Consider the following 115,343-nt stretch of genomic DNA (forward strand, 5'->3'; position numbering starts at 1 on the left):
CAAGCGCCTGGTCGTGGGCAAAACGCGCGCAGATGATTCGTTATTGCCCCTGGCGGGATCGGTGATGATCCCCCCGTTGACGATAGACCAGCAGCGCGACGGTGCAGCGCCGGGCCGCCATATTCAACATCGGGTGTGACACGGCACCGAACGCGTGCGCCTGCGAGGGCTCTGCAGCAAGAATGTCGGCATAGGGGTGCTGCCCCCCCGTCGCCCTTCAGGAAGCTAATTTTCCAGTTTTACGGTGAAAGCGAAAGCGCGGCTTGCCATGCCGGCCCGCGACTTTCGCAACGTTCGGGGCAAATCAGGCATCTTCGTTGTTCCATGCGTCGGGTAGGGTGCTTTGGCCCGTGCCGATTCGCCCGCGATGATCTCGATCTTGCGGGGATCCAACCTGAAGATAATCCTGGCGGGCTTCCCCGCAGCGCAGGCCTTCCCGGCGGCCGCAGCATCTACATCAAGGCGTTCAACTGAGCCCCGTCAAGATCGACGCGGTTCACGCGCATGATAAGGAGGCGCGGGCAAGCGATGACTGGCTCACCTCATCAAGGCCGTTTCACCTCTCTGCAAGTGCAGCATCAATCATGGCGCGCCATGTGGTTTCGACATCCTGCTCGTCGATCTGGCGCCCGCACCTCAGATTCAACTCATGATTTCCTGCGACGCTCATCTTGGTCGACGGGTCGCGCACGGCCTCCAGGACGGCCTGGGCTTCCGGCAGATAATGCATCCAGCTCGGATTGCTGCCCATGCGCTCATTCGGATGTACGCCGTGAACATAGCACAATGCCCGCGCGGCGCGCTCAAGTGCCGTGGTTACGGTGTGTGCGGCGACAGGCGATGACGTAACCTGCATGTCTTTCTCCACCCAAAAACCCCAAATTTTATTTTTTCGTGCGCTAATTTAAACTTGGCAGCGAGCGCTCACCGCAATCGGGGGCAATGTTGAGCAAAGCTCCCCGAGCCGCACCGCCAGCATGATTCCGCCGATTCTACCAGCTGAACGGCATCGCAGTGAGGTCTGAAAATTAGGCGGGCCTTTTGCGCCACAGCGGCCCGGACTGTGCTCCTCCCAATGCGCCAAACTGGTGCTGCAGCGGCAGCTTCAGGGTTGCGCCAGCCGCTGCAACGCTCGAAAATTATCGCCTCCCGAGATATCCCACAAGTGGGGGGTAATCAGGATGCGCATGCATTCGCTACGCCCTCAATAAGCCTTCCAATCCAGCTCTGCATCATCCAGCGCCTCATGCATGTCCGGGTCGGCGCCCTGCTCGCTCAGCCGCTTCCGTACTGCCTCGGGGTCGCCATTCCTGGGAAAGGAGCGATCCGCCCTGCCCGCCGCCGCGAGCTGCCCTATGATGCCGTCGCGGTCGACCTGCATCAGCAGCCACCGACCGAACGGCCCGCGCTCGTCCGGTTCCTTTGTCCTTCCGGTCTCGCGTAGCCGCACATCCCTGGGTGCCGGGGTGAAAGCGCGGTGATCTGCTGGCTTGGTAATGTCCTGCCACGCTCCGGCGCCGCCAGCGATGCGTCCGACCTCCCGGCACAGATCGCCGAGCACTTGATCCTTCTCCATCACCTCGCTCCTTCCGTCATCTCGGTCCTCGCATCACCCGTTTCCACTCCCGCTCGTCGCGCTATGAAACTCAAAATCACGTTCAGCCCAGCGCAACAGTTCAGGTCTGACCAAGCTCAAGCAGCTCGTCGTCGGGTAGTGGGTGGCCCTGCCGTGCCATGTGTCATGGCGACAAACCTTCCGCGAATCATCAGGCATCCGACCAGAATGTTCTTTATTTGTTCTTAAATCCGATTACAACGAAAAGGCGCGATTGACACGGCGATCGATGGAGCCAGAATGCTGCGATGCACAATTACCGAATTCCGGCCAGCTTTCTTGCCATTCCCTTTGGATTCGCTGCCGCCGCCGCTATTTGCCGCATGATTATCCAATCCGGCATCGAAAGCCGCATTCAAATCCTGTGTTTTTGGGTCTTGGCAGGAACGATCGAAATAACTCGAGAACGACAAGGCAGCGGCGTCCGGTTCATCCTGACCGCCGTTGCCATCGCCGGCGCAATCATCGCGGTGAAAATTTACCTCGAGGGCATTCCGCCAAGGCTGACCAATTTCCTATAGAGCGATTGATTCCGCTCCACTCACGTCCAACAAATGCCGCGACGACAACCTGCGCCCCTACCTGGCTTGGCCGACAGCTTCCGCGAGCGGCGCTGCCTAATTCCGCCGATGCAGTGGTGCGACCCTGAGGGAAGGATCGGCGCAACGCCCGCGCCTGATGCTCGCGGCCGGGCGAAGAGGTGCTCGTCATACCTAATATCTGGTGCCCGATCGAATGAACGGGACGAGGCCTGTCAGATGATCATGGTAGACCGCTGGTGACAGATGTCCGATGTGCACCACCGGATGCCTACCTCCAGCGCCGAAGCACTGGGCGCGCACGGGACCGATGGTCGCCAAACGAGGCTAACCAACTGATTTACTTGAAATATTCTGGACCGTCCTCAAGCACCACTTTCCCCCTTCTAGACGAATCTGTATGCCGGGGATCCCTTTCGAGGCCGCATTTCCTGCGCAACCATCTGTCGCCCGCATCGTTAGGCGCCGCGACCTGTTGATTTTTAGTCGCAAATTGTCGCACCCGCGAAATGCGCGCTTGCGAGGCTGCGGCATTGCTTCAATAGGAAAAGACCTGAGCTAGAAGGCGTGCGACTTGAAAACCAATCCCCCCAAGGCCTTCCGCTGGCGGCATGGCAGGCCCTTGTCCGTTGTTCTGTTTGCAGCCGCTGCGCTTTCCGCCTGTTCGGGCGAATCGAACAAGGATGCGGCCCAGAAGCCCGGCGCGGCCGTCGGCTACATCGTCGCCGGCACCAGCAGCGTTCCCATGGCCGTCACCCTGAGCGGACGCACCGTCGCTTTCGAGACTTCAGAGGTTCGCCCGCAGGTCAACGGCGTCATCCTCAAGCGCTTTTTCACGGAAGGTAGCCTGGTGCAAGCCGGCCAGCCCCTGTTCGAGATCGACCCCAGCCTTTACCGCGCAGCCGTGAACCAGGCGCAGGCGAACCTCGCCAGCGCCCGCGCTTCGGCCGAGGCCGCCAGCGTCAAGGCTGAACGTTACCGCCCGCTCGCCGAGATGGAAGCAGTCGCCAAGCAGGACTACACCGATGCGCTCTCCGCATCGCGCGTCGCCAAGGCCTCCATCGCGCAGAACGCCGCCACGCTGGACACAGCGCGCATCAACTTGCGCTTCACCACCGTGCCCGCACCGATCAGCGGCCGCATCGGACGCTCGCTGGTCACCGTCGGCGCACTCGCCAGCGCCAGCCAGACCGATCCGCTGGCGGTGATCCAGCGCATGGACCCGATCTACGTCGACATGCAGCAGTCCGCAGCCGACCTCGTGGCGCTGCGCCGCAAGCTGGCTGAAGGCGGCGTCCAGCCCGGCAGCACCGAAGTCCACCTGCAACTCGATGGCGGCACGCTCTATTCGCGGACGGGCACGGTCCAGTTCTCCGAAGTGACGGTCGACCAGGCCACCGGCACCGTCACGCTGCGCGCGCGCTTCCCCAATCCCGATGGCCAGTTGCTGCCCGGCATGTTCGTGACCGCGATGTTCGATCAGGCGTCGGACCCCAACGCGATCCTGATCCCGCAGAACGCGGTCCAGCGCGACTTCGATGGTACTGCCTACGTCATGCTCGCCGGCGCCGACAACAAGGCCATACGCCGCAAGGTCACCGCAGACCGCACTTACGGCGAGAGTGCCGTGATCACCTCAGGCCTCGCCAAGGGTGACAAGGTTATCGTCCAGGGGCTGAACGGCCTGCGCCAAGGCGCTGCGATCAAACCGGTAGCCAGCACCGCCCCGCAGAAGGTTGCGCCGCCCCAGGGCAATCAGGCGAACGGGCAGGCAGGCGACGCCAGCAGCAAGAAGGGCGGCTGACGCCAGATGTCACGCATCTTCATTGATCGTCCGATCTTCGCCTGGGTCCTGGCGATCATCGTGATGCTCGCCGGGCTCGGCGCGCTCAACTACCTGCCGAACGAGCAGTACCCTGATATCGCACCCACCCAGGTCAATATCCGCGCAACCTATCAGGGCGCTTCGGCGCAAACGATCGAGAATTCGGTCACCCAGATCATTGAGCAGCAGCTAACCGGCATCGACGGTCTGCTCTACTTCAGTTCCTCGTCGAGCAACCGTGGATCGGCCTCGATCAGCGCGGTCTTTGCCAAGGGTACCGATCCGGACATCGCCCAGGTCCAGGTCCAGAACAAGGTCCAGTCGGCTCTCCCGCGCCTGCCGCAGACGGTGCAGGCACAGGGCGTCACTGTCACCAAGTCGAACCCCGACCAGCTACTGCTGGTAGCGGTCTACGACGAGACCGACACCCGCTCCAATCAGGACGTCTCGGACTATCTGACCTCGAACATTCAGGACCCGCTTTCGCGCGTTCAGGGCGTGGGCGACGTCAACGTGTTCGGTGCGCCCCACGCCATGCGCATCTGGCTCGACCCGCGCAAGCTCGCAGCGGTCGCGCTTATGCCCAGCGACGTAACCTCGGCGATCCAGGCGCAGAACACCGAAGTCGCAGCCGGCGAAGTGGGCGGCCTTCCCGCGCCGCAGGGCCAGGCGATCAACGCGGTCCTGACGGCCGGATCGCGTCTGCAGACCCCCGAACAGTTCCGCGAGATCGTCCTCAAGACCAACCCGGACGGCTCCGCCGTTACCGTAGGCGACGTCGCCCGCGTCGAAATCGGCGCTGAAAACTACACTTCGGTCAGCCGCGTAAACGGCCACCCCGGCGCCGGTATCTCCATATCCCTCTCGCCCGGCGCCGACGCGCTGGCCACCGCCGAAGCGGTGAAGAGCAAGATGGAGGCGCTCGCCGCCGACATGCCCGACGGTGTGAAATACATCTACGGCAGCGATTCCACCGATTTCATCAAGCTGTCGGTCGAAGAAGTCGAGAAGGCGCTGTTCGAGGCGATCATCCTCGTCGTCATCGTCATGTTCGTGTTCCTGCAAAGCTGGCGCGCCACGCTGATCCCGGCGATCGCGGTGCCGGTGGTGCTGCTCGGCACATTCGCGATCTTCTATCTCGCCGGGTTCTCGATCAATACGCTGACCCTGTTCGGACTGGTGCTGGCCATCGGCCTGCTGGTCGACGACGCCATCGTCGTGGTGGAAAACGTCGAGCGGTTGCTGGAGGAAAACCCCGGCATGTCGCCCCGCGATGCGACGATCAAGTCGATGGAGGAAATCCAGACGGCACTTGTCGCGATCGCCCTCGTGCTCTCGGCGGTGTTCCTGCCGATGGCCTTCTTCGGCGGATCGACGGGCGTGATCTACCGCCAGTTCTCGCTGACGATCGTCGCGGCCATGGTGCTGTCGGTGCTGGTGGCGCTGATCCTCAGCCCCGCGCTGACCGCCACCCTGCTCAAGGCCAAGGTGCCCGAGGAAGAACGCGAGCCGACCTGGATCGAACGCCACCTGCCCTGGCTGGCGCGCGGGTGGGAGAAGTTCCACGTCTGGTTCAACGGCAGTTTCGAACGCATCACCGAAAGCTACGCCAATAAGGTCGAGCGCGTGGTGGAGCACAAGTGGCGCTGGCTGGGGCTGTTTGCCGTAACCTGCGTCATCACGCTGATGATGTTCCAGCGCCTGCCGACCGGGTTCCTTCCCAACGAGGATCAGGGCAACATCATTATCCAGTGGCGCCTGCCCGCCGGCACGCCCCGCGCCCGCACCGAAGAAGTGCAGCGCGAGGTCGAAAAATACTTCATGACCTACGAAAAGAACAATTACGCGGGCATGTTCACCATTTCCGGTGGCGGTCAGGGCGCAGCCGGGCAGAACAGCGGCCAGGGCTTCGTCAACCTCACCGACTGGGCGCAGCGCACCGATCCCAAGGACAGCGCTGACGCCATCGTCAAGCGCGCCAGCGCCGCCTTCCGCAATCTTCGAGATGCTCAGGTCTTCGCTCTCGTGCCAGGCTCGGTTCGCGGTCTGGGTACGTCCTCGGGCTTCACCCTCGAACTCCAGAATGCCAACGCCCTCAGCGCCGACAAGTTCGCCGAAGCGCGCGACAAGCTGCTTGCCGCCGCCAACGCCAATGACCAGCTGTCCGGCGTGCGCCTGAGCAACCTGCCCGACGTTTCCACGCTCAAGCTCGATACCAATACGCGCGCGCTGACAGCTTTCGGCCTGACCCCCGCCAACGTGAATTCCACGCTGTCCACGGCATGGGGCGGCAATTACGTCAACGACTTCATCGACAAGGGGCGCGTCAAACGCGTCTATGTGCAGGGCGACGCGCAGTTCCGCTCGCGTCCGGAAGACCTCGCGCAGTGGTTCGTGCGCGGATCGGATGGGCAGATGTCACCGTTCTCGGCATTCTCGACGGTCAGCTGGTCTACCGCGCCCAGTTCCACCTCGCGCTTCAACGGCTTGCCCGCCTACGAATTCTCCGGCGATGCCGGCACCGGCGTAAGCTCGGGCACGGCGATGAACCTCATGGAAAAGATGGCGTCCGACATTCCCGGCGTAAGCGTGGCCTGGGCGGGCTCGTCCTATCAGGAGCGGCTGTCCTCCGGTCAGGGGCCGGTGCTTTATGCGCTGTCGCTGCTGGTGGTGTTCCTGTGCCTTGCCGCGCTCTATGAAAGCTGGTCGATCCCGGTCGCGGTCATCCTCGTGATCCCGCTCGGCCTGCTCGGCGCGATCGCCTTCGTGACGCTGCGGGGTCTTGAAAACGACGTCTACCTGCAGATCGGCCTGCTTACCACGATGGGCCTCGCCGCCAAGAACGCGATCCTCATGATCGAATTCGCGGAACAGGCAGAGCGGCAGGGCAAGCGCGTCATCGATGCCGCGCTGGAAGCGGCGCGCATCCGCCTTCGTCCGATCCTGATGACCAGCTTCGCGTTCATCTTCGGCGTGCTGCCACTGGCAACGGCGACCGGCGCGGGCGCCAACAGCCGCGTCGCCATCGGTACGGCGGTGGTGGGCGGCATGCTCACCGCCACGTTGCTGGCGATCTTCTACATCCCGCTGTTCTTCGTGCTCGTGCGCCGCAGCGTGCGCGACGGTATCGCCAAGGCCCGCGAGAAACTGGCCGAGCGCAAACAGCGCGCGGGAGACACCGCATGAAGCGCCTGACCGCAACCACCCGGCTGATGGCCGGATTCCTCCCCGCGCTTGCCCTGGGAGCCTGTTCGCTGGCACCCAAGTACGTGGCTCCGCCGCCGCCGGTCCCGGCTTCCTGGCCGGTCGGGGACGCCTATCTTGCGCAGAGCGAGGCGTCCCTGCCGCTGGTGTCTTACAAGGAAGTCTTCCGCGATCCTCGCCTGCAGGCTCTGGTGGAGCAGGCCCTCACCAATAACCGGGACTTGCGGGTCGCCGCGGCCAACATCGCCGCCGCGCGGGCGCAGGTGCGCGTCACCCGGGCCAACCAGTTCCCGGCCGTCACCGCCACCTCGTCCGCCACCGATAGCGAGACCGGCGGCGGGTTCGGCCAGAACGGCATGAACTATACGCTACGGGGCGGCATCTCCAGCTTCGAGCTGGACCTTTTCGGCAAGCTGGCCAACGCCACCCAGTCCCAGCGCGACACCGCGCTGGCGACCGAGGCAGCGGCACGTACCGTGCGCCTCGGCCTCGTCGCCGACCTCGCGCTTGGCTGGGCCACATACGCCGCCGACCGCGATCTGCTGAACATTGCCCAGGCAACTGCCGCCAACGCCGCGGGCAGCGTACGCCTGTCCGACGCGCGCCTGAAGGGCGGCGTCGCGCCGCGTACCGAACTGCGCCAGGCCGAACAGGTTCTGGAGACCGCCAACGGCGACGTCGCTGCGCAGAAGGCGCAGCTGGCGCAGGACATCAACGCCATCCGCCTGCTCATCGGCGCCGACTTCGACCAGTCCCTGCTTCCCACCGGGATCGACGAGGTTAACGCCAGCCTGAGCGAACTTCCCGCCGGAACCAGCACGCAGGTTCTGCTGCGCCGCCCGGACGTGGTTCAGGCCGAATACCAGCTACGTGCCGCCAATGCCGACATCGGTGTCGCTCGGGCACAGCTGTTCCCCTCGATTTCGATCAGTGCGCTGATCGGTTTTGCCAGCACGTCGCTCTCCTCGCTGTTCGACGGCGCCTCACGCACGACAACACTGGGAGGCAATGGCAGCTGGTCGATCTTCAACGCCGGCGGCCTCTCGGCCAACGTCGAGGTTTCGAAAGCCCAGCGTGACGCAGCGCTGGCGACGTATGAGAAGGCAATCCAGACGGCCTTCAGCGAAACCGCTGATGCTCTCGCGGATCAGGGGACGCTGGCCGAGCGGCTGCGCGCGGCCTCGGCCTTCACTGCGGCCACGCAGGACGCCGCACAGCTAACCGAGGCGACCTATCGCCGGGGCATCGCCAGCTCGCTCGACAATCTCGACGCCCAGCGCACCCTCTATTCGGCGCGCCGGACGGAGATTGCGGTACGGCTTCAGCAGGCGAACAACCGAGTTACGCTCTACCGAGTGCTGGGCGGAGACCAGTCGACAGCGCCCGCTCAGCCGTAAAGCGGGATGATCTGCGGAAGGTCGACCGTAGTGCGAATGCCCGGCGGCGCCGCGCAGACGGCGGGGAGCGCGTTGATCGGCCGGTGCGCGGTCAGGCCGGGCGTATAGGCCGGGTAGTCCTCTGCCGAGACCGGGAAGGTGATGTCGACCTTCACCGGCGTATCCCCCTCGGTGACGATGCGCCAACCGGATTCGCGCAAGTCCCAATCGTGTTCGATATCGGTCGTCACGTACCAGTTCGCACGGAAACGCAAGATGGATCGCCCCTGATGCTTGCAGGTGATCGTCGTGCGCATCGCCCCCACCGTCCCGGCCGGAACCTTGCCCGCCGCGATGTCGAGGTCGTGCTTTGTCGCAGACAGTTCGCCCACTGCCTCGATCTCGTCGCAGGGCAGGCCGATAGCCTCGGCGATCTGGGAAAGCGAGCTGCCGAAATCGCCTTTGAGGTGTTCGGCGCGGCGCTGGTCGAACGGGGCCATCGGCGCGGCGAAGCCCATGATCTGGAACAGCATGTCGGGTGAATTGCGGCTCGATACGTCGGCATATTCGTCGATCGTCAGCAGGCCATGGCCCCGCTGGAGCGAGAGCAGCGGAATCGCCAGCGCCTCGGTGACAAAGCCGGGGCTGGAGCCGGTCGAGTAGATCGAGGTTCCGCCCTTGGCACAGGCTTCCTCGATGCGCGCGCGATTGGCCGGGTCCATCATCGGTGGATAGTGGAAATCGCCGCGCGTGGTCACCACGTTCTTGCCCGAGGCGAGCAGCGCGCAGAGCGCATCCCAATCGGTCCCCTGCTGCATGAACAGCACGCAATCGGCATCCAGCGCCACGATATCGTCCAGCGAGCCGGTCGCCTTCACGCCGGTTTCAGCTTCCGCTCCTTCAAGGCCCGCAAGCTCACCCGCATCGCGGCCGACCTTGTCTGCCGAACTGACCCACAGCCCGACCAGTTCCATCCGCGGATGCTCGATCACCATGCGCAGCGCGCGGCTGCCGACATTGCCCGTCGCCCACTGGACAACCCGCCAGATCCTGTCTTGTGGCATCCCGTTCTCTCCCGTGTTTTCTTCTTGGGCGTTACCCTGCCGGACCTGCAGACCAAGGGGCATTCCCGCGTGGGAACGCCCCTGCCCGTTCAGAATTTCACGCCCGCCTCTACGCCGTAGATCGCCGGCTTGTTCCAGTTCGCGCCGATGCCGAAGCTGGAGTACTGCGCCTGCGTCAGATAGCGGCTGTTCGTGACGTTATCGCCGTAAAGCGCGAGGTAGAACTTTTCGTCCGGCGCGGTCCACTGCGCGCGCAGGGCCAGGGTGGCATAACTTCCCTGCTCGAACTGCACGCCCGAGGGGCCGAAGAAGAACTTCGAGGAATAGAACAGGTTGCCCGACAGAGCGAGCTGACCGCCGGCCACATCCGCCTCGTAGCGCGTGCCGACGAAGCCGGTAAATTCGGGCGTGCGCTGCATCGTCACGTCCTCCAGCATTGTGGGCACGACCACGAAGGTCACGCCGCCCGCCGCGCATGCCGCTGCCGTGGCAGCATCAAGCTCGTTGCAGCGCACGTAGACCGGCGCATTGTTGAACTTCTTGTAGCGGGCATGGACCCACGAAGCGCCTGCCGAAACCTGGAAGGCCGGGGTCACCTGATAATGGGCCGAGCCTTCAAGGCCGTAGATCTCGGATGTCGCGGCGTTGATAATCTCCGCCGTGCCGGTGCGGTAGATCGAGACCTGCAGGTTCTTGTAATCGTAGTAGAATGCCGCGCCCTCGAACGAGAGGCCGCGTGCCTGGTACTTGAAGCCGAGTTCGTAGGCGTTGATATCCTCGGGCTTGACGCTGTTGCAGAGGAACTGCCCGGGGTTCGCGGGATCGGGATTGGACTGGCACGAACCACCGACGTCGGAAATCGCCGCCTTGTAGCCCTTGGTGAACGAGGCATAGATGCTGGTCTGGTCGGTCGGTTTGTAGCGCAGCACCACGCGGGGGGTTAGCTTGTTGTTCGAGATATTCGGCACCGGCACCCGGATATCGGTAAACGAGCGGTTCCAGTAGGCATCCACGATCTTGTCCTGCGAATAACGCGCGCCCGCCGTCACGAACAGCTGGGGGGTCAACTCGTAGGTCGCATCGAGGAACGCGGCATAGCTCTTGACCGTGGTGCTGGAGCCGCCGAGGCGGATGCGCTCATTCGAACCGTTACCCGCGTTGTTGATGTAAGTGATGTAGGTATCGGTGTTCTGGAAGTAGAACAGCCCGGTGGTCCACTGTAGCTTGGGTCCGGCCTTGGAGGTCAGCAGAAACTCCTGGCTCCATGTATCGTTGATGTTGGGCAGGCCGAGCTGGAACAGGTCGAGCCCGGAATAGTCGAGATCCTGCGACATGACCGAGTTTTCACTGCGGTACTGGCTGTAGGATGTAAAATTCGCAAAGCCGAGGTCGGCGCGGATCGTGCCCTGCAGCACGTCGCTGTTCGACCGAAAAATCTCACCCACGGAACCCGTGGCGATCTTGTTCTTGGCCGTCGTGAAAGTACCGGGAATACCCCCGAACGGTGCGCCCAGCCCGAAGTCCGAGGTATCGAGCGTCGAGGCCAGCATGTTCGAGGGGTCGTTCACGTCGCCGTGCTTGTAGCGCAGCAAAACGTCCACATTGTCGGTCAGGTCCGCCTTCAGGCCAAGCCGCATCGACCAGTTCCTGTAGCCGCCCACGCGCTTGCCGCTGGAGATATCGTGCTGCCAGCCGTCGCCCCGGCGGTACTGGCCCTCCACGCTCAGCGCCACGCGGTCGGAGATGACGTAGTTGGTGAAAGCCTCGGCGCGGGCCTCGTTGTAGCGCCCGTAACTAACGCGGCCCTCGAAGGCATTGCCGTTCGTCGAAGGCTCCCGCGTGGAGACGAGGATCGCGCCTCCGGTGGTGTTGCGGCCGAACAAGGTGCCCTGCGGGCCTTTCAGCACCTGGATGCTGTCAACGCTGATGAGGTCGAAATCAGCCGCCAGTGGGTTGGGCGAGTAGAATCCGTCAATGTAGATGCCGACATTGCCGCCGCCGCCCGATGTCGTCACCGCGGTGCCGATGCCGCGAATGGTGGGTTGGAAGAAGCCGCCCGCGAAGTCGAAACGCAGCGCCGGGGTAACCTTGCCGATATCGGCAAGCTGCTGGACGCTGGCGGTCTTGAGGACATCGTCGGTAAGGTTGGTGATCGAGATCGGCACATCGACCTGTGCCTCGGCGCGGCGCTGGGCGGTGACGATAATCGCGCCGTCGTCGATAGAGGGCGTGTCCTGCGCACTGGCCTGCGCGAAAGCCGGCAGCGGCGCCAGCGCCGACAACCCGGCCAGCGCAAACACGGACGCATAAGTCCTGGCACTATTCACGGTATCCCTCCCTGTTTTGCTTTTCAGCGATCCTACAGCCGATGCGGGAGGGTGTGCCAGCGGGCGCATGGACACCTGCGAGATATCGCGAGGGCAGATTCGCGGCAGAGGACCCTCAGGGGCCCATGTATCCTATCGTTTCCTGGTGAGCGTCGAAGGAATCAGCTTTCCAGCGGACCGAGCCGAACGGACGCTCCAGACGTCGCCGCACTCGGCGGCCGTGGTGGCTGCGGTTAAAGGCGTCCACCTTCGCCTGAATGTCGAAATCGGACTGGGTATAGCGCCCCCGCATCCGCAAATAGTCGCCCCAGGTGGGGCAGTGATAGCGCTCGGTCCACAGGGCCGGATTTTCGATGTCACGAGCTATGGTCCAATCGAAGCCGCCGATGCGCTTGCGCACGCGCTGCATCGTCATCATCGCATCGTAGAATTCCCGGGCGCGGACGGGATCTACGTCATACTCGACCTCGATCACCAACGGCCCGGAACGCAGGGTCAGCGGCAGGGTGACTTCGGGCTCGTAGCCGATCTCGACCGAGTCCGTATCGGCCTCGGCGTCCTGCGCAACCGGCAGGACAGTGCCCAGCAAGGCGCTGGCGGCCACGGCGATGCCGGACGCGACAAGCGCGAAGGACACGTCATGCGCGCTCGCAACCATACCCCACCCCCAGGCGCCGATACCCACGCCGGCAGTGATCGCCGAGGAGAACAGCGAAAGCGCCCGCGCCGTTACCCAACGCGGCGCGGAAAGCTGCACGGTGACGTTGAGCATCGCCACGGTCAGGATGTTGCAAGCCCCTACCACGAGGAACGCGAGGCAGCTGAGGACCAGCGAATGGCTGAAACCGATAGCGACGAGCGCGATGCCCGTACCCACGGCGAACAGGCGAAGCGCCCATTCGGTTGAGATCGCCTCGCGGATCTGGCTGACGAAAAGCGCGCCCGCCACCGCGCCTACCCCTTGTGCGCCCAGCAAAATGCCGAAGGTTGCCGCATTACCGTGCAGTAGGTCCTTGGCGATCAACGGTGCAAGGGCCGATGCGGTCGCCGTGGTAAGGCCGAACACCAACACCCGCAACAGGGCTGTGCGCACAGCCGGCGCATGCAGCGCATAACGTGCGCCGGTCAGGATCGCGCGGTCGATCCGCTCGGGCGGTAGGCGCGAGGGCACGTGGCGGCGCTGCCAGAAGAAGAACGCGGTGAGCAGCGGCAGGTAAAGCAGCGCGGTCATGCCGAATACCGCCTTCACGCCGTAGACGACGACGATCAACCCGCCCAGCGCCGGCCCGAAGCTGCGCGCGACATTGTAGCTGATCGTCCCCAGCGCCACCGCCGCCGGCAGATGCGCGCGCGAGACCTGCTCCGGGATCGAGGCCTGCCAGGAAGGCGAGAACAACGCCACGCCGCCGCCGATCAGCACACAGAACGTCAACAGCACCCACGGCGTCGTCAGGCCCAGAAAGGTGACGCCCGCCAGCACCGCTGCGGCGACTGCGCTGAAGGCCAGCCCGGTCATGGCGATGCGGCGGCGGTCGAACATGTCGGCAATAGCACCCGCGGGCAGCGTCACCAGCATCAACGGGATCATCATCGCCGTCTGTACCAGCGCAACCATGCTGGGCGAATTGCTCAGCCGGGTCATCTCCCACTGCGCCCCCACGCCCAGGAACAGCTGCCCGAAGTTCGAGAACAGGCTGGCGGACCAGATGTTGCGGAACGTGCGCTCCCTCAGCGGGGCGAAAGCACCGCCCTTAGCCTGTTCGGACCCTTCGCCGCTCCCGCCGCCTGCGCCGCCTGCTCCTCCTGCACCGCCCGCCATGGCCACTTCATCCCTGTTCTTTTGTTTGGACACCGATCTTGGCCAGCACCCTGCGCCCGTCAAGGGGGGCATCGCGAAGACGATCTATTGCAGCATCGCAGCCTCATACCGATATACTAACCATAGTCAGCAATCGCTGCGGCGATAGGACTTTGTGGTCCGATTGCAATTCCCCCGCCCCCCAAGCATGACCGGCGGAAATCGGCGCTTTGCTGCGCAAACGAACACGAGGAGAGCTGCCGTGACCGAGGCCTATATCATCGACGCTGTGAGAACCCCGCGCGGCCTTGGCAAGATGGGCAAAGGCGCACTGTCGCAGATGCATCCCGAACATCTGTCGGCCTCCGTCCTTGCCGCGATCAAGGATCGCAACGCAATCGACACCGCTGAAGTCGACGACGTGATCTGGGGCGTCTCCGCCGCGCTTGGCCAGCAGGCGGGCGACATCGGCCGCATGGCCGCGCTCGATGCAGGCTACGACGTGAAGGCCGGCGGCGTCACCCTCAACCGCTTCTGCGGGTCGAGCATCACCTCCACCAGCCTTGCCGCTGCCATGATAAAGTCGGGCATGGCCGATCTGATGGTGGCGGGCGGCATGGACATGCTTTCCTACGCCAACATGTACGGCATGAAGATGCGCGAAGCGGGCGTAGGCAGCTCCGGGATGGGCGCGGGCAACCCGCGCCTCCAGGCCAAGCACCCGCAGTCTAACCAGGGCGTCGCCGCCGACGCCATTGCCGCGATGGAAGGCATCACCCGCGCAGAGCTGGAAGCGCTCGGGGTCGAGAGCCAGCGCCGCGCCGCGCTCGCAATCGCCGAAGGCCGCTTCGACAAGTCGACGATCGTGGTGAAGGACGACGAGGGCAACGTCATTCTCGATCACGAGGAATACCCCCGCCCCGAAACGACCGCCGAAAGCCTGGCTCAGTTGAAGCCGGCCTTCGAGATGTTCTACAACATGCCTTCCGCACCCGGCGGCAAGACCTATGTGGAACTGATCAACCAGGTCTATCCCGAGGTGGAGATCAAGCCGATCCACCACGTCGGCATCTCCTCGGGCGTAGTCGACGGCGCCTCCGCCATCCTGCTGGCATCCAAGGACTATGCCGAGGCCCATGGCCTGAAACCGCGCGCGCGCATAGTCGCCATGGCCGAAACCGGCGACTGCCCTACCCTGATGCTCAACGGTCCGGTGCCGGCGGCGCGCAAGGTACTGGCAAAGGCTGGTCTCACCGTCGCTGATATCGACGTCTTCGAGGTGAACGAGGCTTTCGCCGTCGTCGTAGAGAAATTCATCCGCGACCTTGACCTCGACCGCACCAAGGTTAACCCCAACGGAGGTTCGATGGCGCTGGGCCATCCCATCGGCGGAACCGGCGCCATGCTGATCGGCACGGCTCTGGATGAACTGGAACGGACCGGCGGGCGTTACGGCCTCATAACGATGTGCGCGGCGGGCGGTATGGCCCCTGCGATTATCATAGAACGCGTCTGACGACGCTGGACATCACACGGAGCGCGCCAGAGGGCGCCCTGTAAGGAGCAATGCGTGGCCACTGAGGCGGAAGACAAACCGATGGGCAAGCTGAGCGACCCCTTCTCCATGCGCGACGAAACCCCGACGCGCCAGGTGGGCTTGCGCATGACCATCGTCAGCCGGCTGCAGCGCAACAATTTCGATCGTAAAGTGGCCGCTCTCAACGTCACCCGCTCGCAATGGGCGATGATCGCGATCGTCGCGCGCTATCCCGGATCGACCCAGCGGACCGTCGCCGAATACCTCGAAATGTCCGAGGCTTCGGCCGGTCGGCTGATCGACCGCCTCTGCGCAGACGGATTGCTCGAACGCCGCGACCGCAAGGATGACCGGCGTGCTCGCGCAGTCTACCTCACCGAGCAGGCAAAGCCTCTTCTCGACCACCTCGGCGCGATCGCCGCCGAGAGCGAGAAGCGCATGTTCGCAGGCTTTTCCGACGAAGAAGTCGACCGCCTGCTGAACTACATGACGCGCATCTACGAAAACGTCAGCCGGGGCTGAGTTTCACACGCCGCAACAGTGGTTGCGCCAACAGGTACAAATGAAAAAGGGCGGCGCCATCGGCACCGCCCTTTCTTTTTCAGTGCCTTGGAAGGCTCACTTAGCCGAAGCGATTTCCTTCTTCGACAGCGAGGAGGTCACCTTGCCGCCGACGTCGCTGAGGCTCGAAGCCGGAACGGTCACCAGACGGCCGTTCAGGATGACCTGCGGGTTACCCTCTGCGGTGACGCGGTAGATCGGCGCGATGCGGAAGCCATCGGCGGCGTAGAGCATCTTGCCGGCGTTCAGCGCGACCGGCGAAGCAGCTTCCTCGGTGGCTTCGCGGACCTGGGCGATCTCAGCGAAAGCGACGCCCGGAAGGGCAGCTACAGTGACAAGAGCGACGAGCGATGCGAACTTCTTCATTGTCTTTCTCCGAACCTGACGAACCTAAACGTAATCGGTTTTTCCAACTTACTAACCTAGGTTAGGAGTTGGTCGCGCGGAAGTCAATTGTAATTTCTGCAACTATAAGCGCATTTTGTTCAACGTTATCGCCATGGCGTGATTTGCCCCGCCGTTCCTGTTCCTGATCTCTCAAAGGCCCGGAAACGGGCGGCCTGGCGGCCATCATCGTCCGCACGATGGGCGCCCCGGTTGATCCTCTCGGGCTTTGCGCGCACATCGAACAGGTGGCGGCAAACGGCTGAAAAGCTGGCCGCAAAGGCGAAATCACAAGATAACGACAGGGACTGGCAGAAGATGTCGACAAAGGTCATGGAGGGCGTGCGCGTCCTTGAAGTCGCACAGTTCACCTTCACCCCCGCCGCCGGCGCCGTGCTGGCCGACTGGGGGGCAGACGTCATCAAGATCGAGCACCCGGTGCGTGGCGATACACAGCGCGGTTTCCTCAACATGGGGGGCGTCACCCTCGACCCGCTGCGCCACACCCTGTTCGAGCACCCCAATCGGGGCAAGCGCAGCGTCGGCATCGACCTTTCCACGCCCGAGGGCCAGGAAGTGCTCTACGAACTGGCCAAGCAGTGCGACGTGTTCCTGACCAACTACCTCCCGCAGGTGCGCCAGAAGAACAAGTTCGACGTCGAGCACATCCGCGCGGTCAATCCGAACATCATCTATGCGCGCGGCTCGGCACTGGGGAACAAGGGGCCTGAGCGCGAGGTAGGCGGCTTCGACGGTACTTGCTTCTGGGCCCGCAGCGGTGTTGCCTATTCGATGACACCCGAGGAATTGGGGGCCCCCCTATCGCAGGGTATCCCGGCTTTCGGCGATTCCATCGGCGGCATGTTCATCGCCGGCGGCATTTCCGCAGCGCTCTATCACCGCGAAAAGACGGGCGAGACCACCGAACTCGACGTCTCGCTTCTCAGCACCGCTGCCTGGGCCTCGGGCGCGCTGATCGCACAGGTCGCCGAGACGGGCATACTTACCCGCAACCCGATGCCGGGATCGGGCGGCGCGGCGCGCAACCCGTTTATGGGCAACTACCAGACCAGCGACAACGGGACGATCAACCTCTGCACGATCTCGCCCACGGGCCACATCCGCAGCCTGTTCGAACATCTCGGCGTGCCGGAAGCGGCAGAAGATCCGCGCTTTTCCGACCCCCGCGCCCTGTTCGAAAACGCAGGTGCGGCCAGCGACGTGCTGGTCAAGGCTTTCGCGCAGCACCCGTTCGCCTACTGGCGCCAGCACCTCAAGACCTTCTCGGGCCAGTGGGCGCCGGTCCAGAGCTTCCACGACCTGCTCACCGATGACCAGGCTGTCGCTAACGACATGATCATCGAAGTCGAGGGTGCCGACGGCGGTGCACCGCTCAAGTTGGTACGCGGTCCGGTGCAGTGGAACGGCGAAGCGGTGGAAACCACCCGTTCGCCGCAGGCCTCCGAGCATACCGAACTCGTGCTCATGGAAATGGGCATCGAGTGGGACAAGATCGAAGAATGGAAAGCCAAGGGCGCGATCGCCTGAGCGCCAGCCCGCCATGCTGAAGCGGCATATCGCCGCCCAATGCTTGAATGCCCTGACAACAGGCGCATAGAATATTCCGGTGCCATCGCGTGAAAACAAGCGATGTCGACCCGGATAACGACGCACATGTGAGAGACCTCTCTCAAGAATGAGGAACCTGAAATGAAGCCCGGAACCCGCCTGAAAAGCGCCGCCTGTGACACCGAAGTCATGGTCATTCGCAGCGCCGACGGCCAGATTGAGTGCGGCGGCTCGCCTATGGGGGAGACCAAGCCCGCCGAGCCCGCCCCCCTCGCCGCAGATTTTTCCGCCGGCACCCTGATGGGCAAGCGTTACGTGGATAGCGATGGCAAGTACGAATTGCTCTGCGTGAAGCCCGGAAAGGGTTCGCTTGGCGTCGACGGCGCCGCGCTGGTCGTCAAGGACGCCAAGCCACTTCCGGCCTCCGACTGACTTTCGAAAAAGACACCCGATGAACATCGCCCTCCTTCTCGAAATGGCCGCCGAGGCCGCGCCCGACCGCATCGCTCTCGTCTGCGAAGGAAAGCGCTGGACGTATGGCGACCTCCTCGCCGCCGCGCGCGGTGCGTTCGAGCTGATCCAGGATAGCGGCGCCGAATATGTCGCCCTGCTCGACGAGAGCAGTGAGGCAGCGGTTATTGCGGTATTTGGCGCAGCGCTGGCGGGTGTGCCTTATTGCCCGCTCAACTACCGCCTGCCTGATGCGGACCTTGCCGCCCTGCTGGGCCGCATCGCGCCCGCGCTGGTCATCGGTGACGAAGAGCGCGTGCTGCGGATTGCTGGAGGCCAGGACCACACGATCATCCCGCGCGATGAGTTCACGCTGAAGGTGCAGGAAACCGTACCCGGCGACGACGCGCGCGAATATGATCCGGGTGAAGGCGTCGCGATCCAGTTGTTCACCAGCGGCACCACTGCGGCGCCGAAGGCCGCGATCCTGCGACATTCGAACCTCATCGGTTACATCCTGGGCACCGTGGAATTCGCCAGCGCCGACGAGGCCGACGCGGCTCTTGTGGTCGTGCCGCCTTACCACATCGCTGGAATCTCGGCGATGCTGTCGTCGATCTACGCCCAGCGCAAGATCGTGATGCTGCCCAATTTCTCGCCCGAAGGCTGGCTTTCGCTGGTCGCAGGCGAGGCTATCACCAATGCTTTCGTGGTGCCGACCATGCTGGCGCGCATCGTCGATGCCATGGAAAAGGGCGCTGCTGCCCAGACCGCCAGCCTTCGCGCCATTGCTTATGGCGGCGGCAAGATGCCGCTCGAGGTGATTCACAAGGCGCTGGAACGCTTCCCTGGCGCGGGCTTCACCAACGCTTACGGCCTCACCGAAACCAGCTCGACCGTTGCCCTGCTTGGCCCCGAGGATCACCGCGAAGCGCTTGCCTCGGACGATCCGAAAGTCCGCGCGCGCCTAACCTCGCTGGGCAAGCCGATCCCCACCGTCGAAATGGAAATCCGGGGCGAGAATGGCGAAGTCCTTCCTGTGGGCCAGCCGGGCGAGATTTATGTGCGCGGCGATCAGGTTTCGGGAGAGTACAAGGAAAAGAGCGCGCTCGACGCTGACGGCTGGTTTCCCACCCGCGACGCCGGGTTCATGGACGAGGATGGCTATCTGTTCCTTTCCGGCCGTGCCGACGACGTGATCGTGCGCGGCGGCGAGAATATGTCACCCGGCGAGATCGAGGACGTGCTGCTCACCCACCCCGCCATCGCCGACGCCTGTGCCTGCGCGATTCCCTCGGTCGAGTGGGGCGAGACGGTGGGTGTGGCCGTAGTCACCCGCGAAGGCCACGCCGCCCCGAACGAGGGCGAGTTGAAAGAACTGGTCCGCTCGCGCCTGCGATCCTCGCGGGTGCCGGAGAAGGTCGCCTTCGTCACCGAATTGCCCTACAACGAAATGGGTAAGCTGCTGCGCCGCAAAGTGAAGGATGTCCTTGCCGACTGAACGTGCCTTTCCCGGTCCCGCAATCCCATTGGCGCGTTGGGCCGACAGGCAGATCAAGGCGATGGCCGCCACGCACGTAAGCGCGGCGATTTCCGTGCTCGACGGCGCGACCTTGATGGGTGAGCGCAGCGCCGGTTACCGTATCAACGGCAGGATTTCTGCAGGACTGGGCGGTAGCCACCTGATGCCCACTCGGGACGGCGGCTGGTTCGCCCTCACCCTGATCCGCGACGTCGACCGAGAACTGCTGCCCGCCCTCTTCGGCAACGCCGACATCGAAGCGCTCGACTGGGATACGATTGCCGCAGCCGTGCTGCAGCATGACTGCGCCGACCTCGTTGCGACAGGCCGCGCCCTCGGCCTGCCAGTGGCCTCGGCGGACGAGAAGCCGGCTTCGCCTCCCGTCGAAATGATGCTGCGCGGCGAGTGGCGGGAACGACCTGCCGGGCACCGCCCGCTGGTGATCGACATGTCTGCCATCTGGGCGGGGCCGCTTGCCGGGCATCTGCTCTGGCAGGCCGGCATGACGGTGGTGAAAGTCGAGAGCCGCAGCCGCCCCGATCTCATCCGCCGCGACGATCCGGCAACGTTCGAGCGCATCAACCAGGGCAAGGCCAGCCTGCTCGTCGACTTCGCCAGCGACACAGAAAAGGCCGCGCTGATCGCCCTGATCCGCCGTGCCGACGTGGTGATCGAATCCTCCCGCCCTCGCGCCCTCCGGCATCTCGGCATCGACGCTGAGTTGCTCGTGCGCGAAGTCCCCGGCCTGGTCTGGCTGTCGGTCACCGGCCACGGCGCCAGCGGAGACGCCGCAAACTGGGTAGGCATCGGCAACGACTGCGGCGTTGCCGGGGGGCTGTCCCGCGCGATGGCCGATGTGTCGGGCGAAATCGGCTACGTCGGTGACGCCATCGCCGACCCCCTGACGGGCATCATCGCTGCGCGCGAAGGTCTTGATGCCTACCGCAGCGGCCTTGCCCAGCGTATAGGACTGTCGATGAGCGCCGTCACCGCAATGGCCCTGGCCGAGGAACGCGCGCACGACCGCGCCGCGATCGACGCCGAATTGCGCGCCTGGGGCACAGCAACCGGGTGCCCCTTCCCTCCTCAAGTCCGGCCCCGTGTACTGCAGGCCCAGGTACGTCCGGTGGGCGCAGACACCACCCGCTATCTCGGCGAATTCGCAAGATGCTGATCCGTGATGCCGAAATCTTCGGCGGCAAGCGCTGCGACGTGCGCATCGAAGGCGCGCGCATCGCAGAGATCGGCGAGTTGCGTGCCCGTCCACGCGAATCGGTGATCGAGGCATTCGGCGGTGCACTGTTGTCAGGCCTTCACGACCACCACATACACCTCGCCGCCCTCGCCGCGCAGAATAGCTCGGTGCAATGCGGTTCGCCACAAGTCACCAACGCCGATGCGCTTGCCCGAGCGCTGCAAGTGCCTGGAACCGGCTGGCTGCGCGCCATCGGCTTTCACGAAAGCGTGCTGGACGACGCCCTTCCCGATGCTGCCATACTCGACCGGATCGTCCCGGATCGTCCTCTCCGGCTGCAGCATCGTACCGGACGTATGTGGCTGCTGAATTCGCGCGCACTGGAAGAACTACTCGCCATTGCTGCTCCGCCGCCGGGACTGGAACGCAGCGGCAGCGGCTTCACCGGACGCTTGTTCGATGAGGACGCCTGGCTGCAGCGAGCGCTCGGAAGCCTGCCCCCGGACTTTAGAGAAGTCAGCGCCGAACTCACCCGCTTCGGAGTGACCGGCGTGACCGATATGTCACCGCGAAATGATCCCGTCATCGCCCGTCACTTCGCGCAACAGCGGGCGGAAGGCACCCTACTCCAGTCTCCCGTCCTCGCCGGCGGCCTGACCCTTGTCGAGGCAGAGCAAGCGGGGTGGCACCTTGGTCCTCTCAAGATGCACCTGCACGAAGCAGCACTTCCCGATTTCGAAGAGGCGCTGGGCTTCATCGCCGCCGGCCATGCGCAGAGACGCGCCGTTGCCGTTCATTGCGTGACCGAGGTGGAACTGGTTTTCACGCTCGCCTTGCTCGAATGCGCCGGCTCCATGCCGGGAGACCGTATCGAGCACGTCTCAGTCGCCTCGCCCGAACTGGTGAAGCGCATGGCCGCCCTCGGCCTGCAAGCCTGCGTCCAACCGCACTTCATCGCCGAGCGCGGCGACCGCTACCTTGCCGACGTCGAACCCCGGCTCCACCCCGACCTTTATCGCCTTCGAACCTTACGCGAAGCGGGCATCCCCATGGCAGGCGGCAGCGACGCCCCCTACGGTAGCGCCGATCCATGGCAGGCCATGGCCGCCGCCGTCAGCCGCTGCACCTTGAGCGGCTCCCACATAGGACCTGATGAGGCGCTGACGCCGGAAGAAGCACTCGCGCTCTATCTCGCGGATCCGCTGGACCTTTCGCGCGTACGCCGCATCTCTGCCGGTGAGCCTGCCGATTTTTGTCTGCTCGGGCTGCCATGGTCCGAGGCGAGAAGTAGGCTTTCCTGTGCCGACGTAGCCGCAACGATCTGCGCTGGACGCCTAGTCTACCAGCGCGTCGATCAAACCCCATTCGAGCGCTTGGCGCGCGCCGACGCGGCGCCCTGACAACACCATCAAAGCAGTGCGCTGACGCCCGATCCGGCGCGTCACGGACACACACCCTCCCGCCCCTGGCAGTACCCCCATCGCCAGTTCGGGCAACTGGAACCACGAACGCCGCGTTGCGGTGATCCGGCTGGCGAAAGCCGCCAGTTCCAATCCCGCGCCAATGCAAGCGCCGTCGATCTCCACCGCAAACCGGTCGGCGCAGCGCACTGCTTCACGCGCGGGCAAAGTCCGGCTGCGGATCATGTGCGCAGTGGCCGGATCAATCGTCGTCCCGAATTCGCCAAGGTCCGCGCCAAGACTGAATGCCTTACCATGCGCTCGTAGCGTGATGCGGCTGATGCTGCGGTCCATATTAACCAGCACGAAGGCCTCGTGCAGAGCATCACGCATATGCCGGTCGATGGCGTTGCCCGCCTCTCCCCGGTTGAGCATGGCGATTACTTCGTCCCCTTGGCGCGACAGTGAAACGGCGCCCCGAATCAGATCACACGAAGGGATTTTCCGGCGGGCAATCCAATCCCTGTGCGCCGTGCTGCCCTGCAGCGTGGCATAGGCCAAAGACTCTGCCGTAAGCCCATCATCGGCCGAAAGTGAAGGCAGCAACCGCAGCAACTGCACAAGCGTCGAAGCGGCAAGAGACTGCGATATCGCCGCCTCGCCCAAGGCTGCTGCCTGGGAGCGCGATTCGACCACCGTATCCAACTTGGATGCAAGGGGGTGATCCGCCCCACCTATTCCAATCAACGGACAAGGCGGCAATCGGATATCCCTAGCCTCATACGGTGTCGCCGCCAGATCAACGAAAGCGACAGGCTCAAAACACGAATATCCGCCGTGCTCAAGGTCTGCCGTCGACACCGTCAATCCCGCAAAATCCATGACTTTCCCGTATATACGCATCGATTCTATTCATCGCTGAAAAGGCATTGGACTGGCCCAGAGACATTGACCAGCCCAGAGCGTAACAGGCAAGCTTGGCGACAAGCGCCATCAACCTACTGGAAGCTCCGTATGAAGGCGGAGAAACTGTGCTGAATTTTCCCAATCGTATACATAAAAGATGCGCTTGATGAACAGGTGTGTTGATGCTAACCAAAGTGAGCAAAAAACGAGAATGACTCAGTTATCTGGGCAAACGACTCGGGGATAGAGGCAATCTCGTCGAAAGCGAGTTCATCAACCAAGCAGAGGGAGGAGAGACCTCATGTCTGGAAAGACGTCATCATCATCGAACAAGGCAAAAATTGCTCGTCGCGTGATCGAAGTGCTGGAATATTTCGACGACGCGCATCGGGAGGCTACCGTCATGGACATCGTCCGGCGCTATAACCGACCGCAGTCGAGCACATCCGAACTGCTTTCGAGCCTGGTAGAACTGGGGCTCCTTCATAAGGACCCTTACTCGCGCGCTTACAGCCTGACGCCACGCGCCGCGCTGATCGGCACATCAGGCCAGCCCGAGCTGGTGCGCGACGGACGCATCGTACGCCTGATGGACCGCCTGGTGGCGCAGACCGGCCTTTCTGTCGCGCTGCACTCGATGGTCGGGCTGGACGCGCAGATCGTCAACTGGCGCCATGGTCCCCGTGCCCTTGCCGCAACCCGCGAGCTGGCAGGCGGCGTCAAGGAACCGCTGGCTCGCAGCGCCGCCGGTATGCTGATGCTGTCGACGATCCCTCGCCAGCGCTGCGAAGGCATGGTTCGCCGCCTCAACGCCGAAGCCGACGAGCAGGGCAAGTTCGCCTTCTCGGAAATGATGGCACGCATCGACGCCTGCCGCGAGCCGCGCCACATGTTCGGCACTGCCGGCTTCGGCACCGGCGCCGAAGCCCTTAGCGGCCTTGTTCCGCGCCAGCCCGATGGGCACCCGCTGGTCATCAGCGTGATCTACGGCAAGGACGACAAGGTAACCCCCGAAGCCCTGTTCCAGTGCCTGAGCGACGCCATGCGTGCTTGCCTGCCGGACCCAGGTTCGCAGTACGCCCAGTCGACGGTCGAGCAGTTCTCGCACGCCGCCTGAGCGCAGCAAACAGAACCAACGGAGGAAGGCCCTGCGAGACATCTCGCGGGCCCTTTCTTTTGCCTGAATTTGTAGAGACGTTCTAATCCGGCAGCGCGTCTAAATAATCTTGGTCGCCGCCATCACGGGCATCGCGGATCGCGAATTGCATGAGCCTTGCTCCCGGTACGAGGTAGCGGTCCTCGCTGATATCCGGGCCCATCTCGACCAGCTTGCGCAGCTCCTTATCCGTCACCAGCGTGACAGAGCGCTCGATGCCGATCATTACCATCGTCGCCATAGATGTGCTGGGATTGCTGACGAGCTTGTCGAATCCCATCTGCGCCACAATCAGGCCGATGATCGGGCGGCTGCTGTCGATGCGGTGACGCATCATTCGCGCGTCCTGCTGGTCCGCCAGCCCATTGCGCATATGCAACAGGCGCGAATGGCGCAGCCAGAAGCTGTGGTAGCTGCGTACGAAACGGTAGCAGCACGCGAACAGGTCCTCATCAGGCCAGCGCTCACGCAGGACGGACAGATAGTCGTCCTGCGCCGTCTCCATCACCGGCTCCAGCACCGCCAGTAGCAGCTCGGTCATGTCGGTGAAGTAATTGTAGAGCGAGGTCATGCCCAGCGAGGCCTTGCCCGCCACACGAGCGAGCGTGACCGGCTCCTCGGACATCTCGATCATTTCGATCGCGGCCGCCAGGATACGCTCACGCGTTATTCGTCCCTTGCGACCCAACCGCTGCCCGTTGAGATTGTGGCTGACTGCCGCGCAGGCCTGTGTCACCGCAGCCGAAAGCGGCGGCGGCAGAGCCGCGAGGTGGCCTGGTTCGGTGGCCACCTCGGGATCGTCATCGCCGCCTGCGGGCAAGGATCAGGCCGGCTCAGCCTGCCGGACAGGCCAGGCCAGCATCTTGACGTCAGTATATTCCTCAATCCCCTCAACGCCCCATTCGCGGCCCATGCCGCTAGCCTTGAAGCCGCCGAAGGGAATGTCGCCAGCAATGCACATGCCGTTGTTAACGCTCATCGAACCGGTCTTCACGCGGCGCGCGATGTTCATGGCGCGGTCGTGGCTACCCGATACCCCGCCCGAGAGGCCGTAAGAGCTTTCATTGGCGATGCGGATGGCGTCGTCGTCGTCGTCGTAGGGGATCACCACCAGGACCGGGCCGAAGATTTCCTCCTGAGCGATGCGCATATCGTTGGTAACGTCCACGAAGCAGGTCGGCTCGACAAAATAGCCGCCGCCCTTGTCGGGACGGATCTTGCCACCGGCCAGCAGCGTGGCGCCTTCTTCCTGACCGAGGTCGATATAGCTCTTCACGCGCTCCATCTGCCGCTTCGAGACGACCGGACCCATGACGTGGGCGGGATTCTCGACATCGCCCCAGTTATCGCCGAACTTGCCGTAAGCGCCGCCAAGGATGGCCTTGGCCTCCTCGTAACGGCTCTTGGGCACCAGCAGGCGCGACTGCACCGCGCAGCCCTGCCCGGCATGGAACACCAGCATCGACATTCCGATGTCCATCGCGAAGTTCGGCGCATCGTCGAGCACGATCTTGGCCGACTTGCCGCCCAACTCCAGGAACACGCGCTTAAGGGTCGCCGCGCCCTGCTCCATGATCCGCTTGCCCACGCCGGTCGAACCGGTGAACGAGATCAGGTCGACCCGCGGGTCGGTCACCAGCATTTCGCCGGCCAGTGCCGGGTCGGCACCGAAAACCACGTTCATCACGCCGTCCGGGAAACCGGCTTCCTTGGCCAGTTCACCGAAGATCGCGCCCATGCCGGGAGTATCGGGAGCAGGCTTGAGGATGACGGTGCAACCTGCCAGCAGCGCCGCCACGACCTTGCCGATGTTGACGTAGAGCGGCACGTTCCAAGGAGTGATCGCGCCAACGACACCGATCGATTCGCGCAGACCAAGGCGCTTGTGGATCATCCCGAAGGCCGGACGCTCGCCATAATCGACTTCCCAGTCGATACGGTCGAAGATCGCGATATAGTCGTCCCAGCCATCGAGCGCCATGTCGACGTGGGCGCGGTTCACCGCACCCTGCGCTGCGCCGGCTTCATGGATGGCGAGTTGGCCCAGCTTCGCGCGGTCGCGCTCGAAAAGCTCGCGATACTTCTTCACCAGCGCCACGCGCTTTTCGAGGTTGGTCGACCAGTCGGTGTCGTCAAAGGCACGGCGGGCGGCGGCGATGGCCTCGTTTACGTCATCGGCAGTGGCGTCGGCAGCCTTGCCGACCGGCTCGCCGGTCCAGGGGCTGATGACATCGAAAGTCGCACCATTGCCGGCATCGCGCAGCTTGCCGTCGATGTAGAGCCTGGCATCGGGAAGAGTGGTCATGAGATGATCCTTGGCAAGAAATCTATGAACTAAAGATCGGGAGCGCGCCGGGTTGCCTCGGCGGTCCTGTCAGACGGTATGCTCAGGCCTTGCGGGCGCCGACGGAGACATGGGAAACCCGTACGTCGGGCGGCAGGTCGATCACCGCACGGAAGACGCCCGTCACCGATGCCGAATGCGAAACCGGCCGCACCCGCATATCGAGGCCGTTCTTTGCGCAGCCCATGTGGAAGCGCATCGCGGCGTCGCGGTCCCAGTTAGGGGCGTCCTTACCCTCGTCGTACATCGGTCCGGCGCGGACGAGAGTGACGCGGATGCCGCTTTCCTCAAGCTCTGCCTCGAGCTGCTGGCTGAACTGCTCCAGCCCTGCCTTGCTGCACTGGTAAAGCGACAGCATTACGAACGACACGGCGACGGATTCGCTGCCCACGTTGATGATATGGCTGCCCTTTTCCATCATCGGGATTGCCGAGCGGCAGCAGTAAATAGGCCCCTTAAGGTTTGTGGCGATGATGCTGTCGATCTGGCGGTCGGTGGCCTCGGCGATCGTGAACGGTTCGTAGATGCCCGCGTTGTTGATCAGCACGTCGATCTTCGGGTGCTTTTGGGCGATGGCGGCAAAAGCGGCACGCACGGAATCGGGGCTGGCGACGTCGCACTCGACGGCCATGGCGCCGCCTCCGATCTCATCGGCCACGGACCGGACCTTCGACAGCGTGCGTCCCAGAAGGATCACGGTTTCGCCCTCGCTCGCGAAGCGGTGCGCCAGTGCCTTGCCGAGACCGGCTCCAGCCCCGGTGATGACGATCGTCTTGCCCACAGTTCCTCCCACTTGATTGGCCGCCCGCTAGATGCAGGTCAGCTACTTATGTTCACCATAGCTGCTCGCCAATCGAGTGCCTATCGCGGCCACGATGGATCGAGCGGCGCCCTTCGTGACGCGCCCCGGCGATACCGTTCAGCCGCCGAGCGGATCGCTACCTGCAGGCTTTCCGGTAAGGTTGCCGAGGATCGTTTCCAGCGTGGCAAGAAGCTGCACCTTGTCGGCCTCGCTGATGCCCGCCATCGCCGCATCGGACGTTTCGATGGCCAGTGGCTGGAGGCGCTCGATCATCTCGCCGCCACGGTCGGTAAGGTGGAGGTTCCAGGCACGGCGGTCGGCCGGGTCGGCGCGGCGCTCTACCATGCCCGCTTCCTGCATGCGGTCGATCATGCGCCCGGCGGTGATCGGCTCCACTTCGAGGATTTCGGCAAGGCCTGCCTGCTTGATGCCTTCGTAGCGGCGCAGAACGCTAAGCACCTGCCACTGCGGCCGGGTTACCCCGATCTCTCTCGCACGCTCGTCGAAAGCGCGGCGCATGAGCCGCGCGACTTGTGCCAGGACCGTGCCCACCCTGCGTTCCATGACCGAAGGATTAGTGAGCCTGCTTAGCTTTGGCCAGCGGTTTTGTGCGCAGCAATCACGCAGGCTTTTCAACGTCCATGATCAGTCGTGTCAGCGTCTGTTCGGCGATCTTCCAGCCTTCGGGCGTGCGCAGGCAGGTCTCGTGGTAATGGCCGTAGCCGGTGAGCGCGAAGTCGCCCTTGACGACCCGGTCCTGCATCGCCCAGACCACCCGCGCCCGGTCGCCCTCAATGGCGATCTCGGGCGAATGGATCTGGTGCGCGGTCTTTGCTTCTTCTAGCGCCCTGCTCACCACTGCGACGAAGTTATCGCGCCCCTGCTCGCGAGTACCGCCGCTGGGCCGCGTGTCCACCACGCAGTCCTCGGTGAAAAGGGCCTTCCAGCCCTCCCAGTCCTTACTGTCGAGCAGGCGGCAATAGGCAGCCTTCAGGTTGCAGATGGCGAGCCAGTCGGCAAAGTCTGGCGTCATGCCGGGGCGTCGGCGGCAAGGCGCTCTGCCGCCAGCTTACGCAAGTCGGCGGTCTTGATCTTGGCGCTGCCGGTGGTCTTGAGGTCGCTTTCGGCCACGAAGAGGACGCGGCGGGGCAGCTTGTAGCTGGCGAGCTTGTCCTTGGCGAAAGCGCGGATCGTCTCCGGGCTGGGGCTGGCCCCTTCCACCGGCACTATGCAGGTGACGACCAGTTCGCCCAGCAATTCGTCAGGCACGCCGACGGTCTGCGAAACCTTGACCTCGGGATGGGCGCGGATGACCTCGTCGATCTCAAGCGGTGACACATTGGCGCCGCCGGTCTTGATGATGTCGTTGAGGCGCCCTTCCCAATACAACCGGCCCTGCGCATCGACATAGCCGCCATCGGCGGTTCGCAGGAATCCCTCGCCGTCCAGCGACTGGTCGAGCGGAATGCCGAGATAGCCCAGCATCAGCGTCGGGCCCTTCACCGCGATCTCGCCGCGCTCGCCCAGCGGCATGGTTGTGCCGGTCATGGGGTCGATGATCTTGATCGTCGAGCCGGCGGTGGGGATACCGTGCGATGTGCCTGCAATGTCAGGGGCCGTTCCCGAAGGGTAAACGGAGATCAGCGTGAAAGTCTCGGTATTGCCGTATGCCTGCGCCGGTTCGCGCCACTCCGTCGAGACCGTATGATGGCGCCCGATCGGCATGAACCTGTCGACGTAGACGAGCGCGGACAGGTCGACATCGGCATAGTTCGGCGCGGCTTCCAGCTGCGCCCACTGATGCGGCCAGGCCAGCGCCATGTTAGCCTTTTCCTTGTCCATGACCTCGAGCGCCTCGGCCGCGTCGAACCAGCGCTGGAGAACCAGCGTACCGCCGCGCGACAGGGTGCCGCCCAGCGCCATGGTGAAATTGCCCGACCAGAAGAAGCCGTTCGCCGACCATGTACGCGCCGGCAGATCGTCCTGAATGGCGTACCACTGCGGCCAGCGCCAGAGTTGCAGGCACACCGCGCGGTGCGCGCTGAGGATGCCCTTGGCCTTGCCGGTGGAGCCGGAGGAGAACAGCAGGATGCCAGGATCAGACGGAGCCACCGCATCGCTTGCCGCCAGCACCAGCGCTTCGGAAACGTCCTTGCCGCGGGCAAGGAAAGCGCCCAGCCCCTCAATCATGCCGAGCGGCTCTTCGGCGTCGATCACTGCAGCGTAGCGCAGGAACGGGAATTTCAGCGAGGCCAGCTCGCCCGGTGCGCTTGAAAGAACCTGAGGCTCCAGCTCCACAAGCATCTCCGCAAAGTCCTTCTTGAGGACATGACGTTCGAGGAGCAGCACGGATACCCCGGAAGCCTTGAGCACGACTTCCAGTTCGGAAGGGGTAAAAAAGGTGCTGATCGGTGTCGCTACGCAACCGGCCAGTGCAGCGCCGAAGGCAGCGGAAAGAAACTCCAGCCGGTTGGTCATCAACACGCCGACGCGGGTGCCCTTCCCCGTACCGAGCGCGACGAGCGATTTCGCGACCGCCATGGAGCGGGCGTAAAGTTCGTCGTAAGTCCAGCGGTGGGCCTCCCCATCGAGGTGGATCACGGCCGCCTCGTTCGCACCGAAACGCTGCGCGATCTCACGCACGTAGCCGCCCAGCGTCAACGCACCGATGCCCTGTTCATCCGCCAAGGGAATGCCGTGAACGATGGACAACCCGTCCACCACCTCTACTGAACCCGTCATGCCATCCTCGTCTTTTTTGTCTGTGGAGGTGCGGGCGGACGCGAAGGTCCGCCCGTCTCGGTCAGGCGTTCACATCGACGATGTAGCGGCCCTTGACCTCGCCCGACATGAACCTGGCCGCAGCTTGCACCGCTTCGCCAAGACCGATGGTCTGGCCGATGGTTTCCAGCGCGGCGGGGTCCAAGTCCTTGGCCAGGCGGTCCCAGGCCTTGAGGCGCTTGGCCTTGGGCGCCATGACGCTGTCGATGCCCAGCAGCGCGACGCCGCGGAGAATGAAGGGCATGACGGTGGCAGGAAGATCGAAGCCCTGAGCCAGTCCGCAGGCAGCCACGGCGCCGCCATAGCGGGTCTGGGCGCAGGCATTGGCAAGGGTATAGCTGCCCGCAGTGTCGACGACGCCTGCCCAGCGCTCCTTCTGCAACGGCTTGCCCTTGGCGGAAAGCTCCGCACGGTCGATCACCGTCTCGGCGCCCAGCGCCTTGAGGTAATCGGCCTCGGCGGCCTTGCCGGTCAGCGCGGCGACGGAATAGCCCAGCTTCTTCAGGATCGCGATGGCGACCGAACCGACGCCGCCGGTGGCGCCCGTCACCAGCACTTCACCCTGATCCGGCGTCACACCCCAGTCGACCAGCGCATCGACGCACAGCGCGGCGGTGTAACCCGCCGTACCGATCGCCATCGCCTGTGCAGGCGTGAAAGCGGCCGGCAGCGGCACCAGCCAATCGCCCTTGAGGCGGGCCTTCTGCGCCAGGCCGCCCCAGTGCCCCTCACCCACGCCCCAGCCGTTGAGGACGACGGTGTCGCCGGCCTTCCAGTCAGCATGGCTACTTTCGGTGACGGTGCCGACAAGGTCGATGCCGGGCACCATCGGGAACTTGCGCACGACCGGCGAGGAGCCGGTGATGGCAAGGCCGTCCTTGAAGTTCAGGGTCGAAAAGGAAACGTCGATGGTGACATCGCCTTCCGGCAGCGCGCTTTCGTCCAGCTGCTGGACGGTTACGGTCTGGCCATCGTCGTTCTTGTCGATCACGATTGCGGAAAACATGGGTAATTCCCTCCCGGACAGGCACACCGAACCTCATCGCGAGGAACGCGCGCCGAAAACTTGCCTGTCCTGCTGAAGGGATCGAAGCCGCCGCGTCAATGCCACCACAGCGCGGCATCGCCGAGGCGAAATAGTACGCCGATAAGCCGCCCCGGCGGGCTGGAGTTTGACCGTCTAAGCCGACGTTGCCCGGGGCCGATGTCAGCCGGCTGCCAAGTCCTTGCTCAATCGCTCTGCCACATCCGGGAAAGCCTTGGCGCTCATCGTTCCATACATCGACAGGCGCAGGATTTCGTCGGTATAGCGCCGGGTCAGTTCGCTACGTTCGCCTTCGTCGGCTGCATGTGCGCGCGCGAAGACCGGCCAGAAAAATACGCCGGCAAGGTTGATGACCGACATGACCTCGGCATCGATACCCGGCTCGGCAAGGCTGGTCGAGGCGAAGCGGCGAAGCGATCCGCAATACTCACGCCAGAAGGCATCCTGCGAAGGGTCGGGTGAGGCCAGCACCTGCTGCAACCAGACGCGGCCGATCTCCGGGTTTTCCATCGCGAAGTCGCTGAGGCGGTCGGTCAAGGCAGATACGTCGACTTCTTCGACGCGGCGCTCACCCAGCGTTGCCGGATCGCCGAAGACCGCGCGGAACATCTTGTCCGAGACCCACTTGATCGTGGCCTCGATCAGCTTCTCGCGCGTTTCGAAATGCTGGTAGGCGGTGCCCCGGTTTACCGCCGCAAGATGCGCTACGGCCGAGAGGCTAACCCCTTCGAGGCCATCCTTGGCAAGCAGGTTGCAGGCCGCATCGAGGATCGTCTCGCGCGTCGCAGCGGGGTCCCTGACCCTCCGCCTTGTTCTGGCTTCCATGCTTTCGCCCCTGAATCTGAAAAGGGCCGCCTATAACCGTGGTACGATTGATCGACAATGTTGATTATAACATGCCCATGGGCCGGGATCGCCTCCACGCTCCCGGCCCATTCAGCTTCAAAGGAACGTCTGGACCTCGCGGAGAACCATCTCGGCGTGTTCCTTCCGGCAGATCAGCAGGTCCGGCATGTATACGTCCTCACGGTTGTAGACGAGCGGGGAGCCGTCGATCCGCGAGACATGGAGGCCCCAGCCGAGCGCCACGGCCGCCGGTGCGCAGCTGTCCCACTCGTACTGCCCGCCCGAATGGAGGTAGATATCCGCCTCCCCGCGCAGGATCGCCATGGCCTTTGCGCCGGCCGATCCCATCGGCACCAGATCGGCACCGATCGCCTCAGCGACGCCGGTCGCCTCGCGCGCGGGACGGGTGCGGCTTACCACCATGCGAAGCGTTGCTGGCGCGGCCGGCACTTCGCCCGGCTGGTCCGAGCGCAGTACCTGATCGAGCCCCGGCAGCGCCACCGCGCCGAGCACCGGCACGCCGTCCACCGCCATGCCGACATGGACCGCCCAGTCGGAGCGCTCCTCGCCATATTCGCGGGTGCCGTCGACCGGATCGACGATCCACACCCGACTCTTGGTGAGACGCTCGGCGTTGTCCTTTTCTTCCTCCGAGAGCAGGCCGTCTTCAGGGCGTTGCTCCCGCAGGGCGTGACAGAGGAACTGGTTCGCCGTCTGGTCCCCGGCCTTGCCTAGCGACTTGCCCCCGAACAGGCCCGACGCACGGACCTGCAGAAGGATCTTGCCCGCGTCATCGGCCAGCTTCGCCGCGAGATCGCCGTCAGTATAGGACATCAGGCGTCTCCCAGCAGCGTGTCGACTATGAGGTTCGCGGCTTCTTCGGGCGACAGGACGGTGGTGTCGATGCGCACTTCGGGATTGCGCGGCGCTTCGTAAGGGCTGTCGATGCCGGTGAAGTTCTTCAGTTCACCCGAACGCGCCTTCTTGTAGAGCCCCTTGACGTCGCGCGCCTCGGCAACCTTCAGCGGGGTGTCGATGAACACCTCGATGAATTCGCCGTCGGGCAACATCGAACGCACCATCTCGCGGTCCGCCTGGAATGGCGAGATGAAGGCAGTGATGACAATCAGGCCGCCATCGGTCATCAGCTTGGCCACTTCGCCCACGCGGCGGATATTCTCGATGCGGTCCGCCTCGGTGAAGCCCAGGTCCTTGTTCAGGCCGTGGCGCACGTTGTCACCATCGAGCAGGAACGTATGCCGGTTCATCCGGTGCAGCTTCTTCTCGACCATATTGGCGATGGTCGACTTACCCGATCCCGAAAGCCCCGTGAACCACAGCACTGCCGGCTTCTGGTTCTTGAGGTTCGCGTGCTGCTTGCGGTCGATATCGATCGCCTGCCAGTGCACGTTCTGCGAACGGCGAAGCGAGAAGTTGATCATGCCCGCCGCGACGGTGGCGTTGGTCATCTTGTCGATCAGGATGAAGCCGCCCAGCGTGCGGTTTTCGGCGTAAGGCTCGAACACCACCTGCTTGTCGGTCGTCAGTTCTGCCACGCCGATGGCGTTGAGCTCGAGCGTCTTGGCCGCCATGTGTTCCATGGTGTTGACGTTGACCGTGTACTTCGGCTCCTGGACGGTGGCCGAAACCATCTGCGTGCCCAGCTTCAGCCAATAGGCACGGCCCGGGATCATTGCCTCGTCAGCCAGCCACACGAAAGTCGACTCGAACTGGTCGGCTGTCTGCGGCGGATTGTCCGCAACGGAGATGACCGAACCGCGCGAGCAGTCGATCTCGTCCTCGAAGCAGACGGTGACCGACTGGCCGGCAACCGCTTCCTCAAGGTCGCCGTCATAAGTAACGACGCGGGTAATCGTGCTGGTCTTGCCCGAGGGCAGGACACGGATTTTGTCGCCCGCCTTGACGCCGCCGGTGGCGATCAGCCCCGAGAAACCGCGAAAGTCCAAGTTGGGACGGTTCACCCACTGCACCGGCAGACGGAACGGCTTGTCGGCATCGACCGAGGAGAGAACCTCCACCGTTTCGAGGTGCTCGACCAGCGTCGTGCCCTTGTACCACGGGGTATTCTCCGAGAGCGTGGTGATGTTGTCGCCCTTGAAGCCGGAGATCGGCATCGCAGTGAAGCTCTCGATCCCGATCGAGGATGCGAACTCGGTATAGTCCTTGACTATCGCGTCGAAAACTACCTCGTCATAGTCGACCAGGTCCATCTTGTTGACCGCAAGAACGATGTTCTTGATGCCGATGAGGTGGCACAAATACGAATGGCGGCGCGTCTGGACGAGCACGCCCTTGCGCGCATCGATTAGGATTACGGCAAGGTCGGCGGTCGAGGCGCCGGTCACCATGTTGCGAGTGTATTGTTCGTGTCCGGGGCAATCGGCGACGATGAACTTGCGCTTCTCGGTGTTGAAGAAGCGGTAGGCCACATCGATGGTGATGCCCTGCTCGCGCTCAGCGGCAAGGCCGTCGACGAGGAGCGCGAAATCGATCTCCTGTCCCTGCGTGCCGACCTTCTTGGAATCGGCGGAAAGCGCGTCGAGTTGGTCCTCGAAGATCATCTTCGAATCGTAGAGCATGCGCCCGATCAACGTGGACTTGCCATCATCGACGCTGCCGCACGTGATGAAGCGCAGCATCGTCTTATGCTCGTGGCTTACGAGATAAGCGTCGATGTCCTCGGCGATCAGCTTGTCGACAACGTAGACGTCTTCCTTGGTGTTCACGTCGGTCATCAGAAGTACCCCTGCTGCTTCTTGACTTCCATGCCGGCGCCGCCGGCATCCTTGTCGATGGCGCGGCCCTGCCGCTCGGACGTGGTAGTGAGCAGGGTTTCCTGGATCACCTCGGGCAGCGTCTTGGCCTCGCTCTCGACCGCGCCGGTCAGCGGATAGCAGCCGAGCGTGCGGAAGCGGATCGAGCGCATCACCGGCACTTCGCCCGGCTCCAACGGGAAGCGGTCGTCATCGACCATCAGCAACATCCCATCGCGCTCCACAGTGGGACGCTTGTCCGCGAAATAGAGCGGCACGATCGGGATCTCGTTGAGGTGGATGTACTGCCAGATATCCAGCTCGGTCCAGTTCGAGATCGGGAAGACGCGGATCGACTCACCCTTCGCCTTGCGGGCGTTATAGAGGTTCCACAGCTCGGGGCGCTGGTTCTTCGGGTCCCAGCCGTGCGACGACGTTCGGAACGAGAAGATGCGCTCCTTGGCGCGGCTCTTCTCCTCGTCGCGGCGAGCGCCGCCGAAGGCTGCGTCGAAACCGTACTTGTCGAGCGCCTGCTTCAGGCCTTCGGTCTTCCACATGTCGGTGTGGAGCGCGCCGTGGTCGAACGGGTTGATGCCCTTCTCCACCGCCTCGGGGTTCTGGTAGACCAGCAGGTCCATACCGCTGTCACGCGCCATCTTGTCGCGCAGCTCGTACATCGCCTTGAACTTCCAGGTCGTATCGACATGGAGGAGCGGAAACGGCGGCGGCGAGGGATAGAACGCCTTGCGAGCCAGGTGCAGCATCACCGCGCTGTCCTTGCCGACGGAGTAGAGCATCACCGGCTTGTCCGCCTCCGCGACGACTTCCCGGATGATGTGTATGGCTTCTGCCTCGAGCCTGTCGAGGTGGGTTAGGGTCTTCATCAGGATCGCTCGTCCTTTGGCCTTCGTTGGGTGGCCCCAGTCTGTCTTTTGGGCTCGAATCGCGTTTCGCAGGGATGACATTTGGGCAAACCTCCCATATGGGAGGGCAATGGTATTGACTTCCACCGACGAGACCGACCTGCTCCTCCCATTGGTGCGCGGGATCGGCGACACCGCGCAGTTTTCCGAGTTTCTGGAGCGGCTACGACGCCGCAGCGATGCCGAATACGTCAGTATAGTAATGAAGCAGGGCGACGGCCCGCACGCCCAGATCACCGACTTCCACGCCGGTCGCGACTTGCGGGCACAGGCGCACGAGGTCAATCCGTTCGAAATGCATGCGCTGGAGCGCCTGCACTACGACCGGCTGCGGCCTGGGCGGGTTTACTCGGTCGCCGAATTCGTCGACCACGACCCGATCTTCCGCGCCGAGCGTATGGAAAAGATGCGCCGGTTGGGCATTGCCGACGAACGGGTGGTGCGCCTGCCGCAGATCGATGACACCAGCGCCTGGCTCATCATGGCCCGCGCTCAGCCATGCAGCGGGGCCGACAGCGCCCTGCTCTCCTCACTCGCGCCATATGTCGAGGCAGCGCTGCGCAGCTACGTCACGCTGGAAAAGCACCGCATCCGGGCGAGCGTGAGTTCGCAGGGCATGGCCCGCAGCGCCACCGCCTGGATGGCGCTGGACCGCGAGGCAAGGCTCCTGGCGATCGACCCACGCCTGGATGCATGGCTGCGCGCGAACCTCGGCTACACCCCGCGACCGGGCGAGCGGCTTCGCGACCTCGGCGTTCATGCGGAGCGGGAAATGAGCGCGGCGGCCGTGCTTTTCGCCTCGGACGATCCGCCTGCCCCGCGCGCCGTGGTGCTCCACGAACATCCCAGGCTCGAAGCGCTGCTGACCGCCACCAGCGACATGCCGGTCCCTTCGATGCTGGCGCTATGCCGACTGCCCAACGCCCGTACATCGCAGAGCGTCGAACGCCTCGCCCGCCTGTTCGACCTGCCGTCCCGCGAGGCCGAACTGGCGATTGCACTCAACGAAGGCCAGTCAATCGCCGAAGCCGCCGAGGCGATGGGGCTGACGCTGGAAACCGCGCGCAATTACTCCAAGCGGCTCTACGCCAAACTTGGCGTTCGCGGGCAGCCGGAACTGGTCCGGCTGGTGTGCGACAGCGTGGCGGTGATGGCGTGAACGGAACTAACCCCAGAGCGCTTCGGCCGCCGCCAGCCCCTGCTCCCCGCGACCGCCGAGCTCGGCGGTCAGCAGCTTGAGACGATAGGTCCACAAGTGCAGCGGGTGCTCCAGCGTCATACCCATACCGCCCAGGAACTGGTGGTAGTCGTAGCACACCCGCTTCGCCGCCTCCTGCGCATGGAGTAGCGCCAGAGCCGCGTCCCCGCTGTCGCCGGTGCCCGCCGCGCGCAGAACAAGCCAATAGACGCTGTTGGTGATCACCTGATCCTCGGCAAGCCGGTGCCGCATGCCCTGGAACGTCGCCAGCGGCCGCCCGAACTGCTTGCGGTCGGACACGTAAGTCACCGTCGCGGCCAATGCTGCGCCAAGTAGCCCCGCCGCCTCCGCCGCGACCGCTACGCGCCATGCCCGCAGCACCTCGCCGGCATCCACATCATGCACGGTCATGGCATCCGGCAAGCCGGTCAGGAACGCCACCGGATAGGCATAAAGCGTATCCTCCTGCGCCGCCGCGATCATCCCGGCATCGACCGTGAAGCTGCGCACACCCGAGAGACCGACGACAACCACGCTCGCCCCCGGTCGCAGGAAGCGAACCGGACCACCGGTTCGACCTTCCTCGACCAGACAGAGCGGACGCGGCAGGTCGGGATCAATCAACGGACGGACCATGGCCGACGCCGCAGCCTCGACGGCAAACGGCAGCCGCGCCAGTTTCTCCACCACCAGCGCGGCGGTAACGGGGCCGAGTTCCTCGACGGCCAGCACATCCAGAAACCCGCTCTCGACCAGCGCGGCGTCGAGGTCCGCGCTCTCCAGCGCGAGCGAAACATCGTGCATCGGCAAGCTCGCATAAGGCCGCGCAAGGCTGTCGATGAAGTCGAGGACCTGGGTTTGGTCCTCGCTGAGGGCAAGCTGCATCAGCGCGGTTCCCGGGGCAATTCCAGCACGTCGCTGGCAATGATGTTGAGCTGGATCTCCGCCGAGCCGGCAGCAACCCCGGCGACGATGCCGCGCTGGTGGTGCATCTTGAGATAGGGGGATGCGCCGGCCAGCGCCTGAGGCAGAAACTCGATCACGAATTCGCAGACCGCCCGCTCGGCCATGACCGTTGCATAGCGCGCGGAACTCGATTCCGCGCCGATGGCGAGGCCGTCGACACGCTTTTGGACAACCGCATAGTTCGCTGTTCCAGCCGCCTCGCACAGAGCGGCGCAGCGGGCCGCCTCGATCCGAACGTATTCGCGGCTGAAACGCCCCTCGCCCTGCAGCATAGCCACCGCCCGGTCGAGCGCGGCTCGGGCCAGAGTGAAGCGCGGAATGCCCAGACGCTCGTTGCGCAGCGAATAGGCGACGATCTCCCACGCCTGCCCCTCATCGCCGAAACGAGCGGTTTCCGGCACGGTGACGTCGTCGAAGAAAACCTCATGGATGTCGCCTTCACCGATCAGCGAAGGGATCTGCCGTACCGTTATGCCCGGCGTGTCCATCGGCACCAGGATGATGGTGATGCCTTTTTTGCGGTCATCGCTGGTGCGGGTGAGCAGGAAACACGTGTCGGCCAGCCCGGCGTAGCTGGTCCAGATCTTCTGACCGTTGATAACGTAGTTGCCATTCCGCAGGTCGGCTCGGGTGCGCAGCGCGGCAAGGTCTGAACCGGCGTCGGGCTCGGAGAAGCCCTGGCACCACAGCGACTGCCCCCTGGTGATCGGTTCGAGGTAGCGGGCCTTCTGTTCCTCGGTGCCGTACTTCTGCAAAGTCGGGCCGATCCAGTTGACGTTCATGTACTGGCCGCCTCGCGGCTCGCCCGCGATCCACATTTCCTCGGCGAGGATCTGCTGCTCCCATGGGCCCAGCCCCTCACCGCCCATCTCCACCGGCCAGTGCGGGAAGAGGATGCCGGCCTCGGCCAGTTTCACGCAGAATTCGCGCGCGAAAGCGGTCAGCGCGGGGGACGCGGGGCCATGCTCGGAGAACTTCTCCCAATCATCGGGCAAGTTCGTGTGCAGGAAATCCCGGATCTTGTGCCGAAAGGCGTCCTGCTCGGGTGTCCATTCGAATTGCATCGGCGCGGCGCCCCTCCTCTTGTGCCCTTCGTTAGGCGCAAGAGCGCGCGCGCTACAACATGGCCGCCGACGCAATCGCGGGTGCGATTGGCTCTAGCGGGCCAATGCCGCCGGAGAGACGTAGCGAGTAGTGGAAATGCCGCCGTCCACCGCGATGGTCTGACCGTTGACGAAACCTGCCTCGTCCGAGGCAAGGAAGGCGACCATGTTCCCTATATCGGCAGCGCTGCAGTCACGCTGGAGCGGAGTCAGTTCGTGGTTGGTGCGGCGGAAGAAATCGAGATTCCAATAGGCATCCGTCATCTCGGTGCGGACAACCGTAGGCGCAATGTAATTGGCCCGGATACTGCGCGGCCCGTACTCGGCGGCAAGGGTCTGCATGAGACCGATCTGCCCCGCCTTGACGGTGGAATAAGCGCCGCCGCCGGGGGTGCCGTAAATGCCCCAGGTGGAGCCGATGAACAGGATCGAGCCTCCCTCTCCCATCGCGCCCAACGCCTCGCGGCACAGCCGGAAAGGCGCGCGCAGGGAAATGTTCAGAACTTCGTCGAGCATCGCGTCGGTGGTCTGGTCGACAGGCCCGAAGTTGAACGATCCGGCATTGTTGACGAGCAGGTCGAGGCGCCCGAATTTCTCCGCTGCTGCGCCGACGATCTTCGCCGGGGCGTCATCAGCGGTAGCGTCGACGGCAATGAAATCAAACTCCATCGCGCCTGCGAGCTGGTCCTTCAGTGCGGCGAGTTTTTCCGCATTTCGCCCGGTGCCGAGTACCTTGAAACCCTTCGCGCCCAGCGCCCGGACGATCGCCTCACCGATCCCGCCCGCTGCGCCGGTGACGATCGCTACTTTGTTCATGCCTTGCCTTTCCGAATTACCATCGCCCCGGATCAAGTCCGGTTACACCACCACCGCCTGCCGCACCGGCTCCGAGCGCTGGTTGCCCGAGCGTTCCGCGATGTCATTTGCGGCAACGTAGCCGAAGGTCATGCCCGGCCCGATCGTCGCCCCCGCGCCCGGATAGGTATCGCCGAAAGGCGTCCCCGCATTGTTGCCCGCCGCATAGAGGCCCGGGATAGGATTGCCCCCTTGATCCAGCACCCGGGCCCGTGCGTCACACCGCAGACCGCCCTTGGTGCCGAGATCACCGTTGTTGATCGGCACGGCGTAATAGGGCGCTGTATCGATAGGCCCAAGGTTCGGATTGGGCGTAGAACTCGGATCGCCGAACATCTGGTCGTACGGGTTCATCCCTCGTCCGAATTCGGGATCAATGCCGGTCGCGGCATAGGCATTCATTTTCTCTACGGTGCGCGCCACGGCGTCCACCGGCAGGTTGATCTTTGCCGCAAGAGCCTCGACCGTATCGGCGCGGAAAACGTAGTGGTCCCACCAGTCCTCCGGCACCTTGCGTTCCGCCGTGTGGACCGTAGGCATCAGCCCCCCGGCGCTGAACTTGCGGCGGAACTTCGCGTCGAAGATCAGCCAGCATGGCATATTCGCGCCGGTCTCCACCTGATCGCGGACCATCGCCTGGCCGAACCGATCATAGCCACAGGCCTCGTCGACGAAACGCAAACCGTTGCGGTTGACGACGACGCTCCACGGGCGGCCCACGTCGAAAGCCGCCTGATGGATTTCGTGGAAGTTGGATGCGCCTTTCATCGGCAGGGTCATCGTGGGTATCCACCAGCCCTGCTCGGTGTGTTCGGTGCTCGCGCCCACCTGCTCGGCCGCGATGAGCGCTTCGCCCCGGTTGCCATCCTCCGGGGTGGAAGAGTGCCGGGTGAGTCCGGGAATCGGGAAGAATCGGTCGCGAAGTTCCTGGTTCCACTCGAAACCGCCCGCCGCCAGAACCACGCCGTGACGCGCTTCGACGCTGTAGCTGCGCCCGAAGCTGGAGACTTCCACTCCCGTCACGCGCCCGCCCTCATCCAGTGTCAGGCCGTCCAGCCGGGTTTCCAGTCGCATCTCGGCACCGCGCCGGAACACCTGTTCAAAAGTCGCGCCCATCAGCGCCGCGCCCTGGGTAAAACGTTTGTCGCGGTGCGAGAGCTTGCGAGTACTGCGGTCCAGCCAGTAGCGGCCGATCATCCGGCCTGCCACCGTGCGCCAGCCCTTCGACTGCATCATCAGCGCGAACGTTTCAGTCAGGTCCATGGCATAGCGGCCGAACAGCTTGAAGCGGTTATATTGCTCCCGCATCAGGGCGTAGCGCCCATCGCCCAGCCTGCGTCCATCGAATGTCGGCACGATCACCGAACGGTCAGAGCGCGCGCCGGGGTGCCCGGGGAAATAGTCAGGCCAGGCCGCCGCCAAAACCGGCACCCCCGTCGACCTGAGGTAATGCAGCATCCTCGGCGCTTGGTCGACGAAGGCCTCCAGCCGCTCGCGGTTCACCGGGACGCCGATCGTGGCGTCGAGGTATTCCAGCGCCGACGCGCGGCTGTCGCCCACATCGCCGTCGAGGCCATGGTTGGGTATCCACATCACCCCGCCAGAGGTGGCCGAAGTACCGCCGAACTTGTGCGCCTTCTCGACGATCAGCACTTTAAGGCCAAGGTCGGCGCTGCGCAGCGCCGCCATGGCCCCGGCCGCGCCAGAACCTACCACCACGACATCGAAGGTTTCGGCAAAGGTCACCGGCTATCTCCTCAGCGAAGGCGTTCATCCGCCCTCATCCCGCCTGCCTTATCGCGGCGGCGGCTTTCCCTAGAAATGACCGGCGGAGTACTGCGAGTTGCTTGGCCCTGCTCTGGCATCTGCGAGACGCTTGCGGCATGACCGTGAAAACGGGACTGGGAACGAACGATGCAGAAAGTCGAAACAGCATAATGAGCGAAAAGGCATTCGTCGCCGTGGCGAAGCTGGAGGAGATTCCGGCAGGCGGCAAGAAAGTGGTCGAAGTGAACGGCATCAGCGTGGTTCTGGTGAACGCCAAGGACCGCATCTTCGCGGTGCGCAACTTATGCAGCCACGCTTATGAGACCTTGGAATGTGGCCGGGTGCGTGCGGGATGGATTTCCTGCCCGGTTCACGGCGCCCGCTTCGATCTGGAGACCGGCAAGCCGCTGAACCCGCCCGCAACGATGCCGATCGATACTTACGAAGTGCGCATGGACGGGGATACGATCTTAGTGGCGGTGTGACCCGTCACCGCCGGGCCTGAGCCGATATCGCCCTCGCGTACCGCCCGTTGTGGACGCCGGTCCGGACCCTGTGCTTGGACGGTTGCCATGACCGATACGCCCGATCTCGAAGCGCTGCGCAGCGAAGTACGCGCCTTCCTCCAAGCCGAGGCCCCGACGGGCTGGCGCGACGCCAGCCGCACGCAGGACGACTTTGTCGCCACCCAGCGCGGCTGGTTCGCGAAACTTGTGAAGGCCGGTTACGCAATCCCGCACTGGCCGGCACAGTTCAACGGCGGCGGACGCGGCCTTGCCGAGCAGAAGGTGATTTACGAGGAACTGGCGAAGGCCGATTGCCCGCGCCTCCTGCTCTCGTTCGTGTCCACCTACCACGCCTTCGCCACGCTCCACGAATGCGCCAGCACCGAGCAGCAGGCCGAGTATCTCCCTCGCATCCTCGAAGGCGAAACCTGGTGCCAGGGCTTCTCGGAACCAGGCGCAGGCTCGGACCTCGCCGCGATCAAGACCCGGGCTACCCGTGAGATGCGAGATGGACGCGAGGTCTACGTCGTCAACGGCCAGAAGGTCTGGTCGACGATGGCGCAGTTTGCACAGAAATGCCTGCTGTTGGTGCGCACGTCCTCGGACGGGGTTAAGCAGGCGGGCATCACCTACCTGCTGATGGACATGGACGCGCCCGGCGTGTCAGTCCGCCCGATCCACCAGATTCAGGGTGACGAGGAATTCGCCGAGATCTTCCTCGACAATGTCGAGATCCCCGTAAGCCGGCGCGTTGGCGAAGAGGGCAAGGGCTGGGCCGTGGCCCAGGCAACGCTTGCTTCCGAACGCGGCCTCACCCTGATGGAACTCAGCTACCGGATGCGCGGCGCCCTTGCCCGCGCCGCCACGCTGATCCGCGAGCACGGTCATGAAGAGGACCGCGGTGTGCTGCGCGACTTCGGCGAACTGGTGACGCAGGTGGACGCAGTCTGCGCCATTGCCGACCAGTTCCTCGACAACCGCATCAAGGGGATCGAGCGCATGGGTGACGCCTCGATCGTCAAGAACAGCTACAGCCGTGCGCTGCGGGCCTATGCGAAGCTGGGCCTGCGTGTTGGCGGCATGGCCGAACAATATATCGCGCCGATCACCTTCGGCGACCTCAACACCGGCAACTGGATGGCGGACTTCATGAACTCCTACGCCTGGACCATCGCCGGCGGCAGCGAGGAAGTGCAGCGCAACATCATCTCCGAAAGGATGCTCGACATGCCGCGCGAGCCGAAGGGCTGGGTGATCTGACATGATCGAACTGAATGAACTGACCGACGCTGCCCAGAAGGCCTTCCCGGCCGGCGCCCTCTCCCCGTCGCGCGACGAAAGCTGGGGGCTGGTCGCAGAAATGGGCTGGTTGATGGTCCGCCTGCCCGAAAACGACGGCGGGCTGGGGCTGAACCGCGAAGCTTCGACCGCGATCCACTTCGAGATGGGCCGCGTGCTGGCGACCACCCCGCTGATCCCCGCACAACTGGGTCTTCACGCGGTGCTGGCGAGCGAAATGCTGGCAGACCGTGCCGATTGGCTCGAACGCATATCCGGCGGCGACTATGTGCCCCTGCACCTCCTGCCTACCAAGCTGGAGACGGCGGCGAATGGCACGATCTCGGGTACGGTCGGCGGCGTATTCGATGCCGACATGGCGGCGGCGATAGTGGTCAGGCTGCCTTCGGGCTACGCGCTGATCCCCAGCGACGCGCCAGGCGTTTCGATCGTGGAGCGTCCGATCTGGGACCCGAGCCGGCGCCTTTTCGATCTCGTGCTCGACGGTTATGCGCCCGATCCTGCATTGATGCTCTGCGACCTCGCGGGTGCCGGTCCGCTCCATGACGCGCTGGCGCCGGAGGCACACCTTGCGCTAGCCGCCGACTGCCTTGGCGCCGCGAATGCGGCGCTCGACCTGACGATCGAATATCTCGGGATGCGGCGCCAGTTCGACCGGCCCATCGCCATGTTCCAGGCGCTCAAGCACCGCGCCGCGGACATGAAGACCCGCATCGCCGCCGCCGAAGCCCTGTTATGGGGCCGCGTGCGCGATGAGGACGCTACCCTCACCCAATGCGGCGCAGCCAAGACGCTGGCGGCAAAGGCTTTCGCCTTCGTCACCGAAGAGGCGATCCAACTCCACGGCGGCATCGGCCTTACCGAGGAACACCCGATCCACCGCTTCATGAAGCGCGCGATGCTCAACCTCCAGCTTTGCGGCTCGTCGGACCTGTGGAACGAGCGCACCGGCCGCGAGGCGCTCGCAAAACTCGCCTGAACCTTGCCATGATGGCGCAACGTGCACGGTTCCCGCACGTTGCGCCATCATGGCAACTGCTTCCGATCCTCATCCCGCGCCCCCGACGGAACACACCTCCGAAATCCGCAAGAACATCGTGCTATACGGCGCGCTTGCCGCGAACATGGGGATCGCGGTCGCCAAGTTCGTGGCGGCGGGGGTCGGCGGTTCTTCGGCGATGGCGACCGAGGGCGTGCATTCACTGGTCGACAGCGGCAACCAGGTGCTGCTGCTCTACGGCCAGCGGCAGGCGAAGCGCGCGCCCGATGCCGCGCATCCCTTTGGCTATGGGCGTGAGCTGTATTTCTGGGCCTTCGTCGTCGCGATCCTGATTTTCGCGGGCGGCTCGGGTATCTCGATCTACGAGGGCATCGCCCATATCCGTGCGCCTTACCCGATCGCTGACCCTACATTGAGCTACGTTGTGCTCGGCATCGCGTTTGCCATGGAGGGCACGTCATGGGCGCTTGCGGTGCGGGAATTCAATGCCGGGCGCGAAGGCCAAAGCTGGTGGCAGGCCGTGCGCCGCTCCAAAGACCCGCCCACGTTCATTGTGTTATTCGAGGACAGCGCCGCCCTCATCGGCCTCGCCATCGCCGCTCTCGGCATCTGGGCGAGCGGGTATTTCGGCGATGCCCGGCTAGACGGCGCAGCCTCGGTTCTCATTGGCTTGGTACTTGCTGCCGTAGCCGTGCTGCTGGCGCGCGAGTCGAAAGAACTGCTGATCGGCGAGGCGGCTGATCCTGCCCTCATCGCGCAGTTGCGGGCAGTGATGGAGGGCAATCCTTCGATCACCTCGGTCAACCACGTGCGCACCGTCCACACCGGCCCCGACGCGGTCTTCGTGGCGATCAGCGCCGACTTTGCCGACGAACTGCCGATGGGCGACGCCGAAACCCTGATCGAGGAACTGGAAACGCGCATGAAAGCGCTCTCACCCAAGATAACCTCGATCTACATCAGGCCGGAGAAACGCGAACAGGCGTTCATGGGGTGATCCCCACCCCTCGCCGTTTCCAACTTGAGCAAAAGAACAAAACCCCTCCCCCGCTTGGACGGGGGAGGGGGTTCATATAACCCGGCAGTCAGCCAGCTCAGTCGTATTCGCAAAGCGCCTTGGCGGCAGCGGCGATATCGGCCGGCTGAACGAGGAAGGCGTCTTCAAGAACTTTCGCGAAAGGTACGGCGCTGTACGGCGCACCCAAACGCCGCACCGGGGCCTTCAACTTGCGGAACAGCTCTTCCTGAATGGTTGAGGCGATCTCGCCGCCCGGACCGAAGTGGCGCACCGCCTCATGAACGACGATCGCGCGGCCCGTCTTGTCGGCGGAGGCGAGGACGGCGTCCTTGTCCCACGGCGAAACCGTGCGCAGATCGATCACTTCGGCGGAAATGCCCTGCTGCGCCAGTTCATCGGCGGCGGCGAGGCAGTTGGCGACCATGCCCGAGTACGTGATCAGCGAGATATGCGTGCCTTCGCGGGCAACCCGCGCCTTGCCGAGCGGGATAGGCCCCTGATCGGCAGCCACGTCTCCGGGCACGAACAGGGTGCGGCTGTTCTCGATGAACAGCACCGGATCGGGGTCCTGGATCGCGGAGAGCAGCAGGCCCTTGTAATCAGCCGGAGTAGCCGGAGCGACCACCTTGATACCGGCAGTATGGGCGAACCAGCCCTCGTAGTGATCCGAGTGCTGGCCGGCAGTCTGCCAGCCGGCGCCCGTCAGCGTACGGATCACCAGCGGGACGGTGCTCTGCCCGCCCGACATGAAGCGCAGCTTCGCGGCGTGGTTGACGATCATGTCCATGGCCACGGTGATGAAGTTCATCAGCATGATCTCGGCCACCGGCTTGTAGCCGGCCATAGCCGCGCCCACGGCGGCGCCCACGATCGACTGCTCGGCAATCGGGGTCGAGCGCACGCGCAGGTCACCGAACTTGGTCGAGAGGCCGCGCGTGGTGCCCATCACGCCGCCGCCTTCGCGGTCGGCCACGTCCTCGCCGAAGACGAGGACCTTGGAGTCCTCCTCCATCGCCTGGAACAATGCGGCGGTAATCGCCGCCTGGCCGGTCATCTTGAGCATTTCGCCGGCCTGGCCCGGGGTTGCTTCTGCGGTATCGGTGCTCATGCCGGAATCTCCTCGGCAAAGACGTCGCGGCGCAGTTCGTCCACCGACGCGTATCCACTCTCGAAAGCGAAATCGATGGCGTCCTGAACTTCGGCCTCGATGCTCGTCTTCATCTCCTCCAGCTGCGCCTCGGTGGCGACGCCGGTATCGATCAGAAGCTGGCGGAACAGGACCAGCGGGTCCTTGGCCAGCGCTTCGGCCTTCTCTTCCTTGGTCATGTAGGCGTCGTTGTCGCCGAAGACGTGGCCCATGAAGCGGAAGGTTTTGCACTCCAGCAAGGTTGGGCCTTCGCCCGCGCGCGCGCGCTCGATGGCGGCGTGGGCATGGGCGTACATGTCGAACGGATCGTTGCCGTCGACGGTGTAACCCGGCATTCCGTAGCCGATCGCGCGCTTGGAGATGAAGTCCACCGAAGTGGCGTTCTCATAGCGGGTATGCTCCGCAAAACCGTTGTTCGAGCACACGAAGATCACCGGCAGCTTCCACACCGAGGCAAGGTTGAGCGCCTCGTGGAAGGCGCCGATGTTGCTGGCACCGTCGCCGAAATAGGCCACCGTCACGCGCTTCGACCCGTCGAGCAGCGAGGCCCAGGCGAAGCCATTGGCGATCGGCATCGAGGAACCGACGATGCCCGTCGTCACCATCACGCCCGTTTCGGGGTGAGTAAGGTGCATCGGGCCGCCCTTGCCCTTGCAGGTGCCGTCGACGCGGCCGCAGATCTCGGCCCAGAGCGGGCGCAGCGGCATGCCCTTGGCAACCATGTCGTGGATGCCGCGATAGATCGTGCAGATCACGTCATCGTCGGTCATCAGGTTCGACAGGGTGGACGGGATCACCTCCTGCCCGCGCGCGGAATAGTAGGGCGCGGTGATGCGGCCGCGGCGGATCTGCGTACGGGTGAATTCGTCGTTCCGCTCGATACGCACCATGCGGCGGTAGATGTCGAGCTGCGTGGCGGCATCGGGCGATGCCCTGTTTTCTGGCGTCTGGCTCATGAGTCCTCTCTCGAACAGCTTGGGCTGCTGAACACGCTGAACATTGGTTCAGTCCCGCCCCCCGATGCAAGAGCGGGTGGACCGCCCCGGCGTTATCGTTCCTGCATTACCGGAGCCTTGGGCAAAGCCGCAGGCGGTCACGCAAAAAGGCCCCCGCAAAAGCAAGGGCCTCGCGCTATTCGGAAATCCCTGCGTCAGCCCTGCGGCACGACCCGCTCGCCATGTTCGGTGAACAGCGCGGTGTAGCAGGTGCCGAAGTCCTGCGCGTCGCTCTGGGTCAGTTCGCCGCTTTTCGACGCGGCGCCCATCGCCCCCAGGAACGCCATCGGATCGTCTGCTTCGATGTCGTAGATCGCGAGGAATTCGTTCTCGTCGCTGCCCATCAGTCTGGCGGCAAGTTTGTAACGCTGGGCGCCCGCCATGCCGAACTTGTTCACCAGTTCGGGCAGGTGCTTGGTGTTGTACCACTCGTGATATTCCGCCTCGCGGCCGGGCTGGGGGCGGGTGAGCGCGACGAGTTTCATCTTCATGTGCATCTCTCCTGATTGTTTTCACCGCCCAGCATTCGCCAGCCGTCTGGTCGATGCAAGTGCCCGCTATCTAACCGCCACAAGCATCGCCTCACCGGACCTTACTGCAGCAGGCTGCTACCGATCTCCGGGAAAGGCTCGGCCGCCGGGATCAGGATGCTCGGCGCGATATCGGCGCCGACAGGCTCCACGGCGCATTCTCCGCGATATTCGCGCGGGTTGGCGCCGAACACCCGCTTGAACATGCGGCTGAAATGCGCCGGGCTCTTGAACCCGACCCCATAGGCGATCTCGCTAATCGAGATGTCGCGAGGGTCGGAACTGGAGAGCCAGGCCTTGGCCTTGGCCAGTCGCTGCTCCCACACCAGTTCGGAAAACGAGGTTTCCCGAAGGCGCAGCAGGAACGAGAGATAGCGCGGGGATATGCCGCAACCCCTGGCGACCATCGCGGTCGAAAGCTGCGGGTCGGACAGATGCACTTCAATAAAGCGCAGCACTTCGTCCAGCCGCCGGTCGGCGATCGACTGGCGTACGGGCTGCATGTCCTCGCTGGCACGCACCGCATTGCCGATGAGGCCCATCGCCGTATCGACCAGCAACCGCGCCGATTCTTCGCATAGCCCGCCATCGTCCTCGAATACCTCTGTCAGCATTGTCTGGGCGATGGCCAGTTCGGCGCGTTCCATGGCCATGAACAGACCCGTGCTGAAATCCTGGTGAACATAGGCGCGCAGGATGTGGGTGGGCACGGTGACGTGCAACACCTCGTTCTGGCCCTGGCCATCGGTGCGGCATTCCATGAAGAACGGCGACATCGAGCGGGTGATGATGAAGTCACCGGGCCGCGCCAGCTTGTTGCCGCACTGGTTGGAGAAAGCCAGTTCACCCTGCCTGACGAACCACAGGATCGAAAGATCGGTCGCATCCTCGCGGATGTGCTGGCGCGAACGGCGGAAAAAGAGGTTCGCGGCCGACCGCTGACGAATGATCGAGATCGGCCCCACCGTCTTGCGCTCCGCGCGCACCTCGATGGTCGAACCGTCCTCGATCCAGAAGTCGCCGCGATAGTATTCCTGATCGCGGACACCGCGGAATTTCTGCTGACATTCGCGGTAGTTGCGCTTGTCGAACGAGAACAAAGTCTCAGCCATGGTTATCTCCCAATGGTAAGAAGCATGGCGCACGGAGCGTCTTGCGCATTCCCACCCATTACTGCCGCCGTTTCTTGCCGGTCGGTTCTGTCTACACTTGCTATCATGCGCTTGCGAGGATGCTCTACTTTGCGCGCAATTCGATCCGCATTGCGCGCATTGTAGATATCATCGCGTCGGCGCTTACCCTTCCCGGCCCTTCTTCGAGAGGCGCCATTCGGGCGGGTAGTTGAGGTCGTGGTTCTTCACTACTTTGCCGATACCCTGCTTGAAGGTATCGCCCTTGCCCAGATTGACGTCCTCGGCACCGTCGTCCTTCATCAGCGGCAACATGCCTTCCAGCCAGCCTGTGAGCAGACTGCCCATGTATTCGCCCCGATACTGCTTGTACGCCTCAATGAAGGTCTTCTGCGCCACGACCACGTCGGTCGGACGGGTAATCGAGCAGGCGTGGGCGTACTTGGCGGTCTCGGCCTCCAGCTTGTCGCGAGGGACAACCGAGTTCACGAAGTTGCAGTGGTGCATCTCGTCGGCGGTGAAGGGACGACCGGTGAACAGCATCTCGGAGAAACGGCGCAGGCCCACCATCTCCAGCCACTGCCACATGCGCGGCCCCCAACCGGCATAGCGGAACGAGGGGTGGCCGAACAAGGCATCATCCGACGAGACGATGATGTCGGCATCGGCGCACTGGTAGAAATGCCAGCCATAGCAATAGCCCTTGGCCTCGACGATCGAGATCTTCTTGAACTCCTGGAGCGGGCGGTTGCCCGAACGCGCCTTGGCGTAATAGTCGGTGAGGCCGTGGAGGTAGCGGAACGAGCCCGGCGGCGGGTACTTCACGTCAGGGTCCTCGATCTCCATGTCGACCAGGAAACCGTCGCCCGGTCCCGGATTGAGATAGAGGTCGCCATGCTCGTCTAGATCGCCGCCGCTGCCCAGGTTGTCGCCCTCGCCCCGGATGACGAGGACCTTCACGTCGTCGTCGATATTGGCCCGGAACACCAGTTCGCCAAAGCGCGCCCGCATGCCGATGGTAGCGGTGTTGTGCTTGTCCAGCCGGCTGAAGGTGATCGTGGCGATCTTGGTCGCCTTGTCCTTCTCGTAGCGGATGTGCTGGTCGCCCGCGTGCTTGTGCTCGGCAATGGTCTTCATGGCTTGTTCTCTCCCCGGGCCCTTGGCCACTTTGTACTTTCCCGGGTGCTGCCACAGGCAATCCGAAGGGTATTGGCAATTCACGCAGGCATCTCGATACTGCACGCCGAACGGCAGAGGTGAACACGCCCGTGCCGGGGAGGACATGCCATGGGCCAGGACAGCTTCTTCAGCCTCGATGGGCCGCTCGACGTGACGCCGGGCGGTGGACAAGTGCGAGCCGCCAACTTCGCGGGACTGGTCGGCCTCGCCCGCAGCCATGGGCGCGACGCGCGCGGCATCGTTGAGCGCCACGGCATGGAAGCCCGGGTGTTGATAGACCCCGAAAGCCTGATCGCCCCGCAGCAGGTCGCGGACACACTGGAATATTGCAGCGCGCTGTTCGACGACCCCCTGTTCGGCCTGCACATGGCCACCATGCAGGACCCGGAGGTGTTCGGCTGCGTGACCGCGCTATGCCGCTCGGCGCCCACAGTACGCGCGGGCATCCGCTGCCTGATCGACTTCCTCCCCGTCGTGCACGCGCCCGACTGCGAAGTAGTTCTGATCGAGGGCCGCGAGACTGCCGAGCTGACCTGGCTGGTCAACACGGACATCGGCGTCAACGATCAGGCCAACTACCAGGCGGCGATGCTCAACGTGAAGCTGCTGCTGGCAATCGGTGGCCCTGCCTTCAAGCCAAGCTGGGTAAGCCTTTCCGCCGACCCGCGCGGCAGCGACCTGCCCGAAATCGAAAAGACGCTGGGCTGCCGGGTGCTGGGCCGCTCCACCCGCAACTCCATCGGCTTCCCCGTCCGTGCGCTGGAGCAGCCCGTGCCGAGCGCCAATCGCCTGCTCTACCGGCTGCTCGGCTCCTATCTGCAGCGGGTGAAATCGGAACACAGCCAGTCGATCATCGACAAGGTCGACAGCTATATCCGCGGCGCGCTGGCGACCGGCTCCTGCTCGATCGAGCGCTGCGCAGAAAAAACCGGCATGTCGGTACGCACCCTGCAATCGCGGCTGGCGGCAGAAAGCGCAAAGTTCTCCGAACTGGTCGAGAAGCAGCGCGAAACACTGGCGAAAGCCCATCTCGCCGATCGCCGTCTGTCACTGGACGAAATCGCGGATCGGCTGGGTTACGGCGAGCAGACCAGCTTCGGCCGCGCCTTCAAACGCTGGACCGGGATAACCCCGCAGCAGTTCCGGGCGGGGTGCTGAACTCGCCTCACTCCATCGTCAACACCACCCTGCCCGCAGCCTTGCCTGAAAACGCCGCATTCATGGCCGCTGCGTAGTCCTTGATACCGAAACGCTCGGCGATGGCCGGGGAGAATATGCCCTCGCCCGCAAGTTCCATGACTTTGCGGCGCATCGCCTCGGCCTCGGCCGGGCGCTTGAGGGCGTGGTCACGCATCTGCACGCCGATCAGGCTCGCACTCTTGAGCAGCGGCAGGTTGGTCCTGAGCGCGGCGATCCCGGCGGGAAAACCGATCACCAGATGCCGCCCGTCGTAACCAAGGGTGCGAAATGCGAGTTCCGTTGCATCGCCGCCGACGGGATCGAAAACCACGTCCACCGGCAGTCCTCCATTCGCCGCCGTGACCTGCTCGCGCCAGTCTTCGGCTCCGGTGGTAACCACTGCATCGGCGCCGCCCGATAGTGCGGCCGCCTGCTTGTCCGGAGTGGATGCCGAGGCGATCACCCTCAGCCCCAGATGCTTGCCCACCTGGATCGCCGCAAAGCCAGTGCCCCCGGCTGCGCCCAGCACCAGCAGCGTCTCACCGGGCCGGGCACGGGCACGATCAGCGAGCGCGTAGTACGCGGTCTGGTAATTCACCGCGAAAACCGAGGCGGATTCGAAGCTCATCGCCTCGGGTATCCGGGCCATGTTGGCAGCGCGAAAGACATTGGCCTGCGCGAAGATGCCGCCCAGCCCGCCGCAGAACACCCGGTCGCCTTCGGAAAGGTGAGTGACGCCCGCTCCCACCGCCTCGACCACGCCCGCCGCCTCGCTGCCGGGAATGAACGGCAAGGGGGGCTTGAACTGGTACTGGCCCATCGCGGTAAGCACATCGACATAGGATACGCCCGCAGCCCTTATGGCCACGCGTACCTGCCCCTCGCCAGGCGCACCGGGATCGAAAGGTTCGAGAACGTAACTATCAGGCGGGCCGAATTCGTGGCCGATGACGGCTAGGATCATTCAGATTCTCCTATTCCTCCCCCAGCGGGAGAGGATTAATGCTGACCGCCATCACACCGCACGATCGAGCCGGTCACGTTGGCCGAAGCCGAACTCGCCAGAAACAGCGCGGCGGTGACGATCTCTTCCGGGTTCGCGGCATGCCCGCGCGGGATCGAAATCGGGCCTTGCCCCTTGTCCGGCCAGGCCTCGACGATATCGGTGCGGAAAGCCCCCGGCGACAGCGTGTTCACCCGCACATGCGGCGCATATTCCCACGCCAGCGAACGGCTCATCGCATTCACCGCCGCCTTGGACGACCCATACGTCACCACTTGCGGCAGCGGCATCGTCGAACCCGAGGAGCTGACATTGATGATGCATCCCCCAGGCCCTCCCGCCGCACCGCGATCGAACATGCGCTTGCCGACCAGAGTCGAGAGTCGGAACGGCCCTTTGAAGTTCAGGTTCAGCACCGAATCGAACAGTTTCTCGCTGACCTCGTGACTGGGCATGCGCGGACTCATCCCGGCATTGTTCACAAGTATATCCACAGCCCCGAACTGCGTGTAGGCCTCCTCGACAAGGCGCTCGCACTCGTCCCAGCGGCCAACATGGGCAGCCACCGCCAGCGCCTTGCGGCCAAGCCCGCGTACTTCCTCGCAGACCGCTTCGCAGTTCTCCAACTTTCGGCTGGCGACGATCACGTCCGCGCCCCGCTCGGCGAATGCGCGGACCATCTGGTAGCCCAGCCCCCGAGATCCGCCGGTGACCAGCGCGACCTTGCCGGTGAAATCGAACAGCGGGTCCACCTCAGACATCCCGCGCATGAGGGTAGCGTTCCAGCGCCTTAGCGGTCCGCGTCGGGATATGTTCGGTGGGAAAAAGGCCCTCCACCGGTTTGATACGCTTGAGGTAGGCGCGGGCAAGCTGTGAGCGGTGCGCGTCGGTAGGGCCATCAGCAAAGGCCAGCGCCATGTTGCCCCCGTACCATTTGGCCAACGGCATATCGAGCGAGATGCCCAGCGAACCGTGAACCTCCAGCGCCCGCCCGACGACATTGGCATAGACCGAAGCCATCGCCACCTTGCACATGCCGATATGCTTGCGCGCAGCGCCGTGCTTCAGGCGGCCGGCCTCGATCTCGTCGATCAGCCATGCGGTTTTGAGCACCAGCAGCCGGAACTGTTCTAGTTCGATGACGGAATCGGCAATCTTCGCCTGAACCAGCTGGTGATCGCCCAGCATGGCGCCCTTGGTACGGCGAGAGGCGGCACGCTCCAGCATCATGTCGAGCGCGCGGTTGCACATGCCCACCGTGCGCATCGCATGGTGGATGCGCCCGCCGCCAAGCCGCGCCTGCGCGACCTTGAAGCCCTCACCCGGATTGCCCAGCATGTGGTCGAGCGGCACTCGCACCTTATTGTAGCGCAAGTGGGCGTGATGGCCGTTCTCGGGATCGAAATCACCGGCGATAGCGACATTGCGCAGGATCTCGATACCCGGCGTCTCGGCCGGGACCACGAACATGCTCATCCGCTCGGTCAGCGGGGCATCGGGGTCGGTAACCGCGATGACGAGCAGAAAGCTGGCGAATTTGGCGTTCGAGGAGAACCACTTCTCGCCCTCGATCACCCATTCGTCGCCCTCACGGATAGCGCGGCAGGTGAAAACATCGGGATCGGCGCCGCCCTGCGGCTCGGTCATCGAGAAACATGAGACGATCTCGCCAGCCATCAGCGGACCGAGGTACTTCTGCTTCTGCTCAGCTGTACCGAACAGCGCGAGAATCTCGGCGTTGCCGGTATCAGGCGCGGCAGTGCCGAAGATCGTTGGCGCCCAGGTGGAGCGGCCTATGATCTCGTTCATCAGTCCCAGCTTAACCTGTCCATAGCCCGGTCCCCCAAGATGCGGACCAAGGTGGCAGGCCCATAATCCCCGCGCCTTAACCTGCTCCTGCAGCGGCTTAAGGTGGCGTTTAGCGGCCTTGTAGGCGGGATCGAACTGCGCGCCCTGTTCGGGGAACAGCAGGTCCATAGTCTCGCATTCCTCGCGCACGAAGCGCTCCATCCAGTCCAGCTTGGCCTGGAACTCCGGCTCGATTGAAAAGTCGATCATGTGTTTCTCTCCCGTCCTCCTCTCCTGTTTCGGGGAGGATTCAGCGTATTCTTGCGACCATTCGCGCCGTGTCTTCGAAGCAGTTGAGGACGATCTTCGCGAAGAACCGCCCGGTTTCCTTTGACAGTATCCCTGCCTCAGCCTGCGCCACCTTGTATTCGAGCAGGCAGCCGGACTTGAACTTGGCGAGGATCGAGAAGTAATCGAAATCCCGGATGTCACGCCCGGTACCGGCGCAGTAATAGCGCCCCAACTCCTGCCGCGTAGGGAAGTGAGCGGGGTTGTTGAGCGCCGTGGGGAACGCTTTGTCCGGCTCGTCCTCGTCTCGCATGCCGCCGGTGAACCAGCCCATGTCGATCATCGGATCGCCTATGGTGGAAAGCTCCCAGTCGATCATTGCCGCAAGCCGTGCAGGCGGACCATGGTGGAACATCATGTTGGGCGTGCCCACATCGCCGTGGATGATCCCGCGCGTCTCATGCGGCAGGACATTGCCGCGCAGCCATTCCTCGGTCTGCGCGAAGCCCGGCAGTTCGCGCCCCTCGTAGCCGTAACGCTCCTTGTACGAAGCAAGCTGGCCGGCCCAGCGGTCCACCTGCCGTTCCAGGAACTTGCCGGGTTTGCCATAGTCGCGCAGCCCGATGGCTTCATGGTCCACGTTGGCCAGCTTTATGAGGCCGTCGACGATGGCGAAGGGGATGCCGTATTCGTAAGGCATCGCATCGAACGGCGCTTCGTTATGGATCTTCTCTCCGCGCAGGTTGGGCGCCCAGCCCTCGACCTTCTCCATGACGTAGAACGGCGCTCCGGCAACACTGTCGTCGGCGCAGGAACCATAGCAGATCGGGCGCGGCACGTCGGTCTGGTTGAGCGCGGTGAGGATGCGCGCCTCGCGCAGCACGCCTTTTTCGGCGCCCGGCGGCGGCACGGCGGGGGGGCGGCGCATGACCATCGGTTTCTCGCCCCGGTCGAGGGTCAGCACGACATTCGACGTGCCGCCCGACAATACCGCCGTTTTCAGCGGCCCCTTGCCGAGTTGCGGAACATGGGCATCCAGCCATTCGGTGAGAGGCCCCAAGGGGGCGAGCTTGTCGAGATCGGCTTCCATGATGCTCTCCTCAGCGGGCGCCTGACGACTGCCTGAGCCGCGCCTCTATCTGCACTCGTAACCTGCGCAGCGCGGCGGCGGCCGCGCGTACTTCCTCCGGGTCGAGGCCCGGCACCAGTTGGGCGGCAATAGCGTCCGCGCGCGCATCGATCTCGCGCTTGAGCGCCAGGCCTGCAGGCATCGGGCGCAGCAGCGCGGCGCGCTTGTGGTCGGGGTTGTCGAAACTCTCGATGAGGCCTGCATCGCGCAGGGAATTCGCGGCGCGCTGCACCAATTGACGAGCCTGTCCCAACGAACGACCGATCTGCGCAACCGTGGGAGCATGCCCCGCCTCCACCACGGCGTTGAGTACCATATGCTCGCTGTCGTTGAGCGCGCATCCCGCCCGCGCCGTGCCGAAGACACTGCGCAGGCGGGCGTTCAGGCGGATGGTCTCGTCGACCAGCCCCACCAGCGGGTGACGCGGCTCAGATGCTTGCGTGTCCATGACCTCATAGTGTCATGTTGACACGATCATGTCATTTACTGACGGTCGCCTGCTCATCAAGCATCGCCCGTGCGACGTGGAGGAACGCGGCAGTGTCCTCCTGCGCCGAGGGGATCGCCTTGCGGAACGTCGCAAAGCCGTGGATCAGGCCCTTGCCCTCGTAAAAGGTGGTGGGCACACCGGCTTCGATCAACTTGGCCGCATAGGCCCGGCCCTGATCGCGCAAGGGATCGAGCGAGGCGGTCACCAGTACCGTGGGCGGCAGGCCGGCGAGATCGCCAACCAGCGGCGAGGTACGCGGGCTTGCAGCATCCGCCGCATAATGCTGGGCAAAGTCGGCCATGCTCTTGGCGTCGAGCATGTAACCCTCGGCAAGCTGTGTGTTCGACGGATAGGTGGTGACGAAGTCCGTCGCAGGATACATCGGAATCTGCATCATCACCGGCAAGGCCGCTGGCTTGTCTCGCAGGGCAGCAGCCGTGATCAGGCTGAGGTTGCCGCCAGCGCTGTCACCGCTGAGAACGAGGCCGGTGAACGTCCGCCCAAAGACCTTGCCGTTCGCCGCAATCCAGCGCGCTGCGGCCTCACCGTCGTCAGGCGCAGCGGGCCACGGGTTTTCGGGCGCCAAGCGGTATTCCACCGAGACCACCGGCAGATCCAGCTGGCGGGCGATCTCTGCGGCCAGCCCGGCATGGGTATCGATACTGCCCAACACGTAGCCGCCGCCGTGATAGAACACCACGACAGGCCCCGGAGCGCGCTCGGCACGGACATCGAACAGGCGGAGCGCCATCGGGCCGCCAGGGCCGGGCATGGTGACATCCTTCGTCACGGCCAGCGTACCGACCGGAAGGTCCTGCTGAGACATGGCGGCAAGCGCAGCAGGAGGCAGCTTGTGGATCTGCATCAGCATCTCACGCGTGAACGCGGGTTGCGGTTTCGCGTAAAAGGCCTCGAGATAAGCCTCCACATCCGGGCGAATATAGGGCCTGCCCGCTTCGGGTGCCGTGGCAGCAGGCACCACGGCGGCTGCCTTCTTGGCAATCGCCGAAACCGGGTTGAGACAGGCTAAAGCAGCTGCGGCAACCAGCAGGCAGGCAGGGGCAGGCATCCTCGGCAACTTCATCATCGAATTCCTCTCTTATGGGGAGTGTTTCTCGATTCGTCAGACAAAGCGCAGATTACTCATTTCCGCCAAGTTGCCGCATGTAATCGTCACCGCATCGCCGCCACGTTATACAAAAACGGCGGGATTATCGCGGACGTGTCAGGTGCTGCCCGGAAAGCAGTTCTACGAGAACATAACGGGGCGGGCAGTGCCCCGCCGCCCCGCGCTTCATCTTCAAGGGCGACCGGCGCCATTTGCCGTCGCCCTTGAAGGGATCAGTATACGCCGCCTTGCTGCTCCGCAAAGTTCCCGGCGTCACCAGAAGCATTGGCCTCCGCCGCATTGCGGGCTTCGCGTGCGCCGCGGATCTGGGACACCAGCGCGTCGCGGCGGCGGCTGAATTCATCCTCGGCCGTGTACTGGCGCGGTTCGGTGTCAGGCTTGAAGGCTTCCCAGATTACGGCGGCCTTCGGGTCGTCGCCGGGCTCCACCCCCATGACCCGCTTGCCGGTCACCCGGTCGATGCGAACCATGCGGATACCCGACGGAGCGACGAAGGGCTGCTGCCCCCAGCGGCTGCGGGTGGCTTCCACCACCTCCTTGAAGATCGGCGCGGCAATCCGCCCGCCCTGGGCATATCCGCCCAGCGAGCGCGGCGTGTCGTAGCCCATGTAGACACCGCCCACATAGTCCTGGTTGCCGCCCATGAACCACACGTCGGTCGGGCCGTTGGTGGTCCCCGTCTTGCCGAACAGCGGCAGGTTGAGTTCGCGCAGACGCACGGCGGTGCCTCGCTGCACCACGCCCTCGAGCATGTGGACGACCTGATAAGCGGTGTCGGCGTCAAGCACCTGCTTGCCCTTGCGCTGGACACGCGGCATCGGCTTGCCGTCCCACTGAGCCATATTGCAGGTGTCGCAGCGGCTCTTGTCGGCGCGCCAGATCACCTTGCCGTTGCGGTTCTGGACATAGTCGATGACTGAGCCCGAGAATTGCACGCCGTTGTTGGCCAGTGCGGAATAGGCGTTGATCATGCGCGCCACGGTCGTCTCGCCCGCGCCCAGCGCGAACGAGAGGTAGTTCTGGTAATCGCCGATGCCGACATTGTGGAACGTGCGCGTGACGCGCGCCATGCCGGTATCGTTGGCGATGCGCACAGTCATCAGGTTGCGCGACTGTTCGAGGCCCCAGCGCATGGTGTGGCTGCCTGCGCCGCCCTCTCCGCCGAAGTTCTTGAAGCACTTGTTGCCCAGGTTTGCGCCCTGGAACACGCAGAACGTACCGTCGAGCACTTGCGTCGCAGGGGTCATGCCGTTCTGCAGCGCGGTTGCGTAGACGAAGGGCTTGATCGTGGAGCCGGGCTGACGCTCGGCCTGGACGGCGCGGTTGAACGAATCGATACCGGCATCGAAACCGCCCTGCATGGCGACGATGCGCCCGCTGGCGGGTTCCTCAATGACCATTCCGCCCGAAACCTCGGGTATGGCGCGCAGTGCCCAGGTTCCCGCAGTTACCGGCGCAGCGGCAACCAGATCGCCTGCCTTGGCACGAGCCGGAACGCCGGTCAGCGTCGCAATGTTGCCATCGGAAAAACCGATGCGGCCCGAACCGCCGTCGGTCGAAGAACCATCGAGGATGACGCCGACGCGCCAGTCCTTGTAGTCCACCGTCTTGTTGGCGACGACCAACTGCGACTGCCAGTTCTCCAGATCGTCGAGGTGTGCGATCGGCCCCACCCAGCCACGGTTGCCGTGATAGCGCAGCAATCCGCCGCGCAATGCTTCGCGCACCGCCTTCTGCATTTCGGGATCGAGCGAGGTGCGGACCCACAGACCGCCGGCGTAAACGCTGTTCGGGCCGTCCTCGGCCTTCTCGCCGTACTTGTCTATCAGTCGGCGACGCACTTCCTCGACGAAGTAGCCATTGGCGGGATCGAAGTCGCTACCGCGTTGGGTCACGAGGCCGAGAGGCTCTGCCTTGGCGGCAGCGGCCGCCTGCGGGGTCGCCCAACCGTTGCGGACCATCTGGTCGAGCACCCAGTTACGGCGCTCGATCGCGCGGTCTTCGTTCTTCTTGCGGCCGTAGACTTCGGGAGCGCGCGGCAGGATGGCGAGGAACGCGCTCTGGCTGAGCGTCAGGTCCTCCACGTCGCGGTCGAAATAGGCGCGCGAGGCGGCCTGCACCCCGAACGACCGGCGGCCGAGCGGAATCTCGTTGAGGTAAAGTTCAAGGATCTGCTGCTTGGTCAGCACGCCTTCGATGCGGCGCGCAAGGACCATTTCCTTGAGCTTGCGGGTAACCGAATACTCGTCGCCGATAAGGATGTTCTTGGCGACCTGCTGGGTGATCGTCGAACCACCCTTGGCGCGCGCGCCGGTGCCGAACTTCGCGGCGTAGTCGACGACCGCTCCGGCCAGACCGCCTATATCGACGCCGCCGTGGGTCCAGAAAGTCCGGTCCTCGGCCGAGAGGAAAGCGTTGACCATCGACCGCGGAAAATCGACGAACCGCAGTTGCACGCGACGTTCGCGAGCGTAGGAATAGACGATCTCGCCATCCATCCCGCGCACCATCGTGGGCAGCGGCGGCTGGTATTCGAGCAGCTTGTTCGCATCCGGCATATCGCGCGTCAGCACGATCCAGAAACCGACGAGACCAACGAGGCCGGCCAGGCACAGATAGCTGAAGCGCCGCAGCCACTTGCGCTCGCGCCATTGCCTTCCAATCGCGGCAAAACCGCCGGAAGCCTCACGGCGGATGCGGAAGGTCGCGTCTTCGGGCGGCTGGTCGCCGGTATCATTCGCGTCGGTCATTGCGCCGGTCCTCTAGCACGCCCTTTTCGCGCAAGGCCAGAGAGGTTGCGATGAATGTCCGATCTTCCGCTCAAGGACTATGCCCCCAGTTTCCGTGCGAAATAAGCCCGAATTGCCTTGGCGCCAGCCTCTGCCAGTGCCTGCTGACCACTGCGCGAACCAAGCACCTGGGCATCCTGCGGGTTGTTGATGTAGCCGGTCTCGAACAGGATCGAAGGAATGTCCGGTGATTTGAGTACGACCAGCGCGGCCGTTTCCGGGTGTTCGCGGTGAAGACCCATGCCCCTGTCGCCCAACTCGCGCAGCAGCAGCCCCGCAGCCTGCGCCGAGCCCGCCTGCGCCCCGCGCTGCGACAGGTCGAGCAGGATCGCGCCAACCGTTGCGCTGGTTTTCGAAAGCGCCACACCATTGACGCGGTCCGCCCCGTTCTCACGATCGGCGAAGCGCTGGGCGGTGTCGCTCGACCCTTTTTCGGAGAGAACATAAACGCTCGCTCCGCGCGCCGAATCGCTTTCCGCGCTGTCGGCGTGTATAGATACGAACAGGTCGGCGTTCAGGCGCCTCGCGATGTCGGGTCGGTCGGCAAGCGAGATGAAGCGGTCGGTGTCGCGGGTCAGCGCCACGCGCAGTCCCCCGTCCGCAAGCAGTTTGTCGCGGAGATCCAGAGCGATCTGGAGGGCCACCGCCTTTTCCTTGAGCGCACCCTGCCCGGCTCCGGGATCGAAACCACCGTGTCCGGCGTCGATCACCACCAGCGGGCGACTGGCATCGGCCGGCCCGTCGACGCGCGGCAGGCCTACTGGCGCGTCCGCGCTCGGCAGATCGAAGCGCACGACATACTCGTAGGCATCGGCGCGCGCAGTGAACGTCCCGCGGAACACGACGGCGGCGACCAGCAGCGCCAGCGACGTCGAAAGGAACAGGATCAGCTGCAAGGTGCGCGACATGGCCGGACTGACTAAGTCCACATCATCGCCCCTGCAATCCATTGTCCGGGGGCTTTCCCACGGATTTCTGCATGAAAGCCGGCCAGTCACCTTTGGTATAAAGCCAAGCGGGCCAAGGAACTTGCCGTCTCCGGTCATGGATGCTACGCCCATATGACCGGGGCCACGATGCTTTCGGTCCTCGCAATCCGGGAACGCCATTACCATATGGTGCCGGACAGGACCGGCAGAGCCATATAGCCCCGGCCCAGGGAGCCGGAAAATCCTTTCCGGAAAACCTCACAGGTTGAAGCGAGCCATGAGAAGCCAATTGCCGCCTTGCCAGCTGACGCCCGAAAGGGCGTGGGCGGCGTGGTCGCAATTTTCCGCGCTTTCGTTCGCGCCCCGCTATCTCGCGCTCGCAGACACACGCACCGCTCACGTAGTGGTCGCACCCGCCGCCTACAGGGCGGCTCTGGCTCCAACCGCCCACAGGGCGGCATTCGCAAATGTTGCCGTGGCCTATAGGGCTGCGGATGCACACGCCGTCCCCAGGACGGCCCGTAAATTCGCCGCGCACGAGGCGCTGGATTGCCTCGACTCCCCGCCGCTTGCAAAGCGGCAGGTGCAAACGCACGAACTCGCCCTTCACTCGGCACGCACAATGACGGGCCCCGCCGCAATCGGCCGGGCCCCTGAGATGCATGACGCCGCGCTGCAGGGCACATCCGAACACATCGAACAAAATCGCGTCCCCCTGGCTGATCCGGCCGGGCGCGGACGCGCACGGAGAATATCAAATGGCAACGCGCATGCTTATCGATGCGCGCCACCCGGAAGAAACCCGGGTGGCGGTACTCAAGGGCAACCGGATTGAAGAATTCGATTTCGAATCGACCGAACGCAAGCAGATAAAGGGTAACATCTACCTGGCGAAGGTTACCCGCGTGGAGCCTTCGCTCCAGGCGGCGTTCGTTGACTTCGGTGGCAACCGCCACGGCTTCCTTGCCTTCAGCGAAATCCACCCAGACTACTATCAGATCCCCAAAGAGGATCGCGAGGCACTGCTGGCTGAAGAAGCCGCACACGCCGAGGAAGAAGCTGCCCTGCGCGCCAGCGAAGGCGACGATGAGGACGAAGACTACGGCGACGACGAAGGCGGCCTGACCGAAGTCGACACGTCCGAGAAGGACCACGTCGCCACGATCGAGGACGGCTCCGTCGAAGGCCAGTTCCATGATGGCGACGAAGGCGAGAACGGCGACGAAGAAGGCGAAGGCGGCGATTCGTCGAACCGCCGCGGCCGCGGTCGCCGCCGCCAGGGCCGCCCCTCGGGCCGCTCGAAGGAAGCCGACGACCTGCGCGCCAAGCGCATGGCGCTGCGCCGCCGTTACAAGATCCAGGACGTCATCCATCGCCGCCAGGTGCTGCTGGTGCAGGTCGTCAAGGAAGAGCGCGGCAACAAGGGCGCAGCGCTGACCACGTACCTCAGCCTCGCCGGCCGTTACTGCGTGCTCATGCCGAATTCGAGCCACGGCGGCGGCATCAGCCGCAAGATCAGCTCGGCTTCGGACCGCAAGCGTCTCAAGTCGATCATCTCGGAAATGCAGCTTCCGCGTTCGATGGGTTGCATCGTGCGCACCGCTGGCCTCCAGCGCACCAAGACCGAGATCAAGCGCGACTTCGACTATCTCGCCCGCCTGTGGGACGACCTGCGCGAAGTGACGCTCGGCTCGGAAGCGCCGACGCTCATCCACTCGGACAGCGATCTCATCAAGCGCGCCATCCGCGACATCTACAACCGCGACATCGAAGAAGTGGTCGTCGAGGGCGAGGAAGGCTTCCGCGCGGCGAAGGACTTCATGAAGCTCCTGATGCCCAGCCACGCACCCAAGGTTAAGCCTTATTCCGATCCGGTGCCGCTGTTCCAGCGCTTCGGTGCGGAAGACCAGCTCACCGCCATGTACGACCCGGTCGTGCAGCTGCGTTCGGGCGGCTACATCGTCATCAACCCGACCGAGGCGCTCGTCTCGATCGACATCAACTCGGGCCGCGCCACCAAGGAGCACGGGATCGAGCAGACGGCGGTGGCCACCAACCTCGAAGCCGCGCAGGAAATCGCGCGCCAACTGCGCCTGCGCGACATGGCGGGCCTGGTCGTGATCGACTTCATCGACATGGAATACGGCTCGAACGTCCGCAAGGTCGAGAAGGCAGTAAAGGACGCGCTCAAGAACGATCGCGCTCGCATCCAGGTCGGCCGCATCTCCAGCTTCGGCCTGATGGAAATGAGCCGCCAACGCCTGCGCACCGGCGTTCTGGAAGCGACGACGCGTTCGTGCCCGCACTGCGACGGCACCGGCCTCGTCCGTACCGCCAGCTCCGCCGGTCTTTCGGCGCTGCGTTTCATCGAAGACGAAGCGGCCAAGGGCAAGGGCGTCGTGGTATCGCTGTTCGCCTCCACGGAAGCGGCGGTCTACATGCTCAACGCCAAGCGCGCTGACCTGGCCGACATCGAGGAGCGCTACGGCGTCACTGTCGAAGTGATCCCCGAGGGTGAGAACGAAGGCGCGAAGATGCGCGTCGTCTCTTCTGGTCCGCGCAACGAGTTCGTACCTCGCTTCGACCCGATCGCGGATGACGTCGAAGACGACTTCGTGATCGAGGAAGAAGAGGAAGAGGAAGAAGTCGAGCGCGAGGAAGCTGCACCGCGTGAACGCGGCGAACGGGCTGAGCGCGCCGAAGGCGATGAAGGCGAAGGCGGCCGTGGTCGCAAGCGCCGCAAGCGCCGCCGTGGCCGCAACCGCGATCGCGGTGACGAGAACGGCGCCGAAGCCTCCGAAACCGAAACCGAAGCAGAGGCCGAAGGCGAAACCGCCGAGACCGAAGCCGAAGTGGCTGATGACGAAGGCGAGAACGAAGCCGGCTACACCGATGCTGAAGGCAGCGAAGCGCCCAAGAAGCGTCGCCGCCGTGGTGGTCGTCGCCGTCGTGGTCGCCGTGATGGTGAGGCTGAGAACGGCGCCGAGAACGGTGAAGGCTTCGAGGGCGAGGAAGCCCGCGAAGACGCGGCCGAGGACAACGCACCTGCTCCGGCCGAGGCAACGGTTAGCGAACCCGAAGCACCGGCCGAGCCGGTTGCCGAGGAAGCGCCTGCCAAGCCCAAGCGCGCACCGCGACGCAAGAAGGCTGACGTAGCCGAAGCCGTGATCGAGGTTCCCGCCGAAGTCGCCGCTGAACCGGCTGCCGAGGAAGCACCTGCCAAGCCCAAGCGTGCACCGCGCCGCAAGAAGGCTGACGTGGCTGCCGAGGCTCCCGTCGAAGTGGTCGCCGAGGCCGCCGCTGAGGAAGCACCCGCCAAGCCCAAGCGTGCGCCGCGCCGTAAGAAGGCTGACGTGGCTCCCGTCGAAGTGGTCGCCGAGGCCGCCGCTGAGGAAGCACCCGCCAAGCCCAAGCGCGCACCCCGCCGCAAGAAGGCCGAAGCTTCCGCAGCTCCGGGCGAAGCAGCTGTCGCAGCTGCAGAGCCGGAAGCAGCAAGCGATAACGCACCCGATGACGCATCCGATGACGATGGCGATGCATCCGGCTCGCCGCGTCGCGGCTGGTGGCAGCGCACCTTCGGCAACTGATCGAAGTTGAAAACAAGTCAGGCGCCGCGCGCGATCTCCGGATCACGCGCGGCGTTTGTCGTTTTAAGCGGTAAGTAGAAATGAAGGCAGTCAACCCGGCAAGGTCGAGCGCCTTCCCGCCTAAACCCCTGCGGCCATGCCGCCGGTAACCCGCAGCGTCTCGCCCGTAACGAAACGCGCCTTAGTAGAGGCGAGGTAGAGCAGAGCCTCGACGATATCGTCTTCCAGCCCGTCACCGGTAATCATCTGCATTGCCTGAACGCGCTGCCTGGTCGCTTCGGGCAATTCGCTGCGGATCGTCTCGGTAAGAATGAGCCCTGGCGAGATCGCATTGACACGAATGCCATCCACACCCAGTTCGCGCGCAAACGTGATCGTCAGTCCGGCAACGGCAAGCTTGCTGTTACCATAAGCCGAGCCGCCCAGGTGCGCCGCGCTTGACGAAATGTTGACAATCGAAGCGCCCACCCTGCCCTGCATGTGAGGATGGGCAGCCAGCGTGCAACACACGACACCCATCACATTGACCTCAAACAGCCGCCGCACTTTGGCGAGGCCCATGTCGAGGATTGGCCTGCTATATTCGTCGGAATGAAGCCCCGCATTGTTCACGAGCAGGTCAATGCCGCCGTTAGCCTGCGCCGCCTGTGCCATGACTTGCGCCATGCGGGCTTCGTTGGTCACATCGCCGCCCACGCCCAGTGCCGAACCGCCCTGCTTCCGGATATCCTGCGCAGCGGCTTCCGCTTCCGCACTATCGATGTCCACCAGCACGACATGCGCACCCCGCGCGGCCAAGGCCACTCCGAAAGCCTTGCCAAAGCCCCTGCCGCCGCCGGTAATCACCGCCGTTCGTCCTTGCCATTCACTCATGCCATTCTCCCGGGCTTGCCTTCTTGACCCAAGGTACAAGCACCCTCTGCATGGCCTCACAAGCGCTTTGCTCGCCGTCCACATCGCCGGTGCGGTTCCGGCGCTCTGCGTCCCGAACAGTCTTGGCTGGAGCATTCGTTGCCGCTTCGCGCGCGCCTAGCTGCCGCATGCAGCCAAATTAGAAACGTCCGGCTAGGTTTGCGGTTGACACGCAGTAGCAATTATTATTGCATCCACTCAGGATCGGTGCGCAACACTCCCCTCTCTCGGACCGCGTCGGAACGATTGTCCACGGCAACCCATTTCCAACCTTTTTCCACTTGCGAACCGCGCAATTGTCCGTGCGCCGTGAACAGCCCCGCGCATGTTTCCCTCTAGCGAAAAAGCGCTGGCGTCTGCCTGAGATTGCACCGCCCCGGCGACTACAAAGCTTCGCTATCGCAATATTATTGTTTAATAACAGTCATTTACTTATTTAACGTCAAAACCACCCCGCATTGTGCAGCCTCTTCTATCGTTGACACCGGCCGCCCGTCTGATGTGAATCGGCGGGCCCTGCAAGCACCTCAATCGGCTCTTGCGGGACCGGCACGAAAAACCTCGCCATTGTCACCCCTTGCCCTGAGCGGACGAATCGCTAGAGGGGGGACATCAGTCGCGGTTCATGCCGCAGTGCAAGATCACGGGGATTCTTCATGGCGACCTTCACCCTCCCGGCCAACAGCAAGATCAAGAAGCAGGGCAAAGTCCACAAGGCCGAAGGCGCCACGAAGGTGAAGAAATTCACTGTATACCGCTACGACCCGGATTCGGGCGAGAACCCGCGCTACGACACGTTCGAGATCGACCTCGAGAAATGTGGCCCGATGGTCCTCGACGCGCTCATCAAAATGAAGAGCGAAGCCGACCCCTCGCTGACGTTCCGCCGTTCGTGCCGTGAAGGCATCTGCGGTTCGTGCGCGATGAACATGAATGGCGCCAATGGCCTGGCCTGCACCACCGCAATCGAGGACCTCAAGGGTGACATCCGCATCACCCCGCTTCCGCACATGGACGTGATCAAGGACCTCGTTCCCGATTTTACGCACTTCTACGCGCAGTACGCCTCGATCCGTCCCTGGCTGCAGACCGTCTCGACCACGCCTTCGGGCAAGGAACGCCTCCAGACCCCCGAACAGCGAGAGAAGCTGGACGGCCTGTATGAGTGCATCCTGTGCGCCTGCTGCTCGACCTCGTGCCCGAGCTACTGGTGGAACTCCGACAAGTTCCTCGGCCCGGCAATCCTGCTCCAGGCCTATCGCTGGCTCGCAGACAGCCGCGACGAAATGACTGGCGAACGCCTTGACGAACTGGAAGATCCGTTCCGCCTGTACCGCTGCCACACCATCATGAACTGCGCCAACGTTTGCCCCAAGGGCCTTTCGCCTGCACGCGCCATCGCCGAAATCAAGAAGATGCAGGCAGAGCGCCAGGTCTAAGTCAGGACTGGTTCGGGTCCGGACCTAACCCATGGCGCAAGGCGGCACATTCATCCACGAGCCGGACCCGGAGTTTCCGGGCTGGCATTCGTGGCGCCTCGACGAAGGCACGCGTTTCAACACGCATGGCTTGGGGCGCATGATAATCCGCCGCGAAGGTGAGAAAAGCGCAAGGTTACGCCTCGTCGAGGTCGAGAGCCGCCACAGCAACGTGCACGATAACGTTCACGGCGGGGTAACCCTCGCCCTGATCGACGTCGCCATGTTTGCGTCGATCTTTACCGTTCTGGGGGCAGACGCCGCCGGCTCGGTCACACTCGACCTCCATAACCAGTTCATCGGCGCGGGCCGAATCGGGCAGCCCCTCGACGTGATTTCCGAGGTGATGAAGGAAACCCGCCGCCTCGTCTTCATGCGTGGCACCGTCGAGCAAAGGGACCACCTAGTGGCCAGCTTCGTCGGCACCTTGCGCAAGCCCAGCATCAGCAAGGTTTCCGGACAATGAGCGCCATGCTCGAGCGATACGAAGCGCTAGTCGCGACCGGCGAATTGCGCTCGGACCCCGAGCAGGCCGCCGCCGCCGAGCGACTCAGCCGCCTTCAGCGCGATCTTTACAAGGCCCAATCCTCAACCGGATTGCTCGGCAAGCTGTTGGGCAAGAAAACCCCGCCGCCACGCGGTGTATACATGTGGGGCGGCGTGGGGCGAGGCAAGTCTATGCTGATGGACCTGTTCGTCCAGACGCTTGATATGCCCGGCAAGAGGCGCATCCATTTCCATGCCTTCATGCTCGAAGTCCACGCGCTGCTGCGCGACGAGCGTAAGAAGGAAACCGGCGATCCGATCCCGCCGGTAGCCGCCACGATTGCCCGAGGCACGCGCTGCCTCGCGTTCGACGAGATGGTCGTCAACAACTCAGCCGATGCGATGATCATGAGCCGCCTCTTCACGTACCTGATCGTGAACGAAGGCGTGACGATCGTGACGACATCGAACCGCGCGCCCGCCCATCTCTACAAGGACGGGCTTAACCGCGAGCATTTCCTGCCATTCATCGGCCTGATCGAGCAGGAACTCGACGTTCTCACACTCAACGGCCCGACCGATTACCGCATGCAACGCCTTGGCGGCATGGCCACCTGGCACACGCCATTGGGTGAAGAAGCCACCGAACAGGTTCGCGAAGCATTTTATCGCCTGACCGACTATCCGCCCGAGGACAGCGAGCACGTCCCCTCTGCCGAAATCGACGTCGGCGGCGGCCGTATGCTTCATGTACCTAAAAGCCTAAAGGGCGTGGGCGTGTTCAGTTTCAAGCGGCTCTGCGGAGAAGCGCGCGGCGCAGCCGATTACCTTGCCATTGCCCGCGCTTATCACACGGTAATTCTGGTTGGCATTCCGAAAATGGGCCCAGACCGCCGCAACGAGGCCGCGCGGTTCGTTACGCTCATCGACGCGCTTTACGAACACAAGGTCAAGCTGATCGCAGCAGCGGACACTGCCCCTGAAGATCTTTACCAGGCCGGGACCGGACGCTTTGAATTCGAGCGCACCGTAAGCCGTCTTAACGAAATGCAGAGCGCTGATTATCTCGCCCTGGGACACGGCGAGGACTGAACTTCGTTAACACATCCCGAATCGGGATGCGATTCGCCGCAGGGCGACTGAGCAACTCTGCCTGCTCAACTTCCAGTTTATTGACAGAATTAAAGCCAACCTGGCATTCAGGCCCGCATCGTGGAGATGCATGCCATCAATAAACACAAAACACGTTTTCACTAGGCAAAGAAAAAGCGCTTTCCAAAAAACAGGAGTTCTTCTGGAAAGCGCTTCTTTTCTTAGCAGCAGCCCGTTCTATTGAAGCGGGCTCTAGCAGGTGACGTCTCTATTAGAGACCGCCGCCCCACCAACCACCGCCCCAAAGTTCCTTGTTCATCGTCATTCCCCATGTGAACGACCGCATCACTGCGGCCGGTCAAATGGATAACAAGAGGTTAACGAAGCATCAAGGAATTTTTAACCAATCAGCCGCGCTCTCCTGCCTGATACGAAGTCGAGAAAGTCCCGAAATGGGACAGGGCGGCTGACGTAGTAGCCCTGCACCAGGTCGCATCCCATTCCCGTGAGCATCTCGAGAACCTTGGCCGTCTCCACACCTTCGGCGACAACGACACGGTCTAGCGAGTGGGCCATCTCGATGATCGACTGCACAAGCAGCAGATCATCCTTGCGGCCTTCCATCGAAGACACGAACGTCTTGTCGATCTTCACCTCGCTCGCCGGCAGATAGCGCAGATAATCAATCGTCGCATTGCCGGTTCCGAAATCGTCGATAGACAACCGCAGTCCCGACTGGACGAGGCGCTGCAACATCTGGAAAGTGCGTGAGCTGCGATCGAGGCGGTCGGTTTCGGTGATCTCTAGGATGAGCCGATTGGGTGACAGGCCATGCAAGGCCAGAATTTCCGAGATCATGCCCGGAAGGCCAGGGTTTCGAAGGAGCTGCGCCGAGATATTGACGGACATGGTCAGTTCGTACCCACTGCGCTCCAACTCAACGGCCACCCGCACAGCATCATTGATGACGAAGCGCGTGATTCGTTCGATGCGGTGGAATTCCTCGGCAATCCGGATAAATTTGTCAGGGCCGATCGGACCTCGCTCGGGATGCGTCCAGCGCACCAGCGCCTCGGCGCCGCAGATGCGGTTGGATTTCAACTCCAGCTTCGGCTGATAGGCCACCCAGACTTCGCCATTATCAATGGCCCGGTCGAGCGAGGTCAGCAGCGAGATTTCCCACTGTGCCTCATGCTTGCCCGCTTCGTGCTGATAGACCAGTTCGTCATTGCGCACTGCCTCTTCGGCCGCCTGCATCGCACTGGCAACACGGCCGGATAGGGCTCTGCCGAACTCGGAATCGACGCCGCAATTGAAAGAGAGGTCCACATCGATACCACCGACCTGGATACCATTCTGGACGATCCGGTGCAGGCCTTCCAGGTTCTCGAACAAGTCGAACGAACTGCGGATGGACGAAAGCCACACAAACATGCCGCCTTCGTGGTAGATCATCACGTTCTCATCACTGATGCGGATACGGCGGACGATCTCCTTGGCGAGTTGCGCCTCGACATGTTCCGCAAAGCTACCGATGATCGCGCCGTAGTTGCGGATCTTCAGCGCGACGAGAATGCGGGTCGACACGTCGGCGGAATTGCGAAGCGCCTGAACGCTAGGCAGCCCGGAGCCAGTATTGGTTTCGCCAGCCTCCTCGACACGGTCGAGGTTACGCATGCGGATCACCGCAACAAGAGCGACGCTGAACGCCGGGATCACTTCTACTTGGATTCCTACGTAATCAAGCAGAAACGGGGCAGCACCAACGACGGCCACAAGTCCGCTAAAACGGTAAATGTCCAGAACCCGGCCTCGACCAAGGCCAGATGCCACCAAAACAAGAACGAGCAGGAAAGCCGGAAACCAGCCATACTCTCTGGGCATACCGCGTTTAAGTGTATCGGCCCCAATTGCGTGGAAGTATGCGCCTGGGGCATTAACGCCCTGGCCCGGAATAGAATGGATATCGTTAAACGAAACTGCCGTCGGGGCGACAAGTATGTCCTTTCCGCGCACAATTGCGGGATCAAACTGGCCGCGGATGGCATCGATATAGCTTAGAGTCGGATACGATGTCACCGCAATAGAAAAATCAGGAAAATACAATTCATCCGTCCCACCTTCTATGCCAGCAATGGCAGCAGAAATAGAAGGGATCTTCCCATTCGGGCTACCCGAAGCGAACGGCAGTTGGACATTAAGATTGAGAGGACGGTGACGCACCAGGATCGATGCAGTAGACGCGTAATCACGATACGCTTGAAGCGGCATCTTTCCGGCGTAGTTGCCCATCTGCCCATTGCTGTCGACGGCAGCGCCAAGCACGACCTTGCCAGAGTTCGCCTTCAACACTTCGATAAATTTGGCGTCATCTTCGCGAGATCCCGGCGTTGAGAACGAACGATCGAAGTAAACGCGCTTAGCTCCGGCAGAAAAAAGGTGCCTAATCGCGTCAGCGTCATTACCATGAGTAATGTCATTGGCGCCAAGCTCGCCCAATGTTCGGGTATCTTGCTGGATCACCACGATGCCGCCACTGGAGGGCTGAATACGTGACATCCAACGCACATTGCGAAGATAATCCTCCAACGGCAATCCAAGGCCGCTGATGCCCATAGCCAAGCCAGTAAGCGCGGCCCAGAACACGATTCTTACACGCGGCTTCGTCCAAAAATTACCAAGGCGTGCCGTGATGCCGTTCATGATGGCAATCTCGCTTCACCGATCAGAACAAGCGTCATCGCCGCGAAAAACTTCCGCTTTGAATTCTGGCAATGGCGACCGATTTTGTTCATTGACGTCCCGCAATGGCGCTTCGCTCATGCCGGACTACCGCAAAGGTCCTAAGAATCAGTTTAGTTAATCCGGTCGCCCCATTGAAAAGCGATCATGTCGGTATTTGGGCGCCGCGTGCTGCCTTAACCGATACCGAGTCCGGTAAATGCCTTATTAAGCATAAGGAGTTGCCAGAGCAGGCGGGAGTTGTCGGCCGTGCCGGCAATGTGGCTGTCAACCAGCCCTGAGAGACGGCGGGTGTCGAACCAGCCCGTGCGAGCCAGCGCTGCACCACCCGCGATTTCGCGGGCGGTTTCGGCCAAAGGGCCACGGAACCACTGAGCAATAGGGGTCACGAAACCCTGCTTGGGGCGATAGAGAATATCGTCCGGCAGGTAGCGGCGCATCGCCTTTTTCATCAACCACTTGCCCTGCCCGCCACGCACACGCATCGATTCCGGCAGGCTCGCGGCGAATTCGATCAGGCGATAGTCGAGCAACGGTTCGCGTGCCTCCAGACTTACCGCCATGCTGGTGCGATCGACCTTGGTGAGGATATCGCCCGGAAGCCAGGCCTTGAGGTCTGCATATTGCGCTTGGTCCAGCCCCGAACGAGCCGGAGCCCTGCGCATCAGCTCCAGCACCGGGTCTTCGGCTCGGTAATCGCCTCGCAGGCGGCGGAATTCGTCGGAATAGAGCCCGTCCCGCAGTTCCGGCGGCGCAAAAGCCATCGACCGGGCATACCCCTGCGCTGAATCGCCCGCGAGCGACAGCAACGTCGATTTGGCACGCAACGGACGCGGCGCCCAGTCTGCCTTGGGATAGAGCGCACCGAGAGACCCGAACACCGGACCGCGAAGGGCCTGTGGCACAAGCGCCCTTACCCGGTCCTCGCCGCTCTGGAAAACATGGCGGCGATAACCGGCCAATGCCTCATCGGCACCGTCGCCAGAAAGCGCGACAGTCACGGATTCGCGTGCTAGCTGACATACCCGCCAGGTCGGCAGCGCGGATGCATCGGCGAAAGGTTCGTCGAACATGCCCGCGAGTTGGTCGATCGCAGAGAAATCGTCCGGCGAGACTTTGCGCGAAGCATGGTCGGTAGCGAAAAGCCGCGCGACTTGGGAGGCATAGGCGCTCTCGTCCAGCCCCGCCACGTCGAAACCGATCGAACATGTGCGCACGGGCCGCCCGCTCGCCTCGGCCATCAGCGCGACGACGCTCGAACTGTCCACCCCGCCCGACAGAAACGCGCCGAGCGGCACGTCGGCGACCATCCGCGAGGATACCGCCTGCTGCATCAGGTGCACGAGTTCAGCTTCCAGATCGGCGGCCTTGCCCTTGCGGCGGTCAGCGAAAGAAACGTCCCACCATTGGCTGGGACGGGGCAGCGGACTGCCGTGGCGCAGCAGCAGCGAGTGGCCCGCCGCCAGCTTGTGCACGCCTTTCAGGATCGCGCGGCTATCGGGAACGTAGCCCCAGGTGAGGTAATCCTCGATCGCCAGCGGGTCGATCTCGCGCCGCAGCAACGGGTGGGCCAGTAGCGCCTTGAGTTCCGAGCCGAAAGCCAGGCTGCCGTCGCTTAGCGCCGCATAATAGAGCGGCTTCACACCGAGCCGGTCCCGCGCAAGGAACAGGCTGCGCGCCTCCAGATCGTAGATCGCGAAAGCGAACATGCCGTTGAGGCGCGAAACACAATCCGGCCCCCAGCGCTGCCAGGCCGCGAGGATCACCTCGCTATCGCCATCGGTGCGGAAGGTGGCGCCGGCCGCCTTCAGTTCCTGGCGCAGTTCGCGGTAGTTGTAGATCTCGCCGTTGAAGACCAGCATCGCACGGCCATCGGGTGAGGGCATGGGCTGGGGCGAACCGGCCAGGTCGATGATCGAGAGACGACGATGGCCAAGGCCCACGCCGGGCGCGGTCCATACGCCCTGCCCGTCAGGCCCGCGATGCGCGATGGCGTTGCACATCGCCTCGATCCGGGCGGGATCGACGGGCTTGGGCGTTTCGAGATGATAGATACCGGCGATACCGCACATGGGCTTTGGCTACCTGAGCTGGATCACGCGGTCCACCCATGGCCCAAGCGGCCCTGTGGATGCGCGGAAAGCGGAAATGGACTGCTGCGCAGCGCCGCGCGGCGCATCCTCTGCCGAAAGAATCAGCATTGCGGTAGGCGGGGCCCGGAACAGCAGATGGTCACGGATGACCGCCAGTTTAAGATGCGCATTGCTGCCGGAGAGCAGCGAACCCGTGCGATAGAAAGTCACCGCGACGCGCTCGATCCGGCCGTTGCCTAACAGGCGCTCGCTGGTGCCGCTGGCCATGTCACCGGCCATAGCAGGGCCCGAAGACTGCCACGACCAAGGGCTTTTCGGCATGAGCGCGCCCTGACCGAAACCGCCCGCCTCACGGCCCTCGCCCTGGCTGGCATAGAGCGCGATGAAGACGTCGACCTTGTGGCCCGCACCGTCGCGGTAGCGGCCGAGCAGGCGGTGGGAAGCGCCCTCTGCATGGGGCTCCCACCAGATCGCGGGGGTGTAGTCGGTGCGAGTCCAGCCGGCGACTTCCGGCAGGTCGATACGCGGCGGCATCGATGCTTCCAGCGTATCGGCGACAAATGCCCAACCCCACGCGGCGGCGAAGACCAGCGCGATACCGGCAAGAGCAGCCCTGCCGGAAATGTCGAATGCCTCCAGCCGGCCCAACCATGCCTTGCCGGCGATGTGGTGCGCATCGATCATCGGTGCGTTCATCGGCCGGTCGAAGAAGCGCCAGGCCCCGGCGATCACCAGTGCCAGCACGATAGCGAAGAAGAACCAGCCGTAGACGATGTGGTCGAACCCGGCCGCCGCCTCGACGCCCCATATCTGTGCGGCGTAGATCGTGCCCCAAGCGCGCACGCCATTAGCGAGGATCGGCACGATAATGCATGCCGCCAGCATCGCCGCGCGGCGGCGCCAGTTGAGGAAACACACGTTGGCGCAAAGCACACCGAACGCGACCATGGCGATCAGGAATTTTACACCTGAACAAGCCTCGGCGACCTCGAAAAGGCCCACCGGGGTGTCGATGAACACGCCATCGATCTCTGCCGGGATGCCGCTGAAATGGGTGAGCGCGATGGTGATGTCCGCGGTGATGGTCTGCAGCACCTTCACCAGTTCCTCGCCCACAGCGACGAGGAAGACGAGGTAGCACAGCGGGAACAGCAGCCCCGCGCTGACCCGCACGCCCAGCAGCAACGGCACGCAGGCGCCCAGCATCGCGACCGCCCCGGCCTGCCGCGCAAGGTCGAGGCCCGACATCGCACCCAGCAGCCAGAGGAAAGCTGCCCCGCCAAGAAGGACCAGCCCCGGCCACCAGGCGCGCGGGGTCAGCCGCTCCAGTTCGGGCCAGCGCTGCCACACCAGCCAGCCCAGGATCGGTGGAATCAGCAGGATATGGTTATAGGTAGAGATGTTCCACCACTGGCGGGCCATCGCCGCCCAGTCTGCGAAGAAAGCGGCGAACAGCACCAGCCATGCCAGCGAAAGATGTACCACTGCCGCCTGCCACTGCGGCGTCAGCGCGCGCCATGTCCGCCCCGGAGCGGCCGCCAGTGCGGCTACGTCAGACTGCATCGATAGTGCTTTCGCTCATGACACCCATGTATTCCGGCAGACGGGCAAGCGCGGCTTCCCAACTGGCATTTGCAAGAATCCAGTTGCGGGCGGCCTGCCCCATTTCCCTGGCCAGCGCAGGCGCACGGCCAAGGTCGAGCAGGGCCTGCGCTATCGCAGCGTCGCTTTCGCGCACGGCGAATTCCCTGCCATCCAGCGCGTCGATGCCGGTGGCCGCACCCGGCGAAAGAACGACCGGAAGCGCCATGGCCATGGCTTCGAGTACCTTATTCTGCACGCCCCGGGCGATTTCCAACGGCACCAGCGCCATATCGGCAGCGGCGAGCCAGGGGCGAATATCATCCACCCTGCCCCACACCATGATGCCGTCCCGCCCGCTGCACGCGGTGAGTGCGGACGAGGGATTGCGGCCGACGATGTGCAGGCTTGCATCGGGGCACATCTCGCGCACCAGCGGCATGATTCGCTCGATTGCACGGGTCGCCGCCTCGATATTCGGCGCGTAGTCCATCTGTCCGGTGAAGACGATCCGCGGACCTTCGTGCGCCAGCATGCGCGGCTCAGGCACGACCGGAAGCGGATCGAAGTAAGCCGCGTCGAGGCCATTGCCCATGGCGCGCACGCGGGCGGCCCCGCGGGCGGCCCCGTCCGGCAGACGCGAGCGCAGCAGCTCCGCTTCGGCACCGCTGATCAGAAGGGTTACGTCGGCAGAGGCGGCAATGCGGGCTTCCTCAGCGCGCAGAAGGCGGGCTTCGCGCTTTTCCATCCACGAACGGAAACCCCGGCCCTTCGCGGCGTAAGCCTCGAACTTGGCGGAATCGACGTCGACCAGATCGGCGATAACCCGGCCCTTGAAGCCTTCCGGCACATATTGCGCCATCTGGCCTGAGAAGACGTAGATGACGTCGATCGGACGCCGTGCCAGCAGGTCATGCACATAGGCTTCCAGCTTGCGGTCGTGAAACGCGCTGAGGCTGAGCGGACGCCTGCTCGCCAGCGCCTCGACGCCCGCGATCGGCAGCGCCTTCGCGCGTTCGACGAGACGATAGCTTGCCGCGAGATCGGCAAGGTCAGCCTCGTAGGCACGGTCCTGTTCGTCGTCAGCAAACGTCGCGACGTGGACGGGGGCAAGACCGGCGAGCGCCTTGAGCACATGATGCGAACGAATTTTGTCACCGCGATCCGGTGGAAACGGGATGCGGTGCGAGAGGAACAGGATTTCGCCCATCAACCGATTCCGCGCGCGATCAGCGGGCCAAGGCGGTTGGCCAGGCCCAGCGGCAAGCGCTGCCAGAGCTTGATCTGGAGCGAGAGTTTGCCGCTGGTGGGATCGGCGTCCCGCTTTGCGGCGCCGGGCTGGGTCCATGTGGCATACGTCAGTGGCTCGGGCTCGAAGCCCCAGTTGCGCTTGAAATGATAGGCCCCGCTCTGTGTCTTGGAGCGGCCGAAGTCGAACACGCTCGCACCCCGGCGGCGGGCGTGGAGCATTAGTTCGTAATACATGCGGTCGTTCGCGCGCAGCCGCCGCGCGTCCCAGGTGCCGCCGCCCCAATAGGGCATGACCGCGCCCTGGTGGTACACGCTGATGACGCTGGCGACCGGCTTGTCCTCGTGCCGGACGGTCAGAATATCGGCGTCCGCGCCGAACCCGTCGACCACCGAATCCAGCAGTGCGCGTGGAAACACTGGCGTGCCGAGATTGCGGTAGCTTTCGCAGAACACCGCGTAGTGGGCAGCGCGGTCCCGCTCGGAAGTGCCGACCTCGATGGTGAGGTCTATACCCAGCGAGCGGCGCACTTCGGCGCGCTGCTTGCGCGGGATCGAGGTGAGCTGCGCTTCGTCGTCAACCGCAAGCGGACGGGCGAACCCGGCATGCGATTCGGTTTTCAGCGCCCAGCCCCCAACTTCTGCCGGCAGCACTCCGCCGCGCAGTTCGATCGAGGGGCACGACAGGCGCCGGGCCAGTTCCTCGACCGCGGCGAAAACCGCCTCGGCATCAGCATCGTCGGTGGTCAGCAGGCCGCCGCCCACCGCGAAACCGGTGGAGGCGAGGATGCGGCCGAACACCGGAGAATGGATCGCATCGAGCGGCAGGAAAGCGACGATCTCGCCGCCGCGTTCCTGCACCAGCGCGAGCGCCTTGTTGCCGGTAGCCGCCGCCACCGACACGAACCACGCCGGGCGGTGGAACGGCGTGCCTAGCGGGTGGCGCGCGACAAAGCCTTCAAGCCGCGCGATCTCGCCGGGATCAGCCAGATCGACAAGGCGCACGTCGGACAGGATTGGCACGAACGGCGCGTTCATGCGGCCAGAGCCGGAGGCGGCGCCACGCTGCGGCCCGCTTCGCGCGCTGCGAGTTCATCCATACGGCCCCAGCGAAAATCGCCGATCAGGCGGGTCAGCTTGTCCGCCATGATGCCAAGATTGGTGTAGTGCCGCAGGCGCGAGCGCATCGAGGCGTTCGCGACACGCGGCTGGCCGGGATCGATCTCCCAGGGGTGGAAATAGAATACCGCCGGGCGTTCGTCCTCACGGTTCACCTGCCGGATCGCCCAGCGTGAAAAACCATAGGGCAGTACCCGGAAGAACCCGCCGCCGCCTGCCGCCAATCGGCGACCGGCGAACTGCGCGGTGGTTACGGGAATCTCGACGAAATCACTGCCGGCAATCGGCTTGAAGGCAAAGCGGGGGGCTTCGCGCCAGCCGTAGTGATCGTGGGCGATGGGCGCGACGCTGGAGCTATAGGCATAGCCCTGCTCCGCCAGCACCTCGAAGGCCCAGGGTGTGCGCGCATCGATGGAAAAGCTGGGCGCGCGGTAGCCGGTAACGGCAGCGCCCGAGGTATCCTCGATGACCTTGCGGGCCTTCGCGATATCCGCCGCGAAAGCCTCCCGGCCAAGGCGGAACACGCGTTCGTGATCCCAGCCATGGCTGGCGATCTCGTGGCCTTCCTGGGCGATGCGGCGCATCAGGGCTGGGTGGCGCTCTGCCACCCAGCCCAGCGTGAAGAACGTGCCCTTTACCCCAGCATCGGCGAACAGCTGCAATATCTCGTTGCAGTTGCGCTCGACGCGGGTGGTGCACGAATTCCAATCGTTCCGGTCGATCACCTTCTCGAAGGCGCCCACCTGAAACCAGTCTTCGACATCGACCGAGAGCCCGTTGACCGGCTCGCTGAAAGACATGGGTTTGCTCCGCTCAGGCGACGTTGCGCTGGCCGTCGCCGCTTTCGATCCATTCGATCAGCATGGTCAGCGTGTGCCGCAGCGTGCGCGACTGCTCGTCGAGACGGGCCTCCAGCTTGGCGGTATGCGCGGTAGCCTGCGCCAGATCGGCCTGGAGCGCGGCGATGGCCTCGCTTTCGCCCTGATCGACGTGAGCGGCGGCAGCTTCCTCGCGCGCTTCGGCAGCGGCAGCGAGTTCGACCATGGCCGACTGAAGCTTACCGATCTGTGTATCTCGGTCGGCCAGTGCCGCCTCGATCAGCTCGATGGCGGCAGCGGCGTTGATCGCATCGGACGGCACGGCGGCCACGGCAACGGGATGCTCGAACGATGCGGCGTACTGGACGTTACCGAGCGGCGAGGCTGCCGGCGAGAACATTTCCGCCGGCGCCCTTGCGGCTTCCACCGGCTGGACCTGCGGGCTCACCAGCGCCAGCGCGCCATCGTCGCTCAGCTCGTCCATCACCTGCGCCAGCATTGCGCTGTCGATGTGGCTGCGCTGATCGACGGCACCGAGCAGCAGCAAGCGGTTGACGATCTGGTTGATCCGGCGCGGAATGCCGCCGGTCGCCTCATGGATTTCCGCGAAGACGGACGGCTCGAAGCTGGGATTGCCCTGCCAGCCCACGCAGGTCAGGCGATGCTCGATGTAGGGCTGGATTTCCCTGGCCTGCATCGCGCCCAGATGGTGGGTGGCGATCACGCGCTGGCGCAGCTGTTCCAGCTGGTCGCTCTCCAGCAGGGTGCCGCGAAATTCCGGCTGGCCCAGCAGCAGCGTCTGCAGCAGCGGCTGCGAACCGAGCTGGAAGTTGGACAGCATGCGCAGTTCTTCCAGCGCGCTGATCGAGAGGTTCTGGGCCTCGTCGACGATCAGCAGGCTGCGGCGACCGGCGCGTGCCTCCTCATGAAGAAACACCTCGATCGCGCCGAGCGCGGAAGCCTTGTCGTGGCCCGCAACGTGGATACCGAAGGACTGCGCGACGACGTGAACGATCTCCTCGCCGTCGAGCGCGCTGGTCACCACGTTGGCGGCGGTCATGCGGGCGGGATCGATCGTCGCCATCAGGTAGGCGACCAGCGTGGACTTGCCCGCGCCGACTTCGCCGGTGATGACCACGAAGCCCTCACCCTGCGCAAGGCCATAGCCGAGGTAGGACAGCGCCTTGCGGTGCGTCAGGCTTTCAAAAAAGAAAGCCGGATCGGGAGTGAGCTGGAAGGGCCTTGCGTCGAGCCCGTAAAAATCATCGAACATCGCGTTTTCCTTCTCAGAAACTGTAGCGCAGGCCGGCGAGCGCCGAGGCCGTCCAGAAGTCGTCGATCGCGGGCGCGTCACGCGTCGCTCCATCGATGCCGACCGCCAGAGTACCGCGCAGGCGCGGCGTGAACATCCGGTAATAGCTGGCAGATGCGCCATAACCGTTAACGTCACCCACGAGGGGATCGTTGCTGCTGATCCAGTTGGCGTAGACATTGGTCGACCAGCCCGCATCGCGGCCCAGTTCGCCGCCGAGGAAGGCGGCCAGCCAGTAGTTTTCGTCGACCACACCGGCTGCCGAAGCGAGCACGGTGTTGCGGGCGGCGAAGAAGTTGCGCCGGTCGTACCCCAGGCCAAGCCCGGCGTTGAGGCGGCCCACCTTCATCGAATAGCTCGCACTTACGCCGCGCGCGCGGAAGAAGGCCGAGCGGACTGACCCCAGCGCGCTGGAAAAGCAGTTGCTGCCGTCCAGCGAGGCGACACAGCCGCGCAGGTCGCCGGTGATCGGATCGCGCACGACCTCGAAATCGTCCGGCAGCTGGTCGATCGCGCGGTTGAGCTGGCCGCCGAAGCCGCCGACGTTGTCGTAGACCGAAACGCTCAGCTGAGTGCGGTCGTTGGGCGCATAGCCCAGCGTGCCGCCAAAGCTGGTCGAACCGTAGCGGCGACCGACATGGGCCGAAAACGACGTGCGGCGGCTGGGGCGCCACATCACCGCGACGTCCCAGATCAGCCCGCTGACGTCGTACGCCAGTTCACGCGGGCCGGACTTGTCAGTGACATAGCGGCCGTCCGAGCCGACCACGGGAATGCCGTCCTCGCCCCGCAGTGCGTCGCGGCTGGATACCTCGACGTCCTCGTAGCCGATCGCGCCAACAACCTGAACGGTGCGGCTGACCGGCACGGTGACAAGGGCGCGCGCCTGCATGTCACGGGCACGCTGGTCGAGATTGGACATGTCTTCCTTATAGAAGCTGCCCGCAGCGCCCACGCCCACCGGCAGCACGGTGCCCGGCGCGAAGCCGGCCTGCACATCGGCCATCTGGGTCACGCTCTTGTCGAAAACGTCGGCGGCGCCAGTGCCCGAATTGGCGCGAAACCCGTCGGACTGTTCGACTTTGGTGAAGCCCGCACGGTAATTCGCCGAAACGTCGAGATCACCCGCACGGGTGGTCACGGAGGGACCGGCGTAGACCGAATAGATCGAGGTCTTGTACTTGTCGTTGACGCCGCTGCCCACCAGCGCCGATCCGCCGTTGCCGACATTGGCCTGGGTGGCGAGACCGCCCGCCTCGAACGTCACGCCCGGAACGATCGTGGTATAGCCGCGCGCAATGCCGCTAATCGCGTCACCGTCGCGCGCGCGCTTGCCCCAGCCGAACTGACGCTCGTAGCGCAGCGAGACCGAGGCCCCGTTGTTGCGCCCCGAGATCGCCGCATCGACGCCGACGGCGGCCTGGGTATAGGTCATCACGTCACTGCCCGGCGAAAGCTCGGCGGTAACGATCTGGTCGACTTCGATGTAGGGCACGATGTCGATGCGCTTGCCGCCCTTATTGCCCCCCCTGCCACTACGCCTGTCGGAGCGCCCGGACTTGCCGGACGACGGATCGGAAGCGCCCTGCCCGCCGCTGCCGATTCCCGCACCGGCGCTGCCGCCACCATCGTAACCGATCGACTGCGCCTGGCCGGCAACCGGCATCGCCAGCGCGGCAATCACCGCGAGCGAAACCAGGCCCACACCCTTGCGGCGCATTGACGCCTTCATCCAGGTCATCCCCTGTATCCGTAATAAGAACCGAAGCGGCGGCCGCTCGGGCTGAACTGCGCGGCGTTCAGCAGAAGCTGGACGTTCGGGCATGCGCCAAGCAGCGAGATCGCATCGTTGAGCGCACCGCGCCCGGTCTTGTCGGCACGCACGATCACCATCGTCTGACCAACGTACTTTGCCAGTTCCGCTGCCGGTGAGGCCGAGAGCGCAGGCGGCGAATCGAAGATCACCATGCGATTAGGAGAGCCCTGCGTCAGCCGGTCGAGCACGCGCGCGGTGCGCGAGCTGGCGATATATTCGCTGTCGTGGCTGGTCGTGTCGCCCGCAGGCAGCACCCATAGGCCGGGAATATCGGTGCCCAGCACGCAGTCGGCGACGTCCAGTTCCTCATCCATCAGCGCGTCCATCAGCCCCGGCCCGCCCGGCAGGCCGAGCGCGGAGAGAATCGAGGGCTTGGCGAAATCGGCGTCGACCAGAAGAACTTCGCTCTCCTTCTCGGCCGCGATGGAAAGCGCCAGGTTGAGCGCGCAGTACGTCTTGCCCTCACCAGGATGGGGCGAACTGACAAGGATGCGCTGGGCCATCGCGCCTGCCTTCTGGCGGCGCAGGTCCGCCGCCTGCACCAGGAGCTGGCGCTTGACGATGCGGAACTCTTCCAGAAGTTCGGTGACGGTGCCTTCGGGCACGATCAGGCCTTGAGCGCGCAGATGCTCCCGGTCGACCGGATGGGCCTCACCGTGGAAGATGGCCGGCTCAGGGGCTGGCTCGGGCACGGAGGCCAGCGTTGCGGGCGCGGCAACAAGCGCAGGATCCTGGGCCGCAACCGAAGGGGCCACGGGCGCAGGTGCAGGCGCGGGAGCTGCCGCGACCTGCTGGGCCTCGGGTGGCTTCACCGGAAAGCGGCGCGAAGGCGGCTCGGTCGAAACCGGCAGCGGCTTGCCGAGGAAGCTGTTGAAGTCGAACTTTCCGGCGGCGCGCTCGAACAGCGATTCGCCGGCGGCCTCATCCTGCTGCTTGGGGTCGGGGATCTTGTGCTGATCGGTCATGTCACGTTCCCTCAGGCCACCATGCCGCGCTGGATGAACTCTGCGGCGAGCAGCACCACGAACAGCCCGCAAAGCGCGGCGCAGCTGGCGTAGAAGTATTTCAGGCGCCGGGCACGCAGCGCACGGGCACCATCGGTCAGCGTCTGCGAGATCGCGCCGAGCACCGGCAGGCCGGTCGCCCGCTCCAGTCCGGAGGTCGTCGCGAACACCGAGCGCATGCGGCTGAGGGCAAAGGCCGCCGCGCAGCCGCCGGCAAGGCCGACCACCAGCACACCCAGCAGCAGCACCGGACGATTGGGCGCAACCGGCGAGCGCGGCGTCGTCGGCGGATCGACCACTTCGAACTTCACCGCTTCGCGCTCGGTCTTCACTTCGCCGCGCAGGCGCAGTTCCTCACGGTCCTGCAGGAGCTTGTCGTATTGCTGGCGCAGCACGTCATAGTCGCGGTTGATGCGGGTCGCCTGCGTGGCAAGCTCAGGGTCCTGGATCGCCGAGGCCGTCAGCGAGGCGATGTCCGACTGGAGCGCCGCCTTGCGGGACTGGAGCGCCTGGACATTGGCCTGCCGCTCGGCCCGGATCGACTGGAGCGAGCTGTAGGCGGGGTTCATCGTGCCGCCGCCGTTCGCCGCATCCTGCGAAGCCGCGCCCCGCAGCGCAGCCACCTGGTTGCGCGCAGCGATCACGTCGGGGTGGTTTTCGGTGAGGCCACGTGCACGCATCCCGGCAAGGTCCGCCTGGGCGCGGGCAAGCGCGGACTGCGGGCTACCATCGGCAACGCCGCCCGCGATCGTGCGCGGGGTTCCGGCAAGCTGGCCGTCGATAGCAGCCGAAGCGCTCTGCGCAGCGGAAAGGTCAGCCTCGATGTCTCGGAGGGACGCGCGCGAGGTTTCGAGCCGCTGCACCATCGCAGCGCCGCCCAGCGCCATTTCCGGGTGCTGCGCCTCGAACGCGGTGCGTTTGCTTTCGGCCGATTCCAGTTCACGCTCGCGCTGCTGGAGCTGCTGGTTCACGAACTGCATCGTCTCGACCATGTCGCCGCGGTCGCCCGAGAGGTTTTCCTCGCGAAAGATGTCGATCAGCTTCTGCGCAACGCTCTGCGCAAGCTGGGCATTCTCGGAATCGGAAAAGGACTTGTTGTTGGCGGTCGCGGTGATCTCGAAGAGGTTGTCCTCCTGGCTCACGACCTTGACGCTGGTCGCCAGTTTGAGGACCGCGGCCTCCATCTGCTTGGGGTTCTGGATCGTGTCGCCCAGACGAGTCGAACGTACCACCTTCTCGAGGTTGACGGCGCTGGTCAGCGTCTGGCGGATACGCTCGATATCGCGCTTCTTGTCGGCCACACCGATGCCAACCTGCTCGGCAAGCGCGTCGTCGAGCTGGATGAAGATACGCGCACGGGACTGGTAGCTGTTGGGCACGAGCGCCACCACCAGCCAGCCCGCCATGCACACGGCCCAGGCAGTCCCCAGCGCGATCCAGCGGCGATGCCAGACGCTGTGCAGCGCGCTGAGCAGTTCTTCGTAGAGCGTATCCATGGTCTCGATCCGGCCTCTTAGAACATGCTCTCGGGGATGATGATCACGTCGCCCGGGCTCAGCATGACATTGGCCTTGCTGTCACCCTTCTTGAGCAGATCGCCCAGACGCAGGTCGTATTCCTTTTGCGTGCCGCTCGCCTTGTCGAAGCGGATCAGGCGCGCCTTGTTGCCTGCCGCATATTCGGACAGGCCGCCCACCGCAATCATCGCGTCAAGCACGGTCATGTTCGCGCGGTAGGGGATCGAGGCCGGCTTCTCGGTCGCGCCGACGATACGGATCTGCTGGCTGAACGTGCCGGAGAAACCATCGACGATGACCGAAACCAGGGGGTCCTCGATATATTGCGAGAGCTGGAGGCGGATGTCCTCGGCCAGCATTGAGGGCGTCTTGCCCACGGCCGGCATGTCGGTGATGAGCGGCGTGGTGATGCGCCCATCGGGCCGCACCTGCACTTTCGCGCCCAGTTCCGGGTTGCGCCAGACGAACACGGTCAGCTGGTCGAGCGGACCGATGATATATTCCTCACCCGGCCCTTCCTGCATGGAAACGAAGGCTGCGGGCGGCAGTTCAGGCCCGGAAGTCGTAGCGCATCCCGTCAGGGCGACGCTGGCAAGCGTGGAACCAGCCAGGAGTCGGGTGAGGCGGCGATGCGGCATGGATATTTCCCTGTATGCGCCTTCCTGCGACCCATGTGCGAAGACACAGGGCAGGACTTGGCAAAATCCTGTGTCCGGTATCGGTTGAAAGGGTGAATATTGCGTTAGCCTTGGCGGGCTAATTGAATGCGGTCCCATTACGGGACGGAGCAAAAACAAGGGTTAACATCGCCTTTCTCCTCCCCGTTGCGAAGCAAGGGAGGGAAGTTGGGGCTGCCCTCAGACCAGCATCTCCGCCGCCGGTCCCTGGCCCAGAAACGTCGCGGGGCTGGCACTGGCGCCGTAGGCACCGGCGCAGAACACCGCGATCAGATCCCCCACATCCGCGCGCGGAAAACCGCCCTTGTCGGCCAGCTTGTCAAGCGGAGTGCACAGGCACCCCACGATCGAAGCCTCCTCCTCAACCTCGGCGCCGAAACGGGTGGCAATGGCGGAGGGGTAGTTGCGCCGGACCACCGTGCCGAAATTGCCTGAGGCCGCAAGCTGGTGATGCAGCCCGCCGTCGGTGACGAGAAACACTTCCCCGTGGCTCACCTTGCGATCGACGATTCGGGCGAGATAGACCCCCGCCTCACCAACCAGATAGCGGCCCAGCTCGATGCAGAACTCGGTCTCGCGCAACACTTCGGGGAGCGATTCCATCTGCTGCGCCAGCAGCTTGCCGACAAGTGCCAGATCGACCGGCGTGTCACCGGGAAAATAGGGAATGCCCAGCCCCCCGCCCAGATTGCAATGCGGCAGCGGTGCACCGCTCTCCTGCGCAAGCTGCGCCGCCAGAGCGAGGGCCTGCGCCTGCGTCTCGGCGATGGCTTCTGCGCCAAGCGCCTGACTGCCGGCAAAGATGTGAAAGCCGCGCCACTCCGCGCCGCTGGCGATGACGGTGCGTACCAGCGCCGGCACCCGCTCGGCATCGACGCCGAAGGGCTTGGCGCCGCCGCCCATCTTCATGCCCGAACCCTTGAGGTCGAAGCTGGGATTGACCCGGATCGCCAGTCGCGGCGTTTTCCCCAGACGCTCGGCAATAGCGATGGCGCGGGCAGCCTCGCCCTCCGATTCGAGGTTGAGGGTGACCCCTGCCAGAATCGCCGCTTCCAGTTCGGCGTCGCGCTTGCCGGGACCGGCGAAGCTGACCCTGGCCAGCGGCAGCCCTGCTCCGCGCACGATCTCCAGTTCCCCGCCCGAGGCGATGTCGAACCCGTCGACCAGCCCCGCCATCAGCGCCAGCAGCGGCGGATAGGGATTGGCCTTCACCGCATAGTGCAGCGCCACCCGCTGCGGCAGCGCGGCGCGAAGTTCGGCCACCCGGCGGCGCACGTGATCGGCACTATAGATGAACAGCGGCGTCGCGCCCGCCTCCTCCACCCATTCGGTGACGGGGCGGCCAGCGACCGCAAGAACGCCGTCGATGGCGTCATAGCCGCCGGGAATCGGACCCAGCGCCTTCATACGGTGAGCGCTTCCGAAATCTGGGCGGCAATCTCGGCGGCAAGGCCGGTCCGGTCGATCTTGCCATTCGGCCCGATCGGCATCGCATCGCGCCAGTGGATCACTTTGGGCTGCATGAAATTCGGTAGTTCCTGCATGAGCTTGCGGGGCAGTTCCTCCACCGCATCGAGGTTCGACGGCGCCGCCCTTACGACGAGGTGGACCGCCTGTCCAAGCCGCTCGTCAACCACGCCCAGCGCGACCGCCTCGGCGACGAGGCCGGTGCCCAGCGCTGCTTCCTCGATCTCCTGCGGCGAGATGCGGTTGCCCGCGCTCTTGATCATCGCATCGCGCCGACCGACGAAATAAAGCAGGCCATCGGCCGCCCGCTTCACCCGGTCCCCAGACCACACCGCGATCCCGCCATAGCGCGAAGCCGCAGGCGCAAGCTTGTAGCGTTCGGCGGTACGCGCGGCGTCTTGCCAGTATCCTTGCGCGACCAGTGGCCCGCAGTGGACCAGCTCACCCTCCTGTCCATCCTCAGAAATCTCGCCCAAGTCATTGATTACGAGTATTTCTGCATGAGGGATCGCCTTACCCATCGAGGTCGGATGACTATCGACAAGGTCCGGGTCGAGATAAGTCGAACGGAAGGCCTCGGTCAGTCCGTACATCGGAAACAGCCGCGCCTGCGGGAACAGCGCGCGCAGGCGGTGTACCAGATCGACCGTCAACGCCCCGCCGCTATTGGTCAGGCGCCGCAGCTTCGCCGCCGTTTCGGGGGGCCAGTCCAGTTCGCAGACCTGCACCCACAAAGGCGGCACGGCGGCAAACGTAGTGACCCCGTGCCGCTCCACCGCTTTCACGACATCGCGCGGCATCAGGTAATCGAGCGGGATCACGCACCCGCCTGCAAACCACGTCGAGAGCAACTGGTTCTGCCCGTAATCGAACGAAAGCGGCAGCACCGCTAGCGTTCGGTCGTCCGCCGCAAGGCCGAGGTAATCGGCAACACTTTCGGCCCCCAGCCACATGTTGGCGTGGCTGAGCATCACCCCCTTGGGCCGCCCGGTGGAGCCGCTGGTATAGAGAATCGCCGCAAGGTCATCCTGATCCGCCTCGGACGGCAGCATATCGCCGCCCAGCTCGGCGGCAGTCTGAAGCGCCTCCGCCTCGCCCAGCAGGCGGCAGCCACCGGGCACGTCGGCAGGGTTCAGCGTCGCCAACCGTGCGGGCGTGCCGATCAGCAGCACAGACCCGCTATCGGCCAGAATATGCGCGACCTGCGCGTGCTTGAGCAACGGGTTGACCGGCACATGCACCAGCCCCGCCCGCGCCGCGGCCAGCGGCATGAGGCAGGTCAGTTCGCCCTTTGCGGCCCAGGTGGCGACGCGCGCGCCTTTTTCGGGCACCTCGCGCGCCAGCCATGCGGCCAGCCGGGAGACACGCGATCTTAAGTCCTTCCAACTAACGACGCCTTCACGCAGTACCAGAGCATCGCCGTCATCGTGCCCGCGCAGGGCCAGATGGTCGAGCGGCAGGATGAGGTTTTCTAAACTGCCGGACATGGACACAGAAAGGCTCCGCGAGGACGTGGTGAAGGTCGACTATCACTCTGATCTTAAGGAAGTGCAATCGGATGGCCAGCTTGCGCAGGCGCTGTCCGAGGCACACCAGAGCGCGCCCTTCGATCGGCTTGCGTGGTGGCAGGGGCTGTCGCAGCACTGCGGACTGGCGCCGCTGCTGGCGGTAGCGCGCGGGGACAGCGGCGCCCTCGCCGTCCTGCCGCTGGCCGGTAAAGCGGGCCACCTGACCGCCCTGTCCAACTGGTACACCTTCCGTTTCCGGCCAATTCTGGTGGGCGCCCACGCGCCCCTGGATGCGTTGGCGAAGTCCCTGAAATCGCGCGCGCACCGCGTCACCCTATCCCACCTCCCGGACGAGGACGGCAGCGCCTCCGCACTCGAAACCGCGTTCCGCAAGTCCGGCTGGCTGGTCCGCCGCGAAGTCTGCGACACCAACCGCATCCTGCCGGTGGAGGGACGCAGCTGCGACGAATATCTGGCCGCCCGCCCCGGCAAACTGCGCACCACCCTGAAACGCAAGTCAGGCAAAGTGGTCACGCAGATCCTCACCGAATTCGACGGCGAGGCATGGGCGCAGTACGTATCGATCTACGCAGAAAGCTGGAAGCCCGAGGAAGGATCGCCCGATTTCCTGCGCGCCTTTGCGCAGGCCGAAGGCGCTGCGGGCCGCCTCAGGCTGGCCCTCGCCCACGACGCCGCAGACCCGCAAGGCCCCGCCATCGCCGCACAGATGTGGACAGTGGAGGGCGGCACCGCCTTCATCCACAAGCTGGCCCATCGTGAGGCGGCCAGGCCCCTTTCACCCGGCTCCGTGCTGACCGCCGCGCTGATGCGCCGCGTGATCGACATCGACCGCGTAACGCTGGTCGATTTCGGCACCGGCGACGATCCCTACAAGCAGGACTGGATGGAACAGCAACGCGTCCGCTACCGGCTGGACATGTTTCGCCCGTTTTCTCCCCGAAACTGGCCCGTTCTCGCCAGGATCGGCTTGGTCGGCCTTGCCGCAAGCGCGAAGCGCCGCTAGACGCCGCCCGTTAATAATGAGACTGCGCCGAGGGGCCATGCCAGACGAAACCGACCTGCTGCTACGCCGCATCCTGACGGATGTGCTGGGCCTCAAGCCCGGCCAGGCCGATACGTTCGATGCCGATACCGGCCTGTTCGGGCACTTGCCCGAACTCGATTCGATGGCCGTCGCCGGCCTGCTTACCGAACTGGAAGACCGCCTCGACATCATTATCGAGGACGACGAGATCGACGGCGAGATGCTGGAGACTTACGGCGGTCTTCTCACGTTCGCCGAGGCGAAGCGCGGCTCCTGATGAGCATGTGCCGATGACCCCGTCGAGCTGGCCCTGCCCGCTCCCCGGTGGCGGCACATGCGAGGAATTCGCGATCCAGTTCGACGCGGGCCGCACCGTGCGCCTGCTCGTCGTCCCGGCCCTGTTCGACGAAGGCAACCGGATGCGGCGTTTCACCGTGGAGGTGATGCGCCGGCTCGACGCGGCCGGGGTCGACAGTTTTCTGCCCGATTTTCCCGGCTGCAACGAAAGCCTGCAGGCGCTGGAATCGCAGGACCCGACCGACTGGCTCGACGCCATGACGGCAGCTGCCCGGCACTTCAACGCCGGGCACGTTCTGGGCATTCGCGGCGGCTGCCTGTTCACACCGCAGCGCCTGCCCACCTTTCACTACGCCCCGGTCAAGGCCGCCTCGATCCTGCGCCAAATGGTGCGCGCCCGCACCCTCGCTTCGCGCGAGGCGGGCCGCGAAGAAAGCCGCGAGCAACTGGCTGCGAAAGCGCTAGTGAACGGAATTACCCTTGCAGGGTATGACATTGGAGCCGATTTCTACCGCCAGTTCGAGATGATGACGCCGGAAGATGATGCCGTGATCGTCACGCAGGAGCATCTGGGTAGCAGCGGCCTGTGGCTGCGCGCCGAACCTGATGAAAACGCCGCCCAGGCGGATGTGCTGGCGGCAATCCTTGCTACGGCGCTCGCCTCGTGAACCGGCGCCATTTCACTTTTCTATGTGGGGGCGATGGCCTTGTCGCCACGCTCGATCCCGCTCCTGGACGTAACGCGCTACTGCTTGTCTCGGGCGGCAACGAAGTACGCAGCGGCGCATGGAACGGCCAGGCCCGCTTCGCGACGCGGATCGCCAGGCAGGGCTTTCCGGTCCTGCGCTTCGACCGACGCGGCGTCGGTGACAGTGAGGGCTTCAACGCAGGTTTCCGCTCCAGCGGCGCCGACCTCGCCGCAGCGGCCAACGCCCTGCGCGCCCAGTGCCCGCAGGTCGACCGCGTGGTTGGGCTGGGCAACTGCGATGCCGCCAGTGCGCTGATGCTGGCGCAGGGCGCCGGGCTGGACGCGCTGGTCCTGTCGAACCCCTGGACCATCGAGGACGAGGCGGAGGAAGCGCCTGCCGAAGTGGTGCGCGATCACTACCGCCACCGTCTGGCCGATCCGGCAGCGATCAAGCGGCTCCTGACGGGACAGGTATCGCTGGCGAAACTGGTACGCAGCCTCGCCTCGGCGATGCGCCCGGCTCCTGCGGCGCCCAATGGGCTCGCCGCGCAGATGGCGCAGGGGATTGCCGGGTTCACAGGCGACGTCCGCTTTCTGGTCGCCGGGCGGGACCGGACCGGACTGGCCTTCCTCTCGCGCTGGAACAAGGCGGATACCCGTATCCGCACTTGTCCAGGGGCGACGCATAGCTACGTCGAGCCGGAAGCTCAGGACTGGCTGGTTGAGCAGGTTCTGGAAGTACTGCGCGGCTGAGCACCGGACCGATCGACGCCCGGTATGCAGCGTGTGGTCCCGCGCACCGCGAACACGGCGGAGAGGCAATGCCCCTCCGCCGCTTCGATATCAGCCCTGCACCGTCTCGGTGATCCCGGCGAATTCCTTCGCTGCGAGATAACGCTCGGCGTCCAGCGCGGCCATGCAGCCCATACCGGCAGCGGTGATCGCCTGACGGTATACGTGATCGGATACGTCGCCCGCCGCGAACACGCCCGGAACGTCGGTCTTCGGCGTGCCCGGCTGGACCAGCAGGTAACCGGTCTCGTCCATCGCCAGCTTGCCCTTGAACAGCTCGGTCGCAGGCGCGTGGCCAATGGCGACGAAAGCGCCGTCGGTGAGGATTTCGCTCTGCTCGCCGGTCACGGTGTCGATCAGCGCAAGCGCACGAAGACCGCCATCCTCACCGGCCATGAAGCGGTCGACGCGCTGGTTCCACACTACCTTGATCTTGGGATGCGCGAAGAGGCGGTCCTGCAGGATCTTCTCGGCGCGCAGCGTATCGCGGCGGTGGATCAGGGTCACGTCGTCGGAGTGATTGGTGAGGTAGAGCGCTTCCTCGACCGCGGTGTTGCCGCCGCCGATCACGACCACCTTCTTGCCGCGGTAGAAGAACCCGTCGCAGGTGGCGCAGGCCGAAACGCCCTTGCCGGAAAGCTCCTGCTCGCCCGGAACACCCAGCCACTGCGCCTGCGCGCCGGTGGCGATGACGAGGGTCTCGCCTTCATAGATGTCGCCGCCGTCGCCGACTGCGACGAAGGTATCGCCCGAAATGTCGACCGAGGTGATCGTGTCCCACATCATGCGGGTGCCTACATGGACGGCCTGCGCCTCCATCTCCTGCATCAGCCAAGGGCCCTGGATGACTTCGCGGAAACCGGGGTAGTTCTCGACGTCGGTGGTGATGGTCAGCTGGCCGCCGGGCTGCAGGCCCTGCACCACGATCGGCGCCATGCCGGCGCGCGCGCCGTAGATGGCAGCGGAAAGCCCGGCAGGGCCGGAGCCGATGATGAGCATACGGGTCTTGTGTGTGGTCGCCATGTGGCTGTCTCCGGCCTGAATTCGTTGGCCGCGAGATAGGGGTTCAACCATGGGTTTGCCAAGCATTGGCTTGCCCAAGCATTTATTTCATCCCCGCAAATGAGAGCTTACCGGGCCGCTGCGCAAACATTGGCCGATTGACCTTGCCCGTGCCCCACCCCAATTCATGGCGCATGGAATCATTGCTCGGACCCACGTCGAACCGCTTCGTCTCGCAGCGCCTGCGCCTGAACTACGTCGACTGGGGCAACCCGGAAGCGCCGCTGCTGATCCTCCAGCACGGCGGACGCGACCATTGCCGCAGCTGGGACTGGGTGGCCGAGGAACTGCGCCGCGACTGGCATGTCATCTGCCCGGACCTGCGCGGTCACGGCGACAGCGAATGGTCGCCCGAGGGGCATTACGGCATGGACGCCTTCGTCTACGACTTTGCGCAGCTGGTCCACACGCTGGGGCAGGACAAGGTCACGATCATCGCCCATTCGCTGGGCGGTAACATCGCCACGCGCTATACCGGGCTATACCCCGAAAAGGTGGCGAAGTTCGTCAACATAGAAGGCCTTGGCCCGCCGCCGGGCCTGCGCCGCGAATCCGAAGTCAATGCAAGCGACCGCCTGCGCCAGTGGGTGGAGGACAAGCGCAAGGCCTCGGGCCGCACGGTGCGCAAATACGCCACCCTGCGCGATGCCTACCAGCGCATGAAGGAGGAAAACACTTTCCTCACCGACGAGCAGGCCCGCCACCTCACCATCCACGGCGCCAGCCGCAACGAGGACGGCACCTGGAGCTGGAAGTTCGACAACTACCTCAACGTCTGGACCACCACCGACCTGCCTACGGACCAGATCATTGCGCTGTGGGAAGCGATCTCCTGCCCGATGCTGCTGCTGTGGGGCAAGAACAGCTTCGCCAGCAGCCCGTCAGGTGACGGACGGATAGACTATTTCCCGCGTGCCAGGCTGATCGAATATGAGAATGCCGGCCATTGGCTGCATCACGATCAATTCGATCGGTTCATGGCCGATGTGAGGGGATTCCTGGGATAAGTCCTGTCCTCCCCGGTTCGGGGAGGACAGGTTTCCCGCTATTCCGAAGTAAATTCCACCAAAGCGGCACGCAACCGTTCGCGCTTGGCGCCGTCGAGACCCAGCGCATCTTCCAGATAGGCGTTCACTGATCCGTGGCGCTCTTCAACTGCCGTCCAGGCGTTATCCAGATACTCCGCTTCAACGCCCATCAGCACACGCAGAACGTCTTCGTCGATCTGGCCGGTAATGGCGCGGATGGTTTCCATGCCCGAGGCGATCCGCGCCTCCACATCCCCTGCTGTGTTGGTGAGCAGATAGTCCGCCATGATGTCGTCCCGGTGGACGCCAAGCCCTGCGTGAAGCATCGCGACTGCGATTCCGGTGCGATCCTTGCCCGCCATGCAATTGACGAGGCTCGGGCCGGGTCTCTCGGCCAGCCGGTCGAACCAGCTGCGGATCATCGCCTGAAGCTCGGGCCGGAAGCAGATCTTACCGTAGTTTCGCATCAGGCTTTCCCGCGTCCCGGCCGCCGTGCGCTGGCGCGTGGTCTGGGCCGCGGCGATGTGCGGCGCGTGCCGCAGCTCCGGGTCGCTTGAGAAAAACACCTTTGCAGCAAATACTTGCGGCCTGCGGCAAGGATGGGTGCCGCGTTCCTTCGAGGTTCTGAGGTCGAATACCGAGTCCAGTTCCACGGCCGCTATCCGCTCCAGATCGGCATCGGTAGCGCCATGGTGCTGACCCGAGCGCCATACCTGCCCACGCTTGATCCGCCCACCGCCGCCGACACCGTAGCCGCCCGCATCGCGGAAATTATGTACCCCCTCCAGGGCGATGACGCGCCCGCCGATGTCATTGCCGTCCATGCGCTATGCCGAGTCTCTCTATTGCCGATAGTAGCTATGCTTAGTATCTTCTCTGAAAGGGTCGGGACAGGGTTTTCATGAACGCAGAGACGACGATTGCTCCCAAAGACGGAGAAGGTGCCGAGCACGCGGGCGAGACCCTCACGGTGTCCGCTCCGCGCAAGCGAAGCCTGCGCACACCGCTGATGATCGTCGGCCCGGTGGTTGTGCTGGCCATCGCGGGCTGGTTCTACCTGAACGGCGGCCGCTACGAATCGACCGACAACGCCTCGCTCCAGACCGGAATGGTCGCGATCAGCCCCAGCATTGCCGGCACCGTCGTCTCCATCGAGGTTCGCGAAAACCAGCGGGTACGCAAGGGAGATGTGCTGTTCCGCATCAGGGGCAGCAGTTTCGAGGCCAACGTCGCTCAGGCCGAGGCCGAATTGGCCGATGCGCGCACGGATGTCGGCTCGCTGCGCGCAGACTACCGCGAGACACTGTCGCAGGTAAGCGCCGCCCGCGCCCGCTACGATTACGCAACCGGCGAAGCGGCTCGCCAGAAGTCACTCGTGGCAGAGGGCATTTCGTCCCGTGCGCAGTCCGATCAGGCCGCTACGGAGGCACGTACCGCAGGCGACGCCATTGCCGCTGCGCAGGCCAAGGCCGACAGCCTGCGCGCCAGCCTAGCCGGCACGGTGGACGGCGATGTCGATGCGCAGCCCAAGGTTCGCAAGGCGGCCTCCGAACTGGCGCAAGCCCGCATCGGCCTGTCCGACACCGTGGTGCGTGCGCCGCAGGACGGGGTCGTGACCCGCGTGAATCAGTTGCAGGTCGGCAATTACGTAACCCCCGGCCGGCCGGTGTTCATGATGACCGGCCTGAAATTCTGGGTGCAGGCCAATTTCAAGGAAGACCAGCTACGCTACATGCGCGCCGGTCAGGCCGCGCGCATCTCCGTGGACGCCTTTCCCGACCACGACCTCAAGGGCCATGTCGACAGTTTCAGCCCCGGCACCGGGTCGAGCTTCTCGGTACTGCCGGCCGAGAATGCCACCGGCAATTGGGTGAAGGTGGTGCAGCGCGTGCCCGTGCAGGTCAGCATCGACGAAGTGCCGGCCGGCCTGCCGCTGAGCGCCGGCCTGAGCACCAATGTCGAAGTCGACACCGGCCACCAGCGCCACCTGTTCAGCGCGGACACGCAAAGCCCCGCGCGATGAGCGCCGCCCCAGCGGTGTCGCCTGCCACGGCCCCTGCCGCCGTCTACCCCAGTCGCGGGCGGCGGATGCTTATCACGATCCCCTCGATGATCGCATCAACCATGGTCGCGGTGGATATCACCATCGCCAATGTCGCCCTGCCTCACATGCAGTCGAGCCTGTCGGCCTCTCAGGAGCAGGTGCTGTGGGTGCTCACTTCGTACCTCGTAGCCGGAGCCATCGCCACGCCGCTCAGCGGCTGGCTGGCCGGGCGGCTGGGACGTAAGGCGGTCATGCTGTTCTCCGTCGCCGGGTTCACCATCGCTTCGGCTGGCTGCGGGCTGGCGACGGACCTGACGACGATCGTTATCGCCCGCTTCCTGCAAGGGGCCTGCGGGGCAGCGCTGGTGCCGCTCAGTCAGGCGATCCTGCTGGATATCAACCCGCCCGAGGAACACGCCAAGGCCATGGCGATCTTCGCGCTCGGCTCGATGGCGGGGCCCATCATCGGGCCTACGCTGGGCGGCTATCTCACCGATGCGCTGAGCTGGCGCTGGGTATTCTTCATCAATGTGCCGTTCGGGATAGTCTCGTTCATCGGCATGTCGCTGTTCCTGGTGCGCCGCCCCAACCGCGACCAGCCGCGCTTTGACATGTTCGGCTTCGTCACCGTCTCGGTCGCCCTGGCGGCGCTTCAGCTGATCCTCGACCGGGGGGAGCATCTCGACTGGTGGGATTCGGGCGAGATCCGCATCTATGGCGTGATCCTCATCATCGCCGGCTATCTTACCGTAGTGCACATGGCGACGGCCAAGAATACCTTCATCCGGCCGGAACTGTTCCGTGACCGCAACTTCGCGGTAGGCTCGATCTTCAGCATCATGATCGGCATCGTCGCATTTGCGACGATTCCCCTGCTGGTGGTGATGACCCAGTCGCTGCTGGGCTATTCGGCGCTGCATACCGGCTTCGTCGGCCTGCCCCGCGCGATCGGGATGCTGATCTCGATGCTGCTGGTTACACGCATCGTCGCTCTGGTCGACGTGCGGGCGGTGATCGTCTCCGGCCTTGCGATCATGGCCGCCAGCATGCTGATGTATTCACACATCGACCTCTACGTCGACGAGCGCGCGCTGCTGTTGATCGGCTTCATCCAGGGAATCGGCAGCGGTCTGATCTTCGTGCCTCTTTCGGTCGTGGTGTTCTCCACCCTCGCGCCGGGCCTGCGCAACGAGGGCGCGGCGATGTATGCGCTGACCCGCAACGTCGGCAATGCGATCGGCATCTCGCTGCTCAACGTGCAGTTCATCCGCGACATCGCCGCATCACGCGCTACCCTCATTCAGGGGCTGCGACCGGACAATCCAGCGGTGATCTTCGCGCGGCCCGATCTCGATTTCGGGTCTGCAGGCGACCTCGCCCGGCTGAACGGCGAGGTCGTGCGTCAGGCGACAATGGTCGGCAATGTCGCCAGTTATCACTTCGTCTTCATCGTGACCCTGCTGATGATCCCGCTGGTGCTGCTGCTGCGCGCCAACAAGAACCAAGGCAAGATTGATACCGCCACACTGGCGATTGGGGAATGACATGAAGCGCCCTGCCTGTTTCCCGATCCTTTTCCCGCTGATGCTGCTGGCTGCCGGGTGCACCACCGTCGGGCCGGACTACAAGCCTCCCGAAGCCCCGCCCGAAAAGGCCAGCTACGGTGCCCCGGCCAGACCGGACGGCGTCACCATGGGACAGGGCCCCGAAGGCGCATGGTGGCAGGCCTTCGCCTCGCCCCGGCTGGACGCGCTGGTGGCGCGCGCCATGGCGGGCAATCACAGCCTCGCCGAAAGCCGGGCCACGCTCGAACGGGCGCGCGAACGCATCGCCGCAGTGGCGGGGCGGCAGTTGCCGCAAGCCGATGTCAACGCCCGTGCAGAGTATCAGAAGGTCAACCTCGCCGCCTTCGGCCTGTCCGACAGCTTCGGCGGCGGCGACATCCCCAACCCCGAGTTCGACCTCTATACGCTGGGTGGCGGCATCTCCTACGACCTCGACCTGTTCGGCCGCAACCGCCGCTCGCTGGAACAGGCCGGCGCGCAGGCCCAGGCAGAGGCGCGCGCGGTGCAGGCGGCTCACCTCGTCGTCGCCGGGCGGGTGGTCGCGCAGGTCCTTGCCATCGCCGCGCTGAACGACACCCTCACAACCGAACGCGCCCTGCTGACAGAGGACGAACGTAACGTCTCGTTGACGGAATCCCGGCGCAAGGCCGGCGCGGGCACGCTGGTTGAAGTGCTCAGCGCGCAAGGCCAGCTCGCCGGAGACCGCGCCGATCTTCCCGCGCTGGAGCGGCAACTGGCGGAAGGCCGCGCCATGCTGGCAGTGCTGCTGGGCATTACTCCGGGCGAACTGGAGGAGACCGACTTCGGCCTCGACGAGTTCGTCCTTCCGCCCGGCGTGCCGGTCGCCCTGCCCTCGGCGCTGGTTCACAAACGGCCCGACATTCTCGAGGCCGAGGCCCGCCTGCACGCGGCGGTCGCAGCGGTGGGCGTAGCGACGGCCGGGCTCTACCCCGACATCACCCTGGGCGCGAGCGTGACGCAGTCGACCTCTCAAGCAGATCGGATCACCAGCAGCCGCTTCAACGCCTTCGACCTGTTTGCCGGGATATCGGCACCGATCTTCCACGGCGGCACCCTCAAGGCAGAAAAGCGCGGCGCCGAAGCTGAAGCGCGCGCGGCGGCTGCGCGATACCGGCAGGTGGTGACCGAAGCCTTCGGTCAGGTCTCCGGCCTCCTCTGGGCGCTTGGCAGCGATAGCCGGGAGATCGCCGTGAGGTACGATGCAGCGCAAGTCGCGGGCCGTTCTCTCCACCTGTCGCGGCGCAGTTTCGAAGTGGGCAACAGCGGTATCCTGACGGTGCTGGACGCCAGCCGCACTTACCAGCGCGCGCAGCTCACGCTGCTGGATGCGCGCATCCGGCAGTACCAGAACGTGGCGCGGCTTTACGTCGCTACAGCGGGCGGATGGGTGCCGGACATGGTCGAACCCCGAAGCCAGGACCTACCTGCCCTGCAGTGACGAGAACAAGTTGGAGACGCTTCCAAAAAATCGCGGGCATGAAAAAGGCGGCAAGAAAGCCGCCTCAGTTCAGGTCAACGTCACCATAAAATGGTGATCTAGCGCAGAAACGGATGGCAATTCGTGCCTGCCGTTCCCAAAACATCGGTTCGCAATACTGGCCGTTCAGGCCAGCAGGAAATAACCCAGTGCAGCCCAGCATCCCATGCAGAGCAGGATCGCGATGATCAGCCCGCGTCCGTCATGCTCTTCCTCGCTGCTGCCCATCCGCTGGGCGGCATAGACCATGCCGGCAGGAATTCGCGTCGAGAAGTTCCGGGTGCTATCCGAAAAGCGTTCGAAGCGGATAATGTTTTCGTCTGCGACCTTCATTACTCGATCCTCAATTGCCGAGACGGTTTCGAAAGCGCTTCTTCGCCATACCGTCCTGATCAATCCCACAGGCTGCACCTATTGGCGTCAGATCCCAGCTCGTTTATTGCCTCGGGTATAACAAAATCTGGCGGATTATTCCAGAATATCCCGAATGGCTCACATGATTTTAATCTCCGGATAGAATGCGAAATCATAATCGATTTGATGGTAATTTTCTGTCTTTTGCGCGAAATTTTCGTTGGTTCCGTTATACGCCCATTTTGCACTGCAAAACGATCTGTCGCGTTGGATTTGCTGAGCTTTGCAATCGTTGCCTATGGCTTCACTCCAAGTTCTGCCGCAGGGCAGCAGTAAACCCGCCGACAAGCGGTGCGCCGAAATCCAGCGCTCGCCCTGGCAGCTTTTCGGAGGGTGCAAGGGGGTAGAGCCAATGTGGTTGAAGTCGGCGGCGAAGTGATTCGCCGGGCCTCATCAAGTTGTCGTCGCTGGCGCCGCCGCCCACCCTTGCCGCCGGACCGGAGCCATTCTAGGCTCCGTCCATGACCACAGCGCCAGGCCTCAAGATCAAGATTCAGATCCATTGTGGCAATGAAATCGCCATGGGGCCGGGCAAGGCGGACCTGCTCGACTCGATCCGCGAACACGGTTCGATCTCGGCCGCCGCGCGGACCATGGGTATGAGCTACCGCCGGGCGTGGCTGCTCGTCGATGTGATGAACCGCTGCTGGAACGCTCCGCTGGTGCGCACCGCTCCCGGCCGCTCGACCAGCAGCGGCGCGCGGCTGACCGAACTGGGCGATCAGGTGCTGGCCCATTACCGTGCCTTACAGGACGGCATCGCCGACGCATCGCGCGGGACGGGCTACGACGCCCTCGCCGGGCGCCTGCTGCCGGAGCCGCGCGCCAGCCAGAAGGATTGACGGGGAGCACAGCCGTTTTGCCCTCCGCCCCGCGTTGCTCCATGCCTTGCAAACCCGGGCACGCGATATACTGTCCGATACAGTATCCCTCGGAGACTTTCGAATGCGCAAGTACCTCGCCCTTTTGCTGACGGCGTTTCTGGCGGCGCTCGCCTCGCTGCTGCCGGCGGCGACCATGGCCGCACCGCAAAAGCAGGCTCCTCTGGTACTTGCCGCTGCCAGTCTGCAGGAATCGATGAACGCCGCCGCCGATGCCTGGAAGGCAAAGGGCCATCCGCGGCCGCGCATTTCCTTCGCCGGTTCCTCCGCCCTGGCGCGCCAGATCGCTTCGGGCGCGCCTGCGGACCTGTTCGTTTCGGCAGACGAACCCTGGATGGACGACGTCCAGTCCAAGGGGCTTCTGCGCAAGGGCACCCGCATTTCGTTCCTGCGCAATTCGCTGGTGCTGATCGCCCCGCGGACCAGCACGGTGCGCCTGCGCATTACTGCCAACATGCCGCTTTCCCGGACGTTGGGCACGGGGCGCCTTGCCATCGCCGACCCGGCCGGGGTGCCAGCGGGGGTCTATGCCAAACAGTCGCTCAGCAAACTAGGCGTGTGGAATTCGGTTCAGGGACAGCTTGCGCCGGGTGAGAGCGTCCGCGCCGCGCTGGCGCTGGTCAGCCGAGGGGCCGCGCCTCTGGGCGTGGTCTATGCCACCGATGCCCGCGCAGATCCGGGCGTGCGCGTCATCGGCGTGTTCCCCGAAAACAGCCACGACCCGATCAGCTACCCGGTCGCCGTCATCGCCTCTTCCCGCAACCCGGAGGCCGATGCGTTCCGCCGCTACCTGATCTCCGCCGAGGGCAAGGCGGTGTTCCGCCGCTTCGGGTTCGGGACGAAATAAGCCGCCCGTGAGTTGGTTTTCACAGAGTTGGCTTTCGCCGGCTGAATGGGAGGTTCTCATCCTCTCGCTCAAGGTCAGCGGTGTTGCCATCGTCGCGGCGCTGCCGGCGTCCTTTGCCATCGCCTGGATGCTGGCGCGCTGGCGTTTTCCGGGCAAGGTACTGGTCGACGCGCTGGTCCATCTGCCGCTGGTGCTGCCGCCGGTCGTGACCGGGTGGCTGCTACTGATCGCCTTCAGCCCCAATACGCCGCTGGGCGGTTTTCTGGAGCGAACTTTCGGCCTCACCTTCCTGTTCCGCTGGACGGGCGCCGCGCTGGCAGCGGCCGTGATGGCCCTGCCGCTGATGGTGCGGGCAATCCGACTCTCGCTCGAAGCAGTCGACCAGCGGCTGGAAAGCGCCGCGCGCACTTTGGGCGCTGGGCCGTGGCGCACTTTCGCCACCGTGACGCTGCCGCTTTCCGCCAACGGCATCCTTGCCGCGCTGGTACTCGGCCTCGCCCGCTCCGTGGGAGAATTCGGCGCGACGATCACTTTCGCCTCCAACATTCCCGGCGAAACGCAGACCCTGCCGCTGGCCATCTACAGCGCCCTGCAGATGCCCGGCTCGGACATCCAGGTCGCCCGGCTGGCAGGGCTGTCCGTGCTGCTGTCGGTCGGCGCGCTGGTCTTGTCCGAGTGGCTGGCGCGGCGCAGCGGACAGGAAAAGGGCCGCCATGTCGTCTGACGCCCCCGCCTTCGAAATTGCCGTAACCCTCAATCGTGGCAGGCTGAGGCTGACCTACGACTTCACCGCAGGCCCCGGCCTCACCGCACTGTTCGGTCCCTCCGGCGCGGGCAAGACCAGCCTGCTCGATGCCGTAGCCGGCCTTGCTCGCCCTGCCGAAGGGCGCATCGCCGTCTCCGGCAAGGTGCTCTACGACCGCACGGCACGCATCGACCTCAAGCCGGAGCGCCGGCGCTGCGGCTACGTGTTCCAGGACCTGCGCCTGTTCCCCCACCGCACAGTGCGCGACAACTTGCGCTACGGCTGGAAGCTGGCGCAGGCGGAGCGGCGCTCGCTGGGCTGGGACCACACGCTCGACCTGCTGGGCATCGCCCCCTTGCTGGACCGGATGCCCGCAACGCTCTCTGGCGGAGAGGCGCAGCGCGTCGCCATTGGACGGGCGCTGCTATCCGGCCCGACATTCCTGCTGATGGACGAACCGCTCGCCTCGGTCGACGCCGCCCGGCGCGGCGAAATCCTCGGCCTGATAGAGCGTATCCGGAGCGAGTTGAAATTGCCGATACTCTACGTCAGCCACGACCGCGCCGAAGTCGAACGGCTGGCGGACCGCATCATCCCGATTCCAACGCCTTGACCTGCACCCCGAACTGCGTGATTTTCGGGCATCGGAGAGGCTGGCGCATCTAACGGGACTTGTCAGTACACTTGCGCGCGCTTCACCGTTACGCACTTCGCGCGGGTTACGGAGGGGATACGATGCGCATTCTGGTTGTGGGGCCGACCGGCAGGACCGGCTGCCATGTCATCGATGCCCTGCGCAGCCGCGACCCGGATGTCTCCATCCGCGGCCTGTGCCGCTATCCCGAAACGCGCACGCGCTCCATCGAGGTGATGCCCGGAAATCTCGACACGGGCGGCCAGCGCACACGCGCCATCGAGGTCATGCCCGGAAACCTCGACACCGGCGGCCAGCGCACACGCGCCATCGAGGTCATGCCCGGAAACCTCGACACCGGCGGCCAGCGCACACGCGCCATCGAGGTCATGCCCGGAAACCTCGATACGGGCGGCCAGCGCACGCGCTCCATCGAGGTCATGCCCGGAAACCTCGACACCGGCGGCCAGCGCACACGCGCCATCGAGGTCATGCCCGGAAACCTCGACACCGGCGGCCAGCGCACACGCGCCCACCGGATCGAGTGCCTGACCGGCGATCTCGAAAACCCGGCCGACCGCACGCTCGCAGTCGAGGGTATGGACGTGGTGGTACACTACGCTCCCGCCTTCCACCCGCGCGAGACGGCGATGGGTACGGGCATGATCGACGCGGCCGTCGCGGCGGGGGTGAAGCGCTTCGTCTATGTCTCTGCATTGCATGTGCAGGCGGCCAGCGTGCCGGGCAATGCCGCCAAGCTGGCGGTAGAGGGATACCTTGCCGAATCCGCGCTGGAATGGACTGTACTGCGTCCGCAGAGCTTCATGCAGAACATCGACGTCGCCGCAGCACTCGCCGCGGGGAAGCTGGATCTGCCCTTCCCGCTCGGCACACGGCAGGGCCATGTCGACATTGCCGACCTTGCCGAAGTTCTTGCGAAAGTGACGTTCGAGGACGGCCACGCCCTTGCCGGCTACGATATCGCCAGCGACGAGGCGCTCGGCACCGCCGAGATCGCCGCGCTGATTGCAACCGTCAGCGGCCAGCCGGTGGCATCGGGCGAAATTCCGGTGGCGCAGTTGGTCGCCGGGCTGGAAGCGGCGGGCCCCGGCTATGCCTATGTCGCGGAAGCTGCCCTGCGGCTCAACGCCTGGCAGGCACGCAGCGGGGGGCGCGGCAACGCGAAGACCCTGCGCTGGCTGCTGGGACGCGAGCCGGGGCGGTTCGAGGATTACGTCAGGCGCTGTCTGGGCGCCTGACGTCAATAGGTCAGACTGCGCCGATCAGTTCACGACCGATAAGCATCCGCCTGATCTCGTTGGTCCCCGCACCGATATCCAGCAGCTTGGCGTCGCGCAGGTAGCGCTCCACCGGCCAGTCCTTGGTGTAGCCCGCGCCGCCCAGCGCCTGCACCGCCTCGCCCGAAACGCGAAAGGCGTTCTCACTGGCCAGCAGGATTGCGCCCGCCGCATCGAAGCGGGTGGTCTGCCCGGCATCGCAGGCGCGCGCCACGGCATAGACATAGGCCCGCGCCGATTGCAGCGCGACGTACATGTCCGCGACTTTGGCCTGCATCAGCTGGAAGGCCCCGATCGGCTTGCCGAACTGCTTGCGCTCACGAAGGTAGGGGATGACCGTGTCGAGGCAAGCCTGCATGATTCCAAGCTGGAGGCCGGCAAGCACCACGCGCTCATAATCCAGCCCGCTCATCAGCACGCCGACGCCGCCGTGCAGCGGGCCCATAACGTTCTCTTCGGGCACGAAGCAGTCGTCGAACACCAGTTCGCACGTGGGCGAGCCGCGCATGCCCATTTTGTCGATCTTCTGGCCGATCGAGAAACCGGCCATGCCCTTCTCGATCAGGAACGCGGTGATGCCTTTGGAGCCTTCACCCGTCTTGGCATAGACCACCAGCGTATCAGCGCAGGTGCCGTTGGTGATCCAGAACTTGGTGCCGTTCAGACGGAAACCGCCCGAAATGCCCTCGGCCTTCAGCTTCATGCCGACGACATCCGATCCAGCGCCCACTTCCGACATGGCAAGGCTGCCAACATGCTCGCCCGAGATCAGGCCCGGCAGGTACTTGGCCTTCTGCGCCTCGGTGCCCCAGCGACGGATCTGGTTGACGCACAGGTTGGAGTGCGCGCCGTAGGACAGGCCGACCGAAGCCGAGGCCCGGCTCACTTCCTCCACCGCGATGACGTGTTCGAGATAGCCCAGACCAATGCCACCCCACTCTTCCTCGACGGTCATGCCGTGAAGGCCCAATGCGCCCATTTCGGGCCATAGGTCGCGCGGAAACCAGTCCTCCGCGTCTACCTTCGCGGCCAGCGGCGCGATCCGCTCATCGGCGAAGCGGGCGACGGTATCGCGGATCATCAGGGCGCTTTCGCCCAGCGCAAAATCGAAATCGGGGGTGGCGCGCATGTCTTTTGACCCTTTCGCTGAGTGCCTCTCTCGAAACGCCTTTAGCGCAAGATCGATGCTCCGCGAAGATGGATTATTTCTTGGCTTAAAACGTTTATTGCTATTCGGTCTCACCGATCCGCAGCGAAGCCAAGGCGGCTACCAGCAGTGTGCCTGCGGCGAACGCCATCGTCCAGATCGGCTCACCGGGGAAGAAAGCCTTCATGATCGAGCCCATCACCGTCGCTACCAGAAGCTGCGGCAGCACGACGAAGACGTTGAACAACCCCATGTAGATGCCCAGCTTCGCCTGCGGCAGGCTGCTGGCGAGGATCGCGTAAGGCATGGCCAGGATCGAGGCCCAGGCGATGCCGATGCCGATCTCGCACGCCAGCAGCGCCTTGGGATCGCGCAGCAGCAGGAACCCGGCGAACCCGACCGCGCCCGCGACAAGGCACAGCGCATGGGTCTTCGCCTTGCCCAGCCGCGCGGAGAGCAGCGGCAGCAGCGCCAGAGCCGCAATGGCCGCAACGCCGTTGTAGACCGAGAACAGCACGCCCACCCAGTTGCCCGCCTCCTGATAGGCAGCACTCGCCGGATCGGCCGAGCCGAAGTGGTACTGCGCGACCACCGGCGTCGTGTTGATCCACATGATGAACAGCGCCGACCAGCTGAAAAACTGCACGAAGGCCAGCCGCTTCATCAGCGGGGGCATCCCCGCGAAATCGCCGACGATCCCGGCCAGCATCGAGGCGCTGCGCCCGGCCCGCGCAAGGCGTATCGCCAGCATCGTCGCCGCGCCGTAACCGGCCAAGAGGCCCGCCAGCAGGTAAACTTCCTTTTCGAGCGCCCAAGTCCACACCAGCAGCGCCGCGATGCCGCCCGCCGCAATCCAGGCAAGTCCGCCCGTCATGCTACGTGCGGCGAGGGCCGAGGCGGATGCCCCATCATCATGCTCGGCCTTACCGTCGAACGCGGCCTGTTCCTCGGGCGAATATTCGCGGGTGCTCAGCACTGTCCACAGGACGGCGGCCAGCAGCGCGATGCCGCCGGCCCAGAAACTGTAGCGCACGGTATCGGGAATGCCGCCCAAGGCCGCGCTGTTGGAGACGCCAAGATGCTCCAGCACATAGGGAAACAGCGATCCGACCACCGCGCCCGCGCCGATGAAGGCGGTCTGCACCGCGTAACCGGCAGTGTGCTGGTCACGGCGCAGCATGTCGCCCACGAAGGCGCGGAACGGCTCCATCGAGATATTGAGGCTGGCGTCCAGCATCCACAGCAGCATCGCCGCCATCAGCAGGCCGGAACCCGAGCCCCCGCTTTCCGGCATGAGCAGAAGCGCCGCTGCCGCCAGTACTGCTCCGCCAAGGAAGTAGGGCCTGCGCCGTCCCAGCCGCCCCAGCCACGTCCGGTCCGACATGTGGCCGACGATGGGCTGCACCAGCAGGCCGGTCAGCGGGGCGGCCACCCACAGCGCAGGCAGGTCGTCGATCCCCGAACCGAGCGACTGGAAGACGCGGCTCATGTTGGCGTTCTGCAGCGCAAAGCCGATCTGGATACCGAAGAAACCGAAGCTGATGTTCCACAGGCCGGCCCATCCCTGGCGCGGCTTTTCCTGAATTGCGGCGTGGTCTTGCATCGCGTCCCTTCCCGTTCCTCGCAGACTTTCGCCGCGTCAGAGGCAGTCGCTGCGACTGGCATGTCCGCCGCAGGGCGACAACATGCATACGAATGCTTTGCATGCGCGCCTAACCGTTGCGGGCGGCCTTCGACAAGCTCAGGCTGAGCGAAGTTGGAGCCAAGTGTGGGAAATAGGTCCGGTTTGGCGCACCCGCCAACCTTTCCGGTTCCGCCCGGCCTCAGTCAGCCGAAGGCCCCGCCGTGCTGCGCCTCACCACCAGCTTGGCGGCCAGCGTACCCGTCGGCGCATCGCCATCCTCGATCTGCGCGGCGAGTGTTTCGACGAGGACTTCACCCGCCCGCTTGAGGTCCTGCATGATCGTGGTCAGCGGCGGGTTGGTCATGCTCGCGGCGGGCAGATCGTCGAAGCCCATCACCGCCACGTCGCCGGGGATAGACAGTCCCGCCTCGGCCAAGGCGCGCATGGCGCCCACGGCGATCGTGTCGCTGGCCGCAAAGACCGCGTCGAACCTTACGCCGTCGCCGATGAGCGCAGCCATCGCGGCACGGCCCATCCCCTCAAGGTTCACGGCATTGCGCTGCAAGCGCGGGTCGGGCGCGATTCCGGCAGCCTCAAGCGCCTCGCACAGGCCCCGGTAGCGGTCGGCGAACTCGGGATAATGGTCATCCGCCTGGCCCAGGAACGCTATGCGGCGGCGGCCAAGACCGAGCAGGTGTTCACCGGCCATGCGGCCTGCTCCCACATTGTCAGACCCCACCGTGGCGCCGATGTTCGCCTCATCCACGCTGCCCCAGCGCACGAAATGGGTGCCCTGACCCACCAGCTGGCGAAGACGGCTTTCGTAGATCTTGTAGTCCCCGTAACCGAGCAGGATCAGGCCATCGGCGCGGTGGCTGTCCTGGTAGCGGACATGCCAGTCATCCTCCAGCTTCTGGAACGAGATCAGAAGGTCCAGCCCCCGCGTCGCACAACTACGCGTAATCGCACCAAGCATGGCGAGGAAGAACGGGTTGATCTTGGAATCGTCGGGAGACTGCTCCTCGAAGAACAGCAGCGCAATCGTGTTCGATCGCTGCGAGCGCAGCGACGAGGCGTTCTTGTCGACCGAATAGTTCAGCTCGCGCGCGATCGCCTCGATCCGGGCGCGGGTTTCGGCGCTGACCGACTTGGCCCCGCGCAGCGCCCTGCTCACCGTCGGCTGGGAGACTCCGGCGCGGTAGGCAATGTCGAAACTTGTCGGTCGGTTGCTAGGCTTGCGTCCCATCTTGCCATCTCTTTGCCATCGGCCATCAGCGATGCTGCACTGCAACAGAGCAAGATCGCTTCCCCTCCAGGATGCCGGTAATCGGACACTTACGGGCAAATCCGGGCGTTGCATAGAAGCAACGCACGTAGCTATGCGGCACCTGCGTATACGTATGCCCTATTATGCGTTGCTCAGTCCCATCTTAAGCAAAGGGGGCAGATGGAGTCGCGGCAGCAATGTGCGGGCTTCGTTAAAGGGCGATACCGGTCGCCAATGTACGAAATTTTCCGGTGGGGACAGGAGAGGGACACCACAATGCAGATTCGTAAGCCAATGTTTGCCGCCGGGACTTCGTCCTGCATGGCCATCGCAGCCGTGCTCGTCAGCGCCGCGCTGCCCTCCGCCGCGCAGGCACAGGACGCCGAAGCACCCGTCGCCGACGAAACCGCAGGCGACCAGAGCGCCATCGTCGTCACCGGCTTCCGTGCCAGCCTGCAGAACGCGATCAACAAGAAGCGCACCGCCGAGCAGATCGTGGAATCGGTCTCGGCCGAGGACATCGGCAAGCTACCCGATGCCTCGATCGCGGAATCGATCGCGCGCCTGCCGGGTCTGACCTCGCAGCGCGTCAATGGCCGCTCCAACTCGATCGCCATCCGCGGCTTCTCGCCGGACTTCTCGACCACGCTGCTGAACGGCCGCGAGCAGACGTCTACCGGTGACAACCGCGCAGTCGAATACGACCAGTATCCGTCCGAAGTCGTGAGCGCCGTCAACGTCTACAAGACGCCGATGGCCAGCCTCGTCGGCCAGGGCCTATCGGGCACCGTCGACATGCGCACGATCCGTCCGCTCGACGCCGGCAAGCGCATCATCACGGTGGGCGCGCGCGGTTCCTATGCCGATCTGGGCAAGCTCAACGCCGGTTCAACCGACAAGGGCTACCGCGTCAACGCGATGTACGTCGACCAGTTTGCCAACGACACCCTCGGCATCGCACTGGGCGCCAGCTACACCAACGAGCCGTACCAGATTAAGGAATACAGCTCCTGGGGCTATTCCGAGCTTCCTAATGGCGACCACGTGATCGGCGGCGCCAAGGCGCTGGTCACCTCGACCAAGCTCAAGCGCCTGGGCTTCAACGGTACGCTGGAATGGCGCCCCACGCCCAACCTGACGACCACGCTCGACGGGTTCTATTCCAACTTCAAGGACAACCAGATCAAGCGCGGCGTCGAGCTGCCGCTGGCGATGGATCCCGATACCGCCGTGCTCACGCCGGGTTACACGGTCGAGGACGGCCTTGTCACCGCAGGCGAATTCTCGGGCGTCAAGGGCGTGGTCCGCAACGACCTGTTCCAGCGTCATGCCAAGCTCTACTCGTTCGGCTGGAACACCAAGTGGGAAGGCGACGACGGCTGGAAGGCCTTCTTCGACGTCAGCTATTCCAAGACCGACCGCAACGAACTGACCATCGAGACCAATGCCGGAACCGGCCGCAACACGATCGGCGCCTATGACACCGTCGGCTTCACCACCGGCACCAAGGGCAGCGTGTTCTCGCCCGGTCTGAACTACGGCGACTTCGACACGATCCTGCTGACCAGCCCGCAAGGTTGGGGCGGTACACAGATCGCGCCCGATGGCACCGCGATCCGCAACGGCCAGGACGGCTACTACAACGACCGCCGCATCAAGGACGAACTCTGGCAGTTCCGTACCGAGGTCGAGCATGAGTTCGAGAGCGGCCCGCTGCACTCGTTCCAGGTCGGCATGAACTACACCAACCGCTCCAAGACGCTGGTGCCCGAGGAATACTTCCTTGGCCTTGCCGCCAACACCGACGGCCTGACCAGCGTCGCGGTGCCCGAGGAATACCGCCGGGGCACGACCGATCTGGGCTATGCCGGCCTTGGCGAGGTCATCAGCTACGACCCGGCAGCGCTGGTGCGCGACGGCATCTACAACCGCGTCGCCAACCCTTACGGCGACGTGGTGGTCAAGAGCTACGCGATACGTGAGCGGCTGATGACGGCCTACCTTCAGGGCAACCTCGACACGGATGTCGGCTCGGCGCACCTTACCGGCAACTTCGGCGTGCAGGCGCAGTGGACCGACCAGAACTCGCGCGGGGCCACCGCGGTACTGCTGGGCACCAACCCCAACGGATCGCCGAACGTCGGCGCCATGGCCCGCAACGAGAGCACCGACTATCTCGACGTCTTGCCCAGCCTCAACCTTTCGCTGCGCTTCCCCAGCGAGTTCGTCATCCGCTTCGCCGCCGCGCGCGAAATCATCCGCCCGCGCCTCGACGACATGCGCGCGTCGGAGAGCTTCAGCTATCTGCTGACCCAGGACGCAAACGGCGCCCCGGTGGCACAGGTCAGCGGCACCTCGGGTAACCCGGACCTGCGTCCGTGGCGCGCCAACGCGCTCGACCTGACGTTCGAGAAGTACTTCGCCAGCAAGGGCTACATCGCCGCGCAGTTCTTCTGGAAGGAGCTGAAAAACTACGTCTACAATCAGGACGTCATGGTCCCGACCAGCAGCCTCTCGCTGGCCCCCGCGGACGACGATGTACCCTTCGCCGAGACCGCGCTGATCAACGTGCCGATCAACGGCAAGGGCGGCAAGCTCCACGGCGTCGAGATCGCCACCACCCTGCCGTTCGACGCCTTCGTATCGGCGCTGGAAGGCTTCGGCGTGACCGGTTCGGTCGCCTATACCAAGAGCAAGATCCAGCCCTCGCCGGGCGAGGCGGCCAGCGCCCTTCCGGGCTATTCCAAGTGGGTCGCCAACGGCACCGCCTACTTCGAGAAGGCTGGCTTCAACGCGCGTGGTTCGGTGCGCTACCGCTCCACCTTCCTTGGTGAAGTCTCTGGCTTCGCCGCCAACCGCGTGCGCCGCCGCGCCGCTTCGGAAACGATCGTCGATGCGCAGATCGGCTACGATTTCCAGCCCGGCAGCGCGCTCGAAGGCCTCTCGCTCTATATCCAGGGCCAGAACCTGACCGACGCGCCGTTCATCACCACCAACCCCGGCGATACCCGCGAGGTCATCGACTATCAGACCTATGGCCGCCGTTTCCTGGCCGGGTTCACCTATAAGTTCTGAGCCCATCCGGGCTCGGGCAAGTTCTAATCCCCCCGGCGCGACAGGTGAATCTCCTCCTCACCTGCCGCGTCACATGGGCGGAACCGGGAAGTAACCCTCCCTCCCCGGTTCCGCCTATCTCCCGAATGCTGCAAATTCAGCGGGAAGATGCGGGCGTAAAGCCAGCCAACTCGGAGATCGACCGATGAACCGCCTTATTCCCTCGCTTGCAGCCCTCGCGCTTGCCCTCGGCCACAGCGCCGTGATGGCCACGCCCGAGCAGGACATGCGCGCACGGACGCCCGAGCAGGAAGTGATCTACTTCGTCCTGCCCGACCGCTTCGAGAACGGCGACCCCTCAAACGACAAGGGCGGCCTCAAGGGAGGCAAGCTGACCACCGGATTCGACCCCGCCGACAAGGCCTTCTACCACGGCGGCGACCTCAAGGGCCTGACGCAGAAGCTCGACTATATCGAGGGCCTTGGCGCCAGCGCGATCTGGGTCGGCCCGATCTTCAAGAACAAGCCGGTGCAAGGCGCCAAGGGTGAGGAAAGCGCAGGCTACCACGGCTACTGGATCACCGACTTCACGCAGGTAGACCCGCACCTCGGCACCGTTGCAGACTTCAAGGCGCTGGTCGATGCGGCCCATGCGCGCGGCATGAAGGTCTACATGGACATCATCGCCAACCACACCGCCGACGTCATCCAGTACAAGGAAGGCGCGGCCGAGAGCTTCCCCTACCGCTCGAAGGCGAACTATCCGTTCTCCACACGCGGCGGCGTCAAGGGACCGGCAATCAATCCCGGCTTTGCCGGCGACGCAGACCCCGCCGCCGCCAACTGGGCCAAACTGACCGACCCCTCGTTCGCCTATACCCCGCTCGTGCCCAAGGCCGAGCGCCGCGTAAAAGTGCCCGCCTGGCTCAACGATCCGATCTATTACCACAACCGCGGCAACACCGACTGGAAGGGCGAAAGCGCGCAATACGGCGACTTCGTGGGGCTCGACGACCTCGCCACCGAAGACCCGCGCGTGGTCGCCGGGATGATCGCGATCTACGGCGACTGGATCGACCGCTTCGGCATCGACGGCTTCCGCATCGATACCGCCAAACATGTCAATGCCGAGTTCTGGCGCGCTTTCGTCCCCGCCATGATCGCCCGCGCCAAGGCAAAGGGCATCCCCAACTTCCACATCTTCGGCGAAGTCACCACCGGCGATGTCTATGATCCCGCGCTGCTCGCCTCGTGGACGCGCAATTCGGGCCTGCCTGCCGTGCTGGACTTCGGCTTCATGCAGGCCGCCATTACCGCCGCCGGCAAAGGCTCGGCCGCAGACCTCGGCCGGATGGTGGAGGACGACGCCCTCTACGAAGGCGGCAAGGCGGCAGCGATGCAACTCCCCACGTTCCTGGGCAACCACGACGCCGGGCGCATCGCCATGTTCATCAAGCAGGCGCGCCCCGGTATCTCCGCAGACGAATTGCTTGCCCGTGACAAACTGGCCCATGCCCTGCTGCTGACCCTGCGCGGCGTGCCGACGATCTATTCGGGCGACGAACAGGGCTTTGTCGGCGAGGGCAACGACCAGCTCGCGCGGCAAGACATGTTCCCGTCCAAGACGCTCATCTACAACGCGGAAAAGCTCGTTGGCACCGATGCCACCACGGCGCAGGCGAACTTCGACACCGCCCATCCGCTCTATACTTTCATCGCCGCCCTATCGAAATTGCGGCGCAGCACCCCGGCGCTGACGTCAGGCCGGACGGTGCTGCGCATCGCGTCCGATGAGCCGGGCCTGTTCGCCGTCTCGCGCTTCGATCCGAAGGACGGGCGCGAGGTGCTGCTGGCCTACAACACCTCGACCACGGCGATTACCGCGCAGGTTCAGGTCGATCCCGCATCGCACCGTTTTGCAGGGCTTGCCGGCAGCGATTGCGCCCCGGAATCCAGCGCTCCCGGCTCTGTTACGGTGACGCTGCCGCCGCTCGGTTTCGCCGTTTGCGCCGCCCGTCCCTGACGACACCTAACCGAACCCGAACGACACCTAGATGGCCCGGAACCCGCAATGACGAACACCAATGAGCACGGCCCTGCCCCCTGGTGGCGCGGCGCCGCGATCTACCAGATCTACCCGCGCAGCTTCTCCGATTCCAACGGCGACGGCATCGGCGACCTGCCCGGCATCACCGCCCGTCTGGACCATGTCGCCCGCCTTGGCGTGGACGCGATCTGGATCTCGCCGTTCTACGCCTCGCCCATGGCTGACTTCGGCTACGACATTTCCGATTACTGCGCGGTCGACCCCATGTTCGGCACAATCGAGGATTTCGACGCGCTGATCGCCAAGGCAAATACCCTTGGCCTCAAGGTCATCGTCGATCAGGTCTATGCCCATACCTCCGACCGTCACCCATGGTTCGCGCAAAGCCGGGCCAACCGCGATAATGCGCGTGCCGACTGGTACGTCTGGGCCGATGCCGGGGCGGACGGTTCGCCGCCCAATAACTGGCAGTCGGTGTTCGGCGGTCCGGCATGGCGCTGGGATGCGCGGCGCGGTCAGTATTACATGCACAACTTCCTGGCCGAGCAGCCGCAGCTCAACGTCCACAACCCGGACGTGCAGCAGGCCCTGCTGGATGTGGCGAAATTCTGGCTGGACCGGGGCGTATCGGGCTTTCGCATCGACGCGCTCAACCACTCGATGCACGACCCTTTGCTGCGCGACAATCCGCCCGCGCCGCAGGACGGCCGTGCACGCACGCGGCCCTATGATTTCCAGCTTCAGGTGCACAACCAGTCGCACCCCGACATCATCGGTTTCATCGAGCGGCTGCAGGCCCTGATCGCCTCCTACCCGGACACCTATTCGCTGGCCGAAGTGGGCGGCAAGAACGCGGCGCAGGAGATGAAGGATTTCACTCACGGCCCCGCCCGCCTCGACAGCGCCTATGGCTTCGACTTCCTCTATGCCGACAAGCTGACCCCGGCGCGCATCGCCGCCGCGCAGGACTTCTGGCCGGATGAGGCAGGCATCGGTTGGCCAAGCTGGGCGTTCGAGAACCACGATGCCCCCCGCGCCCTTTCCCGCTGGTGCGCGCCGGACCAAATCGAGGCATTCGCGCGAATGAAGGCGATGCTGCTGCTGTCGCTGCGCGGTAATCCAATCCTGTTCCAGGGTGAGGAACTGGGCCTGCTGCAGGACGAGATTCCCTTCGAGCAACTCCGCGATCCCGAGGCCATCGCCAACTGGCCCCTCACCCTGTCACGCGACGGCGTTCGCACCCCGCTTCCGTGGGCGACGCAGGACGAGCATGGCGGCTTCACCAGTGGGTCCAATGGCGCCACGCCGTGGCTGCCGCTGAGCGCGCAGAACCTTGAACGAGCAGTGGACCGGCAGGAGGCCGATCCCGCATCGCTGCTTAACCTGACGCGCCATTTGCTGCACCTTCGCAGCGATAGCGCGCCGCTGCGCCGCGGTTCCTGCGACGTGCTGGTGGCGGACGAAACCCGCCTCGTGCTGCGCCGCATTGCCGAGGGCAAAAGCGTCCTCGCCGCATTCAACATGGGAGCCGATGCTGCAGCATGGCCCACTGAAATCGCCGCGTCCGGCCGCGTCCTCGCGGCCGTGAACGGGGCAGACCCCGGCACGCTGCCCGCATGGGGCGGCGTGTGGATCATCGAAGGAGAACAGGCATGAAACCGCTCAATCTGCTGGCCACCGCCGGCCTGACTTTCGCCGCGTTCGCCGCCCATCCCGCTATGGCTGAAGATGCCAAGACCGTCACCGCCGCCTCGCCCGATGGCAGCATCGTGCTCACCGTCAGCACCGACAATGACAGCCGCCCGACCTACACGATCTCGCGCAAGGGCAAGCTGCTGATCGCACCGAGCAAGCTGGGCTTCGTCCTGACCGACGGCCTCAACATGGCGCGCGGCTTTGCCATCACCAGCAGCGAAACCGCCAGGGGCAACGACACCTGGGAACAGCCCTGGGGCGAGCGACGGTTTGTGAAGGACACCTACAACCAGCTCACCGTGCGCTTCCAGCAAGGGGCGACTTACGGCGAGCGGCGCATGAACGTAACCTTCCGCCTGTTCGATAACGGCGTGGGTTTCCGCTACGAAGTGCCTCAGCAGCCGGGCCTCAAGACGATGAAGATCGCCGAGGAAACCACCGAATTCGACATCGTCCCCAAGGGCACTGCATGGTGGATTCCCGGCGGCGAATGGAACCGCTACGAGCAGGTCTACCAGAAGACCCCGATCGACGCCGTTTCCACCGCGCACACGCCGATCACCATGAAGCTGGACGACGGCACCCATCTTTCCTTCCACGAAGCGGCGCTGGTCGATTACGCCGGCTACTGGTTCAAGCGCGCGGACGGGCAGAAATTCCGCACCACCCTCTCGCCTTCTTCTCGCGGGGCCCGCGTGGTCCGCGACCTGCCTTTCGCCACCCCCTGGCGCACGATGCGCATCGCTGACGATGCGGCGGGGCTGGTCGACAACGACCTCGAACTTAACCTTAACGAACCCAACAAGCTGGGCGATGTGAGCTGGGTGAAGCCCGCGCGCTACATCGGCATTTGGTGGGGTATGATCCGCAACGACTGGAGCTGGGCGGAAGGGGCGAAGCACGGCGCCACCACCGAGCGCACCAAGCAGTACATCGATTATGCTGCGCAGCATGGCTTCCGGGGCGTGCTGGTGGAAGGCTGGAACAAGGGCTGGAACGGCGACTGGTTCGGTCACGGCGACGAGTTCAGCTTCACCCAGGCGACCCCCGATTTCGATATCGAGGCGATCACCAGATATGCCCGCAAGAAGGGCGTGCGCCTGATCGGTCACCACGAAACGGGCGGCAACATCGCCAACTACGAAGCACACATGGACGAGGGTTTCGCCCTGTACCAGAAGCTGGGCGTGGACGTGGTCAAGACCGGCTACGTCGCGGACGGCGGCGGCATCATTGCCAACACCGATGCGCCGGGCGCTGCGGCCGGGCCGCTGCGCATGGAATGGCATGACGGCCAGCGCATGGTGCAGCATCACCTCGCCGTGGTGCAGGATGCGGCCAGGCACCACATCGCCATCGACGCGCACGAACCGGTCAAGGACACCGGCCTGCGCCGCACTTATCCCAACTGGGTATCGCGCGAAGGCGCGCGCGGCATGGAATACAACGCCTGGGGCACTTTCGCCAACGGGCCGGAGCACGAGCCTACTCTGGTCTATACCCGGATGCTGTCCGGCCCGATGGACTTCACGCCGGGCGTACTGAGCCTGGAAGGCGCCAACGGCCCGCTGGCCTCCACCCTGGCCAAGCAGCTCGGGCTGTATATGGCAATCTACTCGCCGATCCAGATGGCCGCGGACTTCATCGAGCAGTTGGACAAGTACCCGCGCGAGATGAACTTCATCGAGTCCGTCCCCACCGACTGGTCGGAAAGCCACCTCATCGCCGGCGAAGTGGGCGACTATGCGATCTTCGCGCGCAAGGACCGGAATTCGCAGCGCTGGTTCGTCGGCGGCGTCAACGATGCCACGGCGCGCACGGTGACGCTGAAGTTCGACTTCCTCGACGCGGGCA

The 115,343-nt window shown here is 64.3% G+C and carries 96 protein-coding genes (2 of these 96 cut by a window edge); 40 read left to right on the plus strand and 56 right to left on the minus strand.

The window, feature by feature from the left end:
- Nucleotides 1-139, plus strand: partial view of a hypothetical protein gene (locus GVL61_RS06320; RefSeq protein WP_159978136.1) — the end only. The gene continues 149 nt to the left of window position 1, outside the view; only the last 139 of its 288 coding nucleotides appear in the window; the start codon falls outside the window, past its left edge; its stop codon occupies nt 137-139.
- A gap of 417 nt (nt 140-556) precedes the next feature.
- On the opposite strand, the gene GVL61_RS06325 is transcribed toward GVL61_RS06320, so the two are convergent.
- A complete protein-coding gene (locus GVL61_RS06325; protein WP_159978138.1) occupies nt 557-856 on the minus strand; it encodes a hypothetical protein in 300 nt (99 codons plus the stop codon).
- Between the two features lie 348 nt (nt 857-1,204).
- Nucleotides 1,205-1,576, minus strand: a complete 372-nt coding sequence (locus GVL61_RS06330) for a hypothetical protein (protein WP_159978140.1) — start codon at nt 1,574-1,576, stop codon at nt 1,205-1,207.
- Nucleotides 1,577-1,863: 287 nt separating this feature from the next.
- Between GVL61_RS06330 and GVL61_RS06335 the strand changes: the two genes are divergently transcribed.
- From GVL61_RS06335 to GVL61_RS06350, 4 genes are all read left to right on the plus strand, one after another.
- Entirely contained in the window at nt 1,864-2,136 is a 273-nt protein-coding gene (locus GVL61_RS06335) for a hypothetical protein (RefSeq protein WP_159978142.1), read from the plus strand.
- A 652-nt stretch (nt 2,137-2,788) separates the two neighbouring features.
- Entirely contained in the window at nt 2,789-3,958 is a 1,170-nt protein-coding gene (locus GVL61_RS06340) for an efflux RND transporter periplasmic adaptor subunit (protein ID WP_159978416.1), read from the plus strand.
- Nucleotides 3,959-3,964: 6 nt separating this feature from the next.
- Nucleotides 3,965-7,165, plus strand: coding sequence for an efflux RND transporter permease subunit (locus GVL61_RS06345; RefSeq protein ID WP_159978143.1), 3,201 nt, complete (start codon nt 3,965-3,967; stop codon nt 7,163-7,165).
- The gene (locus GVL61_RS06350; RefSeq protein ID WP_159978145.1) at nt 7,162-8,580 is read left to right on the plus strand and encodes an efflux transporter outer membrane subunit; all 1,419 of its coding nucleotides are present in this window, start codon (nt 7,162-7,164) and stop codon (nt 8,578-8,580) included. Before GVL61_RS06345 ends, GVL61_RS06350 begins: the two co-directional genes overlap by 4 nt.
- On the opposite strand, the gene GVL61_RS06355 is transcribed toward GVL61_RS06350, so the two are convergent.
- The 3 genes from GVL61_RS06355 to GVL61_RS06365 form a co-directional block, all read right to left on the minus strand.
- Nucleotides 8,571-9,623 (minus strand): dihydrodipicolinate reductase, encoded by a 1,053-nt coding sequence (locus GVL61_RS06355; RefSeq protein WP_159978147.1) that lies wholly within the window; start codon nt 9,621-9,623, stop codon nt 8,571-8,573. The two genes, GVL61_RS06350 and GVL61_RS06355, sit on opposite strands and share 10 nt — an antisense overlap.
- Before the next feature lie 89 nt (nt 9,624-9,712).
- Nucleotides 9,713-11,950 (minus strand): TonB-dependent receptor, encoded by a 2,238-nt coding sequence (locus GVL61_RS06360; RefSeq protein WP_235037552.1) that lies wholly within the window; start codon nt 11,948-11,950, stop codon nt 9,713-9,715.
- 115 nt (nt 11,951-12,065) lie between these two features.
- Entirely contained in the window at nt 12,066-13,769 is a 1,704-nt protein-coding gene (locus GVL61_RS06365; RefSeq protein WP_159978151.1) for an MFS transporter, read from the minus strand.
- A gap of 241 nt (nt 13,770-14,010) precedes the next feature.
- On the opposite strand from GVL61_RS06365, the gene GVL61_RS06370 reads away from it, so the two are divergent.
- Nucleotides 14,011-15,264 (plus strand): acetyl-CoA C-acetyltransferase, encoded by a 1,254-nt coding sequence (locus GVL61_RS06370; protein WP_159978153.1) that lies wholly within the window; start codon nt 14,011-14,013, stop codon nt 15,262-15,264.
- Between the two features lie 54 nt (nt 15,265-15,318).
- Nucleotides 15,319-15,807 (plus strand): MarR family winged helix-turn-helix transcriptional regulator, encoded by a 489-nt coding sequence (locus GVL61_RS06375; RefSeq protein WP_159978155.1) that lies wholly within the window; start codon nt 15,319-15,321, stop codon nt 15,805-15,807.
- Nucleotides 15,808-15,903: 96 nt separating this feature from the next.
- On the opposite strand, the gene GVL61_RS06380 is transcribed toward GVL61_RS06375, so the two are convergent.
- Both GVL61_RS06380 and GVL61_RS24935 read right to left on the minus strand, forming a co-directional pair.
- A complete protein-coding gene (locus tag GVL61_RS06380) occupies nt 15,904-16,212 on the minus strand; it encodes a hypothetical protein (protein WP_159978157.1) in 309 nt (102 codons plus the stop codon).
- A gap of 125 nt (nt 16,213-16,337) precedes the next feature.
- A complete protein-coding gene (locus tag GVL61_RS24935; protein WP_235037553.1) occupies nt 16,338-16,565 on the minus strand; it encodes a hypothetical protein in 228 nt (75 codons plus the stop codon).
- Between GVL61_RS24935 and GVL61_RS06385 the strand changes: the two genes are divergently transcribed.
- The 5 genes from GVL61_RS06385 to GVL61_RS06405 all read left to right on the plus strand — a co-directional run bounded on the left by GVL61_RS06385 (nt 16,549) and on the right by GVL61_RS06405 (nt 22,366).
- Nucleotides 16,549-17,778: a CaiB/BaiF CoA-transferase family protein gene (locus tag GVL61_RS06385; protein WP_235037554.1), complete on the plus strand. Its 1,230-nt coding sequence runs from the start codon at nt 16,549-16,551 to the stop codon at nt 17,776-17,778. The genes GVL61_RS24935 and GVL61_RS06385 overlap by 17 nt on opposite strands.
- Before the next feature lie 162 nt (nt 17,779-17,940).
- Entirely contained in the window at nt 17,941-18,231 is a 291-nt protein-coding gene (locus GVL61_RS06390; protein ID WP_159978159.1) for a hypothetical protein, read from the plus strand.
- A 19-nt stretch (nt 18,232-18,250) separates the two neighbouring features.
- A complete protein-coding gene (locus GVL61_RS06395; RefSeq protein ID WP_159978161.1) occupies nt 18,251-19,750 on the plus strand; it encodes a class I adenylate-forming enzyme family protein in 1,500 nt (499 codons plus the stop codon).
- Nucleotides 19,734-20,945: a CoA transferase gene (locus GVL61_RS06400; protein ID WP_159978163.1), complete on the plus strand. Its 1,212-nt coding sequence runs from the start codon at nt 19,734-19,736 to the stop codon at nt 20,943-20,945. Before GVL61_RS06395 ends, GVL61_RS06400 begins: the two co-directional genes overlap by 17 nt.
- On the plus strand, nt 20,939-22,366 hold the full coding sequence (locus GVL61_RS06405; RefSeq protein ID WP_159978165.1) for an amidohydrolase family protein: 1,428 nt from the start codon (nt 20,939-20,941) through the stop codon (nt 22,364-22,366). Before GVL61_RS06400 ends, GVL61_RS06405 begins: the two co-directional genes overlap by 7 nt.
- Here the strand turns inward: GVL61_RS06405 and GVL61_RS06410 are convergent.
- Nucleotides 22,301-23,248 (minus strand): enoyl-CoA hydratase/isomerase family protein, encoded by a 948-nt coding sequence (locus tag GVL61_RS06410; RefSeq protein ID WP_159978167.1) that lies wholly within the window; start codon nt 23,246-23,248, stop codon nt 22,301-22,303. The genes GVL61_RS06405 and GVL61_RS06410 overlap by 66 nt on opposite strands.
- A gap of 325 nt (nt 23,249-23,573) precedes the next feature.
- Here GVL61_RS06410 and GVL61_RS06415 point away from each other — a divergent pair, with 325 nt between their 5' ends.
- Nucleotides 23,574-24,389 (plus strand): helix-turn-helix domain-containing protein, encoded by an 816-nt coding sequence (locus GVL61_RS06415; RefSeq protein WP_159978168.1) that lies wholly within the window; start codon nt 23,574-23,576, stop codon nt 24,387-24,389.
- An 82-nt stretch (nt 24,390-24,471) separates the two neighbouring features.
- Here GVL61_RS06415 and GVL61_RS06420 read toward each other — a convergent pair whose 3' ends face one another.
- From GVL61_RS06420 to cysD, 11 genes are all read right to left on the minus strand, one after another.
- Complete coding sequence (locus tag GVL61_RS06420; protein WP_159978170.1) at nt 24,472-25,218, minus strand: TetR/AcrR family transcriptional regulator; 747 nt, start codon at nt 25,216-25,218, stop codon at nt 24,472-24,474.
- Between the two features lie 33 nt (nt 25,219-25,251).
- On the minus strand, nt 25,252-26,733 hold the full coding sequence (locus GVL61_RS06425; protein WP_159978172.1) for an aldehyde dehydrogenase family protein: 1,482 nt from the start codon (nt 26,731-26,733) through the stop codon (nt 25,252-25,254).
- A gap of 82 nt (nt 26,734-26,815) precedes the next feature.
- Complete coding sequence (locus GVL61_RS06430) at nt 26,816-27,553, minus strand: SDR family oxidoreductase (RefSeq protein WP_159978174.1); 738 nt, start codon at nt 27,551-27,553, stop codon at nt 26,816-26,818.
- Between the two features lie 138 nt (nt 27,554-27,691).
- Nucleotides 27,692-28,126 (minus strand): MarR family winged helix-turn-helix transcriptional regulator, encoded by a 435-nt coding sequence (locus tag GVL61_RS06435; protein WP_368667097.1) that lies wholly within the window; start codon nt 28,124-28,126, stop codon nt 27,692-27,694.
- A gap of 67 nt (nt 28,127-28,193) precedes the next feature.
- Nucleotides 28,194-28,607 carry a nuclear transport factor 2 family protein gene (locus GVL61_RS06440; protein WP_159978178.1) on the minus strand — a complete coding sequence of 138 codons (414 nt, stop codon included), beginning with the start codon at nt 28,605-28,607 and terminating at the stop codon, nt 28,194-28,196.
- Nucleotides 28,604-30,316: a class I adenylate-forming enzyme family protein gene (locus GVL61_RS06445; RefSeq protein WP_200844823.1), complete on the minus strand. Its 1,713-nt coding sequence runs from the start codon at nt 30,314-30,316 to the stop codon at nt 28,604-28,606. The genes GVL61_RS06440 and GVL61_RS06445 overlap by 4 nt, the downstream gene beginning before the upstream one ends.
- Nucleotides 30,317-30,377: 61 nt before the next feature.
- A complete protein-coding gene (locus GVL61_RS06450) occupies nt 30,378-31,361 on the minus strand; it encodes an MDR family oxidoreductase (protein ID WP_159978180.1) in 984 nt (327 codons plus the stop codon).
- A 201-nt stretch (nt 31,362-31,562) separates the two neighbouring features.
- Nucleotides 31,563-32,225 carry a TetR/AcrR family transcriptional regulator gene (locus GVL61_RS06455; RefSeq protein WP_159978182.1) on the minus strand — a complete coding sequence of 221 codons (663 nt, stop codon included), beginning with the start codon at nt 32,223-32,225 and terminating at the stop codon, nt 31,563-31,565.
- Nucleotides 32,226-32,342: 117 nt separating this feature from the next.
- Entirely contained in the window at nt 32,343-33,080 is a 738-nt protein-coding gene (locus tag GVL61_RS06460; RefSeq protein ID WP_159978184.1) for a 3'(2'),5'-bisphosphate nucleotidase CysQ, read from the minus strand.
- The gene (gene cysN / locus GVL61_RS06465; protein ID WP_159978186.1) at nt 33,080-35,002 is read right to left on the minus strand and encodes a sulfate adenylyltransferase subunit CysN; all 1,923 of its coding nucleotides are present in this window, start codon (nt 35,000-35,002) and stop codon (nt 33,080-33,082) included. The genes GVL61_RS06460 and cysN overlap by 1 nt, the downstream gene beginning before the upstream one ends.
- The gene (cysD, locus tag GVL61_RS06470) at nt 35,002-35,904 is read right to left on the minus strand and encodes a sulfate adenylyltransferase subunit CysD (protein WP_159978188.1); all 903 of its coding nucleotides are present in this window, start codon (nt 35,902-35,904) and stop codon (nt 35,002-35,004) included. Before cysD ends, cysN begins: the two co-directional genes overlap by 1 nt.
- A gap of 109 nt (nt 35,905-36,013) precedes the next feature.
- Between cysD and GVL61_RS06475 the strand changes: the two genes are divergently transcribed.
- Nucleotides 36,014-37,102, plus strand: a complete 1,089-nt coding sequence (locus GVL61_RS06475; protein WP_159978190.1) for a LuxR C-terminal-related transcriptional regulator — start codon at nt 36,014-36,016, stop codon at nt 37,100-37,102.
- Between the two features lie 6 nt (nt 37,103-37,108).
- Here GVL61_RS06475 and GVL61_RS06480 read toward each other — a convergent pair whose 3' ends face one another.
- The 4 genes from GVL61_RS06480 to GVL61_RS06495 form a co-directional block, all read right to left on the minus strand.
- Nucleotides 37,109-38,026 carry an acyl-CoA dehydrogenase family protein gene (locus GVL61_RS06480; protein ID WP_159978192.1) on the minus strand — a complete coding sequence of 306 codons (918 nt, stop codon included), beginning with the start codon at nt 38,024-38,026 and terminating at the stop codon, nt 37,109-37,111.
- Complete coding sequence (locus GVL61_RS06485) at nt 38,026-39,171, minus strand: acyl-CoA dehydrogenase family protein (protein ID WP_159978194.1); 1,146 nt, start codon at nt 39,169-39,171, stop codon at nt 38,026-38,028. Before GVL61_RS06485 ends, GVL61_RS06480 begins: the two co-directional genes overlap by 1 nt.
- A 93-nt stretch (nt 39,172-39,264) precedes the next feature.
- A complete protein-coding gene (locus GVL61_RS06490; RefSeq protein ID WP_159978196.1) occupies nt 39,265-40,026 on the minus strand; it encodes an SDR family NAD(P)-dependent oxidoreductase in 762 nt (253 codons plus the stop codon).
- Between the two features lie 42 nt (nt 40,027-40,068).
- Nucleotides 40,069-41,811, minus strand: coding sequence for an FAD-dependent oxidoreductase (locus GVL61_RS06495; RefSeq protein WP_159978198.1), 1,743 nt, complete (start codon nt 41,809-41,811; stop codon nt 40,069-40,071).
- Between the two features lie 191 nt (nt 41,812-42,002).
- On the opposite strand from GVL61_RS06495, the gene GVL61_RS06500 reads away from it, so the two are divergent.
- From GVL61_RS06500 to GVL61_RS06515, 4 genes are all read left to right on the plus strand, one after another.
- On the plus strand, nt 42,003-42,317 hold the full coding sequence (locus GVL61_RS06500; RefSeq protein ID WP_159978200.1) for a non-heme iron oxygenase ferredoxin subunit: 315 nt from the start codon (nt 42,003-42,005) through the stop codon (nt 42,315-42,317).
- 87 nt (nt 42,318-42,404) lie between these two features.
- Nucleotides 42,405-43,598: an acyl-CoA dehydrogenase family protein gene (locus tag GVL61_RS06505; RefSeq protein ID WP_159978202.1), complete on the plus strand. Its 1,194-nt coding sequence runs from the start codon at nt 42,405-42,407 to the stop codon at nt 43,596-43,598.
- 1 nt (nt 43,599) lies between these two features.
- Nucleotides 43,600-44,616 (plus strand): acyl-CoA dehydrogenase family protein, encoded by a 1,017-nt coding sequence (locus tag GVL61_RS06510; RefSeq protein WP_159978204.1) that lies wholly within the window; start codon nt 43,600-43,602, stop codon nt 44,614-44,616.
- A 49-nt stretch (nt 44,617-44,665) separates the two neighbouring features.
- A complete protein-coding gene (locus GVL61_RS06515; RefSeq protein ID WP_159978206.1) occupies nt 44,666-45,634 on the plus strand; it encodes a cation diffusion facilitator family transporter in 969 nt (322 codons plus the stop codon).
- 97 nt (nt 45,635-45,731) lie between these two features.
- On the opposite strand, the gene GVL61_RS06520 is transcribed toward GVL61_RS06515, so the two are convergent.
- The 5 genes from GVL61_RS06520 to GVL61_RS06540 form a co-directional block, all read right to left on the minus strand.
- On the minus strand, nt 45,732-46,718 hold the full coding sequence (locus tag GVL61_RS06520; protein WP_159978422.1) for an alpha-ketoacid dehydrogenase subunit beta: 987 nt from the start codon (nt 46,716-46,718) through the stop codon (nt 45,732-45,734).
- A 41-nt stretch (nt 46,719-46,759) separates the two neighbouring features.
- On the minus strand, nt 46,760-47,758 hold the full coding sequence (locus GVL61_RS06525; RefSeq protein WP_159978208.1) for a thiamine pyrophosphate-dependent dehydrogenase E1 component subunit alpha: 999 nt from the start codon (nt 47,756-47,758) through the stop codon (nt 46,760-46,762).
- A 194-nt stretch (nt 47,759-47,952) separates the two neighbouring features.
- Nucleotides 47,953-48,288, minus strand: a complete 336-nt coding sequence (locus GVL61_RS06530) for a DUF4286 family protein (RefSeq protein ID WP_159978210.1) — start codon at nt 48,286-48,288, stop codon at nt 47,953-47,955.
- Between the two features lie 101 nt (nt 48,289-48,389).
- Nucleotides 48,390-49,439 (minus strand): AraC family transcriptional regulator, encoded by a 1,050-nt coding sequence (locus tag GVL61_RS06535; RefSeq protein WP_159978212.1) that lies wholly within the window; start codon nt 49,437-49,439, stop codon nt 48,390-48,392.
- A 183-nt stretch (nt 49,440-49,622) separates the two neighbouring features.
- Nucleotides 49,623-50,594 carry an enoyl-CoA hydratase/isomerase family protein gene (locus tag GVL61_RS06540; protein ID WP_159978214.1) on the minus strand — a complete coding sequence of 324 codons (972 nt, stop codon included), beginning with the start codon at nt 50,592-50,594 and terminating at the stop codon, nt 49,623-49,625.
- A gap of 150 nt (nt 50,595-50,744) precedes the next feature.
- Here GVL61_RS06540 and GVL61_RS06545 point away from each other — a divergent pair, with 150 nt between their 5' ends.
- On the plus strand, nt 50,745-51,794 hold the full coding sequence (locus tag GVL61_RS06545; RefSeq protein WP_159978216.1) for an AraC family transcriptional regulator: 1,050 nt from the start codon (nt 50,745-50,747) through the stop codon (nt 51,792-51,794).
- Between the two features lie 7 nt (nt 51,795-51,801).
- Here GVL61_RS06545 and GVL61_RS06550 read toward each other — a convergent pair whose 3' ends face one another.
- From GVL61_RS06550 to GVL61_RS06585, 8 genes are all read right to left on the minus strand, one after another.
- The gene (locus GVL61_RS06550; protein WP_159978218.1) at nt 51,802-52,779 is read right to left on the minus strand and encodes an NADPH:quinone oxidoreductase family protein; all 978 of its coding nucleotides are present in this window, start codon (nt 52,777-52,779) and stop codon (nt 51,802-51,804) included.
- Between the two features lie 35 nt (nt 52,780-52,814).
- The gene (locus GVL61_RS06555; protein WP_235037555.1) at nt 52,815-53,588 is read right to left on the minus strand and encodes an SDR family NAD(P)-dependent oxidoreductase; all 774 of its coding nucleotides are present in this window, start codon (nt 53,586-53,588) and stop codon (nt 52,815-52,817) included.
- Nucleotides 53,572-54,876 carry an acyl-CoA dehydrogenase family protein gene (locus tag GVL61_RS06560; protein ID WP_159978220.1) on the minus strand — a complete coding sequence of 435 codons (1,305 nt, stop codon included), beginning with the start codon at nt 54,874-54,876 and terminating at the stop codon, nt 53,572-53,574. Before GVL61_RS06560 ends, GVL61_RS06555 begins: the two co-directional genes overlap by 17 nt.
- A gap of 40 nt (nt 54,877-54,916) precedes the next feature.
- Nucleotides 54,917-55,984 (minus strand): phosphotransferase family protein, encoded by a 1,068-nt coding sequence (locus tag GVL61_RS06565; protein WP_159978222.1) that lies wholly within the window; start codon nt 55,982-55,984, stop codon nt 54,917-54,919.
- 10 nt (nt 55,985-55,994) lie between these two features.
- Nucleotides 55,995-56,471, minus strand: a complete 477-nt coding sequence (locus GVL61_RS06570; protein ID WP_159978224.1) for a MarR family winged helix-turn-helix transcriptional regulator — start codon at nt 56,469-56,471, stop codon at nt 55,995-55,997.
- Between the two features lie 31 nt (nt 56,472-56,502).
- A complete protein-coding gene (locus GVL61_RS06575; protein ID WP_200844824.1) occupies nt 56,503-57,600 on the minus strand; it encodes an alpha/beta hydrolase in 1,098 nt (365 codons plus the stop codon).
- A gap of 254 nt (nt 57,601-57,854) precedes the next feature.
- Nucleotides 57,855-60,392: a penicillin-binding protein 1A gene (locus GVL61_RS06580; protein ID WP_159978226.1), complete on the minus strand. Its 2,538-nt coding sequence runs from the start codon at nt 60,390-60,392 to the stop codon at nt 57,855-57,857.
- A gap of 77 nt (nt 60,393-60,469) precedes the next feature.
- Nucleotides 60,470-61,360 (minus strand): N-acetylmuramoyl-L-alanine amidase, encoded by an 891-nt coding sequence (locus GVL61_RS06585; RefSeq protein WP_235037556.1) that lies wholly within the window; start codon nt 61,358-61,360, stop codon nt 60,470-60,472.
- 758 nt (nt 61,361-62,118) lie between these two features.
- Here GVL61_RS06585 and GVL61_RS06590 point away from each other — a divergent pair.
- Entirely contained in the window at nt 62,119-64,947 is a 2,829-nt protein-coding gene (locus GVL61_RS06590) for a ribonuclease E/G (RefSeq protein WP_159978228.1), read from the plus strand.
- Between the two features lie 120 nt (nt 64,948-65,067).
- Here the strand turns inward: GVL61_RS06590 and GVL61_RS06595 are convergent, their stop codons facing one another.
- Nucleotides 65,068-65,820 carry an SDR family NAD(P)-dependent oxidoreductase gene (locus GVL61_RS06595; protein ID WP_159978230.1) on the minus strand — a complete coding sequence of 251 codons (753 nt, stop codon included), beginning with the start codon at nt 65,818-65,820 and terminating at the stop codon, nt 65,068-65,070.
- A gap of 695 nt (nt 65,821-66,515) precedes the next feature.
- On the opposite strand from GVL61_RS06595, the gene GVL61_RS06600 reads away from it, so the two are divergent.
- From GVL61_RS06600 to zapE, 3 genes are read left to right on the plus strand one after another with little or no spacing between them, the layout of a single operon-like run.
- Nucleotides 66,516-67,298 carry a succinate dehydrogenase iron-sulfur subunit gene (locus GVL61_RS06600; RefSeq protein WP_159978232.1) on the plus strand — a complete coding sequence of 261 codons (783 nt, stop codon included), beginning with the start codon at nt 66,516-66,518 and terminating at the stop codon, nt 67,296-67,298.
- A 31-nt stretch (nt 67,299-67,329) separates the two neighbouring features.
- Nucleotides 67,330-67,803, plus strand: coding sequence for a PaaI family thioesterase (locus tag GVL61_RS06605; RefSeq protein ID WP_159978234.1), 474 nt, complete (start codon nt 67,330-67,332; stop codon nt 67,801-67,803).
- Entirely contained in the window at nt 67,800-68,915 is a 1,116-nt protein-coding gene (gene zapE / locus GVL61_RS06610) for a cell division protein ZapE (RefSeq protein ID WP_159978236.1), read from the plus strand. The genes GVL61_RS06605 and zapE overlap by 4 nt, the downstream gene beginning before the upstream one ends.
- Nucleotides 68,916-69,314: 399 nt before the next feature.
- Here the strand turns inward: zapE and GVL61_RS06615 are convergent, their stop codons facing one another.
- The 13 genes from GVL61_RS06615 to GVL61_RS06675 all read right to left on the minus strand — a co-directional run bounded on the left by GVL61_RS06615 (nt 69,315) and on the right by GVL61_RS06675 (nt 87,796).
- Nucleotides 69,315-71,618, minus strand: a complete 2,304-nt coding sequence (locus GVL61_RS06615; RefSeq protein WP_159978238.1) for an EAL domain-containing protein — start codon at nt 71,616-71,618, stop codon at nt 69,315-69,317.
- A gap of 215 nt (nt 71,619-71,833) precedes the next feature.
- On the minus strand, nt 71,834-73,729 hold the full coding sequence (locus GVL61_RS06620; RefSeq protein WP_159978240.1) for an XrtA/PEP-CTERM system amidotransferase: 1,896 nt from the start codon (nt 73,727-73,729) through the stop codon (nt 71,834-71,836).
- A gap of 9 nt (nt 73,730-73,738) precedes the next feature.
- Nucleotides 73,739-75,313 carry an exosortase A gene (xrtA, locus tag GVL61_RS06625; protein ID WP_159978242.1) on the minus strand — a complete coding sequence of 525 codons (1,575 nt, stop codon included), beginning with the start codon at nt 75,311-75,313 and terminating at the stop codon, nt 73,739-73,741.
- Nucleotides 75,303-76,541, minus strand: a complete 1,239-nt coding sequence (locus GVL61_RS06630; protein WP_159978244.1) for a TIGR03087 family PEP-CTERM/XrtA system glycosyltransferase — start codon at nt 76,539-76,541, stop codon at nt 75,303-75,305. The genes xrtA and GVL61_RS06630 overlap by 11 nt, the downstream gene beginning before the upstream one ends.
- Nucleotides 76,541-77,617 carry a FemAB family XrtA/PEP-CTERM system-associated protein gene (locus tag GVL61_RS06635; RefSeq protein WP_159978246.1) on the minus strand — a complete coding sequence of 359 codons (1,077 nt, stop codon included), beginning with the start codon at nt 77,615-77,617 and terminating at the stop codon, nt 76,541-76,543. Before GVL61_RS06635 ends, GVL61_RS06630 begins: the two co-directional genes overlap by 1 nt.
- On the minus strand, nt 77,614-78,498 hold the full coding sequence (locus GVL61_RS06640) for an XrtA system polysaccharide deacetylase (RefSeq protein ID WP_159978248.1): 885 nt from the start codon (nt 78,496-78,498) through the stop codon (nt 77,614-77,616). Before GVL61_RS06640 ends, GVL61_RS06635 begins: the two co-directional genes overlap by 4 nt.
- 13 nt (nt 78,499-78,511) lie before the next feature.
- On the minus strand, nt 78,512-79,789 hold the full coding sequence (locus GVL61_RS06645; RefSeq protein ID WP_159978250.1) for an XrtA/PEP-CTERM system-associated ATPase: 1,278 nt from the start codon (nt 79,787-79,789) through the stop codon (nt 78,512-78,514).
- Between the two features lie 13 nt (nt 79,790-79,802).
- A complete protein-coding gene (locus tag GVL61_RS06650; protein WP_159978252.1) occupies nt 79,803-81,560 on the minus strand; it encodes a preprotein translocase subunit YajC in 1,758 nt (585 codons plus the stop codon).
- Between the two features lie 5 nt (nt 81,561-81,565).
- On the minus strand, nt 81,566-82,609 hold the full coding sequence (locus GVL61_RS06655) for an AAA family ATPase (protein ID WP_159978254.1): 1,044 nt from the start codon (nt 82,607-82,609) through the stop codon (nt 81,566-81,568).
- Nucleotides 82,610-82,620: 11 nt separating this feature from the next.
- Entirely contained in the window at nt 82,621-84,144 is a 1,524-nt protein-coding gene (locus tag GVL61_RS06660) for an XrtA system polysaccharide chain length determinant (protein ID WP_159978256.1), read from the minus strand.
- 17 nt (nt 84,145-84,161) lie between these two features.
- Nucleotides 84,162-84,803 (minus strand): XrtA/PEP-CTERM system exopolysaccharide export protein, encoded by a 642-nt coding sequence (locus GVL61_RS06665; protein ID WP_159978258.1) that lies wholly within the window; start codon nt 84,801-84,803, stop codon nt 84,162-84,164.
- Between the two features lie 219 nt (nt 84,804-85,022).
- Nucleotides 85,023-86,249, minus strand: a complete 1,227-nt coding sequence (locus GVL61_RS06670; protein ID WP_159978260.1) for a pyridoxal-dependent decarboxylase, exosortase A system-associated — start codon at nt 86,247-86,249, stop codon at nt 85,023-85,025.
- A complete protein-coding gene (locus GVL61_RS06675) occupies nt 86,246-87,796 on the minus strand; it encodes an acyl-CoA ligase (AMP-forming), exosortase A system-associated (RefSeq protein ID WP_159978262.1) in 1,551 nt (516 codons plus the stop codon). The genes GVL61_RS06670 and GVL61_RS06675 overlap by 4 nt, the downstream gene beginning before the upstream one ends.
- Between GVL61_RS06675 and GVL61_RS06680 the strand changes: the two genes are divergently transcribed.
- Genes GVL61_RS06680 through GVL61_RS06695 form a run of 4 tightly spaced genes read left to right on the plus strand, consistent with a single transcriptional unit; the run spans nt 87,795 to nt 90,600 of the window.
- On the plus strand, nt 87,795-88,841 hold the full coding sequence (locus GVL61_RS06680; protein ID WP_159978264.1) for a GNAT family N-acetyltransferase: 1,047 nt from the start codon (nt 87,795-87,797) through the stop codon (nt 88,839-88,841). The two genes, GVL61_RS06675 and GVL61_RS06680, sit on opposite strands and share 2 nt — an antisense overlap.
- A 37-nt stretch (nt 88,842-88,878) precedes the next feature.
- On the plus strand, nt 88,879-89,139 hold the full coding sequence (locus tag GVL61_RS06685) for a phosphopantetheine-binding protein (RefSeq protein WP_159978266.1): 261 nt from the start codon (nt 88,879-88,881) through the stop codon (nt 89,137-89,139).
- Nucleotides 89,140-89,152: 13 nt separating this feature from the next.
- Nucleotides 89,153-89,827: a hypothetical protein gene (locus GVL61_RS06690; protein WP_159978268.1), complete on the plus strand. Its 675-nt coding sequence runs from the start codon at nt 89,153-89,155 to the stop codon at nt 89,825-89,827.
- Nucleotides 89,824-90,600, plus strand: coding sequence for a hydrolase 1, exosortase A system-associated (locus GVL61_RS06695; protein WP_159978270.1), 777 nt, complete (start codon nt 89,824-89,826; stop codon nt 90,598-90,600). The genes GVL61_RS06690 and GVL61_RS06695 overlap by 4 nt, the downstream gene beginning before the upstream one ends.
- A gap of 90 nt (nt 90,601-90,690) precedes the next feature.
- On the opposite strand, the gene trxB is transcribed toward GVL61_RS06695, so the two are convergent.
- Entirely contained in the window at nt 90,691-91,662 is a 972-nt protein-coding gene (gene trxB / locus GVL61_RS06700; protein ID WP_159978272.1) for a thioredoxin-disulfide reductase, read from the minus strand.
- A 173-nt stretch (nt 91,663-91,835) separates the two neighbouring features.
- On the opposite strand from trxB, the gene GVL61_RS06705 reads away from it, so the two are divergent.
- Nucleotides 91,836-92,708, plus strand: coding sequence for an alpha/beta fold hydrolase (locus tag GVL61_RS06705; protein ID WP_159978274.1), 873 nt, complete (start codon nt 91,836-91,838; stop codon nt 92,706-92,708).
- 38 nt (nt 92,709-92,746) lie between these two features.
- On the opposite strand, the gene GVL61_RS06710 is transcribed toward GVL61_RS06705, so the two are convergent.
- Entirely contained in the window at nt 92,747-93,553 is an 807-nt protein-coding gene (locus GVL61_RS06710; RefSeq protein WP_159978276.1) for a tyrosine-protein phosphatase, read from the minus strand.
- Nucleotides 93,554-93,630: 77 nt separating this feature from the next.
- On the opposite strand from GVL61_RS06710, the gene GVL61_RS06715 reads away from it, so the two are divergent.
- The 3 genes from GVL61_RS06715 to GVL61_RS06725 are packed head-to-tail and all read left to right on the plus strand — an operon-like array spanning nt 93,631 to nt 97,797.
- Entirely contained in the window at nt 93,631-94,752 is a 1,122-nt protein-coding gene (locus GVL61_RS06715) for an HlyD family secretion protein (protein WP_159978278.1), read from the plus strand.
- On the plus strand, nt 94,749-96,317 hold the full coding sequence (locus GVL61_RS06720; RefSeq protein ID WP_368667098.1) for an MDR family MFS transporter: 1,569 nt from the start codon (nt 94,749-94,751) through the stop codon (nt 96,315-96,317). The genes GVL61_RS06715 and GVL61_RS06720 overlap by 4 nt, the downstream gene beginning before the upstream one ends.
- 1 nt (nt 96,318) lies before the next feature.
- The gene (locus tag GVL61_RS06725) at nt 96,319-97,797 is read left to right on the plus strand and encodes an efflux transporter outer membrane subunit (RefSeq protein WP_200844825.1); all 1,479 of its coding nucleotides are present in this window, start codon (nt 96,319-96,321) and stop codon (nt 97,795-97,797) included.
- A gap of 165 nt (nt 97,798-97,962) precedes the next feature.
- Here the strand turns inward: GVL61_RS06725 and GVL61_RS06730 are convergent, their stop codons facing one another.
- A complete protein-coding gene (locus GVL61_RS06730) occupies nt 97,963-98,169 on the minus strand; it encodes a hypothetical protein (RefSeq protein ID WP_159978280.1) in 207 nt (68 codons plus the stop codon).
- A 542-nt stretch (nt 98,170-98,711) separates the two neighbouring features.
- Between GVL61_RS06730 and GVL61_RS06735 the strand changes: the two genes are divergently transcribed.
- The 5 genes from GVL61_RS06735 (at nt 98,712) to GVL61_RS06755 (ending at nt 102,616) form a co-directional block, all read left to right on the plus strand.
- Entirely contained in the window at nt 98,712-99,092 is a 381-nt protein-coding gene (locus GVL61_RS06735) for a winged helix-turn-helix domain-containing protein (RefSeq protein WP_159978282.1), read from the plus strand.
- 103 nt (nt 99,093-99,195) lie between these two features.
- Nucleotides 99,196-99,978 (plus strand): molybdate ABC transporter substrate-binding protein, encoded by a 783-nt coding sequence (gene modA / locus GVL61_RS06740; RefSeq protein ID WP_200844826.1) that lies wholly within the window; start codon nt 99,196-99,198, stop codon nt 99,976-99,978.
- A 7-nt stretch (nt 99,979-99,985) separates the two neighbouring features.
- Entirely contained in the window at nt 99,986-100,702 is a 717-nt protein-coding gene (modB, locus tag GVL61_RS06745; RefSeq protein ID WP_159978284.1) for a molybdate ABC transporter permease subunit, read from the plus strand.
- Entirely contained in the window at nt 100,692-101,336 is a 645-nt protein-coding gene (locus GVL61_RS06750; RefSeq protein WP_159978286.1) for a molybdenum ABC transporter ATP-binding protein, read from the plus strand. Before modB ends, GVL61_RS06750 begins: the two co-directional genes overlap by 11 nt.
- Before the next feature lie 122 nt (nt 101,337-101,458).
- A complete protein-coding gene (locus GVL61_RS06755; RefSeq protein ID WP_159978288.1) occupies nt 101,459-102,616 on the plus strand; it encodes an NAD(P)H-binding protein in 1,158 nt (385 codons plus the stop codon).
- Nucleotides 102,617-102,626: 10 nt separating this feature from the next.
- Here GVL61_RS06755 and GVL61_RS06760 read toward each other — a convergent pair whose 3' ends face one another.
- From GVL61_RS06760 to GVL61_RS06770, 3 genes are all read right to left on the minus strand, one after another.
- Nucleotides 102,627-103,784, minus strand: a complete 1,158-nt coding sequence (locus GVL61_RS06760) for an acyl-CoA dehydrogenase family protein (protein ID WP_159978290.1) — start codon at nt 103,782-103,784, stop codon at nt 102,627-102,629.
- 100 nt (nt 103,785-103,884) lie between these two features.
- The gene (locus GVL61_RS06765; protein ID WP_159978292.1) at nt 103,885-105,405 is read right to left on the minus strand and encodes an MFS transporter; all 1,521 of its coding nucleotides are present in this window, start codon (nt 105,403-105,405) and stop codon (nt 103,885-103,887) included.
- A 220-nt stretch (nt 105,406-105,625) separates the two neighbouring features.
- A complete protein-coding gene (locus GVL61_RS06770) occupies nt 105,626-106,672 on the minus strand; it encodes a LacI family DNA-binding transcriptional regulator (RefSeq protein WP_159978294.1) in 1,047 nt (348 codons plus the stop codon).
- 342 nt (nt 106,673-107,014) lie between these two features.
- Between GVL61_RS06770 and GVL61_RS06775 the strand changes: the two genes are divergently transcribed.
- The 4 genes from GVL61_RS06775 to GVL61_RS06790 form a co-directional block, all read left to right on the plus strand.
- The gene (locus GVL61_RS06775; RefSeq protein ID WP_159978296.1) at nt 107,015-109,768 is read left to right on the plus strand and encodes a TonB-dependent receptor; all 2,754 of its coding nucleotides are present in this window, start codon (nt 107,015-107,017) and stop codon (nt 109,766-109,768) included.
- Between the two features lie 184 nt (nt 109,769-109,952).
- Nucleotides 109,953-111,770, plus strand: coding sequence for an alpha-amylase family glycosyl hydrolase (locus tag GVL61_RS06780; protein ID WP_159978298.1), 1,818 nt, complete (start codon nt 109,953-109,955; stop codon nt 111,768-111,770).
- Nucleotides 111,771-111,818: 48 nt separating this feature from the next.
- Entirely contained in the window at nt 111,819-113,450 is a 1,632-nt protein-coding gene (locus GVL61_RS06785) for an alpha-amylase family glycosyl hydrolase (protein ID WP_159978300.1), read from the plus strand.
- Nucleotides 113,447-115,343, plus strand: the 5' portion of a protein-coding gene (locus GVL61_RS06790) for a glycoside hydrolase family 97 protein (protein WP_159978302.1). It continues 167 nt past the right edge of the window; only the first 1,897 of its 2,064 coding nucleotides appear in the window; the start codon lies at nt 113,447-113,449; the stop codon falls past the right edge of the window. Before GVL61_RS06785 ends, GVL61_RS06790 begins: the two co-directional genes overlap by 4 nt.

Origin of the sequence: Novosphingobium sp. 18050, assembly GCF_902706195.1 — a bacterium.
In the GTDB taxonomy this organism is placed as follows: Bacteria; Pseudomonadota; Alphaproteobacteria; order Sphingomonadales; family Sphingomonadaceae; genus Novosphingobium.

Excerpts from the sequence above, each read along its gene's own strand:
- GVL61_RS06325 (WP_159978138.1), bottom strand. The coding sequence starts at position 856 with ATGCAGGTTACGTCATCGCCTGTCGCCGCACACACCGTAACCACGGCA.
- GVL61_RS06330 (WP_159978140.1), bottom strand. The coding sequence starts at position 1,576 with ATGGAGAAGGATCAAGTGCTCGGCGATCTGTGCCGGGAGGTCGGACGC.
- GVL61_RS06335 (WP_159978142.1), top strand. The coding sequence starts at position 1,864 with ATGCACAATTACCGAATTCCGGCCAGCTTTCTTGCCATTCCCTTTGGA.
- GVL61_RS06345 (WP_159978143.1), top strand. The coding sequence starts at position 3,965 with ATGTCACGCATCTTCATTGATCGTCCGATCTTCGCCTGGGTCCTGGCG.
- GVL61_RS06350 (WP_159978145.1), top strand. The coding sequence starts at position 7,162 with ATGAAGCGCCTGACCGCAACCACCCGGCTGATGGCCGGATTCCTCCCC.
- GVL61_RS06355 (WP_159978147.1), bottom strand. The coding sequence starts at position 9,623 with ATGCCACAAGACAGGATCTGGCGGGTTGTCCAGTGGGCGACGGGCAAT.
- GVL61_RS06365 (WP_159978151.1), bottom strand. The coding sequence starts at position 13,769 with ATGGCGGGCGGTGCAGGAGGAGCAGGCGGCGCAGGCGGCGGGAGCGGC.
- GVL61_RS06380 (WP_159978157.1), bottom strand. The coding sequence starts at position 16,212 with ATGAAGAAGTTCGCATCGCTCGTCGCTCTTGTCACTGTAGCTGCCCTT.
- GVL61_RS06385 (WP_235037554.1), top strand. The coding sequence starts at position 16,549 with ATGTCGACAAAGGTCATGGAGGGCGTGCGCGTCCTTGAAGTCGCACAG.
- GVL61_RS24935 (WP_235037553.1), bottom strand. The coding sequence starts at position 16,565 with ATGACCTTTGTCGACATCTTCTGCCAGTCCCTGTCGTTATCTTGTGAT.
- GVL61_RS06390 (WP_159978159.1), top strand. The coding sequence starts at position 17,941 with ATGAAGCCCGGAACCCGCCTGAAAAGCGCCGCCTGTGACACCGAAGTC.
- GVL61_RS06395 (WP_159978161.1), top strand. The coding sequence starts at position 18,251 with ATGAACATCGCCCTCCTTCTCGAAATGGCCGCCGAGGCCGCGCCCGAC.
- GVL61_RS06400 (WP_159978163.1), top strand. The coding sequence starts at position 19,734 with ATGTCCTTGCCGACTGAACGTGCCTTTCCCGGTCCCGCAATCCCATTG.
- GVL61_RS06405 (WP_159978165.1), top strand. The coding sequence starts at position 20,939 with ATGCTGATCCGTGATGCCGAAATCTTCGGCGGCAAGCGCTGCGACGTG.
- GVL61_RS06410 (WP_159978167.1), bottom strand. The coding sequence starts at position 23,248 with ATGGATTTTGCGGGATTGACGGTGTCGACGGCAGACCTTGAGCACGGC.
- GVL61_RS06415 (WP_159978168.1), top strand. The coding sequence starts at position 23,574 with ATGTCTGGAAAGACGTCATCATCATCGAACAAGGCAAAAATTGCTCGT.
- GVL61_RS06425 (WP_159978172.1), bottom strand. The coding sequence starts at position 26,733 with ATGACCACTCTTCCCGATGCCAGGCTCTACATCGACGGCAAGCTGCGC.
- GVL61_RS06440 (WP_159978178.1), bottom strand. The coding sequence starts at position 28,607 with ATGACGCCAGACTTTGCCGACTGGCTCGCCATCTGCAACCTGAAGGCT.
- GVL61_RS06445 (WP_200844823.1), bottom strand. The coding sequence starts at position 30,316 with ATGACGGGTTCAGTAGAGGTGGTGGACGGGTTGTCCATCGTTCACGGC.
- GVL61_RS06450 (WP_159978180.1), bottom strand. The coding sequence starts at position 31,361 with ATGTTTTCCGCAATCGTGATCGACAAGAACGACGATGGCCAGACCGTA.
- GVL61_RS06455 (WP_159978182.1), bottom strand. The coding sequence starts at position 32,225 with ATGGAAGCCAGAACAAGGCGGAGGGTCAGGGACCCCGCTGCGACGCGC.
- GVL61_RS06460 (WP_159978184.1), bottom strand. The coding sequence starts at position 33,080 with ATGTCCTATACTGACGGCGATCTCGCGGCGAAGCTGGCCGATGACGCG.
- cysN (WP_159978186.1), bottom strand. The coding sequence starts at position 35,002 with ATGACCGACGTGAACACCAAGGAAGACGTCTACGTTGTCGACAAGCTG.
- cysD (WP_159978188.1), bottom strand. The coding sequence starts at position 35,904 with ATGAAGACCCTAACCCACCTCGACAGGCTCGAGGCAGAAGCCATACAC.
- GVL61_RS06475 (WP_159978190.1), top strand. The coding sequence starts at position 36,014 with ATGGTATTGACTTCCACCGACGAGACCGACCTGCTCCTCCCATTGGTG.
- GVL61_RS06480 (WP_159978192.1), bottom strand. The coding sequence starts at position 38,026 with ATGCAGCTTGCCCTCAGCGAGGACCAAACCCAGGTCCTCGACTTCATC.
- GVL61_RS06485 (WP_159978194.1), bottom strand. The coding sequence starts at position 39,171 with ATGCAATTCGAATGGACACCCGAGCAGGACGCCTTTCGGCACAAGATC.
- GVL61_RS06490 (WP_159978196.1), bottom strand. The coding sequence starts at position 40,026 with ATGAACAAAGTAGCGATCGTCACCGGCGCAGCGGGCGGGATCGGTGAG.
- GVL61_RS06500 (WP_159978200.1), top strand. The coding sequence starts at position 42,003 with ATGAGCGAAAAGGCATTCGTCGCCGTGGCGAAGCTGGAGGAGATTCCG.
- GVL61_RS06505 (WP_159978202.1), top strand. The coding sequence starts at position 42,405 with ATGACCGATACGCCCGATCTCGAAGCGCTGCGCAGCGAAGTACGCGCC.
- GVL61_RS06510 (WP_159978204.1), top strand. The coding sequence starts at position 43,600 with ATGATCGAACTGAATGAACTGACCGACGCTGCCCAGAAGGCCTTCCCG.
- GVL61_RS06515 (WP_159978206.1), top strand. The coding sequence starts at position 44,666 with ATGGCAACTGCTTCCGATCCTCATCCCGCGCCCCCGACGGAACACACC.
- GVL61_RS06520 (WP_159978422.1), bottom strand. The coding sequence starts at position 46,718 with ATGCTCAAGATGACCGGCCAGGCGGCGATTACCGCCGCATTGTTCCAG.
- GVL61_RS06525 (WP_159978208.1), bottom strand. The coding sequence starts at position 47,758 with ATGAGCCAGACGCCAGAAAACAGGGCATCGCCCGATGCCGCCACGCAG.
- GVL61_RS06530 (WP_159978210.1), bottom strand. The coding sequence starts at position 48,288 with ATGAAGATGAAACTCGTCGCGCTCACCCGCCCCCAGCCCGGCCGCGAG.
- GVL61_RS06535 (WP_159978212.1), bottom strand. The coding sequence starts at position 49,439 with ATGGCTGAGACTTTGTTCTCGTTCGACAAGCGCAACTACCGCGAATGT.
- GVL61_RS06540 (WP_159978214.1), bottom strand. The coding sequence starts at position 50,594 with ATGAAGACCATTGCCGAGCACAAGCACGCGGGCGACCAGCACATCCGC.
- GVL61_RS06545 (WP_159978216.1), top strand. The coding sequence starts at position 50,745 with ATGGGCCAGGACAGCTTCTTCAGCCTCGATGGGCCGCTCGACGTGACG.
- GVL61_RS06550 (WP_159978218.1), bottom strand. The coding sequence starts at position 52,779 with ATGATCCTAGCCGTCATCGGCCACGAATTCGGCCCGCCTGATAGTTAC.
- GVL61_RS06555 (WP_235037555.1), bottom strand. The coding sequence starts at position 53,588 with ATGCGCGGGATGTCTGAGGTGGACCCGCTGTTCGATTTCACCGGCAAG.
- GVL61_RS06560 (WP_159978220.1), bottom strand. The coding sequence starts at position 54,876 with ATGATCGACTTTTCAATCGAGCCGGAGTTCCAGGCCAAGCTGGACTGG.
- GVL61_RS06565 (WP_159978222.1), bottom strand. The coding sequence starts at position 55,984 with ATGGAAGCCGATCTCGACAAGCTCGCCCCCTTGGGGCCTCTCACCGAA.
- GVL61_RS06570 (WP_159978224.1), bottom strand. The coding sequence starts at position 56,471 with ATGGACACGCAAGCATCTGAGCCGCGTCACCCGCTGGTGGGGCTGGTC.
- GVL61_RS06575 (WP_200844824.1), bottom strand. The coding sequence starts at position 57,600 with ATGATGAAGTTGCCGAGGATGCCTGCCCCTGCCTGCCTGCTGGTTGCC.
- GVL61_RS06580 (WP_159978226.1), bottom strand. The coding sequence starts at position 60,392 with ATGACCGACGCGAATGATACCGGCGACCAGCCGCCCGAAGACGCGACC.
- GVL61_RS06590 (WP_159978228.1), top strand. The coding sequence starts at position 62,119 with ATGGCAACGCGCATGCTTATCGATGCGCGCCACCCGGAAGAAACCCGG.
- GVL61_RS06595 (WP_159978230.1), bottom strand. The coding sequence starts at position 65,820 with ATGAGTGAATGGCAAGGACGAACGGCGGTGATTACCGGCGGCGGCAGG.
- GVL61_RS06600 (WP_159978232.1), top strand. The coding sequence starts at position 66,516 with ATGGCGACCTTCACCCTCCCGGCCAACAGCAAGATCAAGAAGCAGGGC.
- GVL61_RS06605 (WP_159978234.1), top strand. The coding sequence starts at position 67,330 with ATGGCGCAAGGCGGCACATTCATCCACGAGCCGGACCCGGAGTTTCCG.
- zapE (WP_159978236.1), top strand. The coding sequence starts at position 67,800 with ATGAGCGCCATGCTCGAGCGATACGAAGCGCTAGTCGCGACCGGCGAA.
- GVL61_RS06615 (WP_159978238.1), bottom strand. The coding sequence starts at position 71,618 with ATGAACGGCATCACGGCACGCCTTGGTAATTTTTGGACGAAGCCGCGT.
- GVL61_RS06620 (WP_159978240.1), bottom strand. The coding sequence starts at position 73,729 with ATGTGCGGTATCGCCGGTATCTATCATCTCGAAACGCCCAAGCCCGTC.
- xrtA (WP_159978242.1), bottom strand. The coding sequence starts at position 75,313 with ATGCAGTCTGACGTAGCCGCACTGGCGGCCGCTCCGGGGCGGACATGG.
- GVL61_RS06630 (WP_159978244.1), bottom strand. The coding sequence starts at position 76,541 with ATGGGCGAAATCCTGTTCCTCTCGCACCGCATCCCGTTTCCACCGGAT.
- GVL61_RS06635 (WP_159978246.1), bottom strand. The coding sequence starts at position 77,617 with ATGAACGCGCCGTTCGTGCCAATCCTGTCCGACGTGCGCCTTGTCGAT.
- GVL61_RS06640 (WP_159978248.1), bottom strand. The coding sequence starts at position 78,498 with ATGTCTTTCAGCGAGCCGGTCAACGGGCTCTCGGTCGATGTCGAAGAC.
- GVL61_RS06645 (WP_159978250.1), bottom strand. The coding sequence starts at position 79,789 with ATGTTCGATGATTTTTACGGGCTCGACGCAAGGCCCTTCCAGCTCACT.
- GVL61_RS06650 (WP_159978252.1), bottom strand. The coding sequence starts at position 81,560 with ATGAAGGCGTCAATGCGCCGCAAGGGTGTGGGCCTGGTTTCGCTCGCG.
- GVL61_RS06655 (WP_159978254.1), bottom strand. The coding sequence starts at position 82,609 with ATGACCGATCAGCACAAGATCCCCGACCCCAAGCAGCAGGATGAGGCC.
- GVL61_RS06660 (WP_159978256.1), bottom strand. The coding sequence starts at position 84,144 with ATGGATACGCTCTACGAAGAACTGCTCAGCGCGCTGCACAGCGTCTGG.
- GVL61_RS06665 (WP_159978258.1), bottom strand. The coding sequence starts at position 84,803 with ATGCCGCATCGCCGCCTCACCCGACTCCTGGCTGGTTCCACGCTTGCC.
- GVL61_RS06670 (WP_159978260.1), bottom strand. The coding sequence starts at position 86,249 with ATGAAGGCGCTGGGTCCGATTCCCGGCGGCTATGACGCCATCGACGGC.
- GVL61_RS06680 (WP_159978264.1), top strand. The coding sequence starts at position 87,795 with ATGGACACAGAAAGGCTCCGCGAGGACGTGGTGAAGGTCGACTATCAC.
- GVL61_RS06675 (WP_159978262.1), bottom strand. The coding sequence starts at position 87,796 with ATGTCCGGCAGTTTAGAAAACCTCATCCTGCCGCTCGACCATCTGGCC.
- GVL61_RS06685 (WP_159978266.1), top strand. The coding sequence starts at position 88,879 with ATGCCAGACGAAACCGACCTGCTGCTACGCCGCATCCTGACGGATGTG.
- GVL61_RS06690 (WP_159978268.1), top strand. The coding sequence starts at position 89,153 with ATGACCCCGTCGAGCTGGCCCTGCCCGCTCCCCGGTGGCGGCACATGC.
- trxB (WP_159978272.1), bottom strand. The coding sequence starts at position 91,662 with ATGGCGACCACACACAAGACCCGTATGCTCATCATCGGCTCCGGCCCT.
- GVL61_RS06705 (WP_159978274.1), top strand. The coding sequence starts at position 91,836 with ATGGAATCATTGCTCGGACCCACGTCGAACCGCTTCGTCTCGCAGCGC.
- GVL61_RS06710 (WP_159978276.1), bottom strand. The coding sequence starts at position 93,553 with ATGGACGGCAATGACATCGGCGGGCGCGTCATCGCCCTGGAGGGGGTA.
- GVL61_RS06715 (WP_159978278.1), top strand. The coding sequence starts at position 93,631 with ATGAACGCAGAGACGACGATTGCTCCCAAAGACGGAGAAGGTGCCGAG.
- GVL61_RS06720 (WP_368667098.1), top strand. The coding sequence starts at position 94,749 with ATGAGCGCCGCCCCAGCGGTGTCGCCTGCCACGGCCCCTGCCGCCGTC.
- GVL61_RS06725 (WP_200844825.1), top strand. The coding sequence starts at position 96,319 with ATGAAGCGCCCTGCCTGTTTCCCGATCCTTTTCCCGCTGATGCTGCTG.
- GVL61_RS06730 (WP_159978280.1), bottom strand. The coding sequence starts at position 98,169 with ATGAAGGTCGCAGACGAAAACATTATCCGCTTCGAACGCTTTTCGGAT.
- GVL61_RS06735 (WP_159978282.1), top strand. The coding sequence starts at position 98,712 with ATGACCACAGCGCCAGGCCTCAAGATCAAGATTCAGATCCATTGTGGC.
- modA (WP_200844826.1), top strand. The coding sequence starts at position 99,196 with ATGCGCAAGTACCTCGCCCTTTTGCTGACGGCGTTTCTGGCGGCGCTC.
- GVL61_RS06750 (WP_159978286.1), top strand. The coding sequence starts at position 100,692 with ATGTCGTCTGACGCCCCCGCCTTCGAAATTGCCGTAACCCTCAATCGT.
- GVL61_RS06755 (WP_159978288.1), top strand. The coding sequence starts at position 101,459 with ATGCGCATTCTGGTTGTGGGGCCGACCGGCAGGACCGGCTGCCATGTC.
- GVL61_RS06760 (WP_159978290.1), bottom strand. The coding sequence starts at position 103,784 with ATGCGCGCCACCCCCGATTTCGATTTTGCGCTGGGCGAAAGCGCCCTG.
- GVL61_RS06765 (WP_159978292.1), bottom strand. The coding sequence starts at position 105,405 with ATGCAAGACCACGCCGCAATTCAGGAAAAGCCGCGCCAGGGATGGGCC.
- GVL61_RS06770 (WP_159978294.1), bottom strand. The coding sequence starts at position 106,672 with ATGGGACGCAAGCCTAGCAACCGACCGACAAGTTTCGACATTGCCTAC.
- GVL61_RS06775 (WP_159978296.1), top strand. The coding sequence starts at position 107,015 with ATGGCCATCGCAGCCGTGCTCGTCAGCGCCGCGCTGCCCTCCGCCGCG.
- GVL61_RS06780 (WP_159978298.1), top strand. The coding sequence starts at position 109,953 with ATGAACCGCCTTATTCCCTCGCTTGCAGCCCTCGCGCTTGCCCTCGGC.
- GVL61_RS06785 (WP_159978300.1), top strand. The coding sequence starts at position 111,819 with ATGACGAACACCAATGAGCACGGCCCTGCCCCCTGGTGGCGCGGCGCC.